At 70.9% G+C, this 111,399-nt stretch carries 109 protein-coding genes and 1 tRNA gene (1 of these 110 only partly in view); 47 read left to right on the top strand and 63 right to left on the bottom strand.

The genetic code is table 11. The features are described from left to right. The 8 genes in view from AC3A3J_RS03040 to AC3A3J_RS03005 are tightly spaced (at most 60 nt apart) and all read left to right on the top strand, a layout consistent with a single transcriptional unit that may run on beyond the window. Nucleotides 1-667, top strand: the final stretch of a protein-coding gene (locus tag AC3A3J_RS03040; RefSeq protein WP_487670881.1) for an extracellular solute-binding protein. The gene continues 698 nt to the left of window position 1, outside the view; 667 of the gene's 1,365 nt are visible here — the last part of the coding sequence; its start codon lies beyond the left edge, outside the window; the stop codon is at nt 665-667. A gap of 60 nt (nt 668-727) precedes the next feature. Continuing rightward, nucleotides 728-1,660, top strand: a complete 933-nt coding sequence (locus tag AC3A3J_RS03035) for a carbohydrate ABC transporter permease (RefSeq protein WP_487670880.1) — start codon at nt 728-730, stop codon at nt 1,658-1,660. Then, nucleotides 1,657-2,592 (top strand): carbohydrate ABC transporter permease, encoded by a 936-nt coding sequence (locus AC3A3J_RS03030; RefSeq protein WP_487670879.1) that lies wholly within the window; start codon nt 1,657-1,659, stop codon nt 2,590-2,592. Before AC3A3J_RS03035 ends, AC3A3J_RS03030 begins: the two co-directional genes overlap by 4 nt. Next, complete coding sequence (locus AC3A3J_RS03025; protein WP_487670878.1) at nt 2,589-3,470, top strand: NAD-dependent epimerase/dehydratase family protein; 882 nt, start codon at nt 2,589-2,591, stop codon at nt 3,468-3,470. Before AC3A3J_RS03030 ends, AC3A3J_RS03025 begins: the two co-directional genes overlap by 4 nt. Next, the gene (locus AC3A3J_RS03020; RefSeq protein WP_487670877.1) at nt 3,467-4,729 is read left to right on the top strand and encodes an enolase C-terminal domain-like protein; all 1,263 of its coding nucleotides are present in this window, start codon (nt 3,467-3,469) and stop codon (nt 4,727-4,729) included. The genes AC3A3J_RS03025 and AC3A3J_RS03020 overlap by 4 nt, the downstream gene beginning before the upstream one ends. 49 nt (nt 4,730-4,778) lie before the next feature. Then, nucleotides 4,779-6,092, top strand: a complete 1,314-nt coding sequence (locus AC3A3J_RS03015; RefSeq protein ID WP_487670876.1) for an apiosidase-like domain-containing protein — start codon at nt 4,779-4,781, stop codon at nt 6,090-6,092. Nucleotides 6,093-6,100: 8 nt separating this feature from the next. After that, on the top strand, nt 6,101-7,030 hold the full coding sequence (locus AC3A3J_RS03010) for an aldose epimerase family protein (RefSeq protein WP_487670875.1): 930 nt from the start codon (nt 6,101-6,103) through the stop codon (nt 7,028-7,030). 35 nt (nt 7,031-7,065) lie between these two features. Continuing rightward, on the top strand, nt 7,066-8,088 hold the full coding sequence (locus AC3A3J_RS03005) for a LacI family DNA-binding transcriptional regulator (RefSeq protein WP_487670874.1): 1,023 nt from the start codon (nt 7,066-7,068) through the stop codon (nt 8,086-8,088). A gap of 39 nt (nt 8,089-8,127) precedes the next feature. Here AC3A3J_RS03005 and aztA read toward each other — a convergent pair whose 3' ends face one another. Then, nucleotides 8,128-8,778 carry a zinc ABC transporter ATP-binding protein AztA gene (gene aztA, locus AC3A3J_RS03000; RefSeq protein ID WP_487670873.1) on the bottom strand — a complete coding sequence of 217 codons (651 nt, stop codon included), beginning with the start codon at nt 8,776-8,778 and terminating at the stop codon, nt 8,128-8,130. A gap of 55 nt (nt 8,779-8,833) precedes the next feature. Here aztA and aztB point away from each other — a divergent pair, with 55 nt between their 5' ends. The 4 genes from aztB to aztD all read left to right on the top strand — a co-directional run bounded on the left by aztB (nt 8,834) and on the right by aztD (nt 13,260). Continuing rightward, nucleotides 8,834-9,784, top strand: a complete 951-nt coding sequence (gene aztB / locus AC3A3J_RS02995; protein ID WP_487670872.1) for a zinc ABC transporter permease AztB — start codon at nt 8,834-8,836, stop codon at nt 9,782-9,784. 16 nt (nt 9,785-9,800) lie between these two features. Next, a complete protein-coding gene (locus tag AC3A3J_RS02990; RefSeq protein ID WP_487670871.1) occupies nt 9,801-11,030 on the top strand; it encodes an ABC transporter in 1,230 nt (409 codons plus the stop codon). A gap of 106 nt (nt 11,031-11,136) precedes the next feature. Then, on the top strand, nt 11,137-12,024 hold the full coding sequence (gene aztC / locus AC3A3J_RS02985; RefSeq protein ID WP_487670916.1) for a zinc ABC transporter substrate-binding protein AztC: 888 nt from the start codon (nt 11,137-11,139) through the stop codon (nt 12,022-12,024). A gap of 27 nt (nt 12,025-12,051) precedes the next feature. After that, on the top strand, nt 12,052-13,260 hold the full coding sequence (gene aztD / locus AC3A3J_RS02980) for a zinc metallochaperone AztD (protein ID WP_487670870.1): 1,209 nt from the start codon (nt 12,052-12,054) through the stop codon (nt 13,258-13,260). Nucleotides 13,261-13,347: 87 nt separating this feature from the next. Here the strand turns inward: aztD and AC3A3J_RS02975 are convergent, their stop codons facing one another. The 4 genes from AC3A3J_RS02975 to AC3A3J_RS02960 all read right to left on the bottom strand — a co-directional run bounded on the left by AC3A3J_RS02975 (nt 13,348) and on the right by AC3A3J_RS02960 (nt 20,653). Next, on the bottom strand, nt 13,348-14,010 hold the full coding sequence (locus AC3A3J_RS02975; RefSeq protein WP_487670869.1) for a hypothetical protein: 663 nt from the start codon (nt 14,008-14,010) through the stop codon (nt 13,348-13,350). 49 nt (nt 14,011-14,059) lie between these two features. Continuing rightward, nucleotides 14,060-15,181, bottom strand: a complete 1,122-nt coding sequence (locus AC3A3J_RS02970) for a VanZ family protein (protein WP_487670868.1) — start codon at nt 15,179-15,181, stop codon at nt 14,060-14,062. A gap of 138 nt (nt 15,182-15,319) precedes the next feature. Continuing rightward, nucleotides 15,320-16,405, bottom strand: coding sequence for an alkene reductase (locus AC3A3J_RS02965; protein ID WP_487670867.1), 1,086 nt, complete (start codon nt 16,403-16,405; stop codon nt 15,320-15,322). Between the two features lie 90 nt (nt 16,406-16,495). Further along, entirely contained in the window at nt 16,496-20,653 is a 4,158-nt protein-coding gene (locus AC3A3J_RS02960) for a PQQ-dependent sugar dehydrogenase (RefSeq protein WP_487670866.1), read from the bottom strand. Between the two features lie 237 nt (nt 20,654-20,890). Here AC3A3J_RS02960 and AC3A3J_RS02955 point away from each other — a divergent pair, with 237 nt between their 5' ends. Both AC3A3J_RS02955 and AC3A3J_RS02950 read left to right on the top strand, forming a co-directional pair. Further along, nucleotides 20,891-21,136 carry a ribbon-helix-helix domain-containing protein gene (locus tag AC3A3J_RS02955; RefSeq protein WP_487670865.1) on the top strand — a complete coding sequence of 82 codons (246 nt, stop codon included), beginning with the start codon at nt 20,891-20,893 and terminating at the stop codon, nt 21,134-21,136. Next, the gene (locus AC3A3J_RS02950) at nt 21,133-21,453 is read left to right on the top strand and encodes a type II toxin-antitoxin system RelE/ParE family toxin (protein WP_487670864.1); all 321 of its coding nucleotides are present in this window, start codon (nt 21,133-21,135) and stop codon (nt 21,451-21,453) included. Before AC3A3J_RS02955 ends, AC3A3J_RS02950 begins: the two co-directional genes overlap by 4 nt. 62 nt (nt 21,454-21,515) lie before the next feature. On the opposite strand, the gene AC3A3J_RS02945 is transcribed toward AC3A3J_RS02950, so the two are convergent. The 9 genes from AC3A3J_RS02945 to AC3A3J_RS02905 form a co-directional block, all read right to left on the bottom strand. Further along, nucleotides 21,516-22,643 carry a glycerate kinase gene (locus AC3A3J_RS02945; RefSeq protein WP_487670915.1) on the bottom strand — a complete coding sequence of 376 codons (1,128 nt, stop codon included), beginning with the start codon at nt 22,641-22,643 and terminating at the stop codon, nt 21,516-21,518. 65 nt (nt 22,644-22,708) lie between these two features. Continuing rightward, nucleotides 22,709-23,593: a sugar phosphate isomerase/epimerase family protein gene (locus AC3A3J_RS02940; protein WP_487670863.1), complete on the bottom strand. Its 885-nt coding sequence runs from the start codon at nt 23,591-23,593 to the stop codon at nt 22,709-22,711. Then, complete coding sequence (locus tag AC3A3J_RS02935) at nt 23,590-24,792, bottom strand: dihydrodipicolinate synthase family protein (RefSeq protein ID WP_487670862.1); 1,203 nt, start codon at nt 24,790-24,792, stop codon at nt 23,590-23,592. The genes AC3A3J_RS02940 and AC3A3J_RS02935 overlap by 4 nt, the downstream gene beginning before the upstream one ends. A 4-nt stretch (nt 24,793-24,796) precedes the next feature. Then, nucleotides 24,797-25,993, bottom strand: a complete 1,197-nt coding sequence (locus AC3A3J_RS02930; RefSeq protein ID WP_487670861.1) for a Gfo/Idh/MocA family protein — start codon at nt 25,991-25,993, stop codon at nt 24,797-24,799. A gap of 85 nt (nt 25,994-26,078) precedes the next feature. Beyond that, nucleotides 26,079-26,834, bottom strand: coding sequence for an ABC transporter ATP-binding protein (locus tag AC3A3J_RS02925; RefSeq protein ID WP_487670860.1), 756 nt, complete (start codon nt 26,832-26,834; stop codon nt 26,079-26,081). Then, nucleotides 26,824-27,588 (bottom strand): ABC transporter ATP-binding protein, encoded by a 765-nt coding sequence (locus tag AC3A3J_RS02920; protein WP_487670859.1) that lies wholly within the window; start codon nt 27,586-27,588, stop codon nt 26,824-26,826. Before AC3A3J_RS02920 ends, AC3A3J_RS02925 begins: the two co-directional genes overlap by 11 nt. Beyond that, entirely contained in the window at nt 27,585-28,772 is a 1,188-nt protein-coding gene (locus AC3A3J_RS02915; protein ID WP_487670858.1) for a branched-chain amino acid ABC transporter permease, read from the bottom strand. Before AC3A3J_RS02915 ends, AC3A3J_RS02920 begins: the two co-directional genes overlap by 4 nt. Further along, on the bottom strand, nt 28,756-29,640 hold the full coding sequence (locus AC3A3J_RS02910; protein ID WP_487670857.1) for a branched-chain amino acid ABC transporter permease: 885 nt from the start codon (nt 29,638-29,640) through the stop codon (nt 28,756-28,758). The genes AC3A3J_RS02915 and AC3A3J_RS02910 overlap by 17 nt, the downstream gene beginning before the upstream one ends. A 7-nt stretch (nt 29,641-29,647) precedes the next feature. After that, nucleotides 29,648-30,883, bottom strand: coding sequence for an amino acid ABC transporter substrate-binding protein (locus tag AC3A3J_RS02905; RefSeq protein ID WP_487670856.1), 1,236 nt, complete (start codon nt 30,881-30,883; stop codon nt 29,648-29,650). A gap of 126 nt (nt 30,884-31,009) precedes the next feature. On the opposite strand from AC3A3J_RS02905, the gene AC3A3J_RS02900 reads away from it, so the two are divergent. Beyond that, nucleotides 31,010-32,020 carry a LacI family DNA-binding transcriptional regulator gene (locus AC3A3J_RS02900; RefSeq protein WP_487670855.1) on the top strand — a complete coding sequence of 337 codons (1,011 nt, stop codon included), beginning with the start codon at nt 31,010-31,012 and terminating at the stop codon, nt 32,018-32,020. 72 nt (nt 32,021-32,092) lie between these two features. Here AC3A3J_RS02900 and AC3A3J_RS02895 read toward each other — a convergent pair whose 3' ends face one another. From AC3A3J_RS02895 to AC3A3J_RS02870, 6 genes are all read right to left on the bottom strand, one after another. Next, on the bottom strand, nt 32,093-32,266 hold the full coding sequence (locus AC3A3J_RS02895; protein ID WP_487670854.1) for a CsbD family protein: 174 nt from the start codon (nt 32,264-32,266) through the stop codon (nt 32,093-32,095). A gap of 102 nt (nt 32,267-32,368) precedes the next feature. Then, on the bottom strand, nt 32,369-32,983 hold the full coding sequence (locus AC3A3J_RS02890) for a hypothetical protein (RefSeq protein WP_487670853.1): 615 nt from the start codon (nt 32,981-32,983) through the stop codon (nt 32,369-32,371). After that, nucleotides 32,980-33,561, bottom strand: a complete 582-nt coding sequence (locus AC3A3J_RS02885; protein ID WP_487670852.1) for an Asp23/Gls24 family envelope stress response protein — start codon at nt 33,559-33,561, stop codon at nt 32,980-32,982. The genes AC3A3J_RS02890 and AC3A3J_RS02885 overlap by 4 nt, the downstream gene beginning before the upstream one ends. Continuing rightward, nucleotides 33,558-33,956, bottom strand: a complete 399-nt coding sequence (locus tag AC3A3J_RS02880) for a hypothetical protein (RefSeq protein WP_487670851.1) — start codon at nt 33,954-33,956, stop codon at nt 33,558-33,560. The genes AC3A3J_RS02885 and AC3A3J_RS02880 overlap by 4 nt, the downstream gene beginning before the upstream one ends. After that, entirely contained in the window at nt 33,956-34,144 is a 189-nt protein-coding gene (locus AC3A3J_RS02875; RefSeq protein WP_487670850.1) for a DUF2273 domain-containing protein, read from the bottom strand. Before AC3A3J_RS02875 ends, AC3A3J_RS02880 begins: the two co-directional genes overlap by 1 nt. Further along, nucleotides 34,141-34,650: an Asp23/Gls24 family envelope stress response protein gene (locus AC3A3J_RS02870; RefSeq protein WP_487670849.1), complete on the bottom strand. Its 510-nt coding sequence runs from the start codon at nt 34,648-34,650 to the stop codon at nt 34,141-34,143. The genes AC3A3J_RS02875 and AC3A3J_RS02870 overlap by 4 nt, the downstream gene beginning before the upstream one ends. 140 nt (nt 34,651-34,790) lie before the next feature. Here AC3A3J_RS02870 and AC3A3J_RS02865 point away from each other — a divergent pair, with 140 nt between their 5' ends. Genes AC3A3J_RS02865 through AC3A3J_RS02855 form a run of 3 tightly spaced genes read left to right on the top strand, consistent with a single transcriptional unit; the run spans nt 34,791 to nt 36,270 of the window. Then, nucleotides 34,791-35,363 carry an RNA polymerase sigma factor gene (locus tag AC3A3J_RS02865; RefSeq protein ID WP_314649735.1) on the top strand — a complete coding sequence of 191 codons (573 nt, stop codon included), beginning with the start codon at nt 34,791-34,793 and terminating at the stop codon, nt 35,361-35,363. Continuing rightward, nucleotides 35,360-35,950 carry an Asp23/Gls24 family envelope stress response protein gene (locus AC3A3J_RS02860; RefSeq protein WP_487670848.1) on the top strand — a complete coding sequence of 197 codons (591 nt, stop codon included), beginning with the start codon at nt 35,360-35,362 and terminating at the stop codon, nt 35,948-35,950. The genes AC3A3J_RS02865 and AC3A3J_RS02860 overlap by 4 nt, the downstream gene beginning before the upstream one ends. Then, complete coding sequence (locus AC3A3J_RS02855) at nt 35,947-36,270, top strand: hypothetical protein (RefSeq protein ID WP_487670847.1); 324 nt, start codon at nt 35,947-35,949, stop codon at nt 36,268-36,270. The genes AC3A3J_RS02860 and AC3A3J_RS02855 overlap by 4 nt, the downstream gene beginning before the upstream one ends. 27 nt (nt 36,271-36,297) lie before the next feature. Here the strand turns inward: AC3A3J_RS02855 and AC3A3J_RS02850 are convergent, their stop codons facing one another. Further along, nucleotides 36,298-36,705, bottom strand: coding sequence for a thiol-disulfide oxidoreductase DCC family protein (locus AC3A3J_RS02850; protein ID WP_487670846.1), 408 nt, complete (start codon nt 36,703-36,705; stop codon nt 36,298-36,300). A 75-nt stretch (nt 36,706-36,780) separates the two neighbouring features. Between AC3A3J_RS02850 and AC3A3J_RS02845 the strand changes: the two genes are divergently transcribed. Continuing rightward, nucleotides 36,781-37,161: a hypothetical protein gene (locus AC3A3J_RS02845; protein WP_487670845.1), complete on the top strand. Its 381-nt coding sequence runs from the start codon at nt 36,781-36,783 to the stop codon at nt 37,159-37,161. Between the two features lie 245 nt (nt 37,162-37,406). On the opposite strand, the gene AC3A3J_RS02840 is transcribed toward AC3A3J_RS02845, so the two are convergent. Further along, nucleotides 37,407-37,988 carry a helix-turn-helix domain-containing protein gene (locus tag AC3A3J_RS02840; protein ID WP_487670844.1) on the bottom strand — a complete coding sequence of 194 codons (582 nt, stop codon included), beginning with the start codon at nt 37,986-37,988 and terminating at the stop codon, nt 37,407-37,409. 166 nt (nt 37,989-38,154) lie between these two features. Between AC3A3J_RS02840 and AC3A3J_RS02835 the strand changes: the two genes are divergently transcribed. After that, nucleotides 38,155-38,361 (top strand): hypothetical protein, encoded by a 207-nt coding sequence (locus AC3A3J_RS02835; RefSeq protein WP_487670843.1) that lies wholly within the window; start codon nt 38,155-38,157, stop codon nt 38,359-38,361. Between the two features lie 37 nt (nt 38,362-38,398). Here AC3A3J_RS02835 and AC3A3J_RS02830 read toward each other — a convergent pair whose 3' ends face one another. After that, nucleotides 38,399-38,884, bottom strand: coding sequence for a MarR family transcriptional regulator (locus AC3A3J_RS02830; protein ID WP_487670842.1), 486 nt, complete (start codon nt 38,882-38,884; stop codon nt 38,399-38,401). A gap of 383 nt (nt 38,885-39,267) precedes the next feature. Here AC3A3J_RS02830 and AC3A3J_RS02825 point away from each other — a divergent pair, with 383 nt between their 5' ends. Beyond that, nucleotides 39,268-42,966 carry a phosphodiester glycosidase family protein gene (locus AC3A3J_RS02825; RefSeq protein WP_487670841.1) on the top strand — a complete coding sequence of 1,233 codons (3,699 nt, stop codon included), beginning with the start codon at nt 39,268-39,270 and terminating at the stop codon, nt 42,964-42,966. Between the two features lie 75 nt (nt 42,967-43,041). Here AC3A3J_RS02825 and AC3A3J_RS02820 read toward each other — a convergent pair whose 3' ends face one another. From AC3A3J_RS02820 to AC3A3J_RS02775, 10 genes are all read right to left on the bottom strand, one after another. Next, nucleotides 43,042-44,658 (bottom strand): PucR family transcriptional regulator, encoded by a 1,617-nt coding sequence (locus AC3A3J_RS02820; protein WP_487670840.1) that lies wholly within the window; start codon nt 44,656-44,658, stop codon nt 43,042-43,044. Nucleotides 44,659-44,668: 10 nt separating this feature from the next. Then, nucleotides 44,669-45,781, bottom strand: coding sequence for an o-succinylbenzoate synthase (gene menC / locus AC3A3J_RS02815; protein WP_487670839.1), 1,113 nt, complete (start codon nt 45,779-45,781; stop codon nt 44,669-44,671). Further along, nucleotides 45,778-46,575: a GNAT family N-acetyltransferase gene (locus AC3A3J_RS02810; RefSeq protein ID WP_487670838.1), complete on the bottom strand. Its 798-nt coding sequence runs from the start codon at nt 46,573-46,575 to the stop codon at nt 45,778-45,780. Before AC3A3J_RS02810 ends, menC begins: the two co-directional genes overlap by 4 nt. After that, the gene (locus AC3A3J_RS02805; RefSeq protein ID WP_487670837.1) at nt 46,575-47,717 is read right to left on the bottom strand and encodes a M20/M25/M40 family metallo-hydrolase; all 1,143 of its coding nucleotides are present in this window, start codon (nt 47,715-47,717) and stop codon (nt 46,575-46,577) included. The genes AC3A3J_RS02810 and AC3A3J_RS02805 overlap by 1 nt, the downstream gene beginning before the upstream one ends. Continuing rightward, the gene (locus AC3A3J_RS02800; RefSeq protein ID WP_487670836.1) at nt 47,714-51,109 is read right to left on the bottom strand and encodes a serine hydrolase; all 3,396 of its coding nucleotides are present in this window, start codon (nt 51,107-51,109) and stop codon (nt 47,714-47,716) included. The genes AC3A3J_RS02805 and AC3A3J_RS02800 overlap by 4 nt, the downstream gene beginning before the upstream one ends. 16 nt (nt 51,110-51,125) lie before the next feature. Further along, nucleotides 51,126-51,890, bottom strand: coding sequence for an ABC transporter ATP-binding protein (locus AC3A3J_RS02795; protein ID WP_487670835.1), 765 nt, complete (start codon nt 51,888-51,890; stop codon nt 51,126-51,128). Further along, the gene (locus AC3A3J_RS02790; RefSeq protein ID WP_487670834.1) at nt 51,887-53,692 is read right to left on the bottom strand and encodes a dipeptide/oligopeptide/nickel ABC transporter permease/ATP-binding protein; all 1,806 of its coding nucleotides are present in this window, start codon (nt 53,690-53,692) and stop codon (nt 51,887-51,889) included. Before AC3A3J_RS02790 ends, AC3A3J_RS02795 begins: the two co-directional genes overlap by 4 nt. 17 nt (nt 53,693-53,709) lie before the next feature. Beyond that, on the bottom strand, nt 53,710-54,708 hold the full coding sequence (locus AC3A3J_RS02785) for an ABC transporter permease (RefSeq protein WP_487670833.1): 999 nt from the start codon (nt 54,706-54,708) through the stop codon (nt 53,710-53,712). 35 nt (nt 54,709-54,743) lie between these two features. Beyond that, entirely contained in the window at nt 54,744-56,327 is a 1,584-nt protein-coding gene (locus AC3A3J_RS02780) for an ABC transporter substrate-binding protein (RefSeq protein ID WP_487670832.1), read from the bottom strand. A 69-nt stretch (nt 56,328-56,396) separates the two neighbouring features. Then, nucleotides 56,397-57,782, bottom strand: coding sequence for a serine hydrolase domain-containing protein (locus AC3A3J_RS02775; protein ID WP_487670831.1), 1,386 nt, complete (start codon nt 57,780-57,782; stop codon nt 56,397-56,399). Nucleotides 57,783-57,926: 144 nt separating this feature from the next. On the opposite strand from AC3A3J_RS02775, the gene AC3A3J_RS02770 reads away from it, so the two are divergent. Continuing rightward, nucleotides 57,927-58,757 (top strand): zinc-ribbon domain-containing protein, encoded by an 831-nt coding sequence (locus AC3A3J_RS02770; protein WP_487670830.1) that lies wholly within the window; start codon nt 57,927-57,929, stop codon nt 58,755-58,757. Between the two features lie 19 nt (nt 58,758-58,776). Here AC3A3J_RS02770 and AC3A3J_RS02765 read toward each other — a convergent pair whose 3' ends face one another. The 4 genes from AC3A3J_RS02765 to AC3A3J_RS02750 all read right to left on the bottom strand — a co-directional run bounded on the left by AC3A3J_RS02765 (nt 58,777) and on the right by AC3A3J_RS02750 (nt 62,245). Then, a complete protein-coding gene (locus tag AC3A3J_RS02765) occupies nt 58,777-59,268 on the bottom strand; it encodes a hypothetical protein (protein WP_487670829.1) in 492 nt (163 codons plus the stop codon). Nucleotides 59,269-59,521: 253 nt separating this feature from the next. Next, nucleotides 59,522-60,004, bottom strand: a complete 483-nt coding sequence (locus AC3A3J_RS02760; RefSeq protein ID WP_487670828.1) for a MarR family winged helix-turn-helix transcriptional regulator — start codon at nt 60,002-60,004, stop codon at nt 59,522-59,524. A gap of 65 nt (nt 60,005-60,069) precedes the next feature. Next, a complete protein-coding gene (locus AC3A3J_RS02755) occupies nt 60,070-60,525 on the bottom strand; it encodes a MarR family winged helix-turn-helix transcriptional regulator (RefSeq protein WP_487670827.1) in 456 nt (151 codons plus the stop codon). A 1-nt stretch (nt 60,526) separates the two neighbouring features. Next, nucleotides 60,527-62,245 carry an MDR family MFS transporter gene (locus tag AC3A3J_RS02750; RefSeq protein WP_487670826.1) on the bottom strand — a complete coding sequence of 573 codons (1,719 nt, stop codon included), beginning with the start codon at nt 62,243-62,245 and terminating at the stop codon, nt 60,527-60,529. Nucleotides 62,246-62,562: 317 nt separating this feature from the next. Here AC3A3J_RS02750 and AC3A3J_RS02745 point away from each other — a divergent pair, with 317 nt between their 5' ends. The 4 genes from AC3A3J_RS02745 (at nt 62,563) to AC3A3J_RS02730 (ending at nt 66,015) form a co-directional block, all read left to right on the top strand. Further along, nucleotides 62,563-62,799 carry a hypothetical protein gene (locus tag AC3A3J_RS02745; RefSeq protein ID WP_487670825.1) on the top strand — a complete coding sequence of 79 codons (237 nt, stop codon included), beginning with the start codon at nt 62,563-62,565 and terminating at the stop codon, nt 62,797-62,799. 47 nt (nt 62,800-62,846) lie between these two features. Beyond that, nucleotides 62,847-64,547 carry a long-chain-fatty-acid--CoA ligase gene (locus AC3A3J_RS02740; protein WP_487670824.1) on the top strand — a complete coding sequence of 567 codons (1,701 nt, stop codon included), beginning with the start codon at nt 62,847-62,849 and terminating at the stop codon, nt 64,545-64,547. 137 nt (nt 64,548-64,684) lie between these two features. Beyond that, nucleotides 64,685-65,713, top strand: coding sequence for a DUF2510 domain-containing protein (locus AC3A3J_RS02735; protein WP_487670823.1), 1,029 nt, complete (start codon nt 64,685-64,687; stop codon nt 65,711-65,713). Continuing rightward, the gene (locus AC3A3J_RS02730; RefSeq protein ID WP_487670822.1) at nt 65,713-66,015 is read left to right on the top strand and encodes a hypothetical protein; all 303 of its coding nucleotides are present in this window, start codon (nt 65,713-65,715) and stop codon (nt 66,013-66,015) included. Before AC3A3J_RS02735 ends, AC3A3J_RS02730 begins: the two co-directional genes overlap by 1 nt. A 69-nt stretch (nt 66,016-66,084) precedes the next feature. On the opposite strand, the gene AC3A3J_RS02725 is transcribed toward AC3A3J_RS02730, so the two are convergent. The 3 genes from AC3A3J_RS02725 to AC3A3J_RS02715 all read right to left on the bottom strand — a co-directional run bounded on the left by AC3A3J_RS02725 (nt 66,085) and on the right by AC3A3J_RS02715 (nt 68,902). Continuing rightward, entirely contained in the window at nt 66,085-67,149 is a 1,065-nt protein-coding gene (locus tag AC3A3J_RS02725) for a hypothetical protein (protein WP_487670821.1), read from the bottom strand. Between the two features lie 65 nt (nt 67,150-67,214). Beyond that, the gene (locus AC3A3J_RS02720; RefSeq protein ID WP_487670820.1) at nt 67,215-67,907 is read right to left on the bottom strand and encodes an SAM-dependent methyltransferase; all 693 of its coding nucleotides are present in this window, start codon (nt 67,905-67,907) and stop codon (nt 67,215-67,217) included. Next, a complete protein-coding gene (locus AC3A3J_RS02715) occupies nt 67,904-68,902 on the bottom strand; it encodes an NAD(P)/FAD-dependent oxidoreductase (RefSeq protein WP_487670819.1) in 999 nt (332 codons plus the stop codon). Before AC3A3J_RS02715 ends, AC3A3J_RS02720 begins: the two co-directional genes overlap by 4 nt. Nucleotides 68,903-68,979: 77 nt before the next feature. On the opposite strand from AC3A3J_RS02715, the gene AC3A3J_RS02710 reads away from it, so the two are divergent. Beyond that, complete coding sequence (locus tag AC3A3J_RS02710) at nt 68,980-69,564, top strand: helix-turn-helix domain-containing protein (RefSeq protein WP_487670818.1); 585 nt, start codon at nt 68,980-68,982, stop codon at nt 69,562-69,564. Nucleotides 69,565-69,591: 27 nt separating this feature from the next. Here the strand turns inward: AC3A3J_RS02710 and AC3A3J_RS02705 are convergent, their stop codons facing one another. From AC3A3J_RS02705 to AC3A3J_RS02695, 3 genes are read right to left on the bottom strand one after another with little or no spacing between them, the layout of a single operon-like run. Continuing rightward, nucleotides 69,592-71,139, bottom strand: coding sequence for a GMC family oxidoreductase (locus AC3A3J_RS02705; RefSeq protein ID WP_487670817.1), 1,548 nt, complete (start codon nt 71,137-71,139; stop codon nt 69,592-69,594). Continuing rightward, nucleotides 71,136-72,533, bottom strand: coding sequence for an alpha/beta hydrolase (locus tag AC3A3J_RS02700; protein WP_487670816.1), 1,398 nt, complete (start codon nt 72,531-72,533; stop codon nt 71,136-71,138). The genes AC3A3J_RS02705 and AC3A3J_RS02700 overlap by 4 nt, the downstream gene beginning before the upstream one ends. Further along, on the bottom strand, nt 72,530-73,429 hold the full coding sequence (locus AC3A3J_RS02695; RefSeq protein ID WP_487670815.1) for an SDR family oxidoreductase: 900 nt from the start codon (nt 73,427-73,429) through the stop codon (nt 72,530-72,532). The genes AC3A3J_RS02700 and AC3A3J_RS02695 overlap by 4 nt, the downstream gene beginning before the upstream one ends. A 115-nt stretch (nt 73,430-73,544) precedes the next feature. Here AC3A3J_RS02695 and AC3A3J_RS02690 point away from each other — a divergent pair, with 115 nt between their 5' ends. Then, nucleotides 73,545-73,841, top strand: coding sequence for a hypothetical protein (locus tag AC3A3J_RS02690; protein ID WP_487670814.1), 297 nt, complete (start codon nt 73,545-73,547; stop codon nt 73,839-73,841). An 18-nt stretch (nt 73,842-73,859) separates the two neighbouring features. Here the strand turns inward: AC3A3J_RS02690 and AC3A3J_RS02685 are convergent, their stop codons facing one another. Continuing rightward, entirely contained in the window at nt 73,860-74,288 is a 429-nt protein-coding gene (locus tag AC3A3J_RS02685) for a GNAT family N-acetyltransferase (RefSeq protein WP_487670813.1), read from the bottom strand. Between the two features lie 145 nt (nt 74,289-74,433). On the opposite strand from AC3A3J_RS02685, the gene AC3A3J_RS02680 reads away from it, so the two are divergent. Next, complete coding sequence (locus AC3A3J_RS02680; protein ID WP_487670812.1) at nt 74,434-75,483, top strand: S41 family peptidase; 1,050 nt, start codon at nt 74,434-74,436, stop codon at nt 75,481-75,483. Between the two features lie 97 nt (nt 75,484-75,580). Here AC3A3J_RS02680 and AC3A3J_RS02675 read toward each other — a convergent pair whose 3' ends face one another. Then, entirely contained in the window at nt 75,581-76,627 is a 1,047-nt protein-coding gene (locus tag AC3A3J_RS02675) for an NAD(P)-dependent alcohol dehydrogenase (protein ID WP_487670811.1), read from the bottom strand. Nucleotides 76,628-76,803: 176 nt separating this feature from the next. Further along, nucleotides 76,804-77,658 carry a CPBP family intramembrane glutamic endopeptidase gene (locus tag AC3A3J_RS02670; RefSeq protein WP_487670810.1) on the bottom strand — a complete coding sequence of 285 codons (855 nt, stop codon included), beginning with the start codon at nt 77,656-77,658 and terminating at the stop codon, nt 76,804-76,806. A gap of 129 nt (nt 77,659-77,787) precedes the next feature. Between AC3A3J_RS02670 and AC3A3J_RS02665 the strand changes: the two genes are divergently transcribed. Next, entirely contained in the window at nt 77,788-78,102 is a 315-nt protein-coding gene (locus AC3A3J_RS02665; RefSeq protein ID WP_487670809.1) for a hypothetical protein, read from the top strand. Nucleotides 78,103-78,172: 70 nt separating this feature from the next. Then, nucleotides 78,173-78,820, top strand: coding sequence for a hypothetical protein (locus AC3A3J_RS02660; RefSeq protein WP_487670808.1), 648 nt, complete (start codon nt 78,173-78,175; stop codon nt 78,818-78,820). Nucleotides 78,821-78,858: 38 nt separating this feature from the next. Here AC3A3J_RS02660 and AC3A3J_RS02655 read toward each other — a convergent pair whose 3' ends face one another. After that, nucleotides 78,859-79,617, bottom strand: a complete 759-nt coding sequence (locus tag AC3A3J_RS02655; RefSeq protein WP_487670807.1) for an amidohydrolase family protein — start codon at nt 79,615-79,617, stop codon at nt 78,859-78,861. A gap of 514 nt (nt 79,618-80,131) precedes the next feature. On the opposite strand from AC3A3J_RS02655, the gene AC3A3J_RS02650 reads away from it, so the two are divergent. Further along, complete coding sequence (locus tag AC3A3J_RS02650; protein ID WP_487670806.1) at nt 80,132-80,587, top strand: DUF805 domain-containing protein; 456 nt, start codon at nt 80,132-80,134, stop codon at nt 80,585-80,587. Between the two features lie 41 nt (nt 80,588-80,628). On the opposite strand, the gene AC3A3J_RS02645 is transcribed toward AC3A3J_RS02650, so the two are convergent. Continuing rightward, nucleotides 80,629-81,444, bottom strand: a complete 816-nt coding sequence (locus AC3A3J_RS02645; protein ID WP_487670805.1) for a hypothetical protein — start codon at nt 81,442-81,444, stop codon at nt 80,629-80,631. A 59-nt stretch (nt 81,445-81,503) separates the two neighbouring features. Between AC3A3J_RS02645 and AC3A3J_RS02640 the strand changes: the two genes are divergently transcribed. Both AC3A3J_RS02640 and AC3A3J_RS02635 read left to right on the top strand, forming a co-directional pair. Then, a complete protein-coding gene (locus AC3A3J_RS02640; RefSeq protein ID WP_487670804.1) occupies nt 81,504-82,172 on the top strand; it encodes a hypothetical protein in 669 nt (222 codons plus the stop codon). A gap of 92 nt (nt 82,173-82,264) precedes the next feature. Further along, on the top strand, nt 82,265-82,558 hold the full coding sequence (locus tag AC3A3J_RS02635) for a hypothetical protein (protein ID WP_487670803.1): 294 nt from the start codon (nt 82,265-82,267) through the stop codon (nt 82,556-82,558). A 60-nt stretch (nt 82,559-82,618) separates the two neighbouring features. On the opposite strand, the gene AC3A3J_RS02630 is transcribed toward AC3A3J_RS02635, so the two are convergent. Then, a complete protein-coding gene (locus AC3A3J_RS02630) occupies nt 82,619-83,248 on the bottom strand; it encodes a uracil-DNA glycosylase (protein ID WP_487670802.1) in 630 nt (209 codons plus the stop codon). A gap of 377 nt (nt 83,249-83,625) precedes the next feature. On the opposite strand from AC3A3J_RS02630, the gene AC3A3J_RS02625 reads away from it, so the two are divergent. From AC3A3J_RS02625 to AC3A3J_RS02610, 4 genes are all read left to right on the top strand, one after another. Next, complete coding sequence (locus tag AC3A3J_RS02625; RefSeq protein ID WP_487670801.1) at nt 83,626-84,093, top strand: nuclear transport factor 2 family protein; 468 nt, start codon at nt 83,626-83,628, stop codon at nt 84,091-84,093. After that, on the top strand, nt 84,093-84,659 hold the full coding sequence (locus AC3A3J_RS02620) for a TetR/AcrR family transcriptional regulator (protein ID WP_487670800.1): 567 nt from the start codon (nt 84,093-84,095) through the stop codon (nt 84,657-84,659). Before AC3A3J_RS02625 ends, AC3A3J_RS02620 begins: the two co-directional genes overlap by 1 nt. Before the next feature lie 227 nt (nt 84,660-84,886). Next, the gene (locus tag AC3A3J_RS02615) at nt 84,887-85,726 is read left to right on the top strand and encodes an alpha/beta fold hydrolase (protein ID WP_487670799.1); all 840 of its coding nucleotides are present in this window, start codon (nt 84,887-84,889) and stop codon (nt 85,724-85,726) included. Nucleotides 85,727-86,382: 656 nt separating this feature from the next. After that, on the top strand, nt 86,383-87,426 hold the full coding sequence (locus tag AC3A3J_RS02610; RefSeq protein ID WP_487670798.1) for a hypothetical protein: 1,044 nt from the start codon (nt 86,383-86,385) through the stop codon (nt 87,424-87,426). Between the two features lie 143 nt (nt 87,427-87,569). On the opposite strand, the gene AC3A3J_RS02605 is transcribed toward AC3A3J_RS02610, so the two are convergent. Both AC3A3J_RS02605 and AC3A3J_RS02600 read right to left on the bottom strand, forming a co-directional pair. Continuing rightward, a tRNA-Ser gene (locus AC3A3J_RS02605) sits at nt 87,570-87,660 on the bottom strand. Nucleotides 87,661-87,729: 69 nt separating this feature from the next. Further along, nucleotides 87,730-88,776: a hypothetical protein gene (locus tag AC3A3J_RS02600; protein ID WP_487670797.1), complete on the bottom strand. Its 1,047-nt coding sequence runs from the start codon at nt 88,774-88,776 to the stop codon at nt 87,730-87,732. A gap of 105 nt (nt 88,777-88,881) precedes the next feature. On the opposite strand from AC3A3J_RS02600, the gene AC3A3J_RS02595 reads away from it, so the two are divergent. Then, nucleotides 88,882-89,658 carry a hypothetical protein gene (locus AC3A3J_RS02595; RefSeq protein ID WP_487670796.1) on the top strand — a complete coding sequence of 259 codons (777 nt, stop codon included), beginning with the start codon at nt 88,882-88,884 and terminating at the stop codon, nt 89,656-89,658. Between the two features lie 673 nt (nt 89,659-90,331). On the opposite strand, the gene AC3A3J_RS02590 is transcribed toward AC3A3J_RS02595, so the two are convergent. The 5 genes from AC3A3J_RS02590 to AC3A3J_RS02570 all read right to left on the bottom strand — a co-directional run bounded on the left by AC3A3J_RS02590 (nt 90,332) and on the right by AC3A3J_RS02570 (nt 97,123). Further along, entirely contained in the window at nt 90,332-92,203 is a 1,872-nt protein-coding gene (locus AC3A3J_RS02590) for an amino acid ABC transporter ATP-binding/permease protein (protein ID WP_487670795.1), read from the bottom strand. Further along, on the bottom strand, nt 92,200-93,951 hold the full coding sequence (gene cydD / locus AC3A3J_RS02585; protein WP_487670794.1) for a thiol reductant ABC exporter subunit CydD: 1,752 nt from the start codon (nt 93,949-93,951) through the stop codon (nt 92,200-92,202). The genes AC3A3J_RS02590 and cydD overlap by 4 nt, the downstream gene beginning before the upstream one ends. Continuing rightward, on the bottom strand, nt 93,948-94,976 hold the full coding sequence (gene cydB, locus AC3A3J_RS02580) for a cytochrome d ubiquinol oxidase subunit II (protein ID WP_487670793.1): 1,029 nt from the start codon (nt 94,974-94,976) through the stop codon (nt 93,948-93,950). The genes cydD and cydB overlap by 4 nt, the downstream gene beginning before the upstream one ends. Before the next feature lie 14 nt (nt 94,977-94,990). Then, a complete protein-coding gene (locus tag AC3A3J_RS02575) occupies nt 94,991-96,406 on the bottom strand; it encodes a cytochrome ubiquinol oxidase subunit I (RefSeq protein ID WP_487670792.1) in 1,416 nt (471 codons plus the stop codon). A 90-nt stretch (nt 96,407-96,496) separates the two neighbouring features. Beyond that, a complete protein-coding gene (locus AC3A3J_RS02570; RefSeq protein ID WP_487670791.1) occupies nt 96,497-97,123 on the bottom strand; it encodes a helix-turn-helix transcriptional regulator in 627 nt (208 codons plus the stop codon). 271 nt (nt 97,124-97,394) lie between these two features. Here AC3A3J_RS02570 and radA point away from each other — a divergent pair, with 271 nt between their 5' ends. Then, a complete protein-coding gene (gene radA, locus AC3A3J_RS02565) occupies nt 97,395-98,759 on the top strand; it encodes a DNA repair protein RadA (RefSeq protein WP_487670790.1) in 1,365 nt (454 codons plus the stop codon). 62 nt (nt 98,760-98,821) lie between these two features. Here the strand turns inward: radA and AC3A3J_RS02560 are convergent, their stop codons facing one another. From AC3A3J_RS02560 to AC3A3J_RS02545, 4 genes are all read right to left on the bottom strand, one after another. Continuing rightward, nucleotides 98,822-99,223 (bottom strand): dehydrogenase, encoded by a 402-nt coding sequence (locus tag AC3A3J_RS02560; protein WP_314649872.1) that lies wholly within the window; start codon nt 99,221-99,223, stop codon nt 98,822-98,824. A gap of 327 nt (nt 99,224-99,550) precedes the next feature. After that, entirely contained in the window at nt 99,551-100,222 is a 672-nt protein-coding gene (locus AC3A3J_RS02555; RefSeq protein ID WP_487670789.1) for a hypothetical protein, read from the bottom strand. A gap of 9 nt (nt 100,223-100,231) precedes the next feature. Beyond that, nucleotides 100,232-100,735, bottom strand: a complete 504-nt coding sequence (locus AC3A3J_RS02550; RefSeq protein ID WP_487670788.1) for an amino-acid N-acetyltransferase — start codon at nt 100,733-100,735, stop codon at nt 100,232-100,234. A 101-nt stretch (nt 100,736-100,836) separates the two neighbouring features. Next, on the bottom strand, nt 100,837-103,359 hold the full coding sequence (locus AC3A3J_RS02545) for an ATP-dependent Clp protease ATP-binding subunit (RefSeq protein WP_314649880.1): 2,523 nt from the start codon (nt 103,357-103,359) through the stop codon (nt 100,837-100,839). A gap of 255 nt (nt 103,360-103,614) precedes the next feature. On the opposite strand from AC3A3J_RS02545, the gene AC3A3J_RS02540 reads away from it, so the two are divergent. Both AC3A3J_RS02540 and AC3A3J_RS02535 read left to right on the top strand, forming a co-directional pair. After that, nucleotides 103,615-104,250: a hypothetical protein gene (locus AC3A3J_RS02540; RefSeq protein WP_487670787.1), complete on the top strand. Its 636-nt coding sequence runs from the start codon at nt 103,615-103,617 to the stop codon at nt 104,248-104,250. After that, nucleotides 104,247-104,486 (top strand): helix-turn-helix domain-containing protein, encoded by a 240-nt coding sequence (locus AC3A3J_RS02535; RefSeq protein WP_487670786.1) that lies wholly within the window; start codon nt 104,247-104,249, stop codon nt 104,484-104,486. The genes AC3A3J_RS02540 and AC3A3J_RS02535 overlap by 4 nt, the downstream gene beginning before the upstream one ends. A 117-nt stretch (nt 104,487-104,603) precedes the next feature. Here AC3A3J_RS02535 and AC3A3J_RS02530 read toward each other — a convergent pair whose 3' ends face one another. Continuing rightward, the gene (locus AC3A3J_RS02530) at nt 104,604-105,053 is read right to left on the bottom strand and encodes a YbjQ family protein (protein ID WP_487670785.1); all 450 of its coding nucleotides are present in this window, start codon (nt 105,051-105,053) and stop codon (nt 104,604-104,606) included. Between the two features lie 108 nt (nt 105,054-105,161). On the opposite strand from AC3A3J_RS02530, the gene AC3A3J_RS02525 reads away from it, so the two are divergent. Then, a complete protein-coding gene (locus AC3A3J_RS02525) occupies nt 105,162-105,509 on the top strand; it encodes a hypothetical protein (RefSeq protein WP_487670784.1) in 348 nt (115 codons plus the stop codon). A gap of 163 nt (nt 105,510-105,672) precedes the next feature. Then, nucleotides 105,673-107,091 (top strand): dicarboxylate/amino acid:cation symporter, encoded by a 1,419-nt coding sequence (locus AC3A3J_RS02520; RefSeq protein WP_487670783.1) that lies wholly within the window; start codon nt 105,673-105,675, stop codon nt 107,089-107,091. 87 nt (nt 107,092-107,178) lie between these two features. On the opposite strand, the gene AC3A3J_RS02515 is transcribed toward AC3A3J_RS02520, so the two are convergent. Then, nucleotides 107,179-108,909 (bottom strand): cation:proton antiporter, encoded by a 1,731-nt coding sequence (locus AC3A3J_RS02515; protein ID WP_487670782.1) that lies wholly within the window; start codon nt 108,907-108,909, stop codon nt 107,179-107,181. A 27-nt stretch (nt 108,910-108,936) separates the two neighbouring features. Next, the gene (locus AC3A3J_RS02510; RefSeq protein WP_487670781.1) at nt 108,937-109,299 is read right to left on the bottom strand and encodes a MerR family transcriptional regulator; all 363 of its coding nucleotides are present in this window, start codon (nt 109,297-109,299) and stop codon (nt 108,937-108,939) included. Nucleotides 109,300-109,417: 118 nt separating this feature from the next. Between AC3A3J_RS02510 and AC3A3J_RS02505 the strand changes: the two genes are divergently transcribed. The 3 genes from AC3A3J_RS02505 (at nt 109,418) to AC3A3J_RS02495 (ending at nt 111,364) form a co-directional block, all read left to right on the top strand. Continuing rightward, nucleotides 109,418-109,840 carry an Hsp20/alpha crystallin family protein gene (locus AC3A3J_RS02505; RefSeq protein WP_487670780.1) on the top strand — a complete coding sequence of 141 codons (423 nt, stop codon included), beginning with the start codon at nt 109,418-109,420 and terminating at the stop codon, nt 109,838-109,840. Nucleotides 109,841-109,917: 77 nt separating this feature from the next. Further along, on the top strand, nt 109,918-110,145 hold the full coding sequence (locus AC3A3J_RS02500) for a hypothetical protein (protein WP_487670779.1): 228 nt from the start codon (nt 109,918-109,920) through the stop codon (nt 110,143-110,145). Nucleotides 110,146-110,305: 160 nt separating this feature from the next. Beyond that, a complete protein-coding gene (locus AC3A3J_RS02495) occupies nt 110,306-111,364 on the top strand; it encodes an LLM class flavin-dependent oxidoreductase (protein WP_487670778.1) in 1,059 nt (352 codons plus the stop codon). The last annotated feature ends 35 nt before the right edge of the window (nt 111,365-111,399 follow it).

Raw genomic sequence — 111,399 nt, 5'->3', positions numbered from 1 at the left:
CGCGCCCTCGGCCGACGCCCTCGCGCTGCTGCACGACATGCAGTTCGAAGACGGCACCCTGCCCGCGAACACGCTGTACGACATGGACGCGCAGGGTCAGGACTTCGCGGCCGGCAAGATCGGCATGATGATCGGCGCGAGCGACCGCTACTACGGCGTCGTGCAGAACCTCAAGCTGCCGGCCGAGGACTTCGGCATCGGCGGCATGCCCCAGGACGGCGGCCCCAACGGCACCCTCTCGGGCGGCAGCGTGCAGATCGTCAACCCGAAGGCCACGGATGCCGAGAAGGCCGCCGCGGTGAAGTGGATCGAGTTCTTCTACCTGCAGCGCTACTTCGACGAGGAGACCGCCGTCGCCGACGCCAAGGCGTCGAACGAGGCCGGCTCCGTCACCGGCCTGCCGGGTCTCGCCGTCGTGAACACCGAGGCGTACGACCAGTACTTCGAGTGGATCGCGGACTACATCAACGTGCCGTCCGACAACTTCACCCCGTACCTCGACGCCTCGACCGAGATCCCGGTCGTGCCCGAGCCCGTCAACAACGCGCAGGAGGTCTACAGCGCGCTCGACACCGTCATTCAGACCGTGCTCACCGACGAGAGCGCCGACATCGACGCCCTGCTCGCGAAGGCGCAGGAAGACGTCCAGGGTCGCCTGACCCGCTGACACACCCCGATCGGGGCGGATGCTCCGGCATCCGCCCCGATCATCCCCGTGGAGGGACCGATGTACCAGAAACAGCCCACCGGCGGGCACGCGACCCGGCCGGCCACCGGACTCCGGCGCTGGCGCCGGATGCGCCCCGGCCTCGTCGCCCTCGGCATCGCCGCCCCCGCGATCCTCGTCTACCTCTACTTCTCGTGGGGCCCGATCGTCTCGTCGCTCGTCATGAGCGTGCAGGAGGTCGTTCCCGGGCAGGCCGCCGAATGGGTCGGCTTCGACAACTTCGCCTACGTGCTCAGCGACCCCAACCTGCCGCAGGCCGCCCTGAACACCCTCTACTACACGCTGCTCGCGATCCTCTTCGGCTTCCCCGTGCCGCTCGCCCTCGCCGTGTTCATCGCCGAGCTGCGCGGTCACCGCTGGTACTTCAGCGCCCTCGCCTACCTCCCCGTGATGGTGCCCCCGGTCGTCGCCATCCTGCTGTGGAAGTTCTTCTACGACCCCTCGTCCGACGGTGTCTTCAACACGATCCTCGGCGCAATCGGCATCGGCCCCGTCCCCTGGCTCACGAGCCCCGCCTTCGCGATGCCCTCCATCGTGCTCGAGACGACCTGGGCCGGTGCGGGCACCGCGGTCATCATCTACATCGCCGCGCTCACCAGCATCCCGACCGAACTGTACGAGGCCGCCGAGCTCGACGGTGCCGGCATCTGGAGCCGCGTCTGGCACGTCGCCCTACCGCAGATGCGCGGCATCATCGGCACCATGCTGCTGCTGCAGGTCATCGGCACCATGCAGATCTTCACCGAGCCCTTCCTGTTCACCGGCGGCGGACCGCTCGGGTCGACCAAGACGCTGCTCATGACCATCTACGACTACGCCTTCGTGCGCGTCGACTACGGTGCCGCCACCGCCCTCAGTGTGCTGCTCGCCGCCGTGCTCTGCATCGTCGCCTTCCTCTACACCCGCCTCACCCGTCGTTGGAGTGCCGCATGAGCGCCCCCGCCCGCACGCCGCTGCGCCGCCCTCGCCCCCAGCGCGAGGCAGCCGCCTCGCGCACCAACATCTCCGACTCCGACCGCCGCCGTCGCGTCGTGCGGGTGACCCTGGGCATCGCCCAGGCGCTCGTGCTCGCCGGTCTCGTCATCGCCGGGCTCGGTCCGCTCGTGTGGCTGGCGCTCGCCGCCGTCTCGCCCACGCAGGACCTCATCCGCGAACCCTTCGCGTTCTTCTCGAGCGGGGTCGTGCAGTGGGAGAACATCGGCATCGCGTGGGAACGGGGCCGCATCGGCCACTACCTGCTGAACACCGCGGTGCTCGCCCTCGGCGCCACGATCGCCACCCTGGTCGTCTCGACGACCGCGGCGTTCGTCATCACGGTGCTGAAGCCGCGGTGGGGCAAGCTGCTCTCGGGCGCCATCCTCGCGACCCTCTTCGTGCCCGGCATCGTCGCCCTCGTGCCGCTGTATCTCACGGTGCGTGAGCTGCCGGTGTTCGGCGTCTCGCTGCTGAACACCCCGTGGGCGATCTGGCTGCCGGCCGCGGCGACCGCGTTCAACGTGCTCATCATCGCCCGCTTCCTCGAGTCGATCCCGGCCGACCTCTACGACGCCGCGCGCATCGACGGCGCGGGCGCCCTGCGCATCCTGTGGAGCATCGTGCTGCCGCTGTCCCGCCCCATCCTCGGCGTCGTCGGCCTGCTGGCCGTGGTCGCATCGTGGAAGGACTACCTGTGGCCGCTGCTCGTGCTGCCCGACCCCGACAAGCAGCCGGTGTCGGTGGCGCTGCCGCGTCTCGCGGCGCAGACCGAGCTGAGCGTGCAGATGGCCGCGCTGTTCCTGTCGCTGCTGATCCCGGTGGTGCTGTTCCTGCTGTTCCAGCGGCAGTTCCTGCGCGGCGCGAGCATGGCGGGCGGGGTGAAGGGATGACCCGCGTCCTCGTCACCGGCGCCGACGGAGAGATCGGTCGCGCGGTCAGCGGCGCCCTCGTGCGCGCCGGCTACGACGTCACCGCGCTCTCGTTGTCGTACGCGTCGCCGCATCCCGCCGATCGCGTGCTCACTGGCGACACCACCTCGGTCGCCGACGTGGCTGCGGCCCTCGACGGGGCGGATGCCGTGGCGCACTTCGCCGCGATTCCACACCCGACCCTCGGCACGCCGTACGAGGTGTTCCGCGTGAACACCGACTCGACGTTCAACGTGCTGCAGCAGGCCGGTGAGCGCGGCATCCGCCGGGCCGTCATCGCGAGCAGCATCAACGCCCTCGGCTACCCGAACAACCCGCATCGGGCGTTCCCGCCGTCGTTCCCCCTGCGCGAGGACACGGTTTCCGACGTGGCAGATGCGTACTCGCTGTCGAAGGGCGTCGACGAGCAGACCGCCCGCTACGCGCACCGCCGCTACGGCATCGACGTGGTGGCCCTGCGGTTCCCGCTGGTGAAGTGGCCCGAGGTGCTGCGGTCGGCGGCCGCCGAGGTCGCCGCCGACCCGGCGAGCATGGCCCGCGAGGGGTGGGGGTACCTGACCATGGCGGATGCCGCGCGCGCCGTGCTGCGGGCCCTGGAGGCCGACGTCACGGGGGTGCTCGTGGCCGGACTCAGCGCCGACGACATCCTGCTCGACGAGCCGACCGCCGCCCTGCTCGCCGCGCACGCCCCCGGGGTGCCGATCGAGCATCCGATCGACGGCTCCGACAGCCTCATCGACACCAGCGTCGCGGCGACCGTGCTCGGGTTCCGCCCGACCGAGTCGATCCACGACGGCACCGCGTCCGCTCCCCCGATCGCCCTGAGGAACCCCCGATGATCGACGTCCCCGCCCCGACCTTCGCCCAGCCGTGGGAGCCGCGCGACGACGTGCGGATCACCGACATCCGCACCATCGTCACCGCCCCCGAGGGCATCCCGCTGGTCGTGGTGAAGGTGCTCACGAGCGACGACGGCCTCTACGGCCTCGGCTGCGCGACCTTCACGCAGCGGTGGCAGGCGGTCGCCGCGTACATCGAGCACCTGCGTCCGCTGCTGGTGGGCCGGTACCCCGGCGACATCGAAGACCTCACCCGCCTCATCCGGTTCTCGTCGTACTGGCGCGAGGGACCGGTGGGCAACAACGCACTGTCGGGCATCGACATGGCGCTGTGGGACATCGCCGGCAAGCGCGCAGGCATGCCCGTCTACGAGCTGCTCGGCGGGCGCGTGCGCGCCGCGGCCGACGTTTACCTGCACGCCGAAGGGGCGGATGCCGAGGCCACCGCCGCCCATGCCGAGGAACTGCGCGAGGCCGGCCTGCGGCACATCCGCGTGCAGAGCGGGCAGCAGGGCATCGGGCACTATGGCGCCCCGCCCACCGTCGGCGAGTACGGATGGGCGAAGAACCCCCGGGGCTGGCGCGTCGACGAGTATCTGCGCCGCACGCCTCAGCTCTTCGCCCGCATGCGCGAGCTGCTCGGCGACGACGTGGCCCTGCTGCACGACGTGCACTCGCGGCTCATCCCGCGGCAGGCGGTCTCACTGCTGCGCGACCTCGAGCCGTACCGGCCGTTCTTCATCGAGGACGTGCTGGCCCCCGAGCACTGGGAGCGCCTTCCCGAGGTCGCCGCCGTGTCGTCGGTGCCGATCGCGGTCGGCGAGCTGGCGACGTCGTTCACCGAGGCGGCGCGCCTGGTGCGCACCCACGCGGTCGACTACCTGCGCTGCCACATCTCCGACGTCGGCGGGCTCAGCGCCGCCCGGCGCCTGGCGGTGCTCTGCGACATCGAGGGCGTGCGCACGGCATGGCACTCCCCCGGCGACGCCTCCCCGTTCGCGGTGGTCGCCGCGGTGGCCCTCGACGTCACGAGCCCGGCCTTCGGCATCCAGGAGGGGCACGTCTACAACGAGGCCACCCACGAGGTCTTCCCCGGCATGATCGACATCGAGAACGGCTGGCTCACCCCGCGCGACGAGCCCGGCTGGGGTGTCGACGTCGACGAGGCCGCCGCCGCCCGGTACCCGGCCGCGCTGTCGGGGCACGACGCCTGGGCGGCGGGCGTGCGCTCCACCGACGGCGCCCTCATCGCCCCCTGACCCCGTTCCCCTCCTTCCCCTCCTTCCCCTCCCCACGTCTGGACGATCCATGCCCCGCTGGTCCCTCGCGCCCTCGCGCCGCTCCCTGCTCCGCGACGGAGCCCCGACCTTCCTCCTCGCCGACACCACGTGGGCCGCGTTCATCGGCCCGACCGACGAGGAGTGGTCGGACTACCTCGCGCTCCGCCGACGGCAGGGCTTCAACGGTCTGCTCATCAGCGTGCTGCCGATCGAGCACGACCGCTCCGAGGGCGGGCTGTCGCCGTACCGCGTGATCGACGGACGCCTCGACCTGTCCGCCGGCGACGAGGAGTACTGGCCGCGCGCCGAGCGCCGCCTCGCCGAGGCGGTCGCGCACGGCTTCACCCCGATGCTGGTGCTGCTGTGGAACAACTTCGTGCCCGGCACGTGGGGCGCGGGCCTCACCCCCCACCTGGTGCTCGACGCCGACCAGACCGTGGAGCACGTGCGCGCGACCGTCGAGCGCTTCGCACGCTTCGAGCCCATCTGGATCGTGTCGGGCGACGACGACCTGAACGACGAGACCGCCCTCGCGCGCTACTCGCTCGCCGCCGAGACCGTGCGGCAGCACGCCCCCGACGCCCTCGTCACGTGGCACAGCACCCCGACCGCGCGCATGCCCCAGGCACTCGCCGACGGGCCGCTGCTCGACCTGCACGGCCTGCAGCCCGGACACAACGACGACTGGGACACCCTGCCCCGCGACCTCGTGCGGTACTACGACGACCTCGCGGTCGAGCGTCCGACCATCAACCTCGAACCCTGCTACGAGGGGCTCGGGCGGTTCGCCGGACGCGCCCGCCACTCGCAGGCCGACGTGCGCCGGGCGAGTTGGACCGGCATCGTCGCGGGTGCCGCCGCCGGGCTCGGCTACGGCGCGCACGGCGTGTGGAGCTGGCACCGCCGCGGCAGCGCGTTCACCGCCGAGGCCGTGCACGGCCTGCCCTTCCCGTTCTCGACCGCCCTCGCCTTCCCCGGGGCCGACGACGTCGCCTTCCTGCGCCGCGTGGTCGAGGCCGAGCGGCTGCTCGACCTGCGCGAGGACCGTGACGTGCTGGTCGCCGAGGCATCCGGCGCGGTGGCGGGACGCACGGGCGCGACGCTCGCGGTCTACGCCCCGACCGCGTTCCCGCTGACGCTGCGCGTCGACCCGTCGTCGGTGTCGGAGGTGCGGCTGTACGACCTCGCGGGACGGCGGATCGACGCGGCCGACTGGTCGGCGGTCGCGCTCGACGACGCGGCGGATGCCGGGGCCGACGCCGCTGCCTCCGCCCGCGGGGTGCGCCTGGAGCAGCCGGAGTTCCCGGGCGACGCGCTGTTCGTGCTGCGGCTCGCCGAGTGACCGCGCGCGTGAGCGCTGCCCGGACGGAGGCCGTCGGCCCAGCGGCCGTCGGGCACGCGGATGCGGCCCGGCAGGCGGGTGCCGAAGCGCAGACGGGTGCCGAGGCGCAGGCGGGTGCCGAGGCGCAGGCGGGCGCCGAGGTGCTCGACGCCCACGGCATCCGCGTCGTCGTCACGCCGGATGGCGGCCGCATCGCCGCCATCCGAGCGCACGGCGTCGATCTGCTCGCGCGCACGCCGTGGGCCGACGAACCCGACGACGCCTGGTCGATGACGGCGAGCAGCGCCGAATGGCACCGCCGGTACCGCGGCGGCTGGCACGTGCTCGTGCCCGCCGCCGGAGACCCCTCGCCGGAGGCCGTCGTCGAGCAGCCCTTCCACGGCGAGGCCGCGTGGCGCACGTGGCGGCTCGACAGCCGGGCCGACGCGGTGGTCGCGCGCGTGCTCCTGCGCACCCTGCCGCTGCACGTCGAGCGCTCGGTGTCGATCGCACCGGGGCGGGTGACGATCGAGACGCGCGTGCACAACGAGGGCCCCGACGAGGCGCGCATCGTGTGGGTGGAGCATCCGGCGTTCGCGGGCGCCCTGTTCGACGACGCCGACGTGCGGCTCGGCGACGCGGAGGTGCTGATCGTCCACGCTCCCGGCGGGGGCTTCGCCGATCTCGACGGCGCGGTGGGCGCGGTCGAGGTGCAGTCGCGCTCCGCCGGGCTCGACGTGCGCCTGACGTGGGACGCGGGGCTCCTCCCCCGCGTGTACGTCTGGCAGGAGCGCCGCGGATCGACCGGGTTCCCCTGGTGGGGCGCCGTCGACGCGGTGGGGATCGAACCGGCATCGGACGCCTACGGCACGGCGACCCCGGGCACGGGGTCGGTGCGGATCGCCGCCGGCACCGAGATCGTCTCGACGGTCGTGCTGGAGATCCGGCCGCGCCGGTGAGTTCCGCGACCGCTCATCGATACAATCGATCTGCGATGTCAAAGAAAGCGATTTCCCTCAAGGACGTGGCCGCCATCGCGGGAGTGTCCGTCTCGACCGCCTCGAAGGTGCTGCGGGGTCAGGGCAAGGCGTCGGATGCGACCCGGGAGCGGATCATGGAGGCCGCCGCGCGCCTCGACTACGAGCCGAACGCGCTCGGGCAGTTCCTCGCGCAGGGCCGCAGCGCGACGATCGGCGTGCTCACCCTCAACGCCCCCGGCGCTTTCACGATGCCCGTGCTGACCGGCGCGACGACCGCGCTGGGCGCCCGCGACCTGTCGGTGCTCGTCGCCGACTCGCGACTCGACCGGGCCCTCATCGCCGCCACGGTACGCAAGTTCCGCGCGCGCAAGGTCGACGGGCTGCTCGTCGTGGGCGACGGCAGCGGCACGGCGATGCGATCGGTGACCGACGGGTTCACCGTGCCGGTGGTCTACGCGTACGGTCTCTCCGACGACCCCGCCGACGTGTCGTTCCTGCACAACGGATTCGTCGCCGGCGAGCTCGCCGGCCGCCACCTGCTGGGCCTCGGCCGCCGGCGCATCGCGCACTTCAGCGCTTCGCTCGATGATCAGTCGGCCCGGGAGCGCGCGGACGGGCTGCGGTCGGTGCTCGCCGCCGAGGGACTCGACCTCGTCGGAGGGCACGGCTTCCACGGCGACTGGTCCCGCTCGTGGGGGCGGCGCGCCGCCGAAGAGCTCCTCGCCTCGGGCGAGCCTTTCGACGCGGTGTTCTGCGGCAACGACACGATCGCGGTGGCGGCATCCGAGGTGTTCCGGCAGGCGGGCCTGCGCATTCCCGACGACGTCGCGATCGTCGGCTTCGACAACCTCGCCGGCCTCATGGACCAGCACGACCGGGCGCTCACGACCATCGACCCGCTGCTGAGCGAGGTCGGCACGCGCGCGGCCGAGTACCTCGCCGAAGCCATCGACGGCGGCGAGTTCACGCCCGGGGTGCACCGGGTCGACGGCGTGCTGATCGAGGGCGATTCCACGGTCGGTCCCCTCCCCCGCTGACCCCCGTTCCGCAATCCCTCCCTCGGGTGGAGGCGAGCCTCACGGCGAGAGGGAGACGCGGCCGTCCGCGAGACGGATGATCCGGTCGGCGTCGGCGAGCACCGCGGGGTCGTGCGACACGCACACCACCGCGACCCCGCGGTCGGCCTCGGCGCGCAGCACCGTGCGGATGCGCGCACCGCTCTCCGCATCGAGGCCCGTCGTCGGCTCGTCGAGGAGCAGGAGGTCGGCCCCCCGCGCCAGCCCCTGCGCGAGCAGCGCGCGCTGCTGCTGACCGCCCGAGAGCGTGGCGAACGGATGCGCGGCGAGCGGCAGGATGCCGAGCCGATCGAGCGCATCGTCGACGCGCATCCGCAGTGCCTCGCGGGGCGTGCGCGATCCGCGGCGCCCCCACGTTCCGATCGCCACGACGTCGCGGGCCGACACCGGCAGCCGCTCCGACACCGCCGCACGCTGGGGCACGAACGCCACCTCACCCGAGACGCTGCGCCTGCCCTCCCGCGCCGCACGGGCGCCCGCGAGCACCTCGAGCAGCGTCGATTTGCCGGCGCCGTTCGGCCCCGCGACGACCGTGATCGCGCTCGATGCGATCTCGACGTCGACGCCGTGCAGCACATCGCGTCCGTCGAACGCGACCCGGATGCCGTCGAGGCGGGCGACAGCGTCGGGGCGGAGAGGGTGGGCGAGCATATCCCCATCTTATGGAATTGATAATCATTCTCAAATACGTCTAGGCTCGTGGCTCGTGACCGATCTCCTCGCCCCCTTCGCCCTGGACTTCTTCCAGCGCGCCCTGCTCGGCGGCGCCCTCGTGGCGGTGCTGTGCGCGGTCGTGGGCACCTGGGTCGTGGTGCGCGGCATGGCGTTCCTCGGCGAGGCCCTCGCCCACGGCATGCTCCCCGGCGTCGCTTTCGCGACCGTGCTCGGCCTCCCCGTCATCGCCGGCGGCGCCCTCAGCGCCCTCGCGATGAGCATCGGCATCGGCGCACTGCAGCGGCGAGCGCGGCTGTCGTACGACACGAGCATCGGACTGCTCTTCGTGTCGATGCTGGCGCTCGGCGTGATCGTCATCTCGCACTCGGGCAGCTTCGCCACCGACGCCACCGCGATCCTGTTCGGCGACATCCTCGCGATCGGATCGGACGACCTCGTGCTGCTCGCGATCGCCGTGACCGCGGGTCTCGTCGTCGCCGCGGTCTTCCATCGACCCCTCGTCGCTCTGGCGCTCGACCCGCGCATCGCGCAGGTGCTGGGGCTGCGCCCGCGCCTCGCCCAGGCGGTGCTGGTCGGCCTCGTGACCCTCGCGGTCGTCGCCTCGTACCAGGCGGTCGGCTCCATGCTCGTCGTCGGGCTGCTGCTCGCCCCCGCGGTGGCCGCCGGCCCGTGGACCCGCCGCATCCCGACACGGATGCTGCTCGCCGCGGTGCTCGGCGTCGTCGCCGTGGCCGTCGGACTGCTCGCCTCGTGGTTCGCCGCAACCGCCGCCGGAGCATCCGTCGCCGCCGCAGCGATCGCCCTCGCCGCCGCCTCGTGGATGCTGCACGCCGCGGTCGTTCGTCTCCGACCGGTCGCGACCCCTGCCGCCTCCGCCGCCGCCCCTTCCCCCGCCCTTGTCGCGGCGCCTGCCGCCTCCGCTTCCGTCCCGGCCCCCGCCCCGCGCACCGACCGTGTGGCGACCGCTTCCCCCCGCCCCTGATCTAGAAAGCACCACCGTGCCCTCCCGCATCACCCCCGCCGCGCTCGTCGGCGCCCTCTCGCTCGTTCTCGTCTCGTGCGCCGCTCCGGCCGCGACCTCGCCGTCCCCTGCATCGACCCCGAAGACCGGCGACGGTCACGGTGCGATCGCGGGCGCCGAAGAGGTCGCCGAGCCGCCGCTCGGCCTCACGACGATCTCGCCCGAGGGCGGCGTGCAGCACCTCGACCTGCTCGACGAGAGCGTGACCGACCTCGGCGCGGTGAGTGCCCCGACGTCGATGACGACCGACGGCCGCTACCTGTTCGCCGACTCGGGCGCGGGCGTCGAGGTCGTCGACAGCGGGGTGTGGACGTGGGATCACGTCGACCACTTCCACTACTACCGCGCCGCCCCGGCCCTGCTCGGCACGGTCGAGGGCGACGGCGCCGCGACGGTCGCGACGACGAACAGCTCGACGACCGGCGGCACCGGTGTGTCGTTCGCCGGCTCGGGTGACGCCGTGCTGCTCGACACCGAGGCGCTGTCGAAGGGCGAGATCCGCGAGTCGTTCCGCCTCGAGCGCGTCCCCCACGACGGGATGGTCGTGCCGGTCGGGTCGTTCGCGCTCGTCACCGAGGCCCAGGGCGGCGTCGCCACCGAGGTCGCCGCGTACACCGCCGAGGGCGATGCGACCGGTCTGCGGGAGTCGTGCATCCAGCCGGCCGGCACGATCACGACGCGCGTCGGAGCGGTGATCGGATGCTCCGACGGCGCGCTCCTCGCGCACGTCGACGACGGCGACCTCGTCGTCGAGCGCATCCCGTACCCGGACGGCACGACCGGAGCGGTGACGGGCTTCGACAACCGCGAGGGCCGGCCGACCGTCGCCGGCCTCGCCGGCAGCACCGACATCCGCGTGCTCGACACCCGGGCGCGCAGCTGGACGCTGCTCACGGCCCCCGCCCCGCTCGTGCACGTCACGGCGGTCGACGATGACGACGACACCCTGCTCGCGCTCACGGAAGACGGCCGGATGCTCGTGCTCGACGCGACGACCGGCGCGATGCGCGCCGAGACGGCGCCCCTCGTGACCGACTCCCTCGCCGGCGGCGCAGCCCCCGCGCTCATCGCCGATCAGCACCGGGCCTACCTCTCGGCCCCGGCCGAGCACCGCCTGTACGAGATCGACTACGCCGACGGCGCCCGCATCGCGCGCACCTTCGACACCGACGACGAGCCGGCGTTCACCGCCGAGACGGGACGTTGACGTGCGCACTCGCCTTCCCCGCATCCGCTCATCCCGACCCGCCCTGCGCTCGCGCGCCGACGATCGCGCCGCGCACTCCCGCCCTCGCCGCCTCGCCGTCGGCGCGCTGCTCGCGGCCCTCCCGTTCGGCGCTCTCACCGCGTGCGCGGCCCCCGCAGACGACCGCCCGCTCGTGGTGGTGTCGACGAACATCCTCGGCGATGTCGTGACCGAGCTCGTCGGCGACCAGGCGCGCGTCGTGACGCTCATGAAGCCGAACGCCGATCCGCACTCGTTCGAGATCTCCGCCCAGGAGGCCGCGACGCTGCGCGGTGCCGACCTGCTCGTCTCGAACGGGCTGGGCTTGGAGGAGGGCCTGCAGCAGCACCTCGACGGCGCGGTCGCCGCCGACGTCCCCGCGTTCGTCGCGGGCGACGCGATCGACGTGCTCGACTACGCCGAGGGCGACGCCGCCGGCATGCCGGACTCGCACTTCTGGACCGACCCCGCGCGCATGATCGATGTCATCGATGCGCTCGAACCGGCGCTCGCCGAGATCGACGGCATCGACGCCGACCAGCTGGCCGCCGCGACCGACGGATACCGCGACGAGGTCGCAGCCCTCGACGCGGAGATGACGGATGCCTTCGCGGCGATCCCCGACGAGCGCCGCGCCCTCGTCACCAACCACCACGTCTTCGGCTACCTCGCCGACCGCTTCGACTTCGAGGTGATCGGCGCGGTGATCCCCGGGGGGACGACACTCGCCGCCCCCTCGGCATCCGACCTCGCCGACCTCGTCACCGCGATCGAGACCACCGGCGTGCCGGCGATCTTCGCCGAGTCATCGTCGCCCGACCGGCTCGTGCAGGCCCTGGCGAGCGAAGCGGGCATCGACGTCGAGGTCGTCGAGCTCTTCACCGAGTCGCTCACCGACGCCGACGGCGGCGCCCCCGACTACCTGACCATGATGCGCGTCAACACCGAGCGCATCACCTCCGGCCTCACCCGCTGAGGCCCCTTCCCCACAGAAAGAAACACCATGAACAAGACACCCCTGCGTCGTGCGCTGCTCGCCGCCGTGGCCGTCGGAGCGGCCGTGACCCTGGCCTCCTGCTCGTCGACCGGTGCCGGCGGCGAAGCCCCCACCACCGGTTCCGACGCCGCAGCCGAGGCCGGCGCGCGCGTCGCGATCTCGTATGAGGGCGGCATCCTCGTGCTCGACGGCGACACCCTCGAGACCGTCGCCGACTTCGACTCCGAGGCCTTCACCCGGCTCAACCCGGCCGGCGACGGACGGCACGTGATGGTCACGATGAGCGACGGCTTCCAGCTGCTCGACACCGCGGCCGGCACGAGCGAGGACGCCGAGCTCACCGACACGATCTTCGAGGCCGACACCCCCGGTCACGTCGTGCGGCACGCGGGTAAGACCGTGCTCTACGCCGACGGCACGAGCGACACCACGATCTTCGACACCGCCGACCTCGCCGAGGCCGACGGGCTGCCCGAGACCGAGACGATCGAGGGCGTCGAGGCGCACCACGGTGTCTCGGTGGTGCTCGAGGACGGCACGTTCCTGACCACCGTCGGCAACGCGGACGGGCGCAACGGCATCGTCGTGAAGGATGCCGAGGGCACCGAGATCGCGACCTCCGACCAGTGCCCCGGCGTGCACGGCGAGGGCACCGCTGCCGACGAGGCCGTCGTGTTCGGCTGCGAAGACGGCGCGCTCGTCTACGCCGACGGCGCGATCACCAAGCTCACCGCGCCCGACCAGCCGTACGGCCGCATGGGCAACGCCTACGTCAGCGAGACGAGCCCGATCGTCGTGGGCGACTACAAGAACGACCCGGATGCCGAGGGCTACCTGCTGAGCGCCGTCACCCTCATCGACACCGCCGCGAAGACGTACGAGGTCGTGGACCTGCCCGAGGGCGTCGAGTACACGTTCCGCGACGTGGTGCGCGGGCCGGACGACCTGGCCTACATCCTGTCGGCGGACGGGTCTATCCACGTGCTCGACCCCGAGACCGGCGAGATCACCGCGGAGTACCCGGTCGTCGAGGCGTGGGAAGGACCGGCCGAGTGGCAGGACGCGCACCCCGCGATCGTCGTCGCCGGTGACATCGCCTACGTGACCGAGCCGGCCGCGAAGAAGGTGCACGCGGTCGACCTGACGACGGGCGAGGTGCTCGCGACGACCGAGCTCGACGTCACGCCGAACGAGATCGCTCCCGCCGCGGGCTGAGTCTTCGCTGCTGGCCGTGAGGGGTCACGACGCGCCGCATCCCACCCGGGACGCACAGCGTGTCGTGACCCCTCACGTGCATGCGACTCAGCGGCGGAAGCTCGATCGAATGCGCACCCACAGGGGGTCGCCCTCGGCGACGGCCGAGACGACGCGCATCACGCCGCCCATCTGCACGAGGCCGGCGACGAGTGCGATCGCGCCGACCGCGACCGCCGCGGGAGTGAACGACGACGGCCCCTCCACCGCGTCGTAGATCAGCACCGACAGGCCCAGCACGCCCGTCAGACTCGCCAGGCTCGCGGTCGTGAGGCGCACGAAGATCGGGCCCTCGAAGTTCACGGTGCGGGCCTCGATCCACCCGGCAGCGCGCCGCTGCCGCACACCGCTCACGAAGGGCAGGCGCATCCACCACGACGCCGCGCGCAGGATGCGGCGACCCGAACGCCACAGCGCGAGGAGCACCCCGATCCCGGCGATGCCCAGGAGCGCCGCGATCACGACGACCGCGACATCGAGCGGCGCCGGAACCCCGCCGAGCATCACGATCGTGGTCGTCAGGCCGACGGCCAGGAACACGCCGACGATGGCGAGCACGAAGGCGAGGATCCCCAGACCCCACCGCGACCAGCGCTCGTAGTCGGCCCGCAGCGCGGCGGCGGCGCGGTCGGCGTCGACCGCGCGGGCATCGGCCGCACCCGCACTCTCGATATACGCACGGGATGCCGGAAGCACGAACGAGAAAGCCATGCCCCCAGGCTACGAGGTTGCGACTCGGGCCCCGCCGCGCCCCCGCTCGTCAGGCTCGTGCGTCGTGGAGTTCGGCGCCGCTGATCGCGAACGACAGCCCGCGCCGACCCCGCGAGAACGGCACCGAGGCGACCGCCGCGATCAGCACGAGCGTGCTGAGGAGTCCCACGACGTTCGTCACCGTGGTCGCGACCGTGGGCACGCCCTCCGGCAGCTGCTGCAGCACGGTCGCCACGGTGTACGGCAACGCCACGACGGATGCGCGGGCGAGCCGCCGCCCGGACGACCCCCGCCTCCCCGACCATCGCGGCTCGAGCCACAGGATGCGCTGGCCGAGCGATGCCCCCGACGACACGAGTGCCGGCACGACGACGACGAGCACCACCGCGCAGCATCCGATCACCGCCGTCTCGATCAGCGCCTCGCCCGGGCCCACCTCCCGGTCGGGCGCCAGCAGCGCGCGCGGCACGAAGAGGAACACCGAGACCGTGCTGATGGCGACCTGCACGATGATCGCGTCGAGGATCATTCCGAACCACCGGCGCCAGACCGTGACCGGGCGAGGCTGCCGTCGTTCGGCGCGGAGAGCGTCGGAACTGGGCATCCAGGCCAGCAGCAGGGGCGCCAGAGCCACGCCGATCGCCGCGCCCGCGGTGTTCGCGAGCAGGTCGTCGACGTCGGCCACGCGGTACGCGCACGCATAGAGTCCCCACACGCCGGTGAGCTGCGTGAGCTCGATCCCGAGCGACACCGCCGCGCCGAGCAGGATCGAGACGACGGGTCCGCGGTTCCAGTACCGGCGTGCGATGACGCCGAGGGGCACGAACAGCATCACGTTGAGCACGACCTGCATCGTGGCGCGGCTCGTCAGGGTGCCGGTGATCGAGAGACCCTCGGTCTCGCGCAGGATGTCACCGATCGAGTGCCCGGGGAGGAGTTCGATGCCGGCGGCGCTCACGCCGCAGTTCGCCCGCATCTCGGGCAGCGGCAGAAGGGTGTACGCCACCAGAGCCACCGCGTAGACGCTGACCGCCGCGGCGCCGAGCAGCCGCCGGAACGACAGGCCGCCGTAGCGGCGCACCTGCAGCACGAGCAGCGGCACCAGCACCACCCAGAACAGGATGCCGCCGCCGATGAGGCCGAACTGCGCCTGCCATGTCCATTCACCCATCCGACTCATCCTAGGAGCGGTGCCTGCCGCGACCGCCGCTCGAACGCAGCAAGGGATTGCTGTGAGGGGTCGAGACACGTCGTGTCGCACGCGGAACACGCGGCGTGTCGTGACCCCTCACGGCGCAGCGAGCGCGGGCTACGCGGAGCGCGACTCCTCGAGCGAGGGGTAGTCGGTGTAGCCCTCGGCGGTGAAGCCGTAGAACAGCTCCGGGCGCGGCGCGTTCAGGTCGGCGCGGTTCTGCCACCGCTCGACGAGGTCGGGGTTCGCGATGACCGGACGCCCGACGGCGACGGCATCGGCCCATCCCTCCTCGACCAGGTCCTCGGCCTCTCCGCGGGTGGTCTCGGCCGAGAAGCCCGAGTTGACGATCAGCGGCGCCTTCGCCGACGCGCGGATGCTCTGCACGAGCTCGCCCCGCGGGTCGGCCTGCAGCACGTCGACGAACGCGAGCCCGAGGGCGGCGAGCCCGTTGGCGACGGCCGTGTACGTCGCGCGCACGTCGTCGGCGTCGTCTTCGATCACGCCCTGGATGCCGTGCGCGGGCGACAGGCGGATGCCCGTGCGCTCCCCGCCGACGGCGGCGGCGACGGCCCGGGTGACCTCGATCGCGAAGCGCGCGCGGTTCTCGGGCGATCCGCCGTACTCGTCCTCTCGGACGTTCGAGACCGGCGACAGGAACTCGTGCACCAGGTAGCCGTTGGCTCCGTGCACCTCGACACCGTCGAGGCCCGCGGCGATCGCGTTGCGTGCGGCCTGCGCGAACTGCTCGACGACCTCGGGCAGCTCATCGGCGCTGAGCGCGTGCGGCACCGGGAGGTCGGCCTTGCCCGACGGGGTGTGCGTCTGTCCCGGCGCGGGCACCGCGCTGGGGGCGACCACGCGGTCGACACCCGAGATCTCCGGGTGCGAGATGCGGCCGCCGTGCATGAGCTGCATCACGATGGTGCCGCCCGCCTCGTGCACGGCATCCGCGATCCGTCGCCATCCCTCGATCTGCGCGGGCGTGACGATGCCCGGCTGCCCGGGGTACGACTTCCCCTCCACCGCGGGCCACGTGCCCTCCGTGATGATGAGCCCCTGCCCGGCGCGCTGGCGGTAGTACTCGACCATGACGTCGGTGGGCACGCCGTCTTCGTCGGCCCGGGTGCGGGTGAGGGGTGCCATGACGACACGGTTGGACAGCTGCAGGGCGCCGAACGCGGCGGACGAGTAGAGGGTCACCCTGAGGCCAGCGCCGGGACGGGCCGGAGTATTCCCGACGGCCGAGGCCCACCACCCGGATGGGGCGGTGGGCCTCGACGGATGCCGCTGCTAAGGCTTCAGCTGGAACGTCACCTCCGTCGCGTTGCCGGCGACGTCGTGCACCACGAGGGTGTTCTCCCCTCCGACCGCACCGAACCTGCCCGCCTTGACCGCGTTGAGGTCGGACCAGATGTTGTCGCTCAGATCGGTCGTCACGCCGTTCAGCACCACGCGGTCGATCTTGCGCGCGTCGTACAGCTTGAACGACACGGTCGTGAAGACCCGGTCCGCTCCCTGCCCCTTCGGGTCGGGCTTGACCGTGACCGTCGGCGCCGTCGCGTCGAGCGTGAACCGGACCGTCGCCTCGTTGCCCGCGACGTCGCGCACCACCAGCGTGTTCGCCCCTTCGACGGCGCCGAACGCCCCCGGCTTCACGCCGTTGAGGTCGGACCAGACGGCATCCGTCAGGTCGTTCTCCACACCGTTCACGAACACGCGGTCGACCTTGCCCGCGTCGTGCAGCTTGAACGACACCTGGCTGTACACCCCGTCGCGGCCGACCGTGGCGCCGGCCTCGGTCTTCACCGTCGCGGTCGGAGCGACCTCGTCGGGCGCCGTCGTGGTGACGGTCAGGTCGCGGATGCGGCCGAAGTTGTCGAACGACCCGAAGCCCACCCGCCCCGCGGGGAACGTGGTGTCGGTCGCCGTCATCAGCGGAGCATCCGAGCCGTCGACGTACACGGCCACCTGGCCGGTGTCGGCACAGCGGACCACGCGAACGTCGTGCCACTCCTCATCGGTCACCGCGGGCGGGGCGCCGACGGCACCGTCCCACTGATCGTCGATGCGCACCCGGTCGGCGTTGTCGACCTTGAAGATGCCGTTGTGCGGATAGATGGTGTTGTCCTTCGACAGATGCGCGTAGTAGTACTGCGTGTCTGACTGCCACCCGAAGACGATGATGACGTCGCGGTTGTTCACCGACGCCTTCTCGTCGAGCCGCACCTGGGCGTTCAGATCGAACGACCCCAGCTCGGGCCCCTCGGTGAGCACCGCGTACTCGAACGGTCGGCGGATGCCGTCGTTCGGGTTGGTGCCCGCCTCGGTGAGCACGACCTGGTCGCCCGGGAACTCCCACTTCGCGGGAGTGCGCGGCGCCCAGTCGTCGGCCGACATCACGTCGGCGATCTCGAGGCCCGTCGGCGTGCACGGCGGGTCGACCGGCTGCTGCGCCGGCGCGGCACCGTAGAGGGCGTACTGCGCCGCGACCTGCGCGGCGGTCGGCACCGTGTCGAGCAGCATGACGTCGTCCATGCGGCCGTGGAACGGGTTCGCCTCGCGCGTGTTCTGCGGGAAGCTGCCGCCGATCTTGATGCCGGCCGGGGTGGTGTCGCTCGTGGCCCCCGCACCCCAGGGGTTCGATGCGGTGTACCGCCCGGCGAGCTCCTCGCCGTTCATGTACAGCTTCATCTCGCCGCCCGCGAAGTCGAAGGTCGCGGCGAGGTGCACCCACTGCCCCTTCTTCAGGATCTCGTCCCACGGCAGGTCTGCGGCGAAGGTCCACGACCCCGCCCCGTCGACCCGGCGGCCGAGGGCGACGAGCTTCAGCTCGCCGTCGACCGTGATGACCTCGAGCAGCGCCCGCACCGCGTGACCGTCGGAGGTGCCGGTGAGCACGCCCGCCAGGCCGATCGCGTTGTAGACATCGTCGGGGTTCGCGGTGTTCGAGTTCGGCGCGGGGTGGTCGCCCGTGGGCTTGAACCAGCCCATCACCGAGACCTCCTCGGCGCCGGCGAACGCGTCGAGCGAATCGACCCCGGAGGCGTCGTAGACGCCGGCCTTCCAGTCGTCGTTCGACGCCGTCGTCGGGCTCATCTGCTGCGTCTGCAGGGCGCGTCCGGCCCCGGGGTACGCCCGGTCGGTCACCCGCTGCTCGACCCCGCCGTTGATGAGCGAGATGTCGGTGCCGGAGAGACCCTGGTCGAGCTCGACCTTCGCGTCGGTCGCGGGGTGGTCGAAGTCGTAATGCGTCACGAGGTTCGGGGCCAGGTCCGGCAGCACGAAGGGCGAGGCGGGACCCGCCTCGCGGGCACCGGTCACCTTCCAGATCTTGCCGTTCGCCTTCGAGACGAGGTACAGCTCACCGTCGGCATCCGACCCGAACCGCAGGTCGACGCGCGTGTCGCCCACCAGCTCCTGAAACGTGGTCTCCTGACCGTCGGCGAACACCCGCAGCTGCTCGATCGTCGCGAGGTCCTCGATGTCGCCGTCGTTGCGCACCATCTCGTCGGCCTGGGTCGAGAGCACCCAGCCCCGCACGAGGTCGGTGAACAGGTACCGGCCCTGCAGAGCCTCGATGTCGCCGCGGTACACGAACCCGCCGTTCACGGCCACGCCCGCGTCACCGGTCTGTCCGGGATCGCGGTTGTGGTCGTACGCGGCGACCGGATACGTGAAGCCGAACTCGGCGTCGTTCTCGGGCAGCGGGAAGATCTGGCGGTTCTCGGCGAGGAAGGAGCCCTCGCGCACCGACCAGCCGAAGTTGTCGCCCGGCTCGACGGCGTAGATCGACTCGACCTGCCACTCGCCGATGTGGGCGAGGTACATGGTGTGGTCGCCCGCGGGGTCCCAGCTGATGCGGTGCGGGTCGCGCAGACCCACCGCGTAGATCTCGGGCAGTGCGCCCTCCTCGTCCAGGAACGGGTTGTCGGCGGGGATGCCGTACTCGCCGTTCGCGCTGTCGTCGCCGGTGGGGTCGATGCGCAGCACCTTGCCCTGCGGCGTCGAGAGATCCTGCGGGTTGCCGTTGCCGACGCCGTTGCCGCCGTCGCCCACGAGGATGTACAGGATGCCGTGCTCGGCACTGCCCTCGTCGGCGGTCGGGTTGAACGAGATCTGCTGCACCGTGTGCACGCGCCCGCCGAACGGGATGCGCATGACCTCGCGGTGCGTTCCCTCGAACGTCGTCGCCGACGGATCGGATGCCTTCCACTCGGTGATCACGCTGTGGAACTGCGTGTTGCCGTAGGCCGGGAAGTCGGGGGTGTCCTCGGTGAGCGCCGTGGTGCCCTCGGTGTGCACGGTGTAGAAGAGACCGTTCTCGGCGAAGTCCGGGTGGAACTCGGCCGCGCCGAGACCCGTGCCGAGGCCGGCGCTGTTGTGGAAGTTGTCGACGAACTGGTCGCGCACGTTGAGGTACGGCACGTACTCGCCCGACTCCTTGTCGACGAGGTAGAGGATCGCGTTGTTGTCGGGAACCATCAGCCGGCCCGAGCCGTCGGGCACCTCGTCGAGGTGGGTGATGCGGTTGTGGCGCACGAGCCGCTGATCCTGCGTGGCCGGGGTCGTCTGCGACTCCGGCAGCTGGGCGAGCTCGGTCACCTCGATGCCGAGCGTCGACAGCGCCGGGTCGGGCAGCGGGTTGAGCAGCGGCTGCTGCACCGTCTCGCCGGGGGCGCAGTCGCCGGGGTTGCCGGTGGCGATCGCGAGGTTCTCGCCCGTGTTGTCGACCGACACGTCGTCGAGCAGCAGGCGGCCGTTGCTCGTCGCACCGTTCTTCCAGAAGAAGCGGTCGAGATCGCCGTTCACTGCCTGGCGGAAGCCGAACTGCTTCTCGGTGCCCTCGGGAAGGCGGGTGCGCTCGGCGTAGGGGCCGCCCTGGCTGTAGACGGTCACCTTGTCGGTGGCATTGTCCGCGACGATCCAGACGCACTGCCAGGCGTCCTTGCCCCATACGCCGGCCGAGGCGAAGGCGCCCCCGTCGCGCACGCGGAGCACGTCGTCGTTCTGGTTGTTCACGTAGGCGCGGCTGTTGACGTAGTCGTTCGGGGCGTCCACGTCGGTGAGCCCGAACGAGGTGTCGACGGTGCCGGTGCGCAGGAAGCGGAAGAACAGCGTGCCCGTCGTCCCGTCGGCGATCGCGGGGATCTGGCGGAACGCCTGCTGCCCTCCGCCGATCGACTCGACGACCTGGTTGTTGCCGTTGAGCGGGTCGGCGACGACCTTCGGGGCGGTCGAGGCCGTCCAGCCGTCCTGACCGTTCAGCGCGGTGCGCTCGTACTCCTCGAAGTCGATCACCTCGGTGAACGGCTCGTCGGCGGCGGCCGGGGCGGCGGCGAACATCGTGCCGATCATGGCCGTGACCACGGCGGCCGCGGCGATCCCTCGTCGCCGTCGCGCACCCGGGGGAACGGCATCCGTCCGCGGAGCGGAGTTCGGGGACGGCATGGTTCTTCTCTGCATCGGAGACCTCTCAACGTCATCGTCGTGTGGTGTCGTGCCGGAGTGGTGTCACGCTCCTCCCCGGGGCGGCACTGCAGAGGGGAGGGCGATCAGCGGTGCGACCGCCGCGTAAGCGCTTTCGCAACCGCTTTCGTGTGAGGCTAGCGCGCTCCTCGTTCGAGGGCAAGAGGCTGAGTGACGCGCGATCTTGGCAAACCTTGCCAATCACCGTATGATCCGGTCATGGCCACCATGAACGTTTCGCTCCCCGACCCTCTCAAGGATTTCGTGGAAGAGCAGGTCGTCGCGCGGGGCTTCGGCACGAGCAGCGAGTTCGTCCGCGACCTGATCCGCAGCGAGCAGGATCGCACCCGCCTCCGCTCCCTTCTCGAGACCGGAATGGCCTCGGGGCCGGGCTCCGAGTTGGACGACGCCTACTTCGAACGCCTGCGTGCGCGCGTCCGCGCGAGCGATACCGCGTCGCAGTGAGTGCGCGTCGGGTCGTCACCACCCGTCAGGCCGACGACGACATCGAGGCGGCACTCGACGACCTCCTCCGCGAAGGGCGCCCCGACACGGCGCGGGCATTCGTCGACGAACTGCAGCTCATCCGCGATCTGCTCGCCGAGTTCCCCTCGATCGGCTCGTCTCGGTTCGCACTCGAGACGCACATCCCCGGTCTCCGAGACGTCGCCATGAAACGGTTTCCCTACGTCGTCTTCTACACCGACGACGAGGACGCCGTTCGCGTCCACCGGATGCTGCACAGCCGCCGCGACATCCCCGCGACACTCACCGATCGTTGAGGAGCGGTCGCGTCGACAGAGTCGGCGACCTCGTCCCTGCCGGCCCCGCCTTCCGCCCGCGATCAGTCGAACTCGCGGGCGAGCCCCGCCCCCGCGGCCTGCAACCAGCGGGCGGTCTCCCGCATCGCGACCTCGCCCGAGCCGGCGAGGTCGGTGAGCGAGACGTGCGCAACGAACGCCCCGGTGTCGGCATCCTCCGCGACACGTCCGGCGACCAGCAGCGCGGGCACGCCGGCGCCCGCCGCGACGGACGCGACGTACGAGGGCACCTTCCCGGCGCCCGTCTGCCCGTCGAACGCCCCCTCGCCGGTGACGACGCACGCCGAACCGGCGGCGGATGCCTCGGCCAACGCCCCGGGCAGGCCCACCAGTCGCCCGACCTCCCCCGAACCCGCCACGAGACGCGCCCCCCACGCGAGAAGCCCGAAACCGGTGCCTCCCGCTGCACCCGCCCCCGGGGTCGCGGGGTCGGCGGGCAACAACGCGGCCAGGCGCGCGAGGCCCGCATCGGCGCGCGCGATCGCGTCGCCGTCGAGCCCCTTCTGCGGCCCGAACACCGCCGCGGCGCCGCGCGGCCCGAGCAGCGGATTCGTCACGTCGCTCAGCACGAGCACGCCGCCCGGCGGCAGCGGGCGCAGCCCTGACAGATCAGCCGAGACGACCTCGGCCACCCCCCGCGCACCGAGAGGGATCGGCGCCCCCGAGGCGTCGGCGAACCGCGCCCCGAGCGCCGTCAGCATCCCGACCCCGCCGTCGGTCGAGGCGCTCGACCCGATCCCGAGCACGAGGCGCGAGACCCCCGCGTCGAGGGCGGCGGCGATCGCCTGACCGAACCCGAGCGTGTGCGCATCCTCCCCGAGGCGCCGTTCGCCCAGCAGCTCGATCCCGCTCGTCGATGCGAGCTCCACCACCGCGGTCCCGGCGGGTGCGTCCGGGGAGGCGGGCACCCGCAGCCAGGCGGCATCCGTCGGCGATCCATCCGGCCCCGTCACCCGCACCGGCACGCGCTCCGCACCGTCGATCGCCGCAGCGAACGCGTCGACCGTGCCCTCTCCCCCGTCGGCCATGGGCCGCAGCACGACCCGGTCGTCGGGTCGCACGGATGCCCAGCCCGCGGCGAGCGCGGCGGCTGCCTCGGCGGCCGCGATCGTGCCTTTGAAGCTGTCGGGGGCGAAGACGGCGGTGTGCACGGTCACGACACTAGCCCCGACCGCTCACTCGCGAGCCCTCGGGCCGCCCCCGCGCCGTCGCCGCGTCATACGGGCGTGCCCACCGGCGCGAGGAACGGCGAGACGCTCGCGCCGAAGGTCTCGGCCGTGCGCCGCACGACGGCGGCGGGGTCTTCGGCCCAGATGTCGGCGTGGAAGATCTCGACCTCGACGTCGCGGTCGTACCCGGTCGCCACGACGGCCTCGGTGAGCGTGCGCAGGTCGATGACCCCCTCGCCCGGGTAGTGGCGGCTGAGCAGCACGTCGGCCGGCAGTGGGGTCTTCCAGTCGCACACCTGATAGGTCGCGATGCGCCTCTCGCGCCCCGCGCGTGCGATCTGGGCGAGCACGTCGGGGTCCCAGAAGATGTGGAACGTGTCGACCGCCGCCCCCACGACCTCGGGGGCGAAGTCGGCGGCGAGGTCGAGTGCCAGCCCGAGCGTCGACACCACGCAGCGGTCGGTCGCGTACATCGGATGCAGCGGCTCGATCGCGAGCGTGACCCCGGCGGCCTCGGCGTGCGGAGCGAGCTCGCCGAGTGCGTCGCGCACCCGCGCTCGCGCGCCGGCGATGTCGCGCGATCCCTCCGGCAGGCCCCCGGCGACGAGCACGAGCACGGCGGTCGAGCCCTCCGCCCCGGCGGCGGCGAGGGCGGCGGTCTCGTCGATGGCCCTCCGGTTGTCGTCGATCGATGCGCGCCGCGCCACCCCCTCCGGCACCGTGAAGAACCCGCCGCGGCAGTGGGTCGTGAAGCGCAGACCCGAGTCGGCGAGCATCGCGGCGGCGGTGTCGAGACCGACCGCGTTCACGGGCTCTCGCCAGAGGCCGATCGCCTCGACCCCCGCCGCGCGGGTCACGTCGAGCGCGGTGCGCAGGTCGGCGTGCTTGATGGTCGCCTGGTTGATCGACAGGCGGGGGTGCGGGGCGGTCATGCGTCGACTCCGTTCAGGCGCAGCATCGCGTGCCAGCGTTCGGCCGCGAGCTCGGGCTTCTCGAGGGCGTGCGCAGCGTTGGCCAGTTCGACGATGCGCGACAGGTGCGGCAGGCTGCGCGCCGAGTGCAGACCGCCCACCATCTGGAAGGCGGGCTGGTGGCCGTTGAGCCACGACATGAACGCGACGCCGGTCTTGTAGTAGAAGGTGGGGGCGGCGAAGATCTGACGGCTCAGGTCCTCCGTCGGTCCGAGGATCGCGAGATAGCGGTCGGGGTCGCCCGCATCGAGCGCCTGGATGGCGGCGGATGCCGAGGTGGTGAGCGCCGCGAACGCGCCGAGCAGAGCATCCGAGTGCCGCCGCGGCGAGGGCGATGCGCTCACCGGCTGCGCGGCGTTGGGCACGTCGGCGCCGCCGATGAGGCCGACGTAGTTGAAGTCGTCGCCGGTGAACATGCGCACGCCGTCGGGCAGACGGTCGCGCACGGCGACCTCGGATGCCGCGTCGAGCAGGCTCATCTTCACCCCCGAGACCTTCTCGGGGTTCTCGCCGATGATCTCGATCAGCACATCGGCGGCGGCCCGCCAGTCCGACGACCCGAAGTACCCCTCGAGCACCGGGTCGAACGCGGTGCCCAGCCAGTGCAGCACGACGGGGGTCGTGGCCGCCGACAGCACCTCGCGGTACACGCGCCGGTAGTCGTCTGCCGATCCGGCCGCGCGGGCGAGGTGGCGCGAGGCCATCAGCACCGGCCCCGCGCCCTGCTCCTCGGTGAAGTGCAGCTGCGTCTTGTACGCGTCGATGACGGCATCCACCGAGATGACCTCGTCGTCGACGTGGTCGGTGTTCACCCCCACGACGAGCGCGCCGCCCTCCTCGCGCGCGACCTCCGCCGATCGCGAGATCAGCTCACGGGTGGCCGCGGCGTCGAGCCCCATGTTGCGCTGCGCGGTGTCCATGGCGTCGGCGACGCCGAGCCCCCACGTGTACGCGTGGCGGCGGAACGCGAGCGTCGTATCCCAGTCGACGTCGGCCGGCCGCCCCGGGGTGTTGTCGCCCGCGGTGCGGGGCACGACGTGGGCGGCGGCGTACGCCACCCGGGTCCGCAACGGCCCCGAGGGCGGGGCGTGGCCGGGGGCCTCGGCGAGGTCGACGGTCGACGTCGTGCCATCGGCGGAGAGGAGGGTCAGCGCACTCATGGGGTCACTCCGCGGTGAGGGGGCTGAGCACGATCTTGCGCCCTTCGCGCGACGACTCGAGTCCCGCTTCGGCGAGCTGCACGCCCCGCGCGCCCGCCATGAGGTCGAACTCGTAGTCGGTGCCGAGCACGTACGACTCGAGGAACTCCTCCCACTGCTGGCGGAAGCCGTTCTGGAACACCTCGTTCGTGGGCACGCCGGCCCAGTCGGCCGCGTAGTCGTGGTCGTCGGCGAGGTCGGGGTTCCACACCGGCTTGGGCGTGGCGTTGCGGTGCTGGATCTTTGCGCCGAACAGCCCGACCACCGCCGAGCCGAGGGTGCCGTCGACGTGGAACTCGACCAGTTCGTCGCGGTGCACGCGCACCGCCCACGACGAGTTGATCTGCGCGATCGCCCCGCCCTCCAGCTCGAAGATGCCGTACGCCGCGTCTTCGGCGGTAGCGGTGTACCGCTCGCCGTTCTCGTCCCAGCGGTCGGGGATGTGCACGGCGGCCTGCGTGTAGACGCTCTCGACGCGGCCGAAGAGGTTCTCGAGCACGTAGTTCCAGTGCGGGAACATGTCGACGATGATGCCGCCGCCGTCCTCGGCGCGGTAGTTCCAGCTCGGGCGCTGCGCGGGCTGCCAGTCGCCCTCGAACACCCAGTACCCGAATTCGCCGCGCACCGACAGGATGCGCCCGAAGAAACCCGAGTCGATGAGCCGCTTGAGCTTCTGCAGCCCGGGGAGGTAGAGCTTGTCGTGCACGACGCCGGTCTTGACCCCCGCCTCGCGGGCGAGGTTCGCCAGCTCGACCGACTCGGCGAGCGACTCGGCGGTGGGCTTCTCGGTGTAGATCGTCTTGCCGGCGGCGATCGCCTTGCGCAGCGCCGACGCACGGGCCTTAGTCACCAGGAAGTCGGCGTAGATCTCCCAGCGCGGGTCGGCGAGCGCCGCGTCGAGGTCGGTCGTCCAGTCCTCGATGCCGTGCCGATCGGCCAGCTCGGCGAGCTTGGTCTCGCTGCGCCCCACGAGCAGAGGACGAACGGTGACCTTCGTGCCGTCGCTCAGCTCGATGCCGCCCTCGTCGCGGATCGCGAGGATCGAGCGCACGAGGTGCTGCCGGTAGCCCATGCGCCCGGAGACGCCGTTCATGATGATGCCGATCTCGCGGGTCGCGCGAGCCGGGGCCTCGGTCGTCGAGGCGGTGGTGGTCAGGGACATCTTCGTTCCGTTCTTCGTCGTGTGAGCATTCTTCGCAGCGGCATCCCCGCGGGATGCCGTCAGGGGGCGCCTCCGGGCGCCGGGGTCAGGCGCCCGCGCCGGCGGCGGCCGGCTTGCCTCCGAGGTACAGGGCGGCGAGCGTCGGGTCGGCGAGCAACTCGGATGCCGGGCCCGAGATGTGCACGCGTCCGAGGTCGAGCACGCAACCGATGTCGGCGGTCTCGAGGGCGCGCCGGGCGTTCTGCTCGACGAGCAGCACCGCCGTTCCGGCATCCCGCATGCGCACGACCTGCTCGAACACCTTCTCGGTGGTCTTCGGATCGAGACCCATCGACGGTTCGTCGAGCAGCACGACCTTCGGGCTCACCATGAGCGACCGCGCGAACTCGACCTGTTTCTGCTGGCCGCCCGAGAGGAGCCCGGCGAGCTGCTTCCAGCGCTCCCCCACGATGGGGAACAGGTTCTGCACGAACTCGATGCGCTCCTGCACGACCTTCTGATCCTTGATGGTGAAGGCGCCGAGCATCACGTTCTCGCCCACGGTCATCTCGCGGAACACGCTGTGCCCCTGCACGACGTGCGAGAGGCCGTTGTGCAGCATCCGCTGGGGGCCGTCGCCGGCGACGTCCTTGCCGTCGATGCGGATGCTCCCCGACCGGGGCTTCAGCATGCCGCTGGCGACCTTGAGCACGGTCGACTTGCCGGCGCCGTTCGGGCCGACCAGGCACACCACCGACGACGGCGGCACGTGCACGGTGAGCCCGCGCAGCACGAGCGCGGCGCGGCCGTAGCCGGCTTTGATGTCGTCGAGCTCGAGCAGGTTCTTCGCTTCAGACTCCAAGGTAGGCCTCCAGGACTCGCGGGTCTTGCTGGATGATCTCGGGGGTGCCCTCGGCGATCGGACGCCCCCGGTCGAACACGATGACGTGGTCGCACAGGCTCATGACCATCTCCATGTTGTGTTCGACGATGATGAACGTCTTGCCCTCGTCGTTCAGCTCGCGCACCAGCGTCGAGATGCGGCCGATGAGGGCCGGGTTCACCCCGCCCGCCGGCTCGTCGAGCATGATCGTGTCGGGTTCGCCCATGAGCACGCCGGCCAGTTCGAGCAGCTTCTGCTGCCCGTAGCTGAGGTTGCGCGCCTCGGCGTGCTCGAGGTGGTCGATGCCCACCCGGCGCAGCCACCCGCGGGCCCGTTCGAGTTCGTCGGGGTCGTGCGCCGAGCGCAGCTGCTGGCGGATGCTCGTGCTGCGCACCGCGACGAGCATGTTCTCCATGACCGTCATGCGCGGGAAGACGCGGCACAGCTGGAAGCTGCGGCCGATGCCCGTGCGGGCGATGCGGTCGGGCGACTTGCGGGTGATCGCCTGCCCCCGGTAGCGCACCTCTCCCGAGTCCGGCTTGATCATGCCGGTCACGCAGTTGAAGAAGGTGGTCTTGCCCGAGCCGTTCGGCCCGATCAGCCCGTTGACCTTGCCGTCGAGGAACGTCACCGATGCGGCATCTACCGCGGTGACGCCTCCGAAGGCCTTGGTCATCTCGATCGTGCGGAGGCCGTCGGTCGACGTCGCCGCCTGCAGGGTGGGAGCGTTCACGACGCGCCGTCCTCTCTCGAAGCGCCCGATCGGGACGCGGATGCGGATGCCGGTTCGGGGGCGGGGGCCGCGGCATCCGCCGATCGCTCCGCCGCCGCCGCGCGGGCGGTGTTCTGCTCGAGCAGCTCCTCGGCGGTGACCTCGCGGATCGAGGCCTGGTCGGACTTCCGGTGGAACAGGTTCTTCACCGCGGGGATGACGCCGTCGGGCATGAACAGCACGACGATGCCGAGCAGGATGCCGGTGGCGATGAGGTGGAACTGCGTGTCGCCGAACTCGAGCTTGAAGTACTCCAGCGCCACGCCGACCACCACGGCGCCGAGCAGCGGGCCGAAGAGGTTGCGCACCCCGCCGAGCAGCGCCATCAGCACCATGTACGAGCCGATGAGGATCGAGAACTGGAAGATCGGGTCGAGGTCGCCGAACCACAGCGCGTAGAGCCCGCCGCCGAGCGACACGAACAGCGCCGACAGCACGTAGGCGATGAGCTTGTAGCGGGTGGTGGGAACGCCGAGCGCCTGCGCCTTGTCCTCGTCCTCACGGATCGACTTCAACGCCGTGCCGAACTTGGAGCGGTCGATGATCCACCACACCACGAGGGCGACGGCGAGCAGACCCGCGAAGAGGAAGAAGAACACGCGGTGGTGCTCGGGGCGCAGCATGTCGGGGAACGGTCGGGGCACGTTGAGCCCCTCGGAGCCGCCCGTGACATCGCGCCAGCTCTGGAACACCAAGAGCATGATGAGCACGAAGGCGATCGACACGATCACGAACGACGCCCCGCGCACCCGGAGGGCGGCGATGCCGATCGGGATCGCGACGACGGCGACGAGCAGCGACGCCACGACCCAGGCGAGGAAACCCGGCAGGGCGAGGTACTTGATGAGCAGGCCCGTGCCATAGGCGCCGAGGCCGAAGTACGCGGCGTGACCGAGCGAGATGTACCCGGTGAAGCCGCCCATGAAGTTCCATCCCGTCGACAGCACGGCGTAGTTGAGGATGACGACGCCCGCCGACAGGATGTACGGGTTCGGGGCGATCGCGGGGAACGACAGGATGAGCGCCGCGCCGACGACGATGAGCACGAGGCTCACCCACTTCGCGGACGCCCGCCGCCGCGGGGCGGGGGGAGCGATGACGACCGTCTCGGTGGCGATCGGCTCTCTGCTAGAAACGCTGGGCAAGACGACCTCCGAAGAAACCTTGCGGACGGAACATGAGGGTGGCGAACAGGGCGACGTAGAACACGGTCTGCGCCCAGGTCGGCCCGAGCGGCAGCTGCAGCAGGCTCTGCGCGATGCCGAGCAGCAGCGCCGCGATGGCCGCACCGGGGATGCTGCCCAGACCGCCGACGACGATGATCGCCATGAGCGGCCCGATCCAGTGCCAGTGCAGCGACGGGTAGATCGTCGCGTCGAGCGAGAGGGCCGTACCGCCGATCGCGGCGGTCGCGAGCCCGAGGCCGAAGCCGTACCCGGCCACGCGGTCGGTGTTGATGCCGACCAGGCGGGCGGCCTCCGGATGCTGGATGGTGGCGCGCAGCGCCCGACCGAACCGGGTGTACTTCAGCAGCACGAACAGCAGGGCCAGCGAGACGCCCGCGAGACCGAAGGCGATCAGCTTCACCAGCGGCACCTGCGCCCCGAAGAAGCTGAAGCTCTCGCTCGCGTACGGCAGCGGGATGCGCCGCTGCGTGCCGCTGAAGATGAAGCCGAGCGCCCCCTCGATGATGAGGGCCACCGCGAAGGTGAGCAGCACCGACATCATCGTGAGCGTGAGGGGCTTGAGGCGCGAAACGAGCAGTCGCTGCATCACGACACCGGTGACGAAGAACAGCGGCACGGTGACGACGAGCGAGAGCAGCGGGTCGAGCCCGGTCTCCTTGTTGAACCACCAGGCCAGGTAGGCGGCGAGGATGAGGAACGCGGAGTGCGCGATCATCACCACCCGCATGATCCCGAAGTAGAGGGTGAGCCCGGCGGCCAGGAGGGCGTAGAGCCCCCCGAGCAGCACACCGAGGACGAGGCTTTGCAGCAGCAGCGAACCAGTCACGCGCGGATCACCAGGCCGGCTTCGGGTAGAGGAACTCGGTCTCCTTGACGTCCTCGGGGAGGACGATCTGGATCTGCCCGTTCACCCACTGCTGGATGAGGTGCGCCCCGGTGGGCTTGCCCTTGTCGTCCCAGCTGAGCGGACCGACGACCGTGTCGACGGTGTTCTCGCGCAGCCAGTCGATCAGCTGCTGCTGGCACTCGCCCTGCTCGGCGCAGCCGACCGCCTCGACGGCCGCGGCGACGACCTGGCCGGTCGTGTAGGCGTTGGCCTCGTCCTCGGCGGGCGGGTTGCCGTGCATCTCGGTGTACTTCTCGACGAACTCGACGTTGCTCTCGTAGGTCGACTTCGGCGAGTACCCCGTCGGGGCGAGGATGCCCTCGGTCGAGCCGCCGATCGCCGAGGCGAACTCGGGGTTCGTCGGAGCCGTCGAGAACGCGGCCAGCTCGGGCTGGTAGTCGAGCTGCTGCAGGGCGATGATGAGGTTCACCGCGTCCTGGTACTGCGTGCCGCCGATCACGATGTCGGCGTCGGCCTGGGCGATCTTGGCGGCGATGGTCGAGAAGTCGGTGGTGTTCGGCGGGTAGACCTCGTCGACGAGGATCTCGACGCCGGCCTCTTCGAGCTTGTCGCGCAGGCCGTAGGCGGTGCCCTGTGCGAACGGGTCGTCCATCGCGGCCACTGCGGCCGTCTCGGGGCGCTGGTCGTCGGGCAGCGCGAGCAGGTACTCGGCGAGGTTGTTGTAGTGGTCGTTGGCGATCGCGGGGGCGGCGTAGAAGAGGTTGTCGAAGCCCTGCTCGAAAACCTCGGCCGCGGCGCCCGCGGGCTCGACGAAGAGCATGCCGTACTCCTGCGCGACGCGGGCCGACGGCACGACGAGGCGGGTGGAGAACGGACCGAAGACGAGGTCGACCCCGTCCTGCGCGATGAGCGACTCGTAGTCGGAGACCACGCGGTCGGCGTTGGACTGGTCGTCGAGGATCTTCAGCTCGACCGGGCGGCCGAGTAGACCGCCGTTCTCGTTGACGATGTCGCGCCAGGCCTCGTAGCCGCGCTCGACGCCCTTGCCCGGCTCCGAGAAGTCGCCGGTGAGCGGCAGCGAGATGCCGATGACGATGGGGTCGTCCGATCCACCCCCTTCCCCGGTGTCTCCGCCGCCGGAGCAAGCGGAGACCGTGAGAGCGGCGATGCCGAGCGATGCGATCGCTGCGGCCGTCCGTCGACGGTGTCGGGGTGCAGTCATTGCGGGTCTCCTACGTCATCGTAGCGAAAGCGCTTTCGTAAGCGCTTCCGCCACTATAGTAGGAGGTCAGAACGAGAGCAACCCACAGCGCGATCAGCGTCGATTTTGCTCACCGGGGAGGTTTTCGTGAAGCGTACAGGCACGCCGCGACTCATCGACGTGGCCGAAGCCGCGGGCGTCTCATTGGCGAGCGCATCGCGCGCGATGTCGGGCGGCTCCGGCATCTCCCCCGAGGTCGCGGCGCACGTGCGCCAGGTCGCGCAGAAGCTCGGCTACGAGCCCAACCTGCACGCCCGCGGACTCGCCGGAGGGCTCGTCCCCACCATCGGTCTGCTCGTGCACGAGATCGGAGACCCCTACTTCTCCGAGATCGCTAGCGGGGTCATCCGCAGCGCCACCGCCGAGAATCGCTCGGTGCAGATCGCGCAGGCCGACCGCACACCCGAGAGCGAGCTCGCGCAAGTGCAGGCCCTGCTGCGTCAACGCGTCGGCTCGATCATCATCGCCGGCTCGGGCTACAGCGACCCGCATCACGAGGAGCGCATGACGCAGGCGCTCGCCGACTTCACGCTCGCGGGCGGTCGCGCCGCGGTGATCGGACGCCACCACCTAGCGATCGACGCCGTACTGCCGGACAACCGACGTGCCGGGGCATCCGTCGGCCGCCACCTCGCCGACCTCGGCCATCGCCGCATCGGCGTCGTCGCCGGCCCGCTCGAACTGAACACCGTCTCCGACCGCATCGCCGGGCTGCGCGAGGCCACCGAGTCCGACGGCATCGAGCTGATCATCGTGTCGAAGGCGTTCACCCGCGAAGGGGGCATCGCCGGGGTGCGCGAACTGCTCGACCGCGAGGTGACCGCGATCGTGGGCCTCAACGACGCCATGGCCATCGGCATCCTCAGCGAGCTGCGCCAGCACGGCATCCGCGTGCCCGACGACATGTCGGTCGTGGGCTTCGACGACATCGCGGTCGCGGCCGACGTCGCTCCGGCCCTCACGACCGCCCGCATCCCCATGTTCGAGATGGGACAGCACGCCGTCTCTCTCATCCTGCGCCCCGCGAGCGACGAGCCCCGCACCATCACGACCGCGCACGAGCTGATCGTGCGCGGCTCCACCGCCCGCCCCCGCTGACACGCCCGCCCGCACGGGCCGAGCGGGCACGCGAGAGGGGCGGATGCCCGGCATCCGCCCCTCTCGACGCGATCAGTTCTTGAACGCGTCCTTCACGTTCTCGCCGGCCTTCTTCACGTCGGACTTGGCCTGGTCGGCCTGACCCTCGGCCTCGAGGCGCTCGTTGCCGGTCACCTTGCCGACGGCCTCCTTCGCCTTCCCGGCGATGTCCTCGGCAGCGTTCTTGATCTTGTCATCGAGTCCCATGAGGGCTCTCCTTTCGTGTGGGATGCAACGACGGAAGGGCTTCCGTCGTCCCTTCGCCGGACGGCGAGGAGTTCGAAGCGCGGCTCGGGCGCCGGGGCGCCGTCATGAGAGCCGCCGGGTATCGCGGGCCAGACGGGCGCGCAGCCCGGAGTGCACCGAGACGTACGCCGCGGTGTCGCGGCCGGTCAGCGTCGCCAGGTTCGCGAGCAGCATGTCGACATGATCGACGAGCGCACGCGGGTCGGTGTTCTGCCGCGGGGTGACCGACACATGCAGCACCGGCTGCTTCTTGACGTCGTCGGCGGTCACATGGGTCGAGAGCACCTCGTCGCGACCGGCGAGCGAGTTCTTGATCGCATCCGACACGAACGCCTCGTCGACGGTGATGCGGCCGATCTCGTTCTGCGCGCCCGACGAACGGAGCACGGTCTTCGACCGGCGATGGATCACGCTCGTCAGGGCGAGCACCAGCAGCACGATCACGACGACGATCGCGGCAACGGCGACGAGCCCCACACCCGTCACCGTGCCGCCGGCGATGGCGGTGGCCGCGTTGGCCTGATCCAGCCATGACCGGGCGCCCGTGCTGGCGGACTCCCAGATGTCCGCGGCGGGACGCCAGCTCATGATCGCGATCCCGGCGGCCCCCATGCCGAGCAGGATCAGCCCGATCACGAGCAGCAGAGCGCGGTTCAACGCGCGATTCGTACGGTTCACAGGTCGTCCTCCTCCGGAGCGGGGCGCTCGATCCGCACGCGGGTGCGGGTCGCGCCGATCAGGCGGTAGCGGTCGATCGCGGCATCCGTCAGCCGACGCACATCGGCCTCGTCGAGCGGGATGCCCGCACCGGGGCGCACCGTCACGTCGACGCTGCGGTGCCCGACGCCGACCACCACACGGTCGCGGGCGATTCCGGTCTCGTCGGACAGGTGCTGCGCGAGGGCGCTGGCGATCACGCCGTTGTCGACGACGACCGCGCGGTCGCCCGCATCGAGCACGCGCTTCGAGAGCCGGCCGGGCGTGATCGCCAGCCAGACGAAGATCAGACCCAGCACGGCGAGCACCGCGCTGCCGGCGACGATGAGCCCGACCGGCTGCGTCGGCAGCCCGACCAGCCAGCCCGCGGCGGCCGACGGCGCGAACAGCAGGGCCGGCTGCGCAGCCAGACTCAGGACGAGCTCGATGCCGACGAAGACGAGTGCCGCGATCAGCAGCACGACGGCGACGAACATCGCCGTGGTCCGCGGCGAGTGGGTCTCGCGCCGCACGACGCGGCGGAGGGTGGGACTGCTCATCGGACTCTTCTCCTTTCGGGAACGCGGGCGCCGGTGACGACGAGGTCGACGCGGACGACGTCCCGGCCGAACAGACGGCCGAGGTCGTCGCGCAGCCGGTCCTGCAGGCGGCGCCCCTGATCGAGCACGGGCACGGCGGCGGCGATCGCCGCGGTGTCGTCGAGGGAGGGAACGGGAAGGGGGGCGGAGATGCGGACGGCGATTCCGCCGACACGCTCCGCGACGTCGACCTTCACGTCGCCGCGGGGAACACCGATCAGGGTCGCTGACGCCTGCTCGGTGACCGTGCGGTAGACGCGTTCACGAACGTCGGTGCGGCCACGGACGGGCTCCGCCCCGGTGGCGCCCCGCACGGGGACGCCACCGCTGGCGAGGTTCTGGTCGACGGTCGTCATCAGGAGGTGCGCCGCCCGCTGAAGACGTCGGCGAGGCCGCGGACGTCGAGCTTGCCGGACAGGATCCGGCCGATCAGCGCCCCGACGCCGGCGAACACGGCCGCGAGGAGGAATCCCCAGAACCCGAACGTCAGCGCCGCGATCGCGAGGAGGGCGCCGATGACGGCGCCGGTGGCGGTGGCACTCATGCGACTCGCGACTCCTCGTTCTCGTCGCGGTCGTCGCCGGGCACGTGCACGTCGTTCACCTCGACGTTGACCTCGACGACCTCCAGGCCGACCAGGCGGCTGATCGCACCGGCGACCGCGGCGCGCACGTTGCTCGCGACGTCCTGGATCGGCGCCGGGTACTCGACGACGATCGTGATGTCGGCCGCCGCCTGGGTCTCGCCGACCTCGACCTTGACGCCCTGCGCGAGGTCGGTGGCGTTGATGACGTCGCGGATCGCACCGAAGGCGCGGGCTCCGCCGCCACCGAGCGCGTACACGCCGGCGACCTCACGGGCGGCGATGCCGGCGACCTTGGCGACGACGCCGTCGGCGATCGTGGTCTTGCCCGCGGCGTCGGCGTCGGCCGGAACGCGGGCGGTCGACACCGCAGTGGAGCGGTCGACGCGCGGCGCCGGGGTGCCGGGGGTGGGTGCGACGGCGGGGGTCTTCTCGTCGGCGACGGTCTTCTGGTCCTGTGCAGCCATGATGTCCTCTATCTCACTCGGTGACCGGATTCAAGGCCTCGGTGGCCCTTTCCGGGAGCGGTAGGTTCGCTCACAAGTAGGACGCGTGGGGCGTCCGATTCGTCACAAAAAAGTTCTGACGAGTTCCGAGGGGAGGGATCATGGACCGCGCAGACGACCGTCCGCGGGTGGACTACTCCCCTCTTTCCGACGCCGCGCTCGTGGGTCGGGCGCAGGACGGGGACTCCGACGCGTTCCGCGAGATCGTGCGCCGGCACAGCGGATCGATGCGCGCCTACGTCTCGCGCGTGGTGGGGTCGTTGAGCGAGGCGGACGACGTGGTGCAGAACGCACTGCTGAACGCCTGGCGTCAGCTCGACACGCTCCGGGATGCCGCCGCGGTGAAGTCGTGGCTCATGCAGATCGCCAGCCGCGAGGCGTTCGCCCTCCTCCGACGCCGCCCTGCCGACCAGTCGCTCACGGGGTACGATCGCCCGTACACGGGAGTCGATCAGCCCGAACAGGCGGCCATCCGCAACGCACAGCTCGCCGCGCTCTCCCGAGCGCTCGAGACGCTTCCCGAGGATCAGCGACGGTGCTGGCTGCTGCGCCAGGTCGCAGAACTCAGCTACGCCGAGATTGCAGAGGAAATGGAAACGTCACCCAGTACGGTCCGGGGCCTCCTCTCCCGCGCCCGCACGAGCATCACGGTGCAGATGGGAGGGTGGCGATGAGCGATCACGACGACCCCGCCACCTCCCTCGAGTGCGGCCGCACCATCGAGGAGCTGGCCGACTACCTCGACGCCGGGCGCCTCCCCGCCGACCCGCACGTCGAGACGTGCCCCGAATGCCTCAACGCGCTCGAAGCACTCGAACGCGTCGGGCGGCTGTCGCGCGACCTGATCGAAGACGAGGCCGCGCACCTCGCCCCGCCGCCGGAGTCGTGGTTCGAGCGCATCTTCACGACCATCCACGAAGAGCTGCGCGCAGGCCGCAGCCTGCCGATCAGCCATCCAGACCCCCGGGTGCGCATCACGGTGACCGAGGGGGCGGTGCGGGCACTGCTGCGCGACAGCGGCGACGCCATCGACGGGGTGTTCGTCAGCCGCACCGAGATCGTCGGCGACGCCGAGACCCCCGGGGCCCCGGTGCAGATCAAGCTCACCGCCTCGGTGCGCTTCGGCACGAGCATCCAGCAGCTCACCGAAGAGCTGCGCGCCACGGCGTACGCCGTGCTCGCCGCGCACACCGAACTCGCTGTCACCGCCGTCGACATCACCGTCGAAGACATCTACACCGACACCAAGGACACCGCATGAGCACACCCGCATCCCACGACCCCGCCGAACTCGCGGCGCGCGTGCGCACCGTGCCCGGAGTGACGAGCGTCTTCGCGCCGCGCCCCACCCTCGCGCAGATCCCCCAGGTGCTCGCCGCCGCGACCGCCACCGCCGACGACGGGCCCGTCGCCGACCTGCTGATCAGCACGGATGCCGAGGGGGCCGTCACGGTGTCGACGCGCATCGCGACCTCGGCGCAGGACAGCTCGGTCGAGACCGCGCGTCGCGTCGCCGATGCGCTGCTCGCGCAGACGCCCGAGAGCGCGGAGATCGTCCTCCAGGTCGCCCGCATCCGCTGAGCGCGGCGCGGTCAGCGCGGCATCGCGTCAGCGGGGCATCGCGCAGGCGGGCGTGCCGCCGGGAAGGCGATGGCGGAACCGCGCGATCACCCGGTACCCGACCGCGGCCGCCCACGAGAACGGCGGCGTGACGAGCATCCGTCCCGCGAAGCGCAGCACCCATCGGTCCTGCATCTGCAGCAGCCCGGCGAAGGCCGCGTGTCCCCGCCACCGGCGTCCGCCGGCCAGCAGCCACGCGTAGCGGGTCACGTCGTCGCGGCCGAGTCCCACCTCGTCGAGGTCGAGCCACTGCCACGGCTCGGCGGGAGGGAAACGATGCAGCCGCCGCTGCAGCCACTGCACCGACGTCGTGCAGAACCCGCAGTCCCCGTCGAAAACGAGCAGCGGCCGACCGGCCGCGGTGGATGCGGATGCCCGTGCCGTCGCGTCGCTCATCCCCCGAGGCTACGTCGCGTCGAGCCCCGACCCTCGGGCATCGACAGCCCCGTGTCGCCCCACTAGGGTGGCGGAATGGATGCCGCTGTGATCGACGCCCCCGCGCCCACGCGGACAGCGGAGCCCTGGTATCTGCGGCGGCGGCTCATCCTGCTGGTCTCCGTCGTCGTCGCGCCCGTCGCGCTCACCGCCGCCCTCAACAGCTACGGCCCGCTCACCGAGGAGTCCGCGCTGCGGATGGCGTTCGCCACGGCCGCCGGCATGACCATCGCCGTGCTCGGCGCCGTGGCCGCCCTCGTCGTCACCGTGGCCCGGCGACGCAGCATCCCGGGTGTCGTCTTCTTCGCACTGGTGCTCGTGTTCGTGGCCGCGTGGGCCGCCGCCGTCGTCTCCGGCGCCGGCGACCTCCTGCTCGAACGCCTGGCCCTCATCGAAGACGTCGCCGGGCTCGGCTGAGCGGCCCGATCAGTCGAAGTCGGGTGGAAGCGGACGCGCCGGGCTCGGGAGAGGTGCCGCGAGAATGCTTTCAACGCGTTCGTAGGTCTTCGGGGAGAGGTCTTCCACGTCGACGGCCAGCCGCGCTCGGACGCAATGACCTTCGCGATCGCACTGACCTCGACGAACGGGGTGACGGGGCCGTCGATGATGTCGTCTCGGGTGAGTGCGTGCGACATGATCCTCCGGGTGCTCCGAGCGCGAAGTCAGACGCTGGCCAGCTCGCCGCGCTCGATGGCGATGCCTCGTCGAAGGAACTCCGGGGCGACGTCTGCGAGGTCCGCCGAAACGGGGAGCGGGTACACGGAGCGCTGCGGCTCCCACACGACATCGGGGTGTCCCCGCCGCTCGAGCACCCACGAAGGAACGGGAGCGGATGCTTCGCGCAACCGCACCTCGAGGAGCGCAGCAATGGCGTCCACCCACCGAGGATGAGACTGGTCCGGCTCTTCGACGGCGAGAAGAACTCTCGTCACCGCGTCGGCCGTGTCCAGATCGTCGGCCAACTGGATGAACCGGCGGTAGGCCCGATCAGGCCGCCCCTGCGCTTCCCACTCCGCGATCTCCTCCGCCGCCCGAACCGCCGGGGATCGTCCTTCAGTGCGAACCGGCACCCATTCGATGCCGATCACCGAGGCAAGCCTGTCGACCGTCGAGGTCGTGGGATCGCGATGGCCGTTCTCGATCGCACTGAGGTTGCCCGCACCGACGCCTGCCGTCGACGCGACGCTGCGGAGGCTGATCCCGGACTGCCGTCGGGCTCGACGCAGAGAGTTCGAGATACCCATGACTCACCTCCTGTTCTCTAAAACGATAACACCGGCTGCGGGGCTCGTCGTCGCCCGGCTCGGCTCGGCTCGGCTCGGCCCGGCTCGGCTGAGCGGCCCGCACCACAGGCCCGGGAATCGCGCAACCCCCTGGAGGCGACCGCGGGCGGCGACGGAGCCTGGGGGCATGAGCCACCACCCGGATGACATCACGCAGCCCCTCGACCACCTGCCTCCGCAGGACGAGCGCGACAAGGCGGTGGAGGTCGAGGAGCCGAGCTACCCGACCTCGGAGGCGCCGGCCGGACGCTCGGCCGCCTCCCCCGAGACGGCGGCCGAGCCCGACAAGCCCCACCGCCACGGCGTCGACAAGCTGCCGCCGACGTCGCGCTGAGCGCTCCGACCGCCGGAGAAGAGCAGAACGACCGCCCTCAGCCGCGGCACTCGCGGGTGAGGTGGTCGGCGAGCTGCTCGAGGAACCCCTGCACGACCTCGGCCTCGGCCGGGGGGAGGTTCGCGGCGTACTCGAGCATCGCCAGCGCCGTGGAATCCAGGCCCTCGGCCGGATCGATGCGCCGCAACGGCACGAGGAACTTCGATCGGCTGTCGGAGGGATTGCGCTGGGTCGTGATGATGCGGGCGGTCTCGAGCTTGTCGATCGCCTGCGCGATCGCCGCCGTCGTGACCTTCAGCTCTTTGGCGAGGTCGCCGGGAGTGAGGGCCTCGTGGCGGTCATCGGCCTCGGCGATGAGTCGGGTGATCTCGCGCAGCAGCGGGCTCGGTCCGCACGCCGCCTGACGGCGACGGGCGAGCTGGTCCTCCGCGAGGCGCACGCGTTCCACGGCCTTCACGACGTCGAGCGCGCGGCTGTCGTCGACGGCGGTCCAGATCGCCGACTCCGCCTCGGCAGTACTCACGGTCAGTCCCCGTGATTGATGACCTGGAGCCACTGGCCGAACTCGGCGCGCGGCTCGATGATCTCGTCGCCCTCCGGGCTGATCTGGTTCTGCTGAGACATATCCAGGCTCCTTCACGCGGTGGGCCGCCGAAGCGCTCGGATCGCGAGGATCGGCGGCGAGTTGGGTTACTAGTCTAACTAGATATTCGGACAGTACGCGAAAAAAGTTCCACGACGGATGCGGTTCTCGTCATTCCCTCTCGGGTGAAACAAAGCTACAGTCGATGCCCAAGCGGCAGATATTTTGTACAACCGGTCATCGACGATTCACCGCGCAGGCGCCGCGCGTTAACTCCCCCTGCCCAGGCTGAGGTCGTCCCCCGACCTCGTCTCAGGAAGACCATGCCCACTCGACATGCTCCCGCGCGCGCCCGCGCCCCCCGTCTGACCGCGCTCCTCGCGGCCGCCTGCTCGCTCGCCCTCGTCGGCACCCTCTCGCAGCCCGTCACCGCCCAGGCGTTCGACGACCCCACCGTGATCGACGGCATGGTGCTCGACGGCCGCGGCGCCTACGTCGTCGACGACGTCGAGCACACCCGCCTGGCTCCCGGTCTCGACCAGATCGAGTTCGAGCGCCTCGGCCCCGACGGACGCCAGCTGCTGCACGTGCTGCGCGTGCAGCTCGCCGACTCGAACCTCGAGGTCGACTACATCGGCAACGACGCGCTGACCGACCCGGGCACCGTCAGCGAGTTCGTCGACGGCTCCGGCGCCATCGCCGGCGTGAACGGCGACTTCTTCGACATCAACAACTCCTCCGCTCCCCTCGGCACCGCGATCAGCCGCGACGACGGGCTGCTGAAGTCGCCCGAGGTCTCGCGCAACAACGTGGCCGGGTTCACCGACGCGGGCCTCGGCGGCATCGTCGAGGTCTTCCTCGAAGGAACCGTCACCCTGCCGTCCGGCGCGTTGCGTCTCGCGGGCATCAACCGCGTGACCGGCGAGGCCGACAGCGTCGTCGTGTACAACGCGCACTGGGGCACCGGCAACCGCGGCCGCAGCATCCCGACCGGACAGACCGGGGTCGAGGTGCTCGTCGGCGCGGACGGCACGGTCACCCGTACCGCGCAGGCACCCGGAGCGGAGCTGCTGGCCGACGGCGTGCAGGCCGTGGTGGCCGCCCCCGGCGCCGCCGCCGACGCTCTCTCGGCGCTGCAGGCCGGTGACCCGGTCGCGGTGTCGTACACCCTCAACCCCGAGGCCGTCGACCTCGCCGCCGCCGTCGGCGGCCACGCGTCGTCCGAGCCGCTCATGCTCGACGACGGCGAGCTCGGCGAGGCCGTGTCCGACCTGTCGCGCCTGCGTCACCCGCGCACCGGCGTCGGCTTCTCGGCCGACGGCACCACCGCGTACTTCGTGGTCGCCGACGGACGCCAGAGCACCGTGCCCGGGCTCACGGTGCCCGAGCTCGGGCAGCTGATGCTCGACCTCGGCGCGTGGGACGCGCTGAACCTCGACGGCGGCGGCTCGTCGCAGATGAACGCCCGTCAGCCCGGCGACGCCGACGCGAGTGTGCTCAACGCACCGTCCGACGGCTACGAGCGCAGCGATGCGAACGGCCTCGGCATCTTCCTGCGCACCCCCGGTTCGAGCGCACCGGCGAGCTTCGACCTGCGCACCGGCATCGACGTCGACGACGCGTGGCGGGTGTTCCCCGGCCTGCACCGTCGCATCGACGCAGTCGGCGTGACCGAGAACGGCTCGGCGGCGGATGTCGTCGCCCCCCAGTGGTCGGCGACCGGCGGTGCCACCGTCACGGCCGACGGAGCATCCGCCACGGTGACCGGCGTCGCGCCGGGCGCCGCCGCCGTCACGGCGACGCACGGGTCGGCCACGGGCGAGCGTGCGCTGCAGGTGCTCGGCCCGCTCACCCGTGTCACCGCATCGACCGGCCTGCTCGCCCTCGCCGGCCGCGACGACGCCCGCGTGCTGACCATCACCGGTCACGACGCGAACGGCTTCCAGGCCCCGATCGACCCCGCCGACGTCGAGATCGGCGGCGCCGACGCGTCGCTGCTGTCGTTCACCCCGCACACCGACGGCACCTTCGAGGTGCGCGCGCTCGGCGACCTGGGCAGCGCCTCGCTGACCTTCACGGTCGCGGGCCACACGGTCACGGTGCCGGCCACGGTCGGACTGAACGAGATCCTCTTCGCCGACCTGGCGGATGCCGCGCAGTGGACCTCCGCGAACGACCGCGCTCCCGGGGGCTCGGTCTCGCCCGCGCCGGGCCACGAGGGCGACAACGGCCTCGCCCTGCGCTACGACTTCACGCAGTCGACCGCGACGCGCGGCCAGTACGCGGTCGCGCCGAACGGCGGCGTGGTGCTGCCCGGTCAACCGCAGAAGCTGACGATGTGGATCGAAGGCGACGGCAAGGGCGCGTGGCCGCGCCTGCAGTTCCGCCAGGCGAACGGCACGACGTCGAACCTCGACGGCCCCGAGGTCACCTGGACCGGGTGGCGTCAGGCCGAGTTCACGGTGCCGGCCGGCGTGCAGTACCCGCTCACGTTCCAGCGGTTCCGCCTCATGGAGACGAAGGCCGGAGCGCAGTACACGGGCGGCATCACGATCAGCTCGCTCGCGGTCGCGGTGGCGCCCGACGTCGAGATGCCGCCGACGGCCGTCGTGCCCGATCCGATCATCGCCGCCGATGGCGCGACCGACGCCTCCCCCCTGCGGGTGGCGGTCATGAGCGACGCGCAGTTCGTGGCTCGCAACCCCGACAGCGACCTCGTCGCGGGGGCCCGTCGCGCCCTGCAGGAGATCGTCGCGGCAGACCCCGATGTGCTCGTCATCAACGGCGACTTCGTCGACGAGGCGGCTCCGGCCGACTTCGCGCTGGCTCGCAGCATCCTCGACGAGGAACTGGCCGGCACCGACTTCCCCTGGTACTACGTGCCGGGCAACCACGAGATCATGGGCGGCGACATCGCCAACTTCCAGCAGGCCTTCGGCGCCAACTACCGCGTCGTCGACCAGCAGGGCACGCGCCTGATCATGCTCGACTCGTCGACCGGCTCGCTGTCGGGCAAGTTCGACCAGATCGAGATGTTCCGCGACGCTCTGGCGGATGCCGCGACCGACCCCGCGGTCACCGGCGTGGTGCTGCTGCAGCACCATCCGCTCGACGACCCGCTCGCCACGAAGTCGAGTCAGCTCGCCAACCGGTCCGACGCGGCGCTCGTGCGCGACTGGCTGGAGCGCTTCCGCGAGTCGAGTGGCAAGTCGGCCGCCTTCGTGGGGTCGCACGTGGGCGTCTTCCACGCCACACGGGAGGACGGCATCCCGTACCTGATCAACGGCAACTCCGGCAAGGCGCCCGCCGGCGCCCCCTTCGGGCAGTTCACGGGCTGGACGATGCTCGGCATCGACCCGGCCGCCGGGGCGTGGGCGGATGCCGCCGGGCCCTGGTTGCAGGCCGAGGTACAGACGCGCGTCGACGCGATCCGCTTCGACGCGATCCCCGAGACGCTCGAGCCCGGCGCGCCCGCCTCGCTGGCCCCCTCGATCGCCCAGCCCGGACAGGACGAGGTGCCGGTCGCCTGGCCGATGAGCTACCGCTGGACGGCCTCCGCCGGCGTGCACATCGGGGCGGCGACGGATGCTCCGGCCGGCAGCATCGCCGCGCTCGACCCCACCTCGCACGTGCTGACGGCGCTCGCAGAGGGCTCGGGCAGCGTGACGCTCTCGATCAACGGCGTCAGCGAGACGGTGTCGTTCGCCGCGGAGGATGCGACCGTTCCGGGCGGCGGCGACGGCGGCCCCGGCGGCGAAGGCCCCGGAGGTGACGGGTCGACCGGTGGCGGCGCCGGCGATGGCGGTGCCGGTACGGGTGGCGGGTCGAGCGGCGGTGCCGACGGTGCGGGCGACGGCTCCGCATCCGACGACGAGCTCGGCGTGACCGGCGGCGGCATCGCTCCGTGGGTCGTCACGGTCGGCATCCTGATGCTGCTCGCCGGCGGCGGCCTCGCGGCGATGCGTCTGCGCCGCCGTGCCGCGGTCGAGACGGCGGACGCCGGGATCGACGACCTCGTCTGACGCGCGGTCCTCCACGAGGCCCCGTCTTCCGCTCCGGCGGAGGCGGGGCCTCGTCGATGCGGGGCGCGCCGCGTCTCAGGTCAGGAGCGTGCGGATCTCGAGCATGGCCGCGAACCGGGCATCCGGGTCGTCGAGGTCGAGTCCGCTCACCTCGGCGACACGGCGCAGCCGGTAGCGGAACGTGTTCGGATGCACGAACGCCGAGGCGGCCGCAGCGGCGATGTCGCCCAGGTGATCGAGCCACGCGCGCAGCGTGTCGACCAGGTGCGCGCCGTGCTCGGCGTCGTACGCCACGAGCCGGGCGAGCGGATCGGGCACCTCGTCGCCGCGCGCCCGGCGCAGGTCTTCGAGGTCGAGCAGCAGCGACGCGGTCTGCACCTCGGCGATCGGGGCGACCTGGCGCTCGCCCGGATGCTCGACGAGCACCCGCAGCGCCCGATGCGCCTGGGCGCGCGAACGGGCGATCTCGGCCGCCGTCGACGCCGGCCGCCCGATGCCGATCACCGCGGGGATGCGGTCGCCCACGCGGCGGAGGAAGTCCTCGGCCAGGCGCAGCGCGCGCTCCTCGGCGAGCGCGTCGTCGACGGGCAGGATGCCGTAGACGGTGTCGCCCACGAGCGCGACAGCGGCACCGGGCTGCACCGCGGACAGGTGCAGGGCGAACGCGTCGGCGAGCCGCTCGCGCTCCGCGATCGCCTCGTGACCCGCCGCGTCGTCGCCCCGCGTCACGATCGCGGCGGCCGCGACGGCGACCCGGCGCGCGGTCAGCCCGAGGCGACCCAGTGCGTCCGGCGCCTCCGGACCCCCGTCGACGGCGCGGCTGACCAGCTCGGCGCGCAGGCGCCGTTGCGCGTCGGCGCCCGCGCGGATGCGCAGCAGATGCAGGGCGACGAGCTTCGTCGCCTCGCGCAGCGTGACATCGCGCTCGCGCGTGAGCGGGCCGTCCATCGCCGCCCAGATCGACCCGAGCACCTCGTCGCCCGCACGCACCGCGATCGCCACGCGCTGCGTCGAGACGCCCTCGCCGAGTTTCACGGGGTCGACGACGACCGGGGCGTCGTCGCGGTACAGGTCGCGGAACACGCCCATCTCGGTCAGCACCCGCGCATACCGGTCGGGCACCTGACGTCCGATGATGGTCTCGACGCGCGACGGGTCGGCCCGCTCCTGCCCGCCCGAGAACGCGAGCACGCGCGACGAGCGATCCTCGATCGTGACCGGGGCGTCGAGCATCGCGGCGATGGCGTTCGCGACGGCGAACAGGTCGCCCGACGGCACGCCGCCGAGCGACTCGGCGGGAGTGCGGCCGACGTCGTCCTCGGCGAGGAGCGAGCGCAGCAGGGCGGCGAGCTGCGTCCAGGTGGCTCCGCGGGCGAGCGACAGCACGGCGACGCCCGCCCGGTCGGCGGCCTCGCGCACCGATGCCGGCAGCCCGCCGACGGTGCGGGCGATCACCGCGACCGCACCCGCCGACCCCGCCGTCTCGATGAGGCCGACGAGCGCATCGGCATCGTGCACGGCGATCGCGAGCACCACGGCATCGGCCGGATAGACGGGCGGGTCGATCGGATCGTGGATGACGACGCCGCCGATGTGCCGATCGACGTCGATGCGTCCGTGCGCGACCTCGAGCAGCGTCACGCCGAGATCGTCGAAGACCCTCCCCCAGCTCGATCGCGCCAGCCCGCTCATACGGGCGAGCCTAATGTCCCATCGGGATCCACTCGGTCCACGTCGTGAGCTCGTCGAGGATCTCGGGCACCGGCGCCACGCCCAGCCCCGGCCCCTGCGGCACGTCGAGGTGCCCGTCGCGCATGACCCACGGCTCGGTGAGGTCGGTGCGGTAGAACCGGTCGCTCGCCGACACGTCGCCGGGCAGCACGAAGCCCGGCAGGGCGGCGAGCGCGATGTTCGCAGCGCGACCGAGACCCGACTCGACCATGCCCCCGCACCAGACGGGCACGCCGTGGGCCGCCGCGAGGTCGTGGATGCGCCGCGCCTCCAGGTAGCCGCCCACGCGGCCCGGCTTGATGTTGATGACGCTGGTCGCCCCGAGCGTCAGCGCCTGGGCGGCGGTCTGAGCCGAGGTGATCGATTCGTCGAGGCAGATCGGCGTGCGCAGCATCCGTGCCAGCTCCGCGTGCCCGAGGATGTCCTCCTCCTCCAGCGGCTGCTCGATGAGCAGCAGGTCGAAGGCGTCGAGCTGCGCGAGATGGCGGGCGTCGCGCAGCGTGTAGGCGGTGTTCGCGTCGACCTGCAGGCCCACGTCGTCGCCGAACCGCTCGCGCACGGCGCGCACGACGTCGATGTCCCACCCCGGTTCGATCTTCAGCTTGATGCGCACGTAGCCCTCGGCGAGGTAGCCGTCGACGGCGTCGAGCAGCCGCGGGATCTCGTCCATGATGCCGACCGACACTCCGCACGGCACCTGCGTGCGGACGGCCCCGAGCTCGCGGGCGAACGAGCGCCCCTCGGCGCGGAGCTCGGCGTCGAGCACCGCCATCTCGACCGCGGCCTTCGCCATGCGGTGGCCCTTGAACGGGGCGAGCAGTTCGCCGACCATGTGGGCGCCGGCGAGGTCGACCCCGGCGAGCGCGGGCAGGATGTTGCGCCGCAGCATGTCGACCGCGCCCTCGGTGTACTCGGCCGAGTAGACGGGGTCGGGCAGGGTGACGCACTCCCCCCAGCCCTCGGCCTGGTCGGTGACGGCGCGGACCAGCAGGATGTCCTTCGCGGTCTGCGTGCCGAACGATGTGCGGAACGGCGACACCAGCGGCATCGCCACCCGGCGCAGTTCGATTCCCTCGAGCTTCATGCACTCTCCTCGTGCGGGCGCACGAGGTAGCCCTCGGCGCGGTCGAATCCGACGACGGAGTATCCGGCGTCGAGCAGGGCGGTGAGCTTCTCGCGCACGTCGCGGCGCCAGCGGCGCGCCTCCGCCGGATCCTCGCGGCGGATGCGGGTGATGTCCGAGGGCACGGCGACCCGTTCGTCGCCGGTGCGCGCCTCCATCGGCGCGGGCACGACCCCGGCGGCGCGGTCGACCACGCCCTCGTCGCGCAACGACCAGCTCACCAGCAGCCGATCGGTCTCGTCGTCGCCGTTCACCCCGTCGGTCATGGCGCCGTAGAAGTTGGCCAGGTACTCCTGCGGCCGTGCGCCGAGCTTCACGATGTTGAAGTACGCGTTGCGGGCGACGAGGGGGTCGAACGTCCACTCGATCACGTCGATGCCGCGCCCGAGCGCCCATGCCCGCTGGTGCTGCTTCAGCGCGAAGCCGACCGACCGTCCGATCGACTCGGGCGAGATGCCGGTGATGTGGCTGTGCAGCGCGTGACGCTCGGGGTCGGCGTGGAACGCGATCGCGACGCCGACGAGCATCCCCCCGGCGAAGGCGCCGCCCACGTAGCTGCCGGCCTTGCTCAACGCCCGCAGCAGCTCCGGCGGCACGGCCGGGTTGTCGGCGGTGCGCTGCCAGATGCGCGACAGCAGTGCGATGGCGTCGGCCTGCTCCGCCACGCCCGTCAGTTCCCGTACGTCGACGCCCGCGAGCATGGCGGCGCGCTCGGCATCGAGCAGCGCGCGCGTGGCGACGGTGTCGTCGTGCATCAGCCGAACCATGACCCCTCCGATTCGATGAGCTCCGTGACCAGGGCGGTCAGGAGTCTGGTGCGCGGCAGCAGCTCTGCCACCACGACGTGCTCGTCGTCGGCATGCGCGCCCCCGCCGACGGCGCCGAGCCCGTCGAGCGTCGGGATGCCGAGGGCGGCGGTGAAGTTGCCGTCGCTGCCGCCGCCCACCTCGACGGCGGTCACCGGGTCGAGACCCAGGCCGTCGGCCAGGCGCACGGCGAGCGCGAGCAGATCGCGCGACATCGCGCGCTCGAGCGGCGGGCGGTTGATGCCGCCGCCGATCGTGAGACGTGCCCCGTCGACCGGTGAGCGGTAGGCGCGCAGGGCGCCGTCGACCCGCTTCAGCTCGGCGGCCGACGACGAGCGCGCGTCGACGTGCAGGTGGGCGCGGGCGGGCACGGTGTTGCCCGTCGTGCCCGATGCCGCAGTGGTCGGGGTGACCGAGGTGCCCGTCTCGGCGTCGGCGAGGGCGAGGGCGGCGAGCACCAGCTCCGCGAGCGCCGCGGTGGCGTTCACCCCGCTCTCGGGCTCGAGTCCCGCGTGCGCCGCGCGCCCGTCGATCGCGATGTCGTACATCGCCGCACCCTTGCGTGCGGCCTTCAACGCCCCGCCGTCGGCCGACGCCTCGAGCACGAGCACGGCGGCGGCGCCCTGCGCGGTGCTCTCGATCAGCTCCCGGGACCGCGCCGATCCGATCTCCTCGTCACCGGTGACCAGCAGGGTGACGCCCTCGCGATCGTCGAGCGCCGCCAGCGCGTGGAACGCCATGGCCAGCCCCGCCTTCATGTCGAACGAGCCGGGGCCCCGCAGTACCCCGTCCTCGACCGCGAACGGCAGCCGTCCGAGGGTGCCGTTCGGCCACACGGTGTCGTGATGGGCGAGCAGCAGCACGCGGGTCTCGGGCCCGAAGTGCCAGAGCAGATGCGAGCATCCGTCGACGACGATGCGTTCGGGCTCGGCCCCCAGCAGGGCGCGACCGATCTCGGCGACGACGTCGGCCGACCTCGCCACGGCCGCATCGTCGGACGACGGCGACTCGCACTCCACGAGCCGTCTGACGGTGTCGACGATCGCCGCCTCGGTGAGGCGGTCGGCGCTCGTCGCGGATGCCGTGCTCATGCGCCGCTCGACACGGTCGGGGCGGGATGCGACACCGCGGGCGCGTCGCTCGACACCTTCGGGGTGGCCCTGGCGCCGAAGTGGATGTACTCCTCGCCGGTGGGCAGCGTGTAGAACGTCGCCGTCATCCACGTCTGCGTGCCCGGCGCGCGCAGCGCGAATACCCCGGGGGCGTAGGGCACGAGGGCGTACTCGTCGACCGGATTCGGTTCGACTTCGGCGAGCGGCCCGAGCACGGTGGTGCGCAGCACGGGTCCCTCGTCGCCCACGTACACCTCGGAGCGCACGGATGCCCGCTCGTAGGTGCCGATGTACGGCGTGATGTCGACGTCGACCGGCGGCGTCGGCGGCTGCACCGACTCCTGCATGCGCACCCCCGAGAGCTCGGCGAAGATCTCGCGGTAGAGGTCTTCGTACAGGTCGCGGGTGTGCCCGCCGTTGGTGAGCAGGGTCACCGCGACGCCCGATTCGGCGTGCACGCGCAGGAACGCCGCCTGCCCGAAGGTGTTGCCGTCGTGACCGTACAGCCGCTCGCCGTTCCAGTCGAAGCGGATCCACCCGAGGCCCCACGAGTCGCCGAGCACGTGCTTGTCGGGCACCTCGGCCTGGAAGGCCTGCATGTCGGCGACCGTCGCCTCGTCGAGCAGCCGCGTGCCGTCGGCGGTCACCCCGCCGGCGAGATGCAGCCGGGCGAAGGCGAGCACGTCGGCCGCCCGCGCCGTGATGAGACCGGCCGGGCCCATCGACCGCTGCAGCTGCCACACGGGGGTCACGATCGTCTCCTCGCCGGTGTCGACGTGGCCGACCGCCGCCGAGAACAGGATCGCCTCCTCCGGCAGCGTGACCGTGTGGGTGAGACCGAGCGGGGTGAAGAGCAGTTCGCGCATCGCGGTGTCCCACACCTGGCCGGTCACCTGCTCGATGATGCGCCCGAGCAGCACGAAGCCCGAGTTGCAGTACGACCAGGTCGCGCCGAGGGGATGATTCTGGCCGACCTCGGGGAACAGCGCCACGTACTTCTCGAGGCAGTCGTCGCCCCGGCCCGTGTCGGTGAACACATCGCCGTCGATGCCGCTCGTGTGGGTGAGCAGGTGCCGCACCGTGACGCCGTCGGTGAGCTCGTCGTTCACCAGCTGCAGATCGGGAAGGATCTGCTTCACCGGGGTGTCGAGCGTGAAGCGCCCCTGCTCGACCAGCCGCAGGATGACCGTCGCCGTCCAGACCTTCGAGATCGAGCCGATCTGGAACACCGAGTCCGGCAGCGCCTCGGCCGAGCGCTCGGGGAGGCTGCGGTTGAGCGTGCCCGTGGCGAGGGTGACGATGTCGTCCCGCCCGTCGGGGTCGAAGCGCAGGATGCCGAGCTGCGCGCCCGGCACACCGTGCAGCCTCGCCAGCTCATCGAGCCGGTGCTGCCAGTGCGCCGCGTCGATCGCCGCGGGGCGCGCACCGTTCGTGCTGCCGGCGAAGCGCTCGACCCACTCGACGACGCGGCGGGCGTAGTCGACGCGGTGACTCGGGCGCCCGAGCAGCGGGAACACGTGGCTGCCGTCGGGATACAGCACGAGCTCGGTGGGCACGCCGCGCTCGCGCAGCGCGTAGTGCCACTGCTGCGCCTGGTGCACAGGGCAGCGCAGGTCCTTCTCGCCGTGCAGCACCAGCGTGGGCGTGGTGACGTTCTCGACCGCCGAGTAGGGAGACATCGCGGCCAGGCGCTCACGGCCCGCCGACTCCCACGGCATGATCCCGATCTCGAACAGGTTGAGCAGATGCGCGTCGTCGCTCGTGCCGCCCATGCTCACCATGTCGGCCACGATGCCGCCCGCGACCGCCGCGGCGAAGCGGTCGTCGTGGCCCGTGAGATACGCGGTCATGTACCCGCCGTAGCTGTAGCCGGTCACCGCGAGACGCGCCGGATCGGCGATCCCCTCGGCCACGAGCTGATCGACCGGTTCGAGGAAGTCCTTCGCGTCCGCCACGCCCCAGGCCCCGTTGACGCCCCGCCAGAACTCCTCGCCGTAGCCGTCACTGCCGCGGGGGTTGATCATCACGATCGTCCAGCCGTGTGCGGCGAGCTCCTGGTGGAAGACGTGCATCTCGTCGACCGCGCCGTTCCAGGCGTTGTGCGGGCCGCCGTGCACGTCGACGAGCAGCGGCGTCGGCCCATCTGCCGCGGGGTCGCGCACGATCCAGGCCTGCACGGTGGTGCCGTCGCTGATCGTGAACTCGCGGCTCTCGCGCACGTACAGCTCGGCATCGTGCGGGGCGGCGCCGTGCGCGGTGAGCACGGACGACGTGCCCGCCGCCACGTCGAGCAGCACGATCTCGCCGAACGAGGTGGGGGTCGACAGCGCGATCGCGGCGCGGTCGCCGACCACCGAGAGTCCGCTCACCACCTCGTCGGTGCCGCCGTGCACGAGGCGGGGCTCACCGCCCGTCAGGGGCACCCCGTAGAGGTGGGTCGCCCCGCGGTCGCGGATCGCGAACAGCACCTCGCCGCTCGCGGTGACCTGCGGCAGTGCGCCGGGGTAGGCGGGGGCGCCGGGCATGACGTTGCGGTCGAGCGCACCCGCGAGATCGCTGACGTCGCCCGAGTCGAGATCGACCCGGAAGAGCCCCGCGTGGCCGTCGGGGTCGCCGACCCAGCCGATCACGATCAGCTGCGACCCGTCGGGGGAGAACGAGACCGTGCCGGCGAAGCCCTCCGCGAAGCCGAGCACGCGCGGGCGGGCGGCGGGGTCGTGCGGGTCGACGGCGTGCACCGCCGAACGGAACGCGAGCTCGTCGGATCCCGCCGGACGAGCGACGTAGGCGAGCGTGCTCCCGTCGGGCGACCACGCGGGGCTGTCCACCCCCGCGACGCCGTCGGTGAGCCGCCGCACCTCGCCGCTCGCGACGTCGAGCACGTGGAGCTGAGCCTGCACGCCGCGGGTGAACCAGGCCCCGTCGACGAGGTAGTCGATCGCCTCGGTGGCAATGGGGCCGTGCTCGCGCTGACGCTCGGCATCCACGCCTCGGGCGACCGGCGGCGCGACCGACGCCGTGAACGCGATCCGCGCTCCGTCGGGGCTCCACACCGGAGCCCCCGCGCCGAGCGGCAGGTCGGTGCGACGCTGCGCCTCTCCCCCGCCGACCGGCAGGGTCCAGATCTGCCCGTCGCGCAGGAACGCGACCTGGCTCCCGTCGGGCGAGAACGCCGGGCTGGAGTCGGTGGTGCCCCGGGTCAGGCGCCGGGCGCCGTCGTCGTCGGCGATCCACAGCGAGCGGGTCGCCTCGTCGGCCTCGACGTCGACGCCGGAGAGCACGTAGACCGTGCGGTCGCCGGAAGGAGCGAGGGCGGGCTGGCTCGGAACGGTCAGCGCCAGGACGTCGTCGATGGTCATTCTGCGGGTCACGGCGTGCTCCTTCGGTTCAGACGCGGCGCGCGTCGGGCGTGTAGTGGATCGGTCGCGGGATCGCCGCGAGCAGCTCCCGGGTGTAGTCGGCCTGCGGGTGGTCGAGCACCGCGAGGGTGTCGCCCTGCTCGACGATCCGGCCGTCGCGCATCACCACGATCTGCGAGGCGACGTACCGGACCACGGCGAGGTTGTGCGAGATGAAGAGCATCGAGAACCCCACCTCGGCCTGCAGCTCGCGCAGCAGGTTGAGGATCGCACCCTGGATGAGCACGTCGAGCGCCGACGTGATCTCGTCGGCGATGAGCACCTTCGGGCGTCCGGCCAGCGCGCGGGCGATCGCGATGCGCTGCCGCTGCCCGCCCGAGAAGCGCGCGGGCCGGTGGTCGGCCTGGCGGGCGTCGAGGTGCACGAGTTCGAGCAGGCGTCCGACCTCAGACGTGCGCTCCCGCCGCGTCATCGACGCCGGCATCATCTCGGCGATGCTGGCGCCGACCGACATGCGCGGGTCGAGCGACGAGTACGGGTCCTGGAACACCATCTGCAGCGGGCGCGGACCGCGGCTCGGGATCGGCGCGCCGTCGAGCAGGATGCGGCCGCCGCTGAGGGGCACCAGCCCGACCGCCGCGCGGCCGAGAGTCGACTTGCCCGATCCCGACTCGCCCACCACACCGGTGACGCCGCCCTCCGGCACCTCCAGCGAGACCCGGTCGACCGCGGTCACGGCGGCACGGCGGAGCCCGTATCTGATGGTCACGTCGTCGAAGCGGAGCTCGCTCATCGGCTGCGCACCTCCTGGGCGTCGGGGAACGTGTCGGGCACGGCATCCGTCGCCTCCTCCGGCTGCCGCGCCGGTTCGGCATCCGTTCCGGTGAGCGAGGCGAGCGTCGCGAGCGGCCGATCGAGGTCGGTGCCCATGTGCGGAACGGCGGCGAGCAGCGCGCGGGTGTACGGATGCTGCGCCGACGAGAGGTCGGCCGCGTCGAGCTCTTCGACGATCTCGCCGGAGCGCATCACGAGCACGCGGTCGCAGAGCTCGGCGACCACCGAGATGTCGTGGCTGATGAACAGGACGGCGGCGCCGTCGTCGTCGCGGATCGCGCGCAGGAGGTCGAGCACCTGCGCCTGCACGGTGACGTCGAGGGCCGTCGTCGGTTCGTCGGCGATGATGAGGCGCGGCGAGACCATGAGGCCCATCCCGATCATGGCGCGCTGCCGCATGCCGCCGGAGAACTCGTACGGGTACTGGCGCGCGCGGCGCGCGGGTGCGGTGATGCGCACGGCGGCGAGTCGGTCGACGGCTCGGCGCAGCGCGTCGCGACGTCGCATCCCTGCGTGCTCCACCGCGACCTCGGCCAGCTGGTCGCCCATACGCATCGTCGGGTTGAACGACGACATCGGGTCCTGGAAGACCATCGCCATCGAGGTCCCCAGCATCCGACGCATCCGCGGCCCGGCGGGCGCCTGCAGGTCCTCGCCGAGAAAGCGCAGGGTTCCCGCCTGCACCCGCGCGGGCTCCGACACGAGCTTGGCGACGGCGAGCGCCGTCATCGACTTGCCCGACCCGGACTCGCCGACGATGCCGACGATCTCGCCGGCCGCGACCGCGAAGCTCACCCCCCGCACCGCGTGCACATCGCCCGCCGCCGTGGGGATGTCGACCCGCAGGTCAGCGACCTCGAGCACCGCGTCGTCGCCGGCATCCGACGTCGAGGGCGCCGGGGCCGGAGCAGCCGGCAGCCGGCGGCCGCGCCGCACCCGCCGGGCGCCCGTGAGGGTGACGTCGTCGATGCCGAGGCTGCGAGCCGCCGCCTCTCCGGTGAGGTTGAACGCCAGCCCCGCGATGACGACCGCGAGGCCCGGCGCGAGCGCGGCGAGCGGGTTGCTGTAGATGCCGCGCAGTCCGTCCATCATCAGGCGGCCCCAGTCGTACTCGGGCGGCTGCACGCCCAGCCCGATGAACGAGAGTCCGGCGAAGGCGAGCAGCGCACCGCCCGCGCCCACCGTGGCGTTGACGATCAGCGGTTCGGCGATGTTCGGCAGCACGTGGCGGAAGAGCACCCGCACGCGTCCGACGCCGCCCACCCGCGCCGCCGCGATGAAGTCGCGCGCCTCGATGCCGGCGATGAGGTTCTGGCACAGGCGGGCGAACGACGGCGCCCCGGCGAGACCGATCGCGAAGACCGCCGCCGTCGCGGTGCTGCCGAAGATCGCGGCGAAGAAGAGGGCGAGCAGCAGGCCGGGGAAGGCGACCGCGATACCGGTGAACCAGGTCACGGCCCGGCCCAGCGTGCGCCCCAGCAGTAGCGGGGCGACGCCGAGGAGGATCCCCGCGCCCACCGCCACCGCCGTCGCCGACAGGGCGAGCACCACCGAGAGGCGGGTGGCGACGAGGGTGCGCAGCAGCAGGTCGCGGCCGAGGTTGTCGGTACCGACCCAGTGCTCGGCCGACGGGCCCGCGAGCAGGTCGCCGGTGTCGGTGACGTCGGCCTGGGCTCCCCAGAGCCACGGCGCGACGATCGCGGTGACGAACACGAGGGCCAGCAGCGAGAGCGCGGTCGCCCCGAGCGGGGTGCGGGCCATGCGGGTGAGTGTGCGCATCATCCCTCCGCCGCCGTCGACTGCGGATCGAGCACCGCGAGCGCGGCGTCGACGAGGGTGTTCACGAGCAGCACCCCGACGCCGTACACGAGCACCGTGCCCTGCACGAGCGGGTAGTCCTTGGCCTGGATCGAACTGACGATCGTGCTCCCGAGACCGGGCCAGGCGAACACCGTCTCGACGAGCACGGTGCCCGCCACCAGTCCGCTCAGCAGCAGCCCGCCCAGGGTCAACGTGGCGGTGACCGCGTTGGGCAGCACGTGGCGCATATCGATGCGCGAGGCCCGGAGGCGCTTGGCCTGCGCCGTGCGCACGAAGTCGGCGTCGAGCACCGTCAGCACCTCGATGCGCAGGATGCGGGCGAGGATCGCGGCCGGTCCGATCGCGAGGGCGAGCACGGGCAGCACGTACGACAGCGGCCCCTCGCGACCCGCGACCGGCAGCCACCCGAGCTGCACACCGAAGATCGCGACCAGCGCGACGCCCAGCAGGAAGTCGGGGATCGACCCGAGCAGCACGCTCGACGAGCTGAAGCCGACCTCGAGCCCCCGCGCCCGGCCGCGCTGCGTGGCGATCGCGACGGCCATGCCCAGCGGCAGCGCGATGAGCACCGCCACCGCGAACGCCAGCACCGCGAGCAGCAGCGTGGCCGGCAGGCGCTGGGCGATCGTGTCGGCCACCGGCAGCTGCGAACCGATCGACACCCCCAGGTCGCCGGTGAACACACCGCCCAGGTAGTGCAGGTACTGCTGCCAGATCGGGTCGTCGAGACCGAGCGACTCCCGGCGCGCCTGCACCACCGCAGCGGATGCCGTCGGGCCGAGCGCCGCGCGGATCGGGTCGCCCGGCACCAGGTGGATCATGAGGAACGACGCCGTGATGAGGATCCACAGCGACACCACGAGTCGGCCGAGGCGCCGCGCCGCGAAGCGCAGCCACCGATGGTCGCTGAGCCCGCGCGCGTCTTCCTCCGCGAGGCGTGTCGTCACCGTGGTCATGTCATCCGTTCCGATTCCCGCGCCGACCAGGGCGCTCAGCCCTTCAGGCGGATGCTCGTGGGCTCGATCACGCCGAGCCATTCGAACTCGGCCCCGTTGCCGAACAGCGACACCGTGGTGTTCGCGAAGGGCACGAGGTCGGCCGCCTCGAACAGCGCCGTCTCGGCCTTCTTCCAGGTGTCGCATCCCTCGGCGCCGTCCATCTGCGAGGCTTCGGCGACCGCGGCGGTGTACTCCTCGTTCTGGATGCCCGAGAAGTTCGAACCGCCCTCGGCGGGGGTCGGTCCGCTGACGAAGCCGACGACCTGGTCGGGGCTGTTCACGCTCAGCGTCACCCAGCCGATGTCCCACGCTCCGGTGCCGAACAGCGCCTCGAGCAGCACGCTCTCCTCCTGCTGGCGACCGTCGACCTCGACGCCAATCTCCTGCCAGGCCGAGATCGCCAGTTCGGCGGCTGCGGCGCCCGCGGCGCCGAGGTCGTTGTCGTAGAGGAACGTGAGGCTCAGCGGCACGCCGTCCTTCTCGCGCACGCCGTCGGCGCCCTCGACCCACCCGGCCTCGTCGAGAGTCTTCCGGGCGGCATCCGCGTCGAACTCGGGAACGGCTCCCGAGACCGCGTCGTAGGTGCACACGGTCGGGTCGACGGTGGCGAGCGACGTCGCCGGTCCGCCCTTGCCCGCGGTGACGACGCCGGCGAGCTCGTCGAGGTCGACGGCCTGCGTCAGCGCCATCCGCACGGCGGGGTCGGCGGTGGGGTGGCCCTCGGCGTGGTTGTACCACTGCTCGCCGGCCATCGCGGTGTTCTGCCGCGAGAACAGGTTCGCGCCCTCGGCGCGCTCGGCGTCCGGCCCCGTGAGCTGGGCGGCGTTGACCTCGCCCGACAGCAGCAGGTTGGCCGCGGTCGTGCCGTCCGACACGATGCGCACGACCACCTCGGCGGGGATGCCGGCCTCGTCGACGCCCGCGCCGCCCGGGCCCCAGGCGTACTCGTCGCGCAGCTCGTAGGTGTAGCGGTCGCTCGGCACCGCCTCGGTGAGCACGTAGGGTCCGGTGCCGATCGTCTGCGTGGCGAGCGCCGACCGATCGGTGAGCCCCGCCTCGCAGACCATCGGCAGACCCGAGAGGCCCAGCAGCAGGAACGGGGCCGGCGAGGAGAGGGAGATCGTGACCGTGTCGTCCGTGGCGACAGCGGATGCTCCCGGCGGGAGGAACGCGCCGAGGAACGGGCTCTGGTTCTCGGGGTCGGCGACCCAGTTGATGTTGTCGGCGGCGGTCTTCGCGGTGAACGGGGTGCCGTCGCTGCAGGTGATCCCGTCGTTCATGGTGAGGGTCGCAGTCGTGCCCTCGACGTTCCACTCCTTCGCGAGCTGGCTGCGCACCTCGCCGTCGGCGTCGACGCTCACGAGGGTGTCGTACGCGAGCTTGCTGAGGTCGAAGAGCGCACTGCCCGCCGACATCTGCGGGTCGAGGTTGCCCGGGTCGGCGCTCGAGACCTGGGTGAACGTCCCGCCCTCGACGGGTTCGCCGTCACCGCCCCCGCCGGTGCCGCACCCGGCGAGTGCGGCGGTGAGGACGACCGCCGAGACGGCGGCGATGGAGGCACTGCGTTTCGTTGTCATGACCTTCTCCTGGCGTGTGGGGTGACTCTCTGACCGCTGACTGCAGGGGGATGGAACCGGGGTACGGACTCAGCTCGACCGCGCCACCGCGCGCCCGACGTGGAGGAAGGAGGCGCGGCCGTCGTCGTCCGGCTCGAGGAACGCGAGAACGACGTGCATGCCGTCCTTGCGCTCGCGCAGGATGAGGGCGTCGTCCGAGAAGCGCACGAGCTCGTCGCGCGAGGGCTCGGCGCCCAGCGCCCGCAGCTCCGGGCGGGGGCGCTGCGCGAGCCACAGGCGCCCCTCGTCGTCGCGCTCGACTTCCATCTCGACCGTGGAGTTCGCGTACACCCCGAGGAAGGCATCCGCGCCGTCGGCCGTCGCGTCGTCGGCGGGGACCGGCTCTTCGGGCAGCCCGTGCCCGGCGAGACCGCGCAGCAGCGGGTCGACCACGTCGTGGAAGAGTCCCGCGGCGTCGCCGCCGTTCGTGAGCAGCACGACCGCGACCCCGGCGTCGGGGGCGATGCGCAGGAACGACGACTGCCCCACCGTGTTGCCGTCGTGCCCGAAGAGCAGCGCGTCACCCTCGCGGGCGATCTCCCATCCCAGCCCCCAGGCCGCCCCCATGCCGGCGAGGCGGGGCAGCCGCACCTCGGTGCGACGCATGGCCGCGACGGATGCCGGGGAGAGGATGTTCCCGCCCTCGGGAGCGGCGCCGTCGCGCAGGTGCGCTCGCGCGAAGACGGCGAGGTCGTGCGCCGACATCGCGAGCATCGATCCGGCGGGTTCGTTCGATCGGGCGAGCGCCCAGAACGGCGCGGGCGTCTGCACCCCGTTCTCGTCGGGGCCGACGTGTCCGACCGCCGCGCGGTGCAGGATCGCCTCGTAGGGGCTGGGCGATACGGTGCCGAGCCCCAGCGGCGCCGCGATGCGCTCGACGAGCGCCTGCTCCCACGTGGTGTCGCGCATCCGCTCGATCAGTCGTCCGAGCACGACGTACCCGGCGTTGCTGTACGAGAACAGGGCCCCGGGGGCGAAGATCTGGGCGGCGTCCGCGAGCAGCGCGACGTACTTCTCGACGGCATCGTCACCGCGACCGGTGTCGGTGAAGATGTCGCCCTCGAAGCCCGAGCGGTGGCTGAGCAGGTGCCGCACCGTGATGGCGGCGGCGGCGGTGTCGTCGGCCAAACGCAGCTCGGGCAGGTACTGCGTGATGGGCGCATCGAGCTCGACGAGACCGTCGTCGACGAGCTGCATGACCAGCGTCGCGGTCCACACCTTCGTGATCGAGCCGATCTGGAAGACGGAGTCGGTCGTCGCGTCGACGCCGGTGGCCGTGCTGAGGAGCCCGACGGCGTGCTCGACGATCTCGTCCCCGACGACGACGGCGACCGCCGCCGCGGGCACGCCCCTCGCCTCGGCGCGGTGAGCGAGGGTGGCGCGCAGTTCGTCGACGAGGGCGGAGGTGTCGGACATGCGCCCACTGTAGGGACGTGGGCCGCAGCGTGGATGTGTGGTTCTGCACTAATGAAGCGACATGCGTTCGTTGTATCCGACAAATGGCCGTGTCACGGATGCCGCAGGAGCGCGATGTCGGAGGCACCGCGTACCGTCGGCTCCGTGGCCGAGCCGGTTCTGCAGTGGTGGGCGCGACGTCAGTTCTCGCGCGGCCGCGCCGTGCCGTACGAGGTGGGCGCGTTCCGCGCCGGCTGGGCGGCGTATCCCGAACTGATCCGCCAGTACCATCCCGAGCTCAACCACGGCATCGTCCTGTCACAGGTGCCGCTCGCCGCCGACGTGCTGCTGTGCTGGGAGTGCCCGCTGGGGCACCGGTTCGCGGCCACTCCATCCGAGCAGCGCGAGCGACCGGGGAGAGTGCGTCGGCGATCGTCCTGGTGCCCGGAGTGCTCGGCCCTCGCGCGTCCGAAGTCCGTGATCCTCGGCGAGCCTCGTGCGATCCCTGCGACGCCGAAGCGCGCCGCGCCCCCGGTGTGCACGAAGACGCCCGATGTCGCGACGGGAACCCCGTTCCTCAGCGTGTGCGCACCGAAGCCCGCATCCGCCGCCGAGGCGCGACTGCGTGCCGCCCTCGTCGAGCGGCTGAGCTTCACGTTCGATCACAACGCCGTCAAGGTCGCTCGCCCGTTCTTCCGCCACACCGAGGTGTGGCCCGACATCGTCCTCCCCGAACTCCGCGTGGCCATCGAGTACGACACGGTCGGCCGGCACGGGCTCGAGCATGTCGGCAAGCGAGAGGCCGCCGATCGCCGCAAGGACCGCGCCCTCCGCGCCGCCGGATGGGAGGTCGTGCGCCTTCGCATGGGCCGCCTCGAACCGCTCGGCGCGCACGACCTGCAGCTCTCCTCCGTCGGGGCGGCGGGCGTGGCACGGGTGATCGACCGTCTCCGCGACATCCGCGGCGCGCTCCTGGTCGACGCCTACCTCCGCTGACCGGCGGCGCCCGACGTCGTCAGCCCCCGATGAATGCTTCCATGGTGTTCTCATACCCCGCAGCCTCGCACGCCTCGCGCAGCTCCTCGCCGGCGGCATTGAAGGCCTCGGACTCGATCGTCGACGTCGCACCTCCGTCGATACCGACTGGAGGAGCAGCCTTCTTCATCGCCGCCAGCGCGTCGGAGATGTCTCCCTCACCCGATGCGGGAACGCGGTCGAGCACGCGGGTGGCCAAGCCGTACCATCCCTCTCGTTCCCGCTCGCTCATGCGCTGTTCGTGCACGGCGGCTCCGACGTTGTGCAGGATCGTCATCACGTCACCGAAACCTGCGCACGATTCCTCGTCGGTGGCGGCCGCCTCCGGCGCGGCCGAAGACTCCGCCGTCGGTGCCGCTTCGGTCGAGGTCGCTGCCGGGGCGGAGGCGTTACTGCATCCGGAGGTGATGAGGACGAGCAGAGCGATGGCCCCGAGTGCCGGCAGAGCGACGAATCGCTTGTTCACAGTCATGAACCGAGACCGTACTACCCGCGCGTCGCCCGTGTCGAGAGTCCACGAGTAGGCATATCAGCATGCTTCTCTGGCGCCCCCACGGAGGGCCGGGGACGCCGGAGATCTCCCGAAACGAAGGACGAATCCGAGAGATCGCTCCTTCGTAAAGGGCGTTCTCCTTCGGAACGGGCGCTCCCTTCGGAGCGCGTGATCTCCTTCGGAGCGGGAGATCTCCCTCGGAGCGGGCTATTCCCGGCGGGAGGACGCGCCATCAGTCGCCGAAGGCGGCGAGCAGCGCGGAGAAGTGGTCGAGGTCGGCAGGCGACCACGGGCGCAACCGGTCGGCGAGGCGCGCCTCGTAGTGCGACCGGGCGAGGGCGATGCGCTCCTGGGCGAGGGGCGTCGCGACGAGCACCCGCGCCCGACGGTCGTCGGGGTCGGGCACGCTCTCGACCAGCCCGAGCTGTTCGAGCTGTCGCACATGACGACTCACGGCCGACTTGTCGGTCTGCAGGCGCTCGATGATCGCTCCGGCCGAGGTGGCTTTGCCGCTCGCGATCGACGTCAGCACCTGGTAGCCGAGAGGCTGGAGCTCGGGATGCACGGTCGCCGCGGCTTCTCGCCAGCTCACCCGGATGCGGGCGAACAGACGGCCGAGTTCGTGCTCGACGCGATGCACGGCCGCGGCCAGTTCGGGGTCGTCGAGACCGGCGGTCTCGCCCTCGCGGGCGGGGTCGTCGGGTGCGCTGCTCATGCCCGCCAGCTTACGGCGAAGCCCCGCCGGCACAGGGACCGGCGGGGCTTCGACGAACGAGGGTCTCAGACCTCGGCGAGCAGTCGGAACACCTTCGAGGCCGCGGCGATCTCGTCGGGCGTCAACTCCTCGACGACCTCCCGCAGACGGATGCTGTGATCGCGCCGCAGCTCAGCGAGCGCCGAGCAGGCCTGCGCGGTTGGGGTGAGCACCCGCAGCCGCCCGTCGCGCTCATCGGGGCGGGACTCGAGAAGCCCCAGCTCCTCGAGCATCCGCACCTGCCGACTGATGACCGACTTGTCCATCTCGAACCGGTCGGCGAGCTCGTGAGCGCTCGCCGTGCCGGCCCGATCGATGAATGTCAGCAGTTTGTACCCGCCGACCTGCAGCTCGGGGTCGATGCGCGCGGCCGACTCCTTCCACAGCGTCCGCGTGCGGGCGAAGATGAGGTTCAGGTGCGTCTGCAGGTCGGCCAGCGCACTGTCGACCTCGGGCGATGCCGCCGTCTGCGAGACAGTCACCTCAGCGCCCCGTCTCCCGATCCTCGCGTTCGAGAACCGTGACCGAACCGGTCGACGTCGAGACGCCGTCCGCGCCGTGGGTGCGGATCGAACCGGTGCGCAGCGACGCTCCGACCTCGGCCTCTGCCACCTCGATGGCGGAGTCCTCTGCCTGCTCGCGCATCTGCTCCGCAGCGTTCTTGGTCGACAGCGGCTTGTTCTTGATGAACGCGATGGCGATCACCGCGATCACCGCGAGCGGGATGGCGATGATGAAGGCATCCGCGATGCCGTGGCCGTACGCGCTCTCGACGATCGAGCGCACCGTCTCCGGCAGCTCGCCGACCTTGGGCACGTCGCCCGACCCGAGGTGCTGCAGCGCGTCGACCTCGTCCTGCGACGTGGGCACGAAGCCCTTCAGTCCGTCCTTGACGTACGTGGCGACGCTGCTCGACAGCAGCGATCCCATGATCGTCACGCCGATGGTGCCGGCGATCGTGCGGAAGAAGTTGACGTTCGACGACGCTGCACCCAGCTGCTGCGGGGCGGTGTCGTTCTGCACGATGAGGGTGAGGTTCTGCATCACCATGCCGAGGCCGGCGCCGAGCACGAACATGTAGGTCGCGACGAGCGGGAACGGGGTGTCGTAGCGCAGGGTCGACATGAGGCTGACGCCGACGGTGGCGAGCACCGATCCGACGAGCATCCAGCTCTTCCACTTGCCGAACCGGCTCACGAGCTGGCCGATGATGATCGAGGCGCCCATCTGACCGATGATCATGGGGATGGTCATGAGGCCCGACTCGGTCGGCGTGGCGCCGCGGGCGAGCTGGAAGTACTGGGCGAGGAACACCGAGGTCGCGAACATCGAGACGCCGATGGCGATCGACGCGATCACCGAGAGGGTGAAGGTGCGGTTGCGGAACAGCGACATCGGGACGATCGGTTCCGTGACGAAGAACTCGACCGCGATGAACCCGACGATCGCGACGCCGGCGAGCACGGCCAGCATGATGCTCGTCGAGGAGTCCCACTCGAACTGGTTGCCACCCATCGAGACCCAGATGAGCAGGCTCGAGACGCCGACGGCGAGCAGCACGATGCCGAAGTAGTCGATCGACACCTTGCGGTCGCGCTGCGGCTTCGGCAGGTGCAGGGTGAACTGCAGCAGCACGAGGGCGAGGATCGCGAACGGAACCCCGACGAAGAAGTTCGAGCGCCAGCCCCACACGTCGGTGAGGAGTCCGCCGAGCAGCGGGCCGCCGATGGTGCCGAGGGCCATGATGCCGCCGACGACGCCCATGTACTTGCCGCGCTCGCGGGGCGAGATGATCAGCGCGACGGCGATCATGACCAGCGACATGAGGCCGCCGACGCCGATGCCCTGCACGACGCGCACGGCGATGAGCATGTTCGTGTCGGTCGAGAAGCCCGCGATCACGGTGCCGACGGTGAAGAGGATGAGCGAGATCTGCACGAGGATCTTGCGGTCGACCAGGTCGGCGAGCTTGCCCCAGATCGGGGTCGAGACGGCGGTCGCGAGCAGGCTCGCGGTGATGACCCAGGTGTACTGGGACTGCGTGCCGCCGAGGTCGGCGATGATGACCGGCATCGAGGTCGACACGACCGTGCCCGAGAGCACGGCGACGAACATGCCGACGACGAGGCCGGAGATGGCTGTGAAGACCTCGCGTGCCGAGCGCGTGGCTTCGGCCGCGGGAGGGGAGGAATGCGTTGTCACGTGTGGATGCTCCTGAGTAGGAAGTTGATAAGTGTCAACTATAGATCTTTAGTTGCGAAAATGCAACTGTTGACCGCGAGCAACCGACGGCGAAGATTCTGCGGCTGGGCATGACCCCTTGCTCACACTTATCCGCATAAGTGTTAGTAAGACGCTCTCACCGCGTTCCGCGCCGGAGACGCCGGCCCGATCGTGCGCGAGTTCGCGTCTGCCAGCCGCATCGCGGCGAGTACCGGTACGCGCCTCGTGGAAGACCTCGTCGCTCAACTCCGCGACTCGCGCGAGTCGCTCAGGGGCATCCGATCGGATGCCGCGGCGTGGAAGATCTGCCGGCCCTCATCGGTCAGCCCGCAGTGAACACGGCGTACCTGACCCGGACGCTGGACCTGAGCGAGATGACGGTATGGCGCGCACTCGACGCGCTCACGGAGCGCGGTGTGCTCACCGAGACGACCGGGCGCGGGCGCAACCGCGTGTGGCAGCACCGAGGGATCCTCGGCGTCCTCGACGGATACGCCGAACAGATCCGCCGCATGACCGCATCGTCCGGCTGACCGCAGCCGCAGGGCCGGTACACAGCCGGGGCGGGCAGGATGAGCCCATGGATGCTGCTCCTCTCGACTCCCGCCCGTGGCTCAGCGCGTACGCGGAGGGCGTTCCCGCCCAGATCGACGCCCCGACGCAGACCCTTCCCGAGATGATGGCGGAGAGCGTGCGGCGTTTCGCCCGGCGGCCCGCGCTCGAGTTCTTCGGCGCGGTGACCAGCTATCACGACCTGGGCGAGCAGATCGAGCGGGCGGCCGAGGGGCTGCGGCGTCTCGGCGTCGGGCACGGCGACCGCGTGGCCCTGGTGCTGCCGAACTGCCCGCAGCACGTCGTCGCGTTCTACGCGGCGCTGCGGCTCGGGGCGATCGTCGTGGAGCACAACCCGCTCTACACCGCCCGCGAGCTGCGGCATCAGTTCGAAGACCACGGCGCACGCGTCGCCATCGTCTGGGACAAGGCCGTCGACACGATCGCGGGCTTTCCCGACGACCTCACCGTCGAGCACATCGTCAGCGTCGACCTCGTGGCGGCGATGCCGCTCTCGAAGCGCCTGCTCCTGCGGCTGCCCGTCGCGAAGGCGCGGGAATCGCGCGCGAAGCTGACCGCCACGCCTCAAGCGCGCGGCATCGTGCCGTGGAAGAAGCTGGTCGACCAGCGCCGACTCCCCCGGCGCATCGCCTCGCCCGCGCTCGACGACATCGCGCTGCTGCAGTACACGAGCGGTACGACGGGGATTCCCAAGGGCGCGATCCTCACCCACGCCAACCTGCGGGCGAACGCGATGCAGGGTCGCGCCTGGGTGCCGGGCCTCGCCGAGGGCGAGGAGACGTTCTACGGCGTACTCCCCCTCTTCCACGCCTACGGCATGACGCTGTGCCTCACATTCGCGATGAGCATCGGCGCGAAGCTCGTGCTCTTCCCCACTTTCGACCTCGGCCTCGTCACCGACGCCGCGCGCACGAGTCCGCCGACGTTCCTCCCCGCGGTGCCCCCGATCTACGACCAGCTCGCCCGCGCGGCCGGCCGTCGGAAGCTCGACCTCTCGACCGTCCGCTTCGCGATCTCGGGCGCGATGAGCCTGCCCGTCGCGACCGTCGAGCGGTGGGAGGACGCGACCGGCGGTCTGCTCGTCGAGGGCTACGGCATGACCGAGGCCTCTCCGGTCGCACTCGGCAACCCGATCGGCCCCACCCGGCGCCCCGGAACGGTCGGAGTGCCGTTCCCGAGCACCGACATCCGCATCGTCGACCCCGCCGACCCCACCACCGATGTGGGGGCCGGGGAGCCGGGCGAGCTCCTCATCCGCGGCCCGCAGGTCTTCCAGGGCTACTGGAACAAGCCGGGCGAGACGGCCGCCGCGCTGCTCCCCGGCGGGTGGCTGCGGTCGGGCGACATCGCCGAGGTCTCGGCCGACGGGTTCGTGACGATCGTCGACCGTCTGAAGGAGCTCATCATCACGGGCGGGTTCAACGTCTCGCCGAGCGAGGTCGAAGACGCCCTGCAGGCGCATCCCGACGTCGCGTCGGCTGCGGTCGTGGGTCTTCCCCGTGAGAGCGGCGGCGAAGAGGTGGCGGCGGCGGTCGTGCTGCGACCGGGCGCGGCGCAGGATGCCGAGGCGCTGCGCGACTTCTGCCGCACCCGCCTCACGCCCTACAAGGTGCCGCGGCGCATCGTGCTGGTCGACGACCTGCCGCGCTCGCTCATCGGCAAGGTGCTGCGCCGCGAGGTCCGCGACCAGCTGCTCGCTCGCCGCTGATCATCGCGGCCGTCGTCGAGGCTCGCGGCGGCGTGTCGCGCCGCCCGGGCCGCGATACGCCAGACTCGTCGTCAGGGGAACCGCACCGCGCTCGGCGCTGGCGCGGACGACGAACGTCGAGGCGGAGGGTCGAAGACATGAACGCAGCACCGGGATGGTACGACGCGGGCACGCCGGGGCGCGTGCGCTGGTGGGACGGCCAGCAGTGGACGGCGCACGAGGCGGATGCTCCCGCCGCGGCGGCTGCACCCACCCCCTCGGCGCCGATCGCCGCGCCCCCGTCGGTCGCACCCGCAGCGTCATCGGCGCCCGCCCGGGCATCCGCCCCCGCCCCGACACAGGCATCGGCGCCCGCACCGGCATCCGCGCCCGCACCGGCATCCGCGCCCGCCGCATCCGCCGCACCCGCCACACCCGCCACACCCGCCACACCCGCCACACCCGCGACGCAGCCCGGCTGGTACCAGACGCCGGCGGGGCCCGCGCGATGGTGGGACGGCGCGAAGTGGACCGCGATGCGCACGAAAGACGGCGTACCGGGCACCGACTGGGCGAACGTCGAGCAGGTGGGCGTCGCCTGGGGGATGGGAGCGCTCTTCCTCGTGCTCGGCGGCACCCAGCTCTCGCTCGCACTGCAAGCTCCCTCGGTGTCGTTCTCCGCGGTGCCGACGTTGTTCCTCGCCCTCCTCTGGTTCGCGATCGCAGCGCAGACCACGGCGGTGCTGCGCATCCCGGCGCCGACCTCCGCGCCGCTGACGCTCGATGTGTTCCGCCCCCTCCCGGGTGAGCAGGAGGGCGCCGGCGCAGGGTGGTACCCGATCTCGGCGAGCACGACCCGCTGGTGGACGGGCGCCCGCTGGAGTCAGTACACGCACGCGCGCTTCGGCATCCGGCCGACGTTCCACGCCGAGAAGACCCGCCGGACGATGCGTCGGATGACCATCGGAATCCTCGTCGTGGCCGCGGCCGTCGTGGTCGCCGGCATCGTGGGCATCGTGGTCGGCTCCGTGCAGGGCGACGATGGCCTGTGGACTCCGATCGGATGGATCCTCGTGGTGGGCGGCGTCGTGTTCGCCGGCGCCGGCGCGCTCATCGCGGCGATGACGAAGACGCAGGTGCGACTGCTCTTCCCGCCGGACGAACCGCCGCGGGCGGCAGGCTTCTGATGCTTCCCCGCATGCCGGAGGCGGGCCGCGAGTCGGCGAACGTGATCCTCGACGCGGTGTCGGCGTTCGACGTCGACCGGCACGACAACAGCGCGGCGATGGATCTCGCCGTGCAGCGCCTCAACGACATCGACGGCGCATACCGCGTGCTCGTCAACGAGCGCGACGAGGTGACGCTCGACCTGTCGAACCTGGTCGGCGGCAGCACCGTCACGATCATGCGGCTCGTGCAGCTGCTCGCCGACGCGACCGGCGTGAGCCGGGAAGAGGTCATCTCCGACCTGCGGGAGTGGCTCGGCTGACGGCCGGCGGGCTGCAGGAGGCCGATCGGGACCGCACGGCGGGCCGGCGAGGGGGTGGCCAGGGAAGGGCTATGCCGCGACGCCGAGCAGAGTGAGCACCGCGGCGGCGGCGAGGCCGAGCAGCAGCGGCACGAGGCATCCGACAAAGGCGGTCTTCGCGACGGGCGGCGACGTGAACAACTGGTCGAGGTACGATCGCGCATCATCGTCCCCCACGGGAACCGGCGCCGCGGCCGGGTCGGGCGCACCGTCGAGCAGCCGCACCATGTCGGCGAGCCCGCCCACCCACTGCCAGAACGCCGGGTCGGCGGTGGGCACGGCGCTCCGGGTGACGACGAAGACCTCGGTGCCGGTGACCTCGACGTCGGCGTACGCGGCGAGCGCGAGCGCCCGACGCACCTGCGGAGTCAGCACGCCCCGCACCGCGTCGTCGTCGCGCGGCGCGCACCGCACCTCGAACCGTTCGTCGAAGGACGCCTCGATCGGGACGGTGCGCCACCATGGCGCATCCTCCCAGGCGCGACCCACGAGGCCGCGCGTCTGGGTCGCGATGACGAACGACGGCAGCCGCGACGTGAGGCCGAACCGCACCACGGTGTGCGCGTGGGGCATGCGGGTTCGGCCCACGAAGGTGTCGAACGCGTACGACGAGACCGTGGGCCCCTGCGGTCCCGGCCGGGTGATGACATCGGACGCCACCCGGTGCTTCCCGACCCGGTAGATCGCGGCCACCCCCTGCGGGTCGGGCTCGACGAGCTGAAAGGTCAGCCCGTTGGCCTCGGCGAACCGGGTGAGGCGGTACCACGCGGCATCCGTCGCGCGGCGAGACGCCAGAACCCCCCGCGCCCGGATGATCGCGAACGGCAGCACGGTAAGCACCGGGATCACGACGGTCAGCACGTTCGCCCCGTACGCGCCGAAGACCATCTGCACCACCAGCACGGCGAGCGCGACGAGGATGCCGAGACCCACGACGAGCACGACGCTCTGCACGACGACCCATCCGACGCCGACGACCTCGCCTACACGGCCCCCGGCGCGTCGCCGCAGCGCGCTGCCCTCGGCGCGCGCTCGGGTCGGGTCCACCGGGGCCCGCAGGGCCGCATCGTCGAAGATCGGCGGCCGGGCATCCATACGTCTCTTTCTACCAGCGGGGCCTTCGTCGCCTCGGCTGTGGGCCCGCCGCTGCATCCGTGCGCTCAGGCCGGGCGTCGCACCCGTACGACGGTGTCGCTGACCTCCATGGCGCTGCCGTCGGGCCGGGTCGCCTCGCGCGTCACGCTCGCATTGCGCTCGACCACCCATCCGGCCGGCAGGTCGAGGGCGGCGAGCACCTCGTCGGGACCGGGCAGAGGCGGACCCGATGCCGCATGCTCCCGGTCGTGGCCCCTCGCCAGTCCCGGAGGCGGCTCGCCGTGCCCGACGATGAGCAGCGTCCCGCCGGGGGCGACGGCGCGTGTGGCCCGCCGCAGGATCTCCTCCCGCGGGAAGTCGAAGGGCGAGTGGAAGAACGCCGAGGTCACGAGGTCGTACTCCGTGTCGGGCCGCCAGCCGACGAGGTCGGCCTGCACCCAGGTGATCCGGTCGGCCACGCCGCGGGCGGCGGCCTGCGCGGCCCCGACGGCGAGCGCGGTGGCCGAGATGTCGAGAGCGGTGACGGTCCAGCCCCGTTCCGCCAGCCAGAGGGCGTCTCCTCCTTCGCCGCTGCCCAGCTCGAGCGCGGTACCGGGCGCGAGACCGGCCGCCTCCTGTGCGACCGCGGGGTTCACGCGCCCGCTCCACACCTGGCCGCGCTCGTCGCGATGGGTGCGGTAGCGCTGCTCCCAGAACTCGGCGGGCGAGACCGGATGCTCGTCGGGAGCCGGCCGCCCCCGCCCGTCCGTCCGGCTCATGCCGCCGCCCCGCCGGTGCCGGCGGCATCCGCAGCGAGCGCCGCGGCGGCGGCGACCTCCTCGGCGATCAGCTCGCCGTTGATCGTCAGGGCAGCGGTCGCTCCCGACCCCATCGCGAGCGGCACGAGCGCCGCGGGGTTCGCGGAGGTGCCGGCCGCCCAGAGGCCCGGCACGCTGGTGCGACCGAAGGCGTCGACCGCGGTCCACGACCCCATCGGCCCGTCGGTCCGCTCCGCACCCAACTGCTGCAGCACGTCGTCGAGCCCGACCATCGTCGGCTCCGCGAACACGACGTCGACGGCGGCGATCGCGCCGTCGGCGAGCCGGAGGCCGGTCACGCGGTCGCCGTCGGTCTCGACGCCGGTCACGGGGCGGTCGTCGATGCGGATGCCGCGCTGCGCGAGCACCCGGCGGTCGGCCTCGGCCAGCGGGTCGGCCAGCGCCGTGAACACGGTGATGTCGTCGGAGTACGACCGCAGCATGTGCGCCTTGTGCGCCCCCGCGGCCGATCCGAGCAGCACGCCGATGGCGCGGCCGGATGCCTCGTAGCCGTCGCAGTACGGGCACGCCACGACACCGCGCCCCCACTGATCGGCGAGCCCCGGGACGTCGGGGAGCGCGTCGCGGACTCCCGTCGCGACGAGCAGGTGTCGGCCGGTCAGACGCGTGCCGTCGTCGGTCACGATCTCGAAGCCGTCGTCGATCGCGCGGGCCTCGACCGCCCGGGCATCCGCGATCACGCCGTCCACGGCCCGCACCTCGCGGCGTCCGTCGGCGACGAGGTCGAGCGGCGAGTAGCCGTCGCGGCTCAGCACGCCGTGCATGTGCGGGGCGAAGCGGTTGCGCGGCTCGTGGGTGTCGAGCACGAGCACGCGGCGGCGGGCGCGAGCGAGGATGAGGGCAGCGCTGAGGCCGGCCGCTCCCCCGCCGAGGATGATGACGTCCCAGTGCTCGCGGTCGAGGACGGGGGTGGAGGTGTCGATGTCGTGAGGCATACCGACAGGATGCGCCGGTGTTACAGTTGCAGCAAATATCCATGCCGAAATGGCAACCTCGATCGGAGGAGAGGCGGATGCCCGATGCCTCGGTCGCCCTCGTCGGCCCCCGCCTGAAGAGCTGGCGCGAGAAGCGCAGCATGACCCTCGCCGACCTCTCCGAGGCGACCGGCATCTCATCGAGCACGCTGTCCCGGCTCGAGGCCGGGAAGCGGGCGCCCAATCTGGAGCTGGTCGTGCCGATCGCCCGGGCGCTCCGCCTGGAGCTCGACGACATCGTGCCGCGCAAGGCGCCCGACCCGCGCGTCGTGCGCACCACCCGGCGCACCGACGACGTGCTCTTCGAGACGCTGTCGCCCGAGACGAGCCCCGTGCAGACCTACAAGGTCACGTTCCCCGCGAACCCCGCCGGCGCGACGGCTCCGCCGCAGCTCAAGGTGCACGACGGCCAGGAGTGGCTCTACGTGCTCTCGGGTCGCTTGCGCCTCGTGCTCGGCGAGCAGGATGTCACGCTCGGCCCCGGAGAGGCCGCCGAATTCGACACCCGCATCCCGCACTGGCTGGGGGCGGTCGGGACGCGCCCGACCGAGATCCTGTCGATCTTCAGCAAGGAGGGCAAGCGCATCCACCTGCGGGCCCGCCCCGCAACGAGGGGCGACTGACCGCGGCCTCGGCGGCGAGTGCCCCGGCTACCTCGCGGCGAGCATCCGATCGGCGGTGCGCAGCGAGAGCGCCATCTGGGCGAGACCCGGGTTGGCGGTCAACGCGCTCGGATAGGTCGAGTTGTCGCACACCCAGAGGTTGTCGATGTCGTGCGATCGGCCGTCGGCATCCACCACGCCCTCGTCGGGGTCGTCGCTCATGCGGCAGGTGCCGAGGGTGTGCGCGGTGCGCGCCAGCACCCGCGTGCGCGTGGCGCCCGCCGCCTCGAGGATGCGCGTCATCACGTCGATGGCGTGGGCGTCGATCGCCTTCTCGTTGTCGCCCGGGGTGAACGAGATCGTCGCCCGCGGCAGACCCCACTCGTCCTCCTCGTCCGAGAGCTCGACGCGGTTGGCGTCGGAGGGCAGGCATTCGGCGTTCATGCCGATGCCGGCGCCGTAGCGACCCTCCTGCAGCTCCTCCATCAGCTCGGCACCCCAGAGACCGCCCCCGCGTACGAGCGAGGTGGCATAGGTGAAGGGCATGACGCCGAGGCTCTGGAGCAGATAGCCGCCCGCGAAGTCGGCGTCGCGCGGGCGCACGAAGTCCTCGGTGATGAGCGCCGAGGGGTAGCCGCGGTATCCGCGGATCTGCTCGTCGAAGCGCCCCCACACCTGCACCGCGCCGTGCGCGAGGAAGTTGCGGCCCACCTGGCCGCTCGAGTTGGCGAGGCCGTTGTGCAGCAGCAGACGCGGCGTCTCGATGCCGCCGCCGGCCAGCACCAGGGCCGCGCAGCGCTGGCGCCGGTCCACCCCGTCCTGCCGGTACACGACCGCGGTCACGCGCCCGGTCGTGTCGCGCTCGATCGTGTGCACGACGGCATCCGGACGGATCTCCGCGCCGTGCGCGACAGCGGCCGGCAGGTAGGTGATGGCCGTCGTCGCCTTGGCGCCGTGACGCTCGCCCTGATGGATCGACCCCACGTTCGTCGTCGCGTGCCGCAGGCCGTGGTACGGCTGATCGCGGTCGCGGGTGAGGATCGCCGTGGGTCCGTCGGTGGCGCGGATGCCGAGGGCCGCCGCACCCCGGGCCATGATGTCGGCCGCGGCGTTCCGCTGCGGCGGCGGGGTGAGATACGTGCGGGAGGGGTCCCACGGGTACGGGGTCGGACCGGAGACGCCGATGTACGCCTCGACCTCGGCCACGTAGCGGGTGAGCTCGTCGTGATCGACCGGCCAGTCGGCGCCGAGACCCGTCTCGGTGCGCAGGCGCAGGTCGCGGGCATCCGGTCGAGGGGTGAACGCACCCCAGTGCACCGTGCCCCCGCCCACGCCGAAGCCGCTGTTGTTCGGGCCGAACGCCGTCGGGGCCTCTCCTCCGCTGAAGCGGCTCGACATCCAGTTGATCGCGGTCGCGTCGATCTCGTCGGGCGTGTACTCGGCGGGGTCGTGGTTCGGCCCGGCCTCGATCGCCACCACGCGCAGACCGCGTTCGGCGAGCCGGGCGAGCAGCGGCGCCCCACCGGCACCGGTCCCCACCACGACGACGTCGACCTCGTCGGTGTGGTCGTAGGTCTTCATGCCGTCGAGGTTCATGCGGCCTCCCCCTCGTCGATCGCGTCGTCGGCCACGAGGTTGCCCAGCTCCGACGGTTCCCAGGCATCGCGCGCATCCGCCCGCAGGGTCTCGAACCCGGCGAACGCGAGGTCCTCCGCCCCCGTCGCGAACCCGTCGTAGCCGACGCGGGCCAGCGACGCCGGGTGGCACAGCCATTCCCGCACCACGTCGACACGCAGATCCTCGAACCAGCGGCGCAGATCGTCGGGCGGGATGCGCCCACCCTCGACCCCCTTCCCGGCGGTGACCGCGTCGATGAGAGCATCCTGCTCCGTCGCGCTCACCGGCCAGCCGCGGGCGAGATCATCGAGTCCGACGCGATACGCCTCGTCGTCGGAGAGCGCGCCGGCGGGACGCCATCCGTCGCCGCCGCCCGCCGCGAGGTCGGCGTCGACCCGCGCCGCGAGATCGATGCGGCTGCCGTCGGGCTGCGGCACGAGACGGTCGGCGATCTCGCGCAGCAGGTCGAGCTGCGCGGGGCTCAGCGTGCGCGGTTGGTAGTTGGGGTCGTCGGGAAGCGCGCGCCGTGAGAGGGTGCGGCGCACGCGGTCGGTCGTGCGCGGCGACGACAGCAGCCGCCCCCACTCGGCGGGCACCAGCGCGCTGTGCGCGACGATCTCGTCCCAGAGGCGCACGATCGCCTGGCCGATCTCGGCCGAGCTCTCGTACGGCAGCAGATGACCCGTCTGCTCGAGCGCGACGAATCGCGCACGGGGGTAGACGTCCGTCAGGAGTGCGGGCTGAGCCGCCGACCCGAGCGCGTCGTCGTCGTCGCCTGCGAGCACCACGCACGGCAGGTCGAGCACACCGACCGCGTCGGTCACGTCTTCGCGGCTCCCCTGCTCCAGCCACCGGCGCCAGGCGACCGGCGAGACGCCCTGCACGGCGTCGAGCACGGCCCTCTCCGTTGCCGAGGGCAGCGGAGCGCCGACGTTGTCATCGATGAAGGTGCGGGCATCCGCCTCGGCGATCGGGCCGTCGGCCACCCATGACAGCATCTCGCTGCGCTTCTCGTCGGGCATCGGCTCGGGCGTCGGCGGCGACGGCGCCAGCAGCACCATGCCGAGCAGACCGAACACCGGCAGCTCGCCGTCGCGTACGCGAGCCGCCAGGCGCGCGGCGACCTTGCCGCCCATGCTGTGTGCGCACAGCAGCCACGGGCCGCCGTCGGCGTGCGCCTCGATCGCGGCCGCGGCGGCATCGATCTGCGCCTCGACCGAGCCGTCCGGGGCGTCGGGCGCATCGCCGTGGCCCGGCAGTTCGACAGCGACCACGCGGAAACGCGGGTCGAGTTCGCCCGCGATCGCGTGCGCAGCGGAACGGTCGAGACCGAGACCGGGGAGCACGAAGACCGTGCAGTCGTGGCCGGTCACGGGGTGACCATGCCGCCGTTGACGTTGAGGGTCTCGCCCGAGACGTACCCCGACTCCGCCGAGGCGAGGAAGACGTAGGCCGGAGCGAGCTCCGCCGGCTGCCCGGCGCGCTGGTAGGTGTTCTCGTCGTCGAACGCCGCCATCTGCTCGTCGGACACCCCGTCCGACACCTGCAGTGCCGTCCACACCGGGCCCGGCGCGACGACGTTGACACGGATGCCCCGCGGCGCGAGCTGCAGCGCGAGCCCCTTCGACAGGTTGTTGATCGCGGCCTTCGTCGCCGCGTAGTCGAGGCGGTCGGGCGAGGGCTTGTACGCCTCGAGCGACGCCGTGTTGATGATGCTCGCCCCCTCGCCGAGGTGTGCGAGCGCGGCCTTGGTGATCCAGAAGTTCGCGAACACATTCGTGCGGAACGTCTGCTCGAACTGCTCGTCGCTGAGGTCTTCGACCCGATCGATCGCGATCTGCTTGCCCGCGTTGTTCACGAGCACGTCGAGGCCCCCGAGGAAGTCCGCTGCCTCCGACACCAGGCGACGGCACTGCTCGGGGTCGGAGACGTCGGCGATGATCGCACGGCCCCGGCGCCCGGCATCCGCGATGAGCGCGAGCACGTGTGCGGCGTCCTCCTCTTCGCCGGGCAGGTGGGCGATGACGACGTCCGCCCCCTCGCGGGCGAATGCGATCGCGGCGGCGGCGCCGATTCCCGAGTCGCCCCCCGTGATGAGCGCCCGGCGCCCCTCGAGGCGGCCGGTGCCGCGGTAGGTCGCCTCACCGAGATCGGGCACCGGTGTCATGCGGGCCTGCACGCCCGGCTCGGGCTGATGCTGGAGCGGCGGCTCGACGCGGTCGTACTGGGTGAGGGGGTTGGTCGGCTCGTACTGATCACGCTGCGGCATGCGTTTCACGCTAAGTCAGACGAAAATCTCGGACGAGGCCTTGCTTTCGGGGTCGCGACGTGCAAAAGCATGCTCGCGCATAGACCGTTGCGGCGGTCCTCGATAGCGTCGGGGCATGACCTCTCGACGTGCGACCCTGATCGCCTGGACGCTCGCCGCCGTGCTCGCGGGGGCCGGCCTCGTCATGACGATCGTCGGCGTGCTCACGCCGGTGTCGTTCGGCTGGTTCGCCTACCAGCCGGAGTCCAGCGCGACCTTCTCGCCGCAAGGGAACGTCGTCATCCTCACCCGCACGACCCTCGCGGGATGCGCCGTGCTCGGGCTCGGCCTCATGGCCCTCGCGTTCCTCGCGGGATGGCGTCGCGGCGCTCGGAGGTCGCGTGCGACCGGAACGGATGCGCGCCGCGACTAGCCGTCGTCGCGTCGCGCGTCACGCCGCGTCGGTGGGTGCCCCTCCCTCGTCGCCGTCCGCCACGTCCATGCCCGGGGCGTCGTCGGGCCGACGGCGGAAGCCGTTGCGCTCGTAGAAGGCCGCCCGTCCGCGGGCGGCGAAGAGCTGGATGTCGTCGACACCGCGCTCCCTCGCCGCGTCGACCAGCATCCGGACGATCTGCGCCCCCACGCCGCCACCGCGTGCGCTCTCGGCGACGAGCATCTCCGTCACGAAGGCGTGCAGCACGCCGTCGCTGATGAGGCGCCCCATGCCGACGACGGTGCCGCTCTCGTCTCGGGCCGTGCAGGCGAGCCAGGTTCCCGCCAGAGCCGCCTCGCAGGTCTCGAGCGAGACGTCGCGCCACCCCGTCTGCTGGTAGAGGTCGCGAAACTCGGCGGCGGTCGGGGGCACGAAGGAGAGCTGCACGTCGGCGAGCCTAGCGGCGCCGGCATGAGCATCCGTCCGACGAGACCCGGCCGCCGCTCGATCTCGCCGCATGTCCGCCGGGCGGATGAGGCGGATACACCGGGCGGCGGATGCTCGCCGGCCGGGCGCTGTCGAGGATGGAAGGGTGACGAAGGTACGACCCCCGAAATCGACGAATGACCAGCACCACCCGTCCCGTGAGAAGCGGCGGCGGCGCCGACGGTTCGCGCTCGGGGGCGCTGCTCTGGCGGTGCTCCTCGTCGGCGGGGTCGGCGCGTGGGGGCTGCACGAATACGGTCCGCGGTTCGGCGTGTACGTCGTCCCGCCGTCGCCACAGCGGTACGCGGAGATCGCCGTCGACTTCCTCGAGACCGGCTACTACGCCGAGGGAGCGGAGTGGACGGCGGCGCGGTCGGCCCTGCTCGATGCGGCGGCAACGGCATCCGGATACGAGGAGCTGTACCCGCTGATCGAGGCCGCGACGCGGGCGGCAGGCGGGAAGCACTCCGCCTTCCGCCGTCCGGAGGCGGTCACCACGCACGACGACCCGTCCGAGGTGGCGATGCCGACGGTGTCGGTGTCGAACGGCGTGGGCACGGTGGTCCTGCCCGAACTATTGGACCCGTCGGAACGCGTACAGCAGGAGTACGCCGACGCGGCAGCATCCGCGATCACCGCGCACGCCGACGAGGTGTGCGGGTGGATCGTCGATGTGCGCGGCAATGGAGGCGGCAACATGTACCCGATGCTGTCGGGGGTCGCCGCCTTCCTCCCGGACGGCACCGCGCTGTCGTTCCGTGGGCGAGGCGGCGACGATCAGACGCGCGTGACGGTGCAGGACGACGGGGCCGGCCTGAACGGGCAGACCGTCGTGGCGGTCGATGCGCCGAAATCGGAAGCCGGGACGCCGCTCGCGCTCCTGCAGGACGCCGGGACCGGGTCGAGCGCCGAGGCGGTCGTGGCGTCGTTCCGCGGCGTCGACGGGGTGCGCAGTTTCGGCGCGGCGACCGCCGGCTACACCTCGGCGAATCTCCCCCGCGCCCTGTACGGCGGAGCGAGCATCGTGCTGACGCAGAGCGTCTACGTCGATCGGGACGGCACGGCGTACCCCGAGGTCGGCATCGAACCCGACGAGGCGACGGACGATGCCGACGCGGCGGCGATCGCATGGATGCAGTCACAGGGCTGCCGTTGAGCCTCGCCCGACACCACCGCGCAGCACAACCCCCGGGGAAGCCGGAACGCCCGGGAGGTGACCCCTCCCGGGCGTTCCGCGTGTGGCCGTGCCGACGTCAGGGAACGATGACGGCGCGACCGCGGATGCTGTTCGAGGCGAGGTCTTCGTAGGCCTGGGGGCCGTCGTCGAGCGCATACGTCTCGGTCTGCACGTGGATCTTGCCGGCACGGGCGAGGTCGAGCACCTCGATCAGCTCGGCGCGCGACCCCCAATAGGGGATGCGCACGGCGGCGTCGTAAGCGATCGAGCCGAAGCCGAGCGTCATGCTGCCGCCGCCGATCCCGACGATCGTGATGTCGGCTTCGAGCGCGGCGACGCTCTGCGCGAGCGCGATGGTCGGGTTCGCCCCGACGAAGTCGAACACGGCGTTCGCGCCGAGTCCGCCCGTGATCTCGCGGATCTTGTCAGCGGCGCCGGCGTCGCTGATGAGGGCGTGGTCGGCACCGACCTCTGTGGCGAGCGCCAGCTTCTCGTCGTTCACGTCGAGGGCGATGACGGTGGCGCCCGAGATGGCCTTGAGGATCTGGATGCCAACATGGCCGAGGCCGCCGGTGCCGATGACGACGGCGAACGTGCCGGCGCCGAGCTTGGGAAGCGAGTTCTTGATCGCGTGGTACGGGGTGAGACCGGCATCCGTGAGCGACACGTTCTGCACCGGGTCGAGGTCGCCGAGCGGCACGAGGTGGCGGGCGTCGTCGACGATCATGTACTCCGCCATCGACCCCTGGCTGCCGAGTCCGGGAGGACGGATGCCTTCGGCTGCGGCGTTCGTGCAGTAGTTCTCCTTGCCCATGGAGCAGTTGTGGCAGCGACCGCATCCCCACGGCCCGTAGACGGCGACGGCATCCCCCACCTTCAGCGACGCGTCGACCCCCTCGCCGATCTCGTGCACGATGCCTGCTCCCTCATGACCGAGAGTCAGCGGCAGCGGGTATCCCTGCTCCAGGTAGTCCTTCTCGGGGAGGCCCATGACGTAGTCGTCGGAGTGGCAGACACCGCCCGCCGTGATCTTGAGCAGCACCTGGCCGGGGCCGGGCTGGGGAATCGGGATGTCGACGACCACCGGGGGCTTGCCGATCTCGACGTAACGGAGGGCCTTCATGAATCATCTTCCTTCCATCGACTCGAGCGGTCTGCCGCGCGATGCGGAGGCGGGGGCACTCGAACCGTCTCTTCCAGTATCCGCGCGGTCACGAACGGAGCGAATCGAGCGGCGACCCTTGACGTGCGACCTTGCGGCATCCCCTTCGTTAGTCCGCGCGCAGTCGCGGCCCGACCTCACCGGGTGAATACGTGCCAGACGATGTCCGGCCATCCGTTCGCGAGAACGTGAGCTGTGACGATCGCGGTGAAGTTGCGAAAGCGCATCCAGATCACTCCCATGAACAGGCCGAAACTTCCCTGCACCACGATCACCGACGCGGTGTCGAACAGAAGGTCGCCCGACGCATGGCTGCCCAGATGCATGAGAGCGAACGCCGCGGTGGCGACGGTCACTCCGGCCCAGGGGCTGAAAAGCGCCTCGAGTCGCGTCTGCAGGAGGCGGCGGTAGAAGAGCTCTTCGCCGAAGCCGGCGGTGACTGCCGTGGCGGTCGCGGCGATCAGCAGAGTGACGGCATCCACCTCGCTGTAGTCCGGCGACGAGCTGACGAGGCTGCGGAGAACCGCCCATACGAGAATCGCGACTCCCGGGGCCCACCATCGCCATGCCGCCCGTTCGACGTCCATGGCGACCGACCCTCTGATGAGGGCGACGGCGATCAGCGGCGCCACGATGAGCAGCACCGCCTTGGTCAGGACGTAGTCCTCTCCGTTCATCCCCGCCGCGACAACAGGGAAGAGCACCGCCAGCGCGCCGAGGATCAGGATGGTCGCCGTGAGTCTGCCCCGGGAGAGTGGGCGCGCCTCGAGGCGCGGTCGGCGGCGCGAGAGCGCAAGCGCGATGGTGATGCCGACCACGGCGGGACCGATCGCCCACAGCAGGGGGACCGTCGGGGCGCCCGCATCGCGCGAGAGAGTCACCCCTTCCGGTCGCCCCACGAGCAACAGGGCCAGGGAGGCGCAGGCGATGGCCGCCCCCGCGGCGATCACGATCCGCGAAATTCGCGCGCTGACAGAGACCCGAGGACTCATGGCGCCAAACTAGCACGAGTGTGCTAATTGGTGGGTACGTGGCCGATGCTCGCCTCATGGCCGGTGCGAACGGCAGTGGCCGCGCGTCACCAGACCGCCTGCCTCGCGGCGGTGGCTAAGCTCGTCGGCGTGACACAGCCCTTTCCGCCGCGCCGCCGCCGCGCTCTCGGCTGCGGAATCGCCGCCACGACCGTGGCGCTCGTCGGCATCCTCCCCACGGCGATCGTCTTCGTGCTCGGTTCCACGGTGGACCCGAACTACGGATGGCTGCTGTTCCTCACCTTGCCGATCGCGGTGTTCCTCGGCGCGATCGGCGTCGTCGTCGGCATCGTCGGCATCGTCCTCGCACGGACCGACGGCGGCGGGTATGCGTGGCCGGTGGTCGGGGTCGTGCTCGGAGCGATCCAGCTGATCCCCGCGGCCGCGTTCCTCACGGGCGGCTGACCCCGTCGAACCAGATCGGCAGCGAGCATCCTCTGCCCGCCCCTGACCCGCGTCCTGAAGGAGAATCCCCGTGCGCCAGAACCCGCCCGCGAACAGAGTGGTCCTCGCGATCGCCGTCGTACTGGCCGCCTTCTTCGTCTGGGGAGCCCTCGTGCGCCCGCTGCTGAACGGTGACTCCCCCGGTGCGACCCTGCTGGTGTTCGGGGCGGGGCTGGTGCTCGCCGGGGTGATCCTGTGGATCGTGCTCGCGCGGATCCAGCGGCTGCAGCGCCGCCAGCGGCGAGCGCTGCAGGAGAGCGAGCCGCAGGCGCGTGTCTTCGGCTCCTACGCGCTGAACGGCGTCGCGGGGTTCCTCACGCGTGCGATTCCTGCTCTGGGGCTCGGCGCCGCGCCGCGCGGCCTGCTCACGTCGAGCCCGACGGGTGTGATCGATCCGTCGGGTTTCCGCCTCGTCCGCGGCGGCGCTCGGCTGGTCACCGCGTACAGCGTGCCGCGCGAGCGGATCGCGGGCGTCGCGATCGGCGGCATCCAGGAGGGCGCCTTCCTCTACCCGACCCTGGTGATCGTCGTGTCGCACGGCGCGGAAAACGCCGCGATCCCGGTGCCGGCGACCCGCGACGAGGCACCCCTGCGCCGCGAGACGCCCGACGGCATGGACCGGCTCCTCGCCGACGCGGCGCGGATCTGGCGCGTTCCGGTTCTCGACGGCGGGGCGTGAGCCGGCGCTTCCCGCCGAGGGCGTCCCGAGGTCGGTGACTACCGCGGGTGTCTGAGGTACAGCGCGGCGGCGTTGTCCCACAGCACGCCCGGCAGCATCTCGGGGGCGACCACGCGAGCGATGAGCTCGAGGTCCTCCGGGGAGAACGGTCTGCGGGCCCTGGTCGAAGGCAGGTCGGTACCGAACATCAGGGCGGAGGGGTTGGCGTCCATGATCGCAGCGATCGCCGCGGCGGGGTCGAGGTCGACGCGGCCGAACCCCGTGGCTTTCACCTTCACGCCGCCCTCCGCCAGGCGCAACAGGTGAGGTAGCCCGTCAGCGTGCAGGCCGAGATGATCGATGCTGACCGCCGGCAAGGCCTGAAGCTGCTCCGCGATCTCCTCCAGTGAGCGAGCGTCGATGTAGAGCTCGGCATGCCAGCCGGCGACGTCGTGGACGCGGCGTGCGAGCCTGTCGAGGCTCGCGAGAGAGGCCGAGCCCCCACGCCGAACATTGAAACGCACAGCGCGCACTCCTGCGGTGCTCAACTTCTCGATCGTGGCATCGTTCACCGTCTCCGGCAGCTGCGTGACGCCGACGTAGGTCGGTCCCAGTGCGTCGAGCGCGTGCACGAGATAGTCCTGGTCGAAGGCTTGGAACGATCCGGACACGACCGCCCCGCCGGCGATGCCGAGTCCCTCGATGCGGGCGCTGTATTCGTCGGTCGTGAAGGCCGGCGGCAGGAATCCCTCGTTCTCGACCAGCGGGAAGGCCGGGTCGATGATGTGCAGGTGGGCGTCGAAAACTCTCTGGGACATGAGCATCGGATCCGTTCTCGTGGCGACCAGACGAGACTACGCATCCGGCGTCCGACCGGCCAGCCGACACCACGTGCGCTCGTGACCGTCGCTCCAACCCGCGCTTCGTTCCCGCTCACAGAGACCGACACCGTTGCGCCCGTACCGTCGAGATGAGACGCTGACGGCACAGTCGTTCCGACGACAGAGAGAGGATGGGCCCGTGCGCGTGTCAGAACAGCAGGTGTCGAACACCCCGCCGCGGTGGCGCTTCTCGATCCGGGCTATCGTCGAGGTATTGGCCGCCGCGTTTGCAATGACCTCAGGCCTGGTGTCGCCTGACCTCCTCATCGATAGAGTCGGCCACCGCCCCCGCCTCGCGGGCGGAACCGACGGTTCGTCCCGTTCTTGACGGCATCGCCTCGCACGGGTTGAGCGAATCAACGCCGAGTAGCCCTTCCCGGTGGCCCGACTCTGCATGAGCCGGCCGGGTGAGCCCCTCCGCCTGCCGAACTCGCGGGGATAGGTTCGTCGTATGACCACGACGCATGTCCCGCTCAGCGCGCCGCTCTACGGCGCCTCGTTTCCGCAGGCCGTCTCCCGCTTCTTCCGCAAGTACGCGACGTTCAGCGGACGGGCCAGCCGGAGCGAGTACTGGTGGTGGGTGCTAGCGAACGTGCTCGTCGCCCTGGCGTTCAACCTGGTCGGCTCCCTGGTCGACCCGCGATTCATCTCGCGCACGATCGACGTGCTCTCCCCCTTCGCATCCGGAGGAACCTTCCCGCTCTCGAGCCCGATCGGGGTGGCCTTCCTCCTCTACGCAACCGCGATCGTGATCCCGGCACTCGCGCTCACCTGGCGGCGGCTGCATGACGTCGATCGTAGCGGCGCCTGGTTCTTCATCATCCTCGTCCCGATCGTCGGCGCCATCGTGCTGCTGGTCTTCACTCTGCTGAGTGCACGCCCGGCCGGAGCTCGCTTCGATGCGTGACGCTGTCGCCGAGGCGGGCTGAGCCGATCGAGGACTTCCGCCTATTCGAGCCCTGCGGAGCGCTCCGCGCGTCGCGAGAGCAGCCGGGGGACTACGAAGAGCAGCACGACGCCGACGATCATCAGCCGGACGATCCACAGCGCGACTTCCGACTCCACGCCGTAGCTCCCCGGGATGCCGAGAAGAGCCAGGAGGATCTGCGGCCATGCGAATCGACCGGGACCGGCATCACTCAGATCCAGCGCCCCCGCGCCGACGAGGATCACCCCCGAGAGCGTCAGGAGAATGAGCGGCATGAGCAGCCCGACCGCGGCGCGCTTTTCGCCGCGCAACATCCGGATCAGGGTGCCGACCAGCTGGAACAGCGGCCAGACGACGAAGAACCACGCCAGGGCGCCGAAGCCGTAGCCCAGGACGATCAGGACGAGGTTCATGGCGAGGGCACCGAGGACACCGCCGATGGAGGCCGATTCGAAGTAGTCGGGGTTCGCGAGAACGGACGGCAGGGATACCGCGAGCAGTCCCGCGGGGAGGGCGGCGAACAACCACCAGAGGAAGTTGAAGCGGGTACGTCGGTTGGCGAAGGAGTTGTGCGCGACCATCTGAATGGTCAACGCCGTGACACCCAAGGGGATGCCGACGAGTGCAACGAACTGCGGGGCTCCGTCGTTCGACGACGGCTCCAGCGCCCAGAGCAGCAGCGCGCCCACGGCCACGCCGACGATGACGAGACCGACCACTAGGCGGAGAATGCTGACCCACGGCTTGACGATCGTCGGTGGTTGTCCAGCACCGCCGTTGCGCAGACCGCGGGACGCTGAGGGCGACTCGGTGGACTCGGGCTGCGGGGTGGTCACTTCGCGACGCTATCAAACGATGTCGACGCGGGTGAATCGGTGCGCCGAACGTTTCCCCAGTGCGCAACACCCCATCCTCGCCGGCGGTCGAAGCACGCGCGGCAGTGCGCACCGGCCTGGTGTTAGATGAGGGTGCCCGCCGAAGGAGCTCAGCTGTGCCATCGACCTTTGTCCCGCCACCGCCCCCTGCGGGTGCTCCGCACCCACGGGTTTCCGAGCCGGCGACGAAGAAGCGCCGCTGGTGGCCGCTGGTCGCGGTGGTGTGTCTGGCCGCGATCGTCGCCGGTGTGGTGGTCATCGTGAACCTGACCAAAGAGGCGACCCCGGAAGCCGCGACCCCGGAGTGCGACGCCGCGTTCGCGACAGCCAGCGCCGCGATGAACCAGCACTACGAGACACACCCTCTGTTCGGGCCGGAGTACGACGCGATCTACGCGGACGGTGTCGTCTCCGATGAAGAGCAAGTCACCCTCGATGCGATGCTCGCGGACGAGTCCGCGCAGTTCGCAGCGCTCATCGACCCCATCTACGACGCATGCACCGGTGTCGAAGACCTCTACGCCGGAGCGTTCGCCCACCGCGACCACGCCGACTGGGCGCTCCTCGACGTCGAATCGATGACGCGAGAAGAGATCGAGGCGGACTTCATCTTCACCCACTGCTACGAGAAGGAGTACCGCCCCTCCTGCTCGGACTTCGTTCTCGAGGACTGGAATCGCGAGGTCTGAGCACCGCGTTGCGTCCTTCGCGAACGTTGCGCGCCTGCCGCTGAGATGAGACGCTGGCGGCACAGTCGGTCGACCACAGACCGGGATGGTCCATGAGCGTGTCAGAGCACCAGGCGACGATCGATCACCCCCGGGGACGGCTTGCGAGCCGGGCTTTCTTCCCCGCACTCGCCGTCGCGCTCGCTGTCTCCGCGGCCCTCGCGACGCTCTGGGCGGCACCGGAACTCACCATCCGATACGCCAGCTTCGCGACGATGATCGCCGCCCTCGCTTCCGCAGTGGTGGCCGCCCGCCGAGGGACGGCGGGCCTGCGCGCGGCCAGCGCCGTCGTCGCCGTGATCACCCTCATGCTCGGTTCCACGTTCTTCGGCCTGACCTACTCATAGACCGAATCGCGCACCGTCCCGGCCGCGCAGGACGACGCGACCGCCCGCGCGGGCGGTAGCTCAACCCCCAGACAGCAGCGCCGCCACCTCTCCGAATGCTTCGCGGCGACGCGCCACTCGTGCCGCCCGGACCTCGGCGTCGCGAACGAACAGCGCCTGCGGCGACGGGTGGAACGTCCGCACGACCGTGAGCCCACGCTCGCGTTCGACGCCCGGCGCGATGCGCAGCAGCCGTCGCCACGCATGATCGGCATCACCGCCCTGCAGCAGCACGACCTCCAGCTTCGGCGCGAGATCAAGCAGACGCAGGATCGTCTCGACGCCGGCATCAAGCTCCGACGCCTTCGGCTTGCGGTTGATGTACCAGGGGTAGGCGTTCCACGGCAGCAGCTCGAACGGTGAGATCCCTGCCTCCTCAAGCAGGATCGACTGCAGCTCTGCGCTGCCGTCGTCGTTCTCGACGCAGATGAAACCGCTGCCGACCTCATCCTGGGTCGCGGGCCCCGGATCGCGCAGGATGCTGAGCACCCGCGCCTCGACACCGCCATGCAGCGGCGCGACGTACGGCGCCCAGCCTCGGCCCATCTCGCGCAACTCGTCGACGTACTCGTTGACGGGTGCGACGTGCGGTGCGTAGCGGTCCGCCCACTGCTGGTCTCGGAACGACTTCAGGGCCATCCGCCTCGGCATGCCCTGACCGTACCAGTGCTCAGCTCGAGGCCGACCTGCTTTGCGACAAAGCAGGCCCCCAGGTGGCTGAGCTGGCTGCGCTTCGCCCTGTTGCCGCCGTCGTACACAACACGCGTTCGCCATGACCGCTGCCTCGAGCGCCGGGGAGACTGCCGCCACTTCGCAGGGCCGACGTCCATCGCCCGAGCGCCCCTCGCCGACGCTCCTCTGCCCGGCTTGAGAGCGTCTTGGCGACGAATTCTCCGCGTGATTCCGGGCTTCTCGGGGCGATCTCGAAGATCTTCCGAGATTCGAGTTGACACGCACGATCGCCGTCTGTACCGTTTAGTACACGCTGAACCGCTCGGTACAGACGAAACAACGAACTAGGAGTCAACATGTCCCGTCCGCCGCTTCCCCCGTTCACCGAAGAGACCGCCATCCAGAAGGTCCGCGCCGCTGAAGACGGCTGGAACACCCGCGACCCGGAGCGCATCGCGCTGGCCTACAGCGAGGACAGCTGGTGGCGCAACCGCTCCACCTTCGTCCAGGGGCGCCCCGCCATCATCGAGTTCCTTGCCGGCAAGTGGGAGCGCGAGCTGGACTACCGGCTCATCAAGGAGCTGTGGGCCTACACTGGCGATGTGATCGCGGTGCGCTTTGCGTACGAGTACCGCAACGCCGAGGGCCAGTGGTTCCGCGCCTACGGCAACGAGAACTGGCACTTCGACAAGGAAGGACTCATGACGCACCGTCACGCGAGCATCAACGACGTCGAGATCGACGAGTCCGACCGCAAGTTCTTCTGGGACAACTCCGGTCCCCGTCCCGCCGACCACCCCGGCCTGAGCGAGCTCGGTCTCTGATGGCCAGAACCGTCCTCGACCGGTCCGACGCGGTCCTCGCCCTCGCCGGCGTGTTTCGCAAGCGAGGCTTCGAGGGTGGTTCCCTGTCCGTCATCCAGCAGGAGACCGGCATCGGCCGCGGAAGCCTCTACCACTTCTTCCCCGAGGGGAAGACAGACATGGCCCGCGCCGTCCTCGACCAGGTCAACGACTGGTTCGAAGAGAAGATCTTCGAGCCGCTGCGCACCGCGACCGATCCCCACCAGGCCATCGCGGACATGTCGCGAGAGGTCGCCGAGTACTTCATCTCCCGCCAGCGCGTGTGCTTGTTCGCCGCGATCACGCTGGGAGAAGAACAGGAGACCTTCGCCAAGGCGGTGAAGACCTACTTCACCGACTGGGTCGAGGCCCTCACCGGAGTCCTCAAGATCGCCGGACTCTCACCCCAAGAAGCGGCAGACCGCGCGCTGGACGCGGTCGCTGCCATCCAAGGTGGGCTGATCCTGGCCCGCGCCTACGGCGACGACGCAACCTTCCTCGGAATCGTCGACCGCACTGAGAAGCAACTTCTCGCTCCCACCCGCTAAGCGGGAACCCGAGCCCTGCACTGCTCTCGCTGCAGTACTCGACCAGCACCACCTACGGCGCGCCGCATGCGGCCGGACGATCGACCGCATGCGCGCGCCCACCGGGTCCGCCGGCGCCGCCGAAGGTCCCTCCTCGCTGCCCACTCGGGCACCGAGATCATCGCCGCACCCGCGACGAGACCACGCATGCCGCCTTCGATACGGGCGGCGCATCGAAGGAGAACACCATGCCGTACATCACCGCCCAGGACAACACCAGCATCTACTACAAGGACTTCGGCCCCCGTGACGCCCAGCCCATCATGTTCCACCACGGATGGCCGCTGTCGTCCGACGATTGGGACGCACAGATCCTCTACTTCCTCGCCAAGGGCTTCCGGGTCATCGCCAGCGACCGCCGCGGCCACGGACGCTCCTCGGACGTCGGCACCGGCCACGACATGGACCACTACGCCAGCGACGTCGACGTCGTCGTCCGCCACCTGAACCTCCAGAACGTTATTCACGTCGGGCACTCCACCGGAGGCGGACAGGTCGCCCGCTACGTCGCCAAGTACGGCCAGCCCCAGGGGCGCGTCGCCAAGGCCGTCCTCGTCGCCGCCGTCCCCCCGCTCATGGTTCAGACCGACGAGCACCCCGCCGGCGTACCCGTCGCCGTCTTCGACGGGTTCCGCGAAGCCCTCGCCGCCAACCGCGTCGAGTTCTTCACCGCGGTCGCATCGGGGCCGTTCTACGGCTTCAACCGCGACGGCGTCGAACTCGCACAGCCGATCGTCGACAACTGGGTCCGCCAGGGCATGACGGGCAGCGCACTGGCCCACTACGAGGGCATCAAGGCGTTCTCGGAGACCGACCAGACCGCCGACCTCAAGGCCATCACCGTCCCCGTGCTCGTCCTCCAGGGCGACGACGACCAGGTCGTTCCGTATCAGGAGGCCGCGCTAAAGCAGGCCGAGCTGCTCTACGACGCGACCCTGAAGGTCTACGAGGGACTCTCGCACGGCATGCTCACTACGGATGCCGAGACCATCAACGCCGACATCCTCGCGTTCATCCAGCAGCCCTGATCGCTCGGTCAGTCAAGCGGAGAGCCGCTCACAACTCGATCGTGGGCGGCTTTTTGCTGTGCCTGAGGACGAACGAGAGGCTAAGCGCTCCGCATCTACTTTGCGACGATGCAGACCGCCGCGATCCCGCTCGGTGACTGCTGAGACGCCGCCCACCTACTCAGCCCCATCTCGCTTCAACGTCTGGCCCATTACCGACGATAAGGACAGCTATCCGGACTATCGGTGCGAAGCCCTCGCTTAGATGATGTCGGGCATCTCGGCGTACGCGGCTTGGTATGCGGCAGCGGTGGGCTCGCCACCCTCGAAAGGGTGTGGTGCTGAAACAACCAGTGCCTCCACTGCAAGCTCGACATGCGCACCCCGATGGAGATCGATACCGCGTACTACCGTGGCCTCGGATCCACCAAAAAGGCGGCTGCCGGACCAGGCTCCCGATAGGAACGGACGTCGGGCCGTTTCAGACCGTGCTCCACGGTGAGTCATGCGGGAAGCAGTGCTCCTGGACAAAGTTGGCACGAGAGGCGCTTCAGTCAGCGCCAGCATCGGCGTGAGCGGGGCACCGGGCTACGAGCTCAGGAGACGAATTCCGTCCGAAAGGGGTCGTCGCGGGGCGGTTCAGTAGCGCCGACCAACTGTTCTGCCAGAGTTAGGCCATGCACGAGGTGACGATCTACAGAACAGAGACGATGGCGACGCGCGCGCTTGCCGCGGAGATCCGGCATCAGCACCAGCGCTTCACCGAGCTGCTCGAGCGAGTCAGCGCCACGAGGCTCGGACGCTTTCAGACTGTGCGCTGTGAGGTCAAGCACAAGCTCCATGGTGGTACTCAGTCAACTGTGCGGGTTGATGTGGAGCTGGAGTTCGATGAGCAGCGGGTCGGCATCGAGGCGAAACTCGACCATGAGCTCACCAGAGCCCAGGTTGAGGATCAGCTTCTCGCTCTCGGGCCGGAAGCAACGCTCTTCGTGCTCATACCAAAGAAGGACTCTGCGCCACGATGGCTGACGGACTACCCGGGAGTTTTCCTGATCGACTGGGCGGAGAGCCTTGACTGTTTCGATGACTCCCGGCTCACGATCGATGACATTCACGGTGAGGGGCGGCTCCTTAAGAGCACTGTGGAAGCCTGGCTCTCGGCGTTGGATCTAGCGCCCCGGATGCCTGGGTGGAACGTCGATGTGCATCGCGGTGGTAGCGGTATGCCATCCATCGAGTTTCGGTCGCCGCTGCTTCGGGATGGCAAGCAACTTCGCGGGCAGATCGAAGTGGTCGGCAGGGGCATGCCGGGGAGCCTGAACACGATCCGTTTCAACAGCTATGTCGGAATCTCGGTTGACCCGACGGATGAGACAGATTTCCCCCATCCGGAGGAGTCCACGCTCGTGCCGAGTTGGATCGGGCACCTTCAGCTCCTGCACCGCGAAGTCCTCGAAGGCGAGGAGAAGCGGCTCTGCGTCAATCGGCGCGCCCCCGGTCACGCCAAGAAGGGATTCGGAGTGCGGAAGGTTCAGCTCGCGAATCGCTATCTCAAGTCAAGTACCAATGAAGAACTATCCATCGCGTACCTCGCGAAGGGGTACACCGACTGGGCAATTGGCCCGAAGTTGGCGGATGTGCCCAAGGAGGAGCTCGAAGAGCTGACCGCCATCACCGTGGAGATCTTCCAACGCTGGCATGCGGCCGAGATGGCCGAATAACTTCAATCCACGCTGCAGGTACGCGAACACAGAAGGTGGACGAACCCAGCATCACGTTACTGCTGTGTTACCGCTCGCCACGATCCACACATGACGAAGGCCCCGCATCCCAGTCGTTACATCGGGAGTCGGGGCCTTCGTGGTGGCGGTGACGGTGGGATTTGAACCCACGGTAGGGGGTTACCCTACACAACTTTTCGAGAGTTGCACCTTCGGCCGCTCGGACACGTCACCGCGGACAAGCTTACGACACCACGCGCTCCGGCGCGAATCGAGACCGGGGACCGCGGCGCTCAAGGCCGGTCACCAGGCGGCGGCGACCTCGGCGTGGGTGCGCAGGATGCCCTCGGTCGAGCCGGCCGGGGCGCGGCCGATGCCGCACTCGGTCGCGACACCGAACGCGGGGGCGAAGCGCTGGGCGGCGGCGATGCGGCGCTGCGCACCCTCGACGCCGTCTTCGCGGTGCACGAGTCCGAGGTAGAGCTCGTTGACGGGTGCGAGATCGACGAGCGGGGCGAAGTACGCCTCGTCGTCGCGCTCGATCGGCACGGGCAGGTGCAGCCAGGTGAACGGCCGCTCGGATGCCTCGGCCACCGCGTTCGCGTAGCGCACGAGGTTCGCGGCATCCGTCGGCTCGACGAAGTGGCGCTCGCCGGCATCGCCGTAACAGAGGTGCACCCCGACCTCGACATCCGCGGGCACCGCGTCGACCAGGGTCGCGAGCCGCGCGACGAGTCCGGTGAACACGTCGCCCTCCCACCAGGCATCCATCAGCGCGCCGTAGCCCGACGCACCTTCGAGGATGCCCATCTCGCTCGCGACGTCCCACTGGATCGCGAGGTCGTCGTGCGGGATCGCCGCCGTGATCTCGTCGAGCTCGCGCAGCATCGCCGCCGTGTAGTGCACCTCGAACGCCTCGCGATCGTCGCCCTGGAAGAACGACGAGATCACCGCGAGCGGGGTCGGCAGCGCCACCTCGAAGCGGATGCCCGCCGGAATCGCGCCCTCGTCGCGCAGACGCCGGAACACCGCGTACGACTCGATCGCCGCGGCCGCGTACCCGAGCGGCGGGATGGCGATGTCGGCAGGATCGACGCCCTCGGCGAGCCGCAGCCCTCGGGCGTCGAGACCCGCACCGAAAGGGATCGGCTCGTCGCCTACGCGCTCGATGCCCTCGGCCTCGCCGAGCACGTCGGGCTGGAACATGATCCAGTGGAACCGCTTGCCGACCTCGCCGTCGGGAATGCGGCGGAGGTGGCCGCCGAGCAGATCGGATGCCGTGCGCATCGTCGTCTCGGCATCGTCGAAGTTCACACTGCCCACGAGAAGGGCACCCTGCGGCTGCGTCATGTGTTCAGGCTAGCGCCGGCATCCGACACCGGTTATGCCCGGTGACGTCCCGTGTCATGTCGGAGGCCCCAAGTTAGGATGACCTCAGCGAAAGGACGTGCAGCGATGGGATACATCACCTCCGAGGCGCTGGCCGAGACGGGGTACGTCGTGCTCGACGACCACGATCAGGCCGCCGACCCCGCCGAGTGGCTCGACCTGCAGTACATCCCCTGGCGGTCCTCCGGCATCACCCGCTTCGCGCCCCTCGCCAGCTACGCCGGCGACCTCGAGTGCAACGGCTTCTGGAACCACACTCCCCCGCGCACCGACCGCGACGGGGTGTGGGTCGAGGCGCAGGTCGCGCTCGCCCCTACGCTGCAGGCCCGGGCTCTCGCTCCCGGCGCCCCGGTCGGCCGCTGCCGAGTGATCGAGCTGCAGCCCAACGAGTACGCCGACGCGATCTACAACCTCCACCAAGACGACAACAACCGCCTCAACGATGAGGGCACGGGGTGGGTCGTGCGCGGCTACTACAACCTCACAGACGACACCGACTCGATGCTGATCCTCCGCACCGACAGGTTCGATCCGGCGACCGAGGTGCGCCTGCCCCTGCGGGCCGGCTCGCGGATCATCGTCGACACGCAGCGCTTCTGGCACGCGGTCTGGCATCGCGGAACCGCTCCCCGCTACTCCCTCATCACCTCGTGGACCTCCGGCCCCGAGCTCGACGCCTACATCGCCGCGAACCACGGCGACCCGCATCCGCCGACGGTCGACCTCGACCCGGCCTTTGTCGACGCCGCACAGCTCGAGCTGCACCGCCGCATCGAAGAGCGCCGCCGCGCCTTCGAGGCCCAGGGCATCGTCATGGAACCTCCGACCCCGCTCTACGGCTGACTTCACTCGTCGCTTCCCGCGCCCCCTGCACGGACGCCGCACACCCGCACGGCCGATCCCCCGGTTCCTCCGTGCAAAACGCGAGGTTTCCGTGCATCCGGCGCGCATCGCGTCGCGAACTGCAGGCAGAAACCCCGGATGCAGGCACGAAACCGTCCCCCGTGCCTGCATGTCACCGCACCGCCTGCATATCGCCGCGCCGCCACCCACCGGCATCCGCCCGCGCCACCTGCACGGACGCCGCACACCTGCACGACCGATCCCCCGGTTCCTCCGTGCAGACGTGAGGTCTCCGTGCATCCGGCGCGCATCACGTCGCGAACTGCAGGCAGAAACCCCGGATGCAGGCACGAAACCGTCACCCGTGCCTGCACGTCGCCGCGCCGCCTGCACGTCGCCGCGCCGCCACCCACCGGCCCCGCCCACCGGCATCCGCCCACCCACCTGCACGGACTCCACACACCTGCACGAGTGATCCCCCGGTTCCTCCGTGCAGACGTGGGGTGTCCGTGCATCCGGCGCGCATCACGTCGCGAACTGCAGGCACATACGCCGGATGCAGGCACGAAACCGTCCCCCGCGCCTGCACGTCGCCGCGCTGCCTGCATATCGCCGCGGCACGACCGACCGGTGTCCGCCCCGACACCCGCCACCTGCACGACGGCGCACCGCGTCAGACGGTGCGGCCGCCGTCGAGACGCACCACCCGGTCGACCGAACCGGCGGGCGGGGCCACGTGCGAGATCAGCAGCACCGACTGCGAACCGGCGGCGCCGAGCAGGTCGCGCAGCAGGGCGTCGGAGGCATCCGGATCCACGCCGGCCGTCGGCTCGTCGAGCACCAGCACGGGGAATCCGCGCAGCAGCGCTCGGGCGAGGGCGATGCGCTGGGCCTGACCGCCCGACACGAGCGCGCCGCGGTCGCCGACCCGCGCGTCGAGCCCACCCCGATCGCGCACCCAGGTTCCCAGGCCGACGCGGTCGAGCACGGCGAGCAGCTCGTCGTCGGTCGCGGTGTCGCGCGCGAACAGCAGGTTCTGCCGAATGTCTTCATCGAACAGCTGCGGACTCTGCTCGCACAGCCCCACCACGCGACGCAGCGCCGGCCCCGACAGCGCCGCCGCGTCGACGCCGCCGACACGGTACAGGCCCTGCGCCTTGAGGAAACCGACGAGCACGGCGGCGAGCGAACTCTTGCCCGCACCGCTCGGGCCGGCCACGAGCACCCGCTCGCCCGGCCGCAGATCGAGCGAGACCCCGCGCAGGGCCGGCGCCCCGCCCGGCCAAGATGCCGTCACATCGCGCAGCGCGATCGTCGGCGTCGTCTCCGCGGCCACCTCGAGGCCGGCGGCCGCCGTCTCGGCAGTCGCGCCCGCGACGCCGGCACGAGGGCCCGCATCCCGACCTGCATCCGCACCGTTTCCCGCACCCGCACCCGCACCGTCACCCACGCCATCCGCACCTGCACCGCCGCCAACGACGTCCACCCGCGCGCCGTCCGCGAACTCCTCTCCGTCGTCCGAGCGCAGCTCCGGGGGCATCCGATCCGGCAGCACGTCGACGATGCGCGCCGCGCTGGCGCGCACGCTCCGCCACGACGCCGCCGCGATCGGCACCGCGCCGAACACCTCGAACACGACCATCGGCACCAGCACGACCACCGCGAGCCACGGGCCGTCGATGACTCCGGTCGACAGCCCGGGGGCTGCGGCGGCCAGCGCCCACACCGAGGCCGCACCCGCCACGGCCGAGACCACGCCCGCGGCGACGGCCTGCGCGAGCGACGCCCGCGTCACGTCACGGCGGAGCGCCGCATCGGCGGTGGTCACGCGCTCACGCGCTTGGGCCTCAGCACCGTACGCGAGCAGCACGTCGAGGCTGCCGAAGTAGTCGACGAGCGCGGCCGAGAGGTCGGCGCGTCGCGCCGACACGGCGGCCTCGGCGCGCGCCCCGAACAGCCACCCCATGCCGATCGCGGCGGCGCCCGCCACGAGAAGGCAGAGCGTCAGGGTCGCGGCGGCGATCGGCGACACGAACGCCACGAACACCACCGCCCCGACCGCGACCACGGCCGAGACGCCGAGGGGCTGCACGACCCGCAACGGCAGGTTCTGCAGGTTCTCGACATCGTCGACGAGGGCCGAGAGCACCTTTCCGCGGTCGGTGCGGCCGAGTCCGGCGGGCGACAGCGGAATGAGCCGCCGCACCATGTCGGCCCGCGTCGACGCGAGCTGACGGAGCGCGGCGTCGTGACCGCTCAATCGCTCCAGGTACCGCGTGACCGCACGGGTGACGGCGAAGAACCGCACACCCACCACCGCGACCGACAGCGGCACGAGCGAGTCGACGATCGAGGCGCTCACGATCAACCAGCCACTGACCGCGAGCAGGCTCACGGCCGCACCCGCCGACAGCACGCCCCAGATGAGGCCCGGTGCGAACCGCCGCGCCGACGGCTGCGCGAGGCGCAGCACCTCACGGATGCGGTCGGCACGGGTGCGATCCGCACGGATGCCCTCGGCGCCGCTCCCCTGCACCGCACTCATGCGCTGACCCCCAGAGCCACGACCTGATCGGCGATGTCGCGGGCGGAGCGGCGGTGCGAGACGAGGAGCACGGTGGCGCCGGCATCCGCCCGCTCGCGGAGGGAGCGCCACAGCCGGGTCTCGGTCTCGGGGTCGAGGGCGCTCGACGGCTCGTCGAGGAGCAGCACCCGCCGGGTGTCGGCCGCGTGGCGGTGGAGTGCGCGCGCGACGGCGACCCGCTGGGCCTGTCCGCCCGAGAGCCCGCTGCCCTGCACGCCGAGCTCGAGATCGGGGTCGAGGTCGGCGCAGGCCGCGGCGAGCGCCGACCGCACCGCGGCGTCGTCGGGCGCCGGGTCGCCGAGGGCGACGTTCTGGGCGATCGTGCCCTGCAGCAGGCCGGGGCGCTGGCCGGCCCACGCGGTCCAGTCGGCGGGCGACAGCGCCCGCACGTCAGTACCGCCGACGGAGGCCGTGCCGTCGAAGGGCACCGCGCCGCGCAGCGCGGCGAGCAGACTCGTCTTGCCCGATCCGCTCGGCCCCTCGACGAGTGTGATCGTGCCGGGCTCTGCCGTGAACGAGACGGGCGGCAGATCGCGCACCCGCAGCCCACCGACCACGAGGGCGGCGCGGGCACCCCGCAGCAACTCAGGACCGGCGGTCCCGAACGCGCGGTCCTGGGCCGAATCCGGCTCGGTCGGCGACGTCTGTCCTGAGTTCGTGTCACCGGCCCCCGAACCCCCACCGGCCGCACCCGCCACGGCCGCACGCGCACCGCCCGCCCCTACGCCCGCCGCCTCGCTCGGCCCGGCCCCCGCCCCTACGCCCGCTGCCTCGTCGAGCACCGCGAAGATGTCCTCCGTCGCGGCGACCCCCTCCGCGGCGGCATGGAACTGCACCCCGACCTGCCGGATCGGCAGGAACGCCTCGGGCGCGAGCAGCAGCACGAACAGTCCGATTTCGAGCGACAGGTCGCCAGACAGCAGCCGGAATCCCACCGCGACGGCGATGAGCGCCACCGCGAGCGAGGCGAGCAGCTCCATCGAGAAGCCCGAGAGGAAGGAGAACCGCAGCACCTTCATGGTCTCGCGGCGGTAGTCGTCTGAGGTCTCCTCGATCCGATCGGCGGCGCGGCGCTCCCGCCCGAACAGCCGCAGCGTCGCGAGGCCCTGCACCGTGTCGGCGAAACGGGCGGCGAGCTGCTGCAGCGTCGTGAACTGCCGCTGCTGCACGGTTCGGGTGGCGATGCCGATGAGAATGAGGAACAGCGGGATGAGGGGCAGCGTCACGGCGGCGATGAGGCCGCTCTCCCAGTCGAACCACCACATGACCGCGAGCAGCACGGGCGTCGCGATCGCGGTCATGACGAGCTGCGGGATGTAGCGCGCGAAGTACGAATCGAGCGCCTCGAGACCGTGCCCCGCGGTGATCGCGAGCCCCGCCTGGTTGCGCTGCGCGAGCCATCCGGGGCCGAGACGACCGACCGACCGGATGAGGGCGGCGCGCAGTTGCATGCCGGTCCTCGCCGCCGCGCGGGTGCCCGCCGCATCGGATGCCGCGATCAGCACACCGCGCAGCAGCGCCACGAGCAGCAGCGCCACCAGTGAGCCCGAGACGTCGCGGCCGGCCAGCGCGCCGGTGACGGCATCCGTCAGCAGCCAGGCGAAGGCGATGACGACCGCCGTCTGCACCACACCGATCAGCGCGGATGCCGCGAGGAACACCCTCGCGGCACCCGCGTAGCGCAGCAGTCTCGGGTCGACGGGTTTCACGCGTGCGCCGGAGCCCCCTCGATCGACCGGCGGGTGACGCGCTTGCGGAACACCCAGTAGGTCCACGCCTGATAGGCCAGCACGAGCGGCATGGCGATCAGCGCGGTCCAGGTCATGATCTGAAGCGTATACGGCGTGCTCGAGGCGTTCCCGATCGTGAGGCTGTAGGCCGGGTCGATGGTGGACGGCATGACGTACGGGAAGAGCGCGGCGAAGAGCATGACGACCGCGAGCATCACCGTGACCATGCCCGACACGAACGCCCATCCATCGCGCCGCACGAGCGAGAAGCCCACGGCGGCGATGAGGGCCACGGCGGCGAGCGCACCCGCACCGAGCACGAGCCACAGCAGCGGCGCCTCGCGGCTCATCGCGATCACGGCGGTCCAGACGACCGTGCCGGCGGCGGCGAGGATCGTCGGGCCGGCGGCGAGCTTCGCCAGCCGGTGCGCGTCCTCGTGCACCGGCCCGTCGGTCTTCAGGGCGACGAACAGCACGCCGTGCAGGAAGAACAGCAGCAGCGTGGTGACGCCCACCAGCAGCGCGTACGGGTTGAGCAGCGAGAAGAACCCGCCCACGTAGATGTGGTCGGCGTTCAGCGCGACGCCCTGCACGATGTTGCCGAAGGCGACGCCCCACAGCAGCGCGGGCACGACGGAGCCGATCACGATCATGCGGTCGAAGCCCTGCTTCCACTTGCGTCCCTCGCGCTGGTGGCGGTACTCGAACGAGACGCCGCGCAGGATGAGCGCCAGCAGGATGAGCAGCAGCGGCAGGTAGAACCCGCTGAACAGCGTCGCGTACCACTCGGGGAACGACGCGAACAGCACGGCTCCGGCGACGATCACCCAGGTCTCGTTGAGGTCCCAGACCGGGCCGATGGTGTTGATGACCTGCCGGCGCGAGACGTCGTCCTTACCGAGGAACGGCAGCGACATGCCGACGCCGAAGTCGAACCCGTCGAGCACGAAGTAGCCGACGAAGAAGAAGGCGACGATGAAGAACCAGAGCGTTGCGAGATCCATGACGTGTCTCCTTCTCAGTACACGACCGACGGCAGCTGGGCCGTCTCCTCGTGCGGTTGCTCGGTGGTGTCTGGCCCCTTCTGCGCGGCCTTGACGATGAGGCGGATCTCGACGACCGCGAGGGCGGCGTAGATCGCGGTGAAGGCGATGAGCGAGATGAGCACGTCGACCCCGTTCACCCCGGGCGAGACGCCGTCGCGGGTCGACATGAGTCCGAACACCAGCCACGGCTGACGGCCCATCTCGGTGAACACCCACCCCATGATGTTGGCGAGCAGCGCGAGCGGGAACGACCAGATCGCGAGCTTCCACATCCACGGCGCGGGCTCGCGCTTGGCGTTCTTGCGCGTGAGCCACAGGCCGGCGACCGCGACGAGGGCGGCGGCCATGCCGAGGCCGATCATCCAGCGGAACGCCCAGTACGTGACCCACAGGATCGGGGCGAAGTCGGTGATGCCGGTGTCGGCGTAGGTGGTGAGGTACTCGGCGTTCAGGTCGTTGATGCCGTGCACGCACGCGTCGAGCGAGTGCGTCGACAGCAGCGACAGCAGGTACGGCACACGGATGGAGAACAGCTCGGAGCTGCCGTCGGGGGTGCCGAGCGTGAAGATGCTGAACGAGGCATCCGCGCCGCAGACGGTGTTGAACGTGGCTTCGGCGGCGGCCATCTTCATCGGCTGCGCGGCGTACATCGCGAGGCCCAGCTGGTCACCCGTGAGCACGACGCCCGCGGTCGAGACGATCATCGCCCACAGACCGAACTTCAGCGAGATGCGCATCGTGTCGAAATGCTGGCCGCGGGCGAGGTGCCAGGCCGAGACCGAGATGATGACTCCGGCGGCGAACATGAGCGCGCCGAAGATCGTGTGCGGGAAGGCCGCGAGCGCGACCGGGTTCGTCAGCAGCGCCCAGAAGTCGGTGAGCTCGGCGCGGTTCGTCTCGGGGTTGTAGACGTAGCCGACCGGGTTCTGCATGAACGCGTTGGCGGCGATGATGAAGTACGCCGAGAGGGTGCTGCCGATCGCGACGCACCAGATGGTCGCGAGGTGCAGCTTCTGCGGCAGCTTGTCCCACCCGAAGATCCACAGGCCGATGAAGGTCGCCTCGAAGAAGAAGGCGAGCAGTCCCTCGAACGCGAGCGGGGCGCCGAACACGTCGCCGACGAAGCGCGAGTAGTCCGACCAGTTCATGCCGAACTGGAACTCCTGCACGATGCCGGTGACGACGCCCATCGCGAAGTTGATGAGGAAGATCTTGCCGAAGAAGCGCGTCAGGTGCAGGTATTGCACCTTGGCGGTGCGCACCCACGCGGTCTGGAAGATCGCCGCCACCAGCGCCATGCCGATCGTCAGGGGCACGAACAGGTAGTGGTAGACGGTCGTCAGACCGAACTGCCATCGAGACAGGACCAGGGGGTCGAGCCATTCCATGGAGCACTCCTCTTTCTCAACCTGCTGCCACGCTAATGAGAGGCCTGTCGGCGCCATCGGGTCGCAGGCCGTGAATAAGGCGGATGCCGTCTACGCGGCGGCCATCGCCGCCAGACGCAGCTGCACGGTGCAGTCCTCCGGGAGGGACGACGCGCGCACGGCCTCGGCGGAGAGCGGCCCGCCGGCTTCGGCGAGCACCCCCTGCATGAGGCCGAGGTGCACGCTGCAGAGCATCGGGCGGTCTTCCGCACGGCCCGCGGCGTGCGGGCACGGGCTGAGGTCGACGGTCAGCTGCTCGTCATCGACGACGGGCTCGAAGCCGCTCTCCTCCAGGTGTTCGATCAGGGCGTCCAGTTGGTAGGTGGCGTCGCGTCCGAGGGCGGATGCCGTGGCCGGCAGCACCCGGCGCAGCAGGTCGCCGCGGCGGGCGGCGGCCGTGACCTTGTCGCGGGCGATGGGGCTCGACGCGTCACCCGTGCCGGTCGCCGCGCTGTAGAGCGTGCGCGGCCGGCCGCGGGTGGTGCGGTGCTCCGTGGCGGCGATGACGTAGCCGCCCTCGATGAGGCGCTGCAGGTGCTCGCGCACGGTGTTGGGGTGCAGGCCGGTGGCCTCGCACAGCTCGCCGATGGTGCGCTGCGCACGCGTCTGCACGAGGTGCAGGAGCTGCACTCGTGAGTACGTGGAGATCGGCCCGCAGACGGGCCCGGCGCTGGCCATGACTCCAGTATGGACGCGCCCCGGGGGTGCCCGACGCCGTTCGGCCGTGAAAAACCCCCGTCGGCGATAGGAGTGTCGGATGCCCGCGATAGCGGGCGTGCATGGGGCCCCTCGCGGCCCATCCGAGGGCGCGGTTCGCCGGTTCGGCGCCGCCCTGCACGGAGTTCCCCCACCTGCACGGCCGATCCGGCGACCCCTCCGTGCAGGCGTGCGGAGTCCGTGCAGGCGGGGGCCGTCCGGCGGTGTCGGATGCCCCGGCTAGCCTTGCTCCATGGCCACTCGTCGTCCCGCCCCGCCCGCATACGTGTGCACCGAGTGCGGGTGGACCACGGCCAAATGGGTCGGCCGCTGCGCGGAGTGCCAGCAGTGGGGCACCGTGCAGGAGCAGGCGACGAAGACGGGCATCGTGCAGCGGGTCAGCGCGCTGCCCCCGTCGGCCGATCGTGCCGCGCGACCGATCACCCAGATCACCACGACCGATGCCCCACGGCGCACGAGTGGCGTCGGCGAGTTCGACCGCGTGCTCGGCGGCGGCATCGTGCCGGGAGCGGCGATCCTGCTCAGTGGCGAGCCGGGGGTCGGCAAGTCGACCCTGCTGCTCGAAGTGGCCGCGAAGGCCGCGCACGCCGGGCGTCGCGTGCTGTACGCGAGCGCCGAGGAGTCGCCGGCGCAGGTGCGGCTGCGCGCCGAGCGCACGAACGCCTTGCACGACGAGCTGTACCTGGCGAGCGAGACCGACCTCGCCACGATCCTGGGTCACATCGACGAGGTGAAGCCGCAGCTCGTGATCGTCGACTCGGTGCAGACGGTGTCGTCGGGGTTGATCGACAGCGCCGCGGGGCAGCCGAGCCAGGTGAGGGAGGTCGCGGCCACGCTCATCCGCATCGCGAAGGAACGCGATCTGCCGATCATCATCGTCGGCCACGTCACGAAAGACGGTCAGGTCGCGGGGCCCCGCGTGCTCGAGCACCTCGTCGACGTCGTCTGCCACTTCGAGGGCGACCGTCAGACCGCGCTGCGCTTCGTGCGGGCGCTCAAGAACCGCTTCGGCCCGACCGACGAGGTCGGATGCTTCGAGATGACCGGAGACGGCATCGCCGAGGTGCCCGATCCGTCCGGGCTGTTCCTCTCGCAGGGCACCACCGAGCCGGGCACGTGCGTCGCGATCTCGCTCGAAGGCCGCCGCGCACTTCCGGTCGAGGTGCAGGCGCTGACCGTGCCCACCCAGGCGCCGAACCCCCGGCGCATCGTGCACGGCGTCGATGCGTCCCGCGTGGCGATGGTGCTCGCGATCCTCGAACGCCGGGCCGGCGTGCCCACCGGGTCGCTCGACGTGTACGTCTCGACCGTCGGCGGAGTGCGCTTCACCGAGCCCGCCGCCGACCTCGCGATCGCGATCGCCATCGCCGGGTCCATCCGGCAGTTCTCGGTGCCGCGCACGCTCGCCGTGGTCGGCGAACTGAGCCTCGCGGGCGAGATCCGACCGGTGACGCAGGCCGCGCAGCGGCGATCCGAGGCCTCACGTCTGGGCTACGAGCACGTGGTCGACGACCGGTCGAAGACGCTCCGCGCCGCGCTCGGCGACGTCAAGGCGCGCAGCGGTGAGCGCGAGGTCCGGGGCGTTCCCCCGTTCTGAGCATCCGCCTCGGGCCCCCACCCAAGCATCCGCACGCCGGCGCATCCGCGGACGGCCCGGGGTCAGGCCTCCAGCGCCTTGAGGATCTCCTGCGGCGAGGCCTGCATCGGGTGCGGGCCGGCGATGTCGAGGAACACCGTCGTGATCGGATGCGCGCCGAGGAAGCTGCGCAGCCACTCCGCGGTGTAGATGCCGACGCCGGGCGGGAGGTTCGCGGGCTTGTTCTTCGCGTCGCTGAAGAGCAGCAGCGCGAGGTCGCCCGAGTTCGGGTCGCGATAGGTCCACACCTCGCCGGTGTCGAGCGGGTTGTCGCGGGCCCCCGGCTTGACGAGCGGCACGACGGTGGTGCCGTTGCGCAGGGCGAGGGCGACGGCGGCGACGTCCTGCTTCTCGAGGGCCAGAGCGAGGGCCTCCGAGCGGAAGTCCTCGGGGGCCGGTTTCTTCTTCGCCTTCTTCGCTGCCATGCCTCCCAGCCTAGAGCGGCGAGAGCGCGTCACGCCCGCGCAGGGGCGGAGACGAATAGGGGCCCTCTCGAGTCATCCATTGGGGACTGGGGTACTCGAGAGGGCCCTCGGGTTCTCGGGCGGCGGATGTCGAAGCGCTGGGGACGCTGTAGCTCGACGCCACTGGGGATGGCATGATCGCCGCACGATCGGAGAACCGATGTCAATGGTATCCCAAAGACCCATGCCGTGTCAGCCGATCCTGAAGACTCTGCGCTTTTCGTCGGGCCAGCCCCGAGATCACGCGGAACGAGTCGATCGACGGCCCGCGCTCTTCCGATACTGTCCTCAGAACAGCAGGATCTGCTTCGTCGTGGCACTGGGGAAGCCGCCGATCGAGACCCCCACGTGGTACGACGCCCCGCCGGCGGGGGCGCGCTGCCGGTTCTCCTCGGCGCAGGTGTCGACGCTCGACCGCGTGCGATCCCACACCACCGGCTCCTTGCTCGTGACCGTCGTGCCGGCGGCGAGCGTGGCGATCATGCTGCTCGGGTTCTCCTGGCAATCGGTCGACCGCCACCACACATCGGTGCCGCTCGAGATCGTGAACGACTGCAGCGACGACCCGACATCGAGCGTGCAGTCCGCCCCGCTGATGTTCGTGAGCGAGATCGACAGCTTCGGCAGCTCGCCCTCGGCGTAGCTCTCGGCATCCGTCACGGCGGTCACCTCGAGGTCCTTCGCCTGGCAGGCCACGACACCCGGCTCCTCGGGCGGCGGCTCGGTCTCGGTGACGCTCGGGGACGCATCCGGCGACGCATCGGGCGAGGCGTCCGGCGATGCGCTCGGCACGTTCGAGGCCGTCGGCGAGGGCGACGGCGTGCTCTCCGACGCCTGCGAGGCCCATGGCTGGGCGACGAGCAGCCACACCCCGACCGCGATCGCGGCGAGCACCACGATGAGGGCGCTCAACACGACGAGGCGCCGTCGACGATAGACGGCTGCGGACTGGCGGGGCATGAGTAAAGGCTAGTTCAGGCGCTTGAGCATCCGCGTGTTGCCGAGCGTGTTGGGCTTCACGTGCGCGAGGTCGAGGAACTCCTCGACACCGGCGTCACCGCTGCGCAGCAGCTGCGAGTACACGTCGGGGTCGACGACCTGCTCGCCGATCGGCGCGTAGCCGCGGCGGCCGAAGAAGTCGACCTCGAAGGTCAGGCAGAACAGTCGCGAGAGTCCGAGCGCGAGCGCGTTCTGTTCGAGACGATCGACGATCGCCCGACCTACTCCGCGGTGCAGCCAGGACTCGTCGACGAGCAGAGTGCGCACCTCGCCGAGATCCTCCCAGATCACGTGCAGCGCACCGCATCCGATGAGTTCGCCGTCGGCCTCGGCCACCACGAACTCCTGCACCGAGCCGTAGAGCACGGCGAGGTCCTTGCCCAGCAGGATGCGCTTCTCGACCATCGGCTGCAGCAGGGTACGGATGCCGGTGACGTCGGCACTGCGGGCCGGTCGCACGATGTAGTCGTTCACTCGTCCAGCCTAGAACCGCCGCCTCCGCAGAACCTGACCCCGGTGTGAACGCGAAAGGGGCGGATGCCGAAGCATCCGCCCCTTTCGGGATCAGCGTGACGTCACTCGCCGGTGATGGCGAGGTCGGGCGTGGCCGAGATCTCTCCGCCGGTGTTGACGCCGACCGAGACCTTCTCGCCGCGCGGGCCGTGCTCGAACAGGAACTCGCCGTCCTTCGCGTCGACCTTCACGTGGTCGCCCGCGTCGAGCTCGCCGTGCAGGATCTTCTCCGACAGACGGTCCTCGACCTCGTGCTGCATCGCGCGACGCAGCGGACGGGCACCGAGAGCCGGGTCGAACCCGATCTCGATGAGGCGCTCCTTGGCGGCCTGCGACAGCTCGATCGTCATGTCGCGGTCGAGCAGCCGCTCGCCGAGGCGCTTGGTGAACAGATCGACGATCTGCACCAGCTCCTCCTTGTTGAGCTGCGGGAACACGATGATGTCGTCGACACGGTTGAGGAACTCCGGCTTGAAGTGCCGCTTGAGCTCTTCGTTCACCTTGCCCTTCATCCGCTCGTAGCTCGTCGCGTTGCTGCCCTCGATCTGGAAGCCGACCGGGCCGCCCGCGATGTCGCGCGCACCCAGGTTCGTGGTCATGATGATGACCGTGTTCTTGAAGTCCACGATCCGACCCTGACCGTCGGTGAGGCGACCCTCTTCGAGGATCTGCAGCAGCGAGTTGAAGATGTCGGGGTGCGCCTTCTCGATCTCGTCGAAGAGCACCACGCTGAACGGCTTGCGCCGCACCTTCTCGGTGAGCTGGCCGCCCTCTTCGAATCCGACGAACCCGGGAGGGGCACCGAACAGACGCGAGACGGTGTGCTTCTCACCGAACTCGCTCATGTCGAGCGAGATCAGGGCTGCTTCGTCGTCGAACAGGAACTCGGCGAGCGCCTTGGCGAGCTCGGTCTTTCCGACACCGGTGGGGCCGGCGAAGATGAACGAGCCCGAGGGGCGCTTCGGGTCCTTGAGGCCGGCGCGCTGACGACGGATCGTCTTCGACAGGGCGGCGATGGCCTCTTCCTGACCGATGACGCGCTGGTGCAGGGCCTTCTCCATGAAGACGAGTCGGCTCGACTCCTCCTCGGTGAGCTTGAAGACCGGGATGCCCGTGGCCTGGGCCAGCACCTCGGCGATCAGGCCCTCGTCGACGACCGCCTGGGTCGCGACGTCGCCCGCACGCCACTGCTTCTCGAGGCGCAGGCGCTCGGCGAGGAGGCTCTTCTCCTCGTCGCGCAGCGACGCGGCCTTCTCGAAGTCCTGCTCCTCGCTCGCGGCTTCCTTCTGCTCGCGCACCTTGGCGATCTTCTCGTCGAACTCGCGCAGCTCGGGCGGGCTCGACAGGATCGACAGACGCAGGCGGGCGCCGGCCTCGTCGATCAGGTCGATGGCCTTGTCGGGCAGGAAGCGGTCGGAGACGTAGCGGTCGGCGAGGTTCGCCGCGGCGACGATCGCGCCGTCGGTGATCTGCACCTTGTGGTGCGCCTCGTAGCGGTCGCGCAGTCCCTTGAGGATGTTGATGGCGTGCGGCAGGCTCGGCTCGTTCACCTGCACCGGCTGGAAGCGGCGCTCGAGCGCGGCATCCTTCTCGAAGTGCTTGCGGTACTCGTCGAGCGTGGTGGCGCCGATGGTCTGCAGCTCGCCGCGCGCGAGGAGCGGCTTGAGGATGCTCGCGGCGTCGATCGCGCCCTCGGCGGCACCCGCACCCACGAGGGTGTGGATCTCGTCGATGAAGACGATGATGTCGCCGCGCGTGCGGATCTCCTTGGTGACCTTCTTCAGGCGCTCCTCGAAGTCACCGCGGTAGCGGGAACCGGCGATGAGCGAGCCGAGGTCGAGCGAGTAGAGCTGCTTGTCCTTCAGCGTCTCGGGCACATCGCCCTTGACGATCGCCTGCGCGAGACCCTCGACGACGGCGGTCTTGCCGACGCCGGGCTCGCCGATCAGGACGGGGTTGTTCTTGGAGCGGCGGGAGAGGATCTGCATGACCCGCTCCGCCTCCTTCTCGCGCCCGATCACCGGGTCGAGCTTGTTGTCGCGCGCGGCCTGGGTGAGGTTGCGACCGAACTGGTCGAGCACCTGCGACCCGCCCTGCGCGGCAGGGGTGTCGTTGCTCTGCGCGCCGACGGCGGCGGGCTCGCGGCCCGGGGCGCCCGACAGCAGCTGGATGACCTGCTGGCGCACCTTGTTGAGGTCTGCGCCGAGCTTGACGAGCACCTGGGCGGCGACGCCCTCGCCCTCGCGGATGAGGCCGAGCAGGATGTGCTCGGTGCCGATGTAGTTGTGGCCGAGCTGCAGGGCCTCGCGGAGGCTGAGCTCGAGCACCTTCTTGGCGCGCGGGGTGAACGGGATGTGGCCGGTGGGCTGCTGCTGCCCCTGGCCGATGATGTCCTGCACCTGCTCGCGCACGGCGTCGAGGGAGATGCCCAGGGACTCCAGCGCCTTGGCGGCGACGCCCTCGCCTTCGTGGATGAGGCCGAGCAGGATGTGCTCGGTGCCGATGTAGTTGTGGTTCAGCATCTTCGCCTCTTCTTGGGCGAGGACGACCACACGACGGGCTCGGTCCGTGAATCTCTCGAACATGTTGACTCCTTGATTCGCACGGTCCCCGGGTGAGTGCCACACGGGTGCGAAGCGCTTGTACATCGAGAGTAACGACCGCGGATGCCGTGTATGCCCGTGTTCGCCGTGGGCATACCGCCGCCCTTTGGGCTGGGCATCCGCCGCCTTCCACTCCTCTTCGTCGCGGGCGCGGGATGCGGCGCGGGGTTGACGAACATATTGGAAATCGATAACTTAACGGAAGTCGATAATAACGATCAACGATAAGGAGTCGACATGGACAACCGCACGGGACGACTCACCCGCGGCGACCGATGGTCGCTCGCAGCCTTCTCCGTCGCCGGTCTTGCGATCGCCGCCTGGATCGTCGTCGGGTCGACGGTCCGCATCGTGCAGCTGGCGCAGGGCGTCGACGTCCCCGTGGCGGTCGACTTCCTCGACTCGACCGTCGACGTCGCTCTCACCGACGGATCGGGCACCGTTCCGGTGCAGATCGGAAGCGGTGTGCTCACCGCACCGCAGCTCACTCCCATCGCGACCGTTCCGGGCATCCTGGGGCAGGTGGCACTCGCTCTCACCACGCTGATGATCGTCGCGTGCCTGCTGCTGCTGGCCCGCGGCATCATGCAAGGCGAAATCTTCAGCCGCCGGCACACCGTGCTCGTCTCGGCGGCCGGGCTCGGCGGCCTGCTCGGCTTCGCCGTCGCCCGCTTTTTCGACAACATGCTCGCGAACGCGACCGTGGCGCAGCTCACGGACAACCGTCTCGACACCGCCGTGCTCACGATCAATCCCTTCACCTGGGTGATGGCGGCGTTCGCGGTCGCGGTGATCGCGACGGCCTTCACGGTGGGCGAGCGACTGCAGCGCGACAACATCGCGCTCGAGAAGGAGACGGAGGGCCTGGTGTGAGCCCCGCCGAGTCCGACGACGAGGCCACCGGCATCCACTGCCGCCTCGACGAGCTGCTCGCCGACCGCGGCATGACCCTCACCGAGCTGAGCGCCCGCGTGGGCGTGAGCATCGTCAACCTCTCGGTGCTCAAGAACGACCGGGCCCGGGCCATCCGCTATTCGACGCTGCGGGCGATCTGCGACGCGCTCGACTGCGAGGTCGGCGACCTCCTCGTCCGCACGCCGGCTCACTGACCCCCACCCCCCTGCTCCTTCCCCGCTCCTTCCTTCCCCGCTCCCGTCGCACTTTCTGTCGCCTCCCGCCCTCCCAGGCGACAGAAAATGCGACGGGAGCGGAAGGGGACGGCGGCGTCAGAAGGAGGGAGGGGGCGGAGACGACGGGGGCTGCGGAGAAGACGGGGGCTGCGGGGCGACAGGCTGGGGCGCGAAGGACTGCGGGGCGAGGGGCTGCGGGGCGACGGGCTGGGGCGCGAGGGGCTGCGCGGCCAGCAGCTCGATGACGACGGCGGTGCCGTAGGCGCAGATCTCGGTGAAGTTCTGGATCGACCCGGCGTCGAAGCGCATGGCGACGATCGCGTTCGCTCCACGCTGCTGCGCCTCGGCCCACATCCGCCCCATCACGACCTGCCTGGCCTCGTACATGACCTGCGTGTACTCGGGGATCTCGCCGCCCCCGAGCGACCGGAACCCGGCCGCGAAGCCCTGGCCGAAGTCGGTCGACCGAACGGTCAGACCCATCACCTCGCCGAGCACCTGTGTGATGCGATACCCCGGAACGTCGTTCGTCGTCACCATGAACATGAGGCCATGGTGCCAGAACCGACCCCTTGTACCAGATGACAGCGCATGGGCACACCTCCCCATACGAATATTCCTATCAATGGGCTGAGAGCCGATACCGTGGCTTGCATGATGAACTTCGACCGGAAACTGCGCACCCGCTCCCGCCTGCTGCTGGCCATCCCGGCAGCCGCCCTCGCCTTCTCGCTCACCGCCTGCGGTGCGAGCCGCCCCTCCGAAGACGACGTCGCCGCGGGCCTGACCAAGTTCTTCGAAGAACAGGGCCAGGGCGACATCCTCGACGCCGACGCGGCCGAGTGCTTCGCCGGCCCGCTGGTCGACTCCGAGCTCAGCAACGAGACGCTCAACTACATCGCCAACGGTGAGGACAAGCAGGCCAACCAGGAGGACAAGGACCTCACCGAGCAGATCCTCAAGGACAACATGAACGAGTGCCTCGGCCTCGAGAGCGAGTAATCGCCGCGCGCTGACCCCGGTCGCGTCCCACGAAGGATGGCGGATGCTTCGGCATCCGTCATCCTTCGTCATTTCCGCCCAGGGAATTCTCAGCCGCCCCTAGCGTTAGACGTTCTGGCGTGCATACCGGCCCGCCGCCCCATCGTTCTGGAGTTCCCCCCGCATGAGTAGCACCACGCGCGCCCAGAAGGCGCCCGATACCCGCGGTCCGGTCCGGAAGCTGCTGACCTCGTTCGGCTTCCAGATCATCGCCGCCCTCGTCCTCGGCATCGCCGCCGGCCTCATCGCCCGCCAGCTCGGCGCGACCGCCGACAACCCGAGCGGCCTCTCCGCCACGCTCGACACGATCGGCAGCTCGTACGTCACGCTGCTGCGCGCCGCCGTCGTGCCGCTCATCTTCACCGCGATCGTGGCCAGCATCTCGAACCTGCGTCGCGTACAGAACGCCGCGCGCCTGGCCGGTCAGACGCTGCTCTGGTTCGCGATCACCGCGTTCATCGCCGTCGTCATCGGCATCGTGCTCGGCGTCACCATCCAGCCCGGCAGCCGCGCCGGCGAGGGCCTCGAGACCGGCGACCCTTACACGGTCGGCACCTGGTGGAACTTCCTGCTCGGACTCATCCCGCAGAACTTCCTCGGCATCGGCGTGAACAGCTCGTTCGACGCCGAGGCCGGTTCGGTCACATCGAGCGTGAGCTTCAACATCCTGCAGGTGATCGTCGTCGCCGCCGTGGTCGGCATCGCCGCGCTCAAGGCCGGCAAGAAGGCCGAGCCGTTCCTCGTGTTCACCGAGTCGCTGCTCAAGGTGATCCAGCGCGTGCTGTGGTGGATCATCCGCATCGCCCCGCTCGGCACCTTCGGCCTCATCGGCGCCGCCGTCGTCAAGTACGGCTGGGAGAAGCTCGCCTCGCTCGGCTGGTTCGCCATCGCCGTCTACGTCGGCCTCGCGCTCGTGCTGTTCGTCGTCTACCCGATCCTCGTGAAGACGCACGGCCTGTCGATCAAGCAGTTCTTCTCGGGCGTGTGGCCCGCCGTGCAGCTGGCGTTCGTCAGCCGCTCGTCGATCGGCACCCTGCCCCTCACCGAGCGCGTCACCGAGCGCAACCTCGGCGTGCCCCGCTCGTACGCGTCGTTCGCCGTGCCGTTCGGCGCGACCACCAAGATGGACGGCTGCGCCGCGATCTACCCGGCCATCGCCGCGATCTTCGTCGCGCAGTTCTTCGGCATCGAGCTGAACTTCGTGCAGTACCTGCTGATCGTGCTCGTCTCGGTCGTCGGCTCGGCCGCCACCGCCGGCACCACCGGCGCGGTCGTGATGCTCACGCTCACCCTGTCGACCCTCGGCCTGCCACTCGAGGGCGTCGGCCTGCTGCTCGCCATCGACCCGATCCTCGACATGGGCCGCACCGCGGTCAACGTCGCGGGCCAGGCGCTGGTGCCGGCGATCGTCGCCAAGCGCGAGGGCATCCTCGACGAGGGCCGGTACAACGCGCCGCGCGCGGGCCTGCCCTTCGCCGAGGACGACGACGACGACACGACCGAGACGGATGCCTCGACCACCGAGCCCGCCGCCACGCGCTGAGGCGCGATCCGCAGCATCCGTTCGCCGAACGCCCCGCCCCACCCGGGCGGGGCGTTCGGCATTCCGGCGCGGGAGTGGGGGCCGACGCTAGGCGCGGTCGGCGGGGCGCGTGGCGCTGCGGGTGTCCATCGCGAGCTCCTCGGCATCCATCGCGGCGATCAGCTCACGCATGACCTCCTCGTCGAGGTTGCCGCGGTCGCGCTCTTCGAGCAGGATCGCGCGGCGCACCTGCAGCCACCCCTTCGAGAGCGCGAGCAGATCGTCGTACGACGGCTTCGCGACGGCGTCCTCCACCTCCTGCACCTCGTCGGTGTCGCGCTCCACCCGCGTCATGCGCTTCGCGAACGCGTCGAACAGTCGCAGGTCGACGTCGCCGTACTTCTGCTCCCACTCGACCCGTTTCTCGGCGAGGTAGGCCTTGCCGGCCTGGCGGCTGCGCTCCTTGACGGCGGCGAGCGAGCGCCGGTCCTCCTCGTGGTCGACGTCGCTCGCGATGCCGAGGCCGCGGATCAGCGCGGGCAGCGTGAGCCCCTGCAGCAGCAGCGTGCCCACGGTCACGATGAAGGCGACGACCACGATGGCGTGCGAGGCCTCGGTGTCGAGCGCCGCGAGGTCGGCCGCGGCGAGCGCGGTCGCCAGCGTCACGACTCCCCGCATGCCCGCCCACGAGATGACGGCGTTGTCGCGCCAGGTCAGCTGCAGACCCGCCATGCGTTCGCGCACCATCTGCTGCCGCAGCTCGTCGGGAGTGAAGCGGTTCCACCGGCGCGACTGGGCGAGCCGCTTCCGGAAGCCCTCCGACTCGACGCCGCGGTCCCACCGGGCGAGGCGACGACGATCCTGCCAGTTCGCGAAGGCGCTGATCGGATAGATGTACAGCGGACGCACCACCAGCACGACCAGCAGCACCGCACCCGCGAGCAGCAGGATCTCGCCGATCGACTCGGCGCTGAGGTCGCTGATCACCCGCGGCAGCTGCAGGCCGATGTAAGCGAACACGAAGCTCTCGAGCAGGAAGTCGGCCGAGAGCCAGATCGGCTTCTCCTGCTGGCGCGTGGTGTAGTCGGTGCGCGGCGCGTTGAACCCGACGTACAGCCCCATCGCCACGACCGCGAGCACACCCGACCCGCCCAGGTGCTCGGCGATCGCGTAGGCGCCGAACGGGGCGAGCAGGCCGAAGGTGCCGATCACGACGGCGTCGTTGATGCGCATGCGCAGCTGGTGCAGCGCGATGCCGAACACCAGGCCGATCGCGACGCCGACCGCGACGGCGACGACGAACTGCCAGACGCCGCCGGCCACACTGACGGTCGTGCCGGCGACGAGCAGAGCGAACACGCGGTAGAGCGTCAGCGAGGTCGCGTCGTTGATGAGGCTCTCGCCCGACAGCACGGTCATGATGCGTCGGGGCAGGCCGAGCTTGCGGCCGATCGCGGCGGCCGACACGGCGTCGGGCGGCGCGACGATCGCGCCCAGCAGCAGGGCGCCCGGCAGGGTGAGGGACGGGAAGATCCACCAGGCGACGAACCCGACGGCGAGCGCGGTGATCAGCACGAGCCAGATGCCCAGGCGTCGGATCTGCGGGAGACTGCGCCGGAATCCCACGAACGACACGTCGAGAGCCGCCGAATAGAGCAGCGGCGGCAGCACGAGGTTGAGCAGGAGATGACCGTCGGCGCGCAGTTCGGGGACGAACGGGAGGAAGGATGCCGCGAGCGCGACGACCGTCACCAGCAGCGGCGCCGGCCACCCCCTCCACCGCGCGATGGCCGCCACGACGACGGCGCCGACGAGCACGTAGAAGATCTCGGCATCCATGCAGGAAGCGTAGCGCCGGGCATCCGATCAGTCGGCGTCGAGCGCCTCGCGCAGGCCCGCGTTCTCGTCGCGCAATCCGCTGTTCTCACTGCGCAGACCCGCGTTGGCCGACCGGAGCCCGGCGTTGGTGCTCTGCAGACCGGCGTTCTCGTCTTGCAGGTCGAGCACCCGGGCGATGCCGGCGATGTTGAGGCCGTCGCTGCGGAGCACGGCCGCTCGACGCAGGCGATCGATGTCGTCGTCGCTGTAGCGGCGGGTGCCGCCGTCGCTGCGCGCGGGTGCGAGCAGCCCCTTGCTCTCGAACAGCCGCAGCGTCGCTTCGGGGAGTTCCGACAGCTGCGCGGCCACAGCGATGCCGTAGACCGGGGTGCGCGAATCACGGGAGGCCATGCGGTCCTTTCGGGGACTTGCGAGATGTCTGACTTTGATCTATAACAAATCTACAGCACAGATGCAGATAACCTGCATCCCCGTTCCAGCCCCTCGGGGCCGCACGAAAGGAGACATCATGGCACTCACCTTCGATCCGTTCAGTCAGCTCGACCGCTTCGCTGCGAGCGTGCTCGACTCCGTTCGGGCACCCCGGCTCATGCCGGTGGACCTCTACCGCGACGGCGACCGCTACATCCTGCACGCCGACCTTCCGGGCGTCGACCCGGGATCGATCGACGTCGACCTCGACGGCACGCAGCTCACCCTCCGCGCCCAGCGCACGGCCGACAGCCGCGAAGGCGTGCGCTGGCTCGCCCGTGAGCGCGGCGCCGGAGCGTTCCTCCGCCAGTTCACGCTCGGCGAGGGCGTCGACCTCGACGGCATCAGCGCCTCGTACGAGAGCGGCGTGCTGTCGGTCATCATCCCGGTGAGCGAGCGCGCGAAGCCGCGCAAGATCACCGTCGAGTCGCACGAGCAGCGGCAGGCGATCGACGCCTGATCCCCGGGCGGGGCGCCCGGTCGCGCCCCGCCCCACCTCCTCCTCCGCCCACTCCTCGATGCTGAAAGGAGAAGCCCATGTCCCCCGCCCTCGACCGCTTCCTCCGCTCCATGGAGTACTCGGCCACGCGCGACGACCTGCTGCGCGAGGCCGCCCGGGACGGTCTCGGCCCCGACGACCGCGCGCTCCTCGCCGCGCTGCCCGAGCAGAGCTACAGCGCCGCGTGGAGCATCCGCTACCGGCTGGCCCGCCGGTCGCTGGCGGATGCCTTCGCACCGAGCTCCGGCGTACCCGCGGCCGCCTGACATCGCGCCGGTTCGGCCGACGCCGGGGCGCAGCCGCCCTGCGGCGTCGGTCGAACCGGTGTGGTGCGCGGAGGTGGAGCGTCGGCATCCGCCCCGGTACCGACGCGCCGCCTCCCGAGCGCCGGGAATGCGGCATCCGTCCCCTGCGTTGCAAAACGTGATGAATGACGTCGCCCTCTCCGTCCTCGACCTCGTGCCCGTCCGCTCCGGACAGACCAGCGCCGAGGCCATCCGCGCCTCCCTGTCCCTCGCCGAGATCGCCGACCGCCTCGGCTACCGTCGCTACTGGTTCGCCGAGCACCACAACATGCCGGCCGTCGCGTCGACCACCCCGCCGGTGCTGATCGCCGCCGCCGCGACCCGCACCGAGCGCATCCGGCTCGGATCGGGCGGCGTCATGCTGCCCAACCACGCGCCGCTCATCGTCGCCGAGCAGTTCGCCGCCCTTGCCGCGATCGCCCCGGGGCGCATCGACCTGGGCCTCGGCCGCGCACCGGGCAGCGACCCGGTCATCACCCAGCTGCTGCGAGGATCGGGCACGACGAGCGACGTCGAGCAGTTCCCGCGCCATGTGCAGGACATCTCGGCGCTCGTCTCGAACGAGGGCGCCACCGTGCGCTTCACCTCGGGCGGCGAGTACACCGTGCGCGCCACCCCCGCAGCGACCGACGCCCCCGAGGTGTGGCTGCTCGGCTCGAGCGACTACTCGGCTCAGCTCGCGGCATCCCACGGCCTGCCGTACGTCTTCGCCAACCACTTCTCGGGCCAGGGTCTCGAGCGCGCGCTCGATCTGTACCGCACGAACTACCAGCCCAGCGAGGAGCACCCCGAGCCGCGCACGTTCCTCACCGTCAACGCGGTGGCGTCGCCGACCGCCGACGAGGCCGAGGCTCGCGCTTTGCCGCAGCTGCGCATGATGGCGCGCCTGCGCTTGAACAAGCCGCTCGTCGCACTCGAGACCGTCGAAGAGGCGCTGGCCGCCGAGTCTGATGCCGCCACCGACCAGGTCGTCGAGGCCGCTCGGTCGCGGTGCTTCGTGGGCACCGGCGAGTCGGTCGCCGCCGAGGTGCGCGCGTTCGCCAGCCGCTGGGGCGTCGACGAGGTCATGCTCTCGCCGGTCGCCGGAGCGTACGCCGCCGAGGCCGCCGACTCGACGACCGCGCGCGCGCAGACGCTCGAGCTCGTCGCCGGGTCGCTCCGCGCCCCCGCCGCCGCCTAGCCCGCCCCCGCCCTCGCGCCCGCGCCCGCCTCCCC

This window comes from Microbacterium sp. Soil_N32 (assembly GCF_057655505.1).
This window is presented reverse-complemented; position numbering and strand designations above follow the sequence as displayed.

Excerpts from the sequence above, each read along its gene's own strand:
- AC3A3J_RS03035 (WP_487670880.1), top strand. The coding sequence starts at position 728 with ATGTACCAGAAACAGCCCACCGGCGGGCACGCGACCCGGCCGGCCACC.
- AC3A3J_RS03030 (WP_487670879.1), top strand. The coding sequence starts at position 1,657 with ATGAGCGCCCCCGCCCGCACGCCGCTGCGCCGCCCTCGCCCCCAGCGC.
- AC3A3J_RS03025 (WP_487670878.1), top strand. The coding sequence starts at position 2,589 with ATGACCCGCGTCCTCGTCACCGGCGCCGACGGAGAGATCGGTCGCGCG.
- AC3A3J_RS03020 (WP_487670877.1), top strand. The coding sequence starts at position 3,467 with ATGATCGACGTCCCCGCCCCGACCTTCGCCCAGCCGTGGGAGCCGCGC.
- AC3A3J_RS03015 (WP_487670876.1), top strand. The coding sequence starts at position 4,779 with ATGCCCCGCTGGTCCCTCGCGCCCTCGCGCCGCTCCCTGCTCCGCGAC.
- AC3A3J_RS03005 (WP_487670874.1), top strand. The coding sequence starts at position 7,066 with ATGTCAAAGAAAGCGATTTCCCTCAAGGACGTGGCCGCCATCGCGGGA.
- aztA (WP_487670873.1), bottom strand. The coding sequence starts at position 8,778 with ATGCTCGCCCACCCTCTCCGCCCCGACGCTGTCGCCCGCCTCGACGGC.
- aztD (WP_487670870.1), top strand. The coding sequence starts at position 12,052 with ATGAACAAGACACCCCTGCGTCGTGCGCTGCTCGCCGCCGTGGCCGTC.
- AC3A3J_RS02975 (WP_487670869.1), bottom strand. The coding sequence starts at position 14,010 with ATGGCTTTCTCGTTCGTGCTTCCGGCATCCCGTGCGTATATCGAGAGT.
- AC3A3J_RS02970 (WP_487670868.1), bottom strand. The coding sequence starts at position 15,181 with ATGGGTGAATGGACATGGCAGGCGCAGTTCGGCCTCATCGGCGGCGGC.
- AC3A3J_RS02960 (WP_487670866.1), bottom strand. The coding sequence starts at position 20,653 with ATGCCGTCCCCGAACTCCGCTCCGCGGACGGATGCCGTTCCCCCGGGT.
- AC3A3J_RS02955 (WP_487670865.1), top strand. The coding sequence starts at position 20,891 with ATGGCCACCATGAACGTTTCGCTCCCCGACCCTCTCAAGGATTTCGTG.
- AC3A3J_RS02940 (WP_487670863.1), bottom strand. The coding sequence starts at position 23,593 with ATGACCGCCCCGCACCCCCGCCTGTCGATCAACCAGGCGACCATCAAG.
- AC3A3J_RS02935 (WP_487670862.1), bottom strand. The coding sequence starts at position 24,792 with ATGAGTGCGCTGACCCTCCTCTCCGCCGATGGCACGACGTCGACCGTC.
- AC3A3J_RS02930 (WP_487670861.1), bottom strand. The coding sequence starts at position 25,993 with ATGTCCCTGACCACCACCGCCTCGACGACCGAGGCCCCGGCTCGCGCG.
- AC3A3J_RS02905 (WP_487670856.1), bottom strand. The coding sequence starts at position 30,883 with ATGACTGCACCCCGACACCGTCGACGGACGGCCGCAGCGATCGCATCG.
- AC3A3J_RS02895 (WP_487670854.1), bottom strand. The coding sequence starts at position 32,266 with ATGGGACTCGATGACAAGATCAAGAACGCTGCCGAGGACATCGCCGGG.
- AC3A3J_RS02885 (WP_487670852.1), bottom strand. The coding sequence starts at position 33,561 with ATGAGCAGTCCCACCCTCCGCCGCGTCGTGCGGCGCGAGACCCACTCG.
- AC3A3J_RS02880 (WP_487670851.1), bottom strand. The coding sequence starts at position 33,956 with ATGACGACCGTCGACCAGAACCTCGCCAGCGGTGGCGTCCCCGTGCGG.
- AC3A3J_RS02875 (WP_487670850.1), bottom strand. The coding sequence starts at position 34,144 with ATGAGTGCCACCGCCACCGGCGCCGTCATCGGCGCCCTCCTCGCGATC.
- AC3A3J_RS02870 (WP_487670849.1), bottom strand. The coding sequence starts at position 34,650 with ATGGCTGCACAGGACCAGAAGACCGTCGCCGACGAGAAGACCCCCGCC.
- AC3A3J_RS02865 (WP_314649735.1), top strand. The coding sequence starts at position 34,791 with ATGGACCGCGCAGACGACCGTCCGCGGGTGGACTACTCCCCTCTTTCC.
- AC3A3J_RS02860 (WP_487670848.1), top strand. The coding sequence starts at position 35,360 with ATGAGCGATCACGACGACCCCGCCACCTCCCTCGAGTGCGGCCGCACC.
- AC3A3J_RS02855 (WP_487670847.1), top strand. The coding sequence starts at position 35,947 with ATGAGCACACCCGCATCCCACGACCCCGCCGAACTCGCGGCGCGCGTG.
- AC3A3J_RS02850 (WP_487670846.1), bottom strand. The coding sequence starts at position 36,705 with ATGAGCGACGCGACGGCACGGGCATCCGCATCCACCGCGGCCGGTCGG.
- AC3A3J_RS02845 (WP_487670845.1), top strand. The coding sequence starts at position 36,781 with ATGGATGCCGCTGTGATCGACGCCCCCGCGCCCACGCGGACAGCGGAG.
- AC3A3J_RS02840 (WP_487670844.1), bottom strand. The coding sequence starts at position 37,988 with ATGGGTATCTCGAACTCTCTGCGTCGAGCCCGACGGCAGTCCGGGATC.
- AC3A3J_RS02835 (WP_487670843.1), top strand. The coding sequence starts at position 38,155 with ATGAGCCACCACCCGGATGACATCACGCAGCCCCTCGACCACCTGCCT.
- AC3A3J_RS02825 (WP_487670841.1), top strand. The coding sequence starts at position 39,268 with ATGCCCACTCGACATGCTCCCGCGCGCGCCCGCGCCCCCCGTCTGACC.
- AC3A3J_RS02820 (WP_487670840.1), bottom strand. The coding sequence starts at position 44,658 with ATGAGCGGGCTGGCGCGATCGAGCTGGGGGAGGGTCTTCGACGATCTC.
- menC (WP_487670839.1), bottom strand. The coding sequence starts at position 45,781 with ATGAAGCTCGAGGGAATCGAACTGCGCCGGGTGGCGATGCCGCTGGTG.
- AC3A3J_RS02810 (WP_487670838.1), bottom strand. The coding sequence starts at position 46,575 with ATGCACGACGACACCGTCGCCACGCGCGCGCTGCTCGATGCCGAGCGC.
- AC3A3J_RS02805 (WP_487670837.1), bottom strand. The coding sequence starts at position 47,717 with ATGAGCACGGCATCCGCGACGAGCGCCGACCGCCTCACCGAGGCGGCG.
- AC3A3J_RS02795 (WP_487670835.1), bottom strand. The coding sequence starts at position 51,890 with ATGAGCGAGCTCCGCTTCGACGACGTGACCATCAGATACGGGCTCCGC.
- AC3A3J_RS02790 (WP_487670834.1), bottom strand. The coding sequence starts at position 53,692 with ATGGCCCGCACCCCGCTCGGGGCGACCGCGCTCTCGCTGCTGGCCCTC.
- AC3A3J_RS02785 (WP_487670833.1), bottom strand. The coding sequence starts at position 54,708 with ATGACCACGGTGACGACACGCCTCGCGGAGGAAGACGCGCGCGGGCTC.
- AC3A3J_RS02780 (WP_487670832.1), bottom strand. The coding sequence starts at position 56,327 with ATGACAACGAAACGCAGTGCCTCCATCGCCGCCGTCTCGGCGGTCGTC.
- AC3A3J_RS02775 (WP_487670831.1), bottom strand. The coding sequence starts at position 57,782 with ATGTCCGACACCTCCGCCCTCGTCGACGAACTGCGCGCCACCCTCGCT.
- AC3A3J_RS02765 (WP_487670829.1), bottom strand. The coding sequence starts at position 59,268 with ATGACTGTGAACAAGCGATTCGTCGCTCTGCCGGCACTCGGGGCCATC.
- AC3A3J_RS02760 (WP_487670828.1), bottom strand. The coding sequence starts at position 60,004 with ATGAGCAGCGCACCCGACGACCCCGCCCGCGAGGGCGAGACCGCCGGT.
- AC3A3J_RS02740 (WP_487670824.1), top strand. The coding sequence starts at position 62,847 with ATGGATGCTGCTCCTCTCGACTCCCGCCCGTGGCTCAGCGCGTACGCG.
- AC3A3J_RS02735 (WP_487670823.1), top strand. The coding sequence starts at position 64,685 with ATGAACGCAGCACCGGGATGGTACGACGCGGGCACGCCGGGGCGCGTG.
- AC3A3J_RS02730 (WP_487670822.1), top strand. The coding sequence starts at position 65,713 with ATGCTTCCCCGCATGCCGGAGGCGGGCCGCGAGTCGGCGAACGTGATC.
- AC3A3J_RS02725 (WP_487670821.1), bottom strand. The coding sequence starts at position 67,149 with ATGGATGCCCGGCCGCCGATCTTCGACGATGCGGCCCTGCGGGCCCCG.
- AC3A3J_RS02720 (WP_487670820.1), bottom strand. The coding sequence starts at position 67,907 with ATGAGCCGGACGGACGGGCGGGGGCGGCCGGCTCCCGACGAGCATCCG.
- AC3A3J_RS02715 (WP_487670819.1), bottom strand. The coding sequence starts at position 68,902 with ATGCCTCACGACATCGACACCTCCACCCCCGTCCTCGACCGCGAGCAC.
- AC3A3J_RS02710 (WP_487670818.1), top strand. The coding sequence starts at position 68,980 with ATGCCCGATGCCTCGGTCGCCCTCGTCGGCCCCCGCCTGAAGAGCTGG.
- AC3A3J_RS02705 (WP_487670817.1), bottom strand. The coding sequence starts at position 71,139 with ATGAACCTCGACGGCATGAAGACCTACGACCACACCGACGAGGTCGAC.
- AC3A3J_RS02695 (WP_487670815.1), bottom strand. The coding sequence starts at position 73,429 with ATGCCGCAGCGTGATCAGTACGAGCCGACCAACCCCCTCACCCAGTAC.
- AC3A3J_RS02690 (WP_487670814.1), top strand. The coding sequence starts at position 73,545 with ATGACCTCTCGACGTGCGACCCTGATCGCCTGGACGCTCGCCGCCGTG.
- AC3A3J_RS02675 (WP_487670811.1), bottom strand. The coding sequence starts at position 76,627 with ATGAAGGCCCTCCGTTACGTCGAGATCGGCAAGCCCCCGGTGGTCGTC.
- AC3A3J_RS02670 (WP_487670810.1), bottom strand. The coding sequence starts at position 77,658 with ATGAGTCCTCGGGTCTCTGTCAGCGCGCGAATTTCGCGGATCGTGATC.
- AC3A3J_RS02655 (WP_487670807.1), bottom strand. The coding sequence starts at position 79,617 with ATGTCCCAGAGAGTTTTCGACGCCCACCTGCACATCATCGACCCGGCC.
- AC3A3J_RS02650 (WP_487670806.1), top strand. The coding sequence starts at position 80,132 with ATGACCACGACGCATGTCCCGCTCAGCGCGCCGCTCTACGGCGCCTCG.
- AC3A3J_RS02635 (WP_487670803.1), top strand. The coding sequence starts at position 82,265 with ATGAGCGTGTCAGAGCACCAGGCGACGATCGATCACCCCCGGGGACGG.
- AC3A3J_RS02630 (WP_487670802.1), bottom strand. The coding sequence starts at position 83,248 with ATGCCGAGGCGGATGGCCCTGAAGTCGTTCCGAGACCAGCAGTGGGCG.
- AC3A3J_RS02625 (WP_487670801.1), top strand. The coding sequence starts at position 83,626 with ATGTCCCGTCCGCCGCTTCCCCCGTTCACCGAAGAGACCGCCATCCAG.
- AC3A3J_RS02620 (WP_487670800.1), top strand. The coding sequence starts at position 84,093 with ATGGCCAGAACCGTCCTCGACCGGTCCGACGCGGTCCTCGCCCTCGCC.
- AC3A3J_RS02615 (WP_487670799.1), top strand. The coding sequence starts at position 84,887 with ATGCCGTACATCACCGCCCAGGACAACACCAGCATCTACTACAAGGAC.
- AC3A3J_RS02610 (WP_487670798.1), top strand. The coding sequence starts at position 86,383 with ATGCACGAGGTGACGATCTACAGAACAGAGACGATGGCGACGCGCGCG.
- AC3A3J_RS02600 (WP_487670797.1), bottom strand. The coding sequence starts at position 88,776 with ATGACGCAGCCGCAGGGTGCCCTTCTCGTGGGCAGTGTGAACTTCGAC.
- AC3A3J_RS02595 (WP_487670796.1), top strand. The coding sequence starts at position 88,882 with ATGGGATACATCACCTCCGAGGCGCTGGCCGAGACGGGGTACGTCGTG.
- AC3A3J_RS02590 (WP_487670795.1), bottom strand. The coding sequence starts at position 92,203 with ATGAGTGCGGTGCAGGGGAGCGGCGCCGAGGGCATCCGTGCGGATCGC.
- cydB (WP_487670793.1), bottom strand. The coding sequence starts at position 94,976 with ATGGATCTCGCAACGCTCTGGTTCTTCATCGTCGCCTTCTTCTTCGTC.
- AC3A3J_RS02575 (WP_487670792.1), bottom strand. The coding sequence starts at position 96,406 with ATGGAATGGCTCGACCCCCTGGTCCTGTCTCGATGGCAGTTCGGTCTG.
- AC3A3J_RS02570 (WP_487670791.1), bottom strand. The coding sequence starts at position 97,123 with ATGGCCAGCGCCGGGCCCGTCTGCGGGCCGATCTCCACGTACTCACGA.
- radA (WP_487670790.1), top strand. The coding sequence starts at position 97,395 with ATGGCCACTCGTCGTCCCGCCCCGCCCGCATACGTGTGCACCGAGTGC.
- AC3A3J_RS02560 (WP_314649872.1), bottom strand. The coding sequence starts at position 99,223 with ATGGCAGCGAAGAAGGCGAAGAAGAAACCGGCCCCCGAGGACTTCCGC.
- AC3A3J_RS02555 (WP_487670789.1), bottom strand. The coding sequence starts at position 100,222 with ATGCCCCGCCAGTCCGCAGCCGTCTATCGTCGACGGCGCCTCGTCGTG.
- AC3A3J_RS02545 (WP_314649880.1), bottom strand. The coding sequence starts at position 103,359 with ATGTTCGAGAGATTCACGGACCGAGCCCGTCGTGTGGTCGTCCTCGCC.
- AC3A3J_RS02540 (WP_487670787.1), top strand. The coding sequence starts at position 103,615 with ATGGACAACCGCACGGGACGACTCACCCGCGGCGACCGATGGTCGCTC.
- AC3A3J_RS02530 (WP_487670785.1), bottom strand. The coding sequence starts at position 105,053 with ATGTTCATGGTGACGACGAACGACGTTCCGGGGTATCGCATCACACAG.
- AC3A3J_RS02525 (WP_487670784.1), top strand. The coding sequence starts at position 105,162 with ATGATGAACTTCGACCGGAAACTGCGCACCCGCTCCCGCCTGCTGCTG.
- AC3A3J_RS02520 (WP_487670783.1), top strand. The coding sequence starts at position 105,673 with ATGAGTAGCACCACGCGCGCCCAGAAGGCGCCCGATACCCGCGGTCCG.
- AC3A3J_RS02515 (WP_487670782.1), bottom strand. The coding sequence starts at position 108,909 with ATGGATGCCGAGATCTTCTACGTGCTCGTCGGCGCCGTCGTCGTGGCG.
- AC3A3J_RS02510 (WP_487670781.1), bottom strand. The coding sequence starts at position 109,299 with ATGGCCTCCCGTGATTCGCGCACCCCGGTCTACGGCATCGCTGTGGCC.
- AC3A3J_RS02505 (WP_487670780.1), top strand. The coding sequence starts at position 109,418 with ATGGCACTCACCTTCGATCCGTTCAGTCAGCTCGACCGCTTCGCTGCG.
- AC3A3J_RS02500 (WP_487670779.1), top strand. The coding sequence starts at position 109,918 with ATGTCCCCCGCCCTCGACCGCTTCCTCCGCTCCATGGAGTACTCGGCC.
- AC3A3J_RS02495 (WP_487670778.1), top strand. The coding sequence starts at position 110,306 with ATGAATGACGTCGCCCTCTCCGTCCTCGACCTCGTGCCCGTCCGCTCC.